Annotated in this window: 104 protein-coding genes (2 of these 104 running past the window's edge); 44 read left to right on the forward strand and 60 right to left on the reverse strand. The window is 64.8% G+C overall.

The window, feature by feature from the left end:
* Positions 1 to 834: the 3' portion of a class A beta-lactamase gene (gene bla / locus CH276_RS23875; protein WP_094631919.1), read on the forward strand. 96 nt of this gene lie to the left of the window's left edge; 834 of the gene's 930 nt are visible here — the last part of the coding sequence; the start codon falls outside the window, past its left edge; it ends in the stop codon at positions 832 to 834.
* A 1-nt stretch (position 835) separates the two neighbouring features.
* On the opposite strand, the gene CH276_RS23880 is transcribed toward bla, so the two are convergent.
* The 6 genes from CH276_RS23880 to CH276_RS23905 all read right to left on the reverse strand — a co-directional run bounded on the left by CH276_RS23880 (position 836) and on the right by CH276_RS23905 (position 7399).
* On the reverse strand, positions 836 to 1288 hold the full coding sequence (locus tag CH276_RS23880; protein WP_045198085.1) for a MarR family winged helix-turn-helix transcriptional regulator: 453 nt from the start codon (positions 1286 to 1288) through the stop codon (positions 836 to 838).
* A gap of 79 nt (positions 1289 to 1367) precedes the next feature.
* Entirely contained in the window at positions 1368 to 2180 is an 813-nt protein-coding gene (locus CH276_RS23885) for an HpcH/HpaI aldolase/citrate lyase family protein (RefSeq protein ID WP_094631920.1), read from the reverse strand.
* Positions 2177 to 2662, reverse strand: coding sequence for a MaoC family dehydratase (locus CH276_RS23890; RefSeq protein WP_369597439.1), 486 nt, complete (start codon positions 2660 to 2662; stop codon positions 2177 to 2179). The genes CH276_RS23885 and CH276_RS23890 overlap by 4 nt, the downstream gene beginning before the upstream one ends.
* A complete protein-coding gene (locus tag CH276_RS23895) occupies positions 2659 to 3825 on the reverse strand; it encodes an acyl-CoA dehydrogenase family protein (protein ID WP_094631921.1) in 1167 nt (388 codons plus the stop codon). Before CH276_RS23895 ends, CH276_RS23890 begins: the two co-directional genes overlap by 4 nt.
* Complete coding sequence (locus tag CH276_RS23900; RefSeq protein WP_094632175.1) at positions 3822 to 5816, reverse strand: acetyl/propionyl/methylcrotonyl-CoA carboxylase subunit alpha; 1995 nt, start codon at positions 5814 to 5816, stop codon at positions 3822 to 3824. Before CH276_RS23900 ends, CH276_RS23895 begins: the two co-directional genes overlap by 4 nt.
* A 5-nt stretch (positions 5817 to 5821) precedes the next feature.
* Entirely contained in the window at positions 5822 to 7399 is a 1578-nt protein-coding gene (locus CH276_RS23905) for a carboxyl transferase domain-containing protein (protein WP_094631922.1), read from the reverse strand.
* A gap of 114 nt (positions 7400 to 7513) precedes the next feature.
* Here CH276_RS23905 and CH276_RS23910 point away from each other — a divergent pair, with 114 nt between their 5' ends.
* A complete protein-coding gene (locus CH276_RS23910) occupies positions 7514 to 8116 on the forward strand; it encodes an SACE_7040 family transcriptional regulator (RefSeq protein WP_094631923.1) in 603 nt (200 codons plus the stop codon).
* A gap of 80 nt (positions 8117 to 8196) precedes the next feature.
* On the opposite strand, the gene CH276_RS23915 is transcribed toward CH276_RS23910, so the two are convergent.
* On the reverse strand, positions 8197 to 9249 hold the full coding sequence (locus CH276_RS23915; RefSeq protein WP_176459415.1) for a DUF3068 domain-containing protein: 1053 nt from the start codon (positions 9247 to 9249) through the stop codon (positions 8197 to 8199).
* Positions 9250 to 9435: 186 nt separating this feature from the next.
* Here CH276_RS23915 and CH276_RS23920 point away from each other — a divergent pair, with 186 nt between their 5' ends.
* Genes CH276_RS23920 through CH276_RS23930 form a run of 3 tightly spaced genes read left to right on the forward strand, consistent with a single transcriptional unit; the run spans position 9436 to position 13103 of the window.
* Positions 9436 to 10797 (forward strand): MFS transporter, encoded by a 1362-nt coding sequence (locus tag CH276_RS23920; RefSeq protein ID WP_032395483.1) that lies wholly within the window; start codon positions 9436 to 9438, stop codon positions 10795 to 10797.
* Positions 10798 to 10824: 27 nt separating this feature from the next.
* Positions 10825 to 11949, forward strand: coding sequence for a HoxN/HupN/NixA family nickel/cobalt transporter (locus CH276_RS23925; RefSeq protein ID WP_094631925.1), 1125 nt, complete (start codon positions 10825 to 10827; stop codon positions 11947 to 11949).
* A gap of 53 nt (positions 11950 to 12002) precedes the next feature.
* A complete protein-coding gene (locus CH276_RS23930; protein WP_094632177.1) occupies positions 12003 to 13103 on the forward strand; it encodes an alpha/beta hydrolase family protein in 1101 nt (366 codons plus the stop codon).
* Here the strand turns inward: CH276_RS23930 and CH276_RS23935 are convergent.
* From CH276_RS23935 to CH276_RS23950, 4 genes are read right to left on the reverse strand one after another with little or no spacing between them, the layout of a single operon-like run.
* Positions 13100 to 13915: an SDR family oxidoreductase gene (locus CH276_RS23935; protein WP_094631926.1), complete on the reverse strand. Its 816-nt coding sequence runs from the start codon at positions 13913 to 13915 to the stop codon at positions 13100 to 13102. The two genes, CH276_RS23930 and CH276_RS23935, sit on opposite strands and share 4 nt — an antisense overlap.
* Positions 13912 to 15513, reverse strand: a complete 1602-nt coding sequence (mhpA, locus tag CH276_RS23940; protein WP_094631927.1) for a bifunctional 3-(3-hydroxy-phenyl)propionate/3-hydroxycinnamic acid hydroxylase MhpA — start codon at positions 15511 to 15513, stop codon at positions 13912 to 13914. The genes CH276_RS23935 and mhpA overlap by 4 nt, the downstream gene beginning before the upstream one ends.
* Positions 15510 to 16445, reverse strand: coding sequence for a fumarylacetoacetate hydrolase family protein (locus tag CH276_RS23945; RefSeq protein ID WP_032395480.1), 936 nt, complete (start codon positions 16443 to 16445; stop codon positions 15510 to 15512). The genes mhpA and CH276_RS23945 overlap by 4 nt, the downstream gene beginning before the upstream one ends.
* On the reverse strand, positions 16442 to 17575 hold the full coding sequence (locus CH276_RS23950) for a VOC family protein (protein WP_032395479.1): 1134 nt from the start codon (positions 17573 to 17575) through the stop codon (positions 16442 to 16444). The genes CH276_RS23945 and CH276_RS23950 overlap by 4 nt, the downstream gene beginning before the upstream one ends.
* 124 nt (positions 17576 to 17699) lie before the next feature.
* On the opposite strand from CH276_RS23950, the gene CH276_RS23955 reads away from it, so the two are divergent.
* Positions 17700 to 18353, forward strand: coding sequence for a TetR/AcrR family transcriptional regulator (locus tag CH276_RS23955; protein WP_032395478.1), 654 nt, complete (start codon positions 17700 to 17702; stop codon positions 18351 to 18353).
* A gap of 19 nt (positions 18354 to 18372) precedes the next feature.
* Here the strand turns inward: CH276_RS23955 and CH276_RS23960 are convergent, their stop codons facing one another.
* Genes CH276_RS23960 through CH276_RS23975 form a run of 4 tightly spaced genes read right to left on the reverse strand, consistent with a single transcriptional unit; the run spans position 18373 to position 22776 of the window.
* The gene (locus CH276_RS23960; protein ID WP_094631928.1) at positions 18373 to 19206 is read right to left on the reverse strand and encodes an SDR family NAD(P)-dependent oxidoreductase; all 834 of its coding nucleotides are present in this window, start codon (positions 19204 to 19206) and stop codon (positions 18373 to 18375) included.
* Positions 19203 to 20738 (reverse strand): flavin-containing monooxygenase, encoded by a 1536-nt coding sequence (locus CH276_RS23965; RefSeq protein WP_094631929.1) that lies wholly within the window; start codon positions 20736 to 20738, stop codon positions 19203 to 19205. Before CH276_RS23965 ends, CH276_RS23960 begins: the two co-directional genes overlap by 4 nt.
* A gap of 17 nt (positions 20739 to 20755) precedes the next feature.
* Complete coding sequence (locus tag CH276_RS23970) at positions 20756 to 21844, reverse strand: PDR/VanB family oxidoreductase (RefSeq protein ID WP_254924420.1); 1089 nt, start codon at positions 21842 to 21844, stop codon at positions 20756 to 20758.
* Between the two features lie 17 nt (positions 21845 to 21861).
* The gene (locus CH276_RS23975) at positions 21862 to 22776 is read right to left on the reverse strand and encodes a metal-dependent hydrolase (RefSeq protein WP_032395475.1); all 915 of its coding nucleotides are present in this window, start codon (positions 22774 to 22776) and stop codon (positions 21862 to 21864) included.
* 113 nt (positions 22777 to 22889) lie between these two features.
* Here CH276_RS23975 and CH276_RS23980 point away from each other — a divergent pair, with 113 nt between their 5' ends.
* Positions 22890 to 23462, forward strand: coding sequence for a TetR/AcrR family transcriptional regulator (locus CH276_RS23980; protein WP_094631930.1), 573 nt, complete (start codon positions 22890 to 22892; stop codon positions 23460 to 23462).
* 12 nt (positions 23463 to 23474) lie between these two features.
* Here CH276_RS23980 and CH276_RS23985 read toward each other — a convergent pair whose 3' ends face one another.
* Complete coding sequence (locus CH276_RS23985) at positions 23475 to 24086, reverse strand: TetR/AcrR family transcriptional regulator (protein ID WP_094631932.1); 612 nt, start codon at positions 24084 to 24086, stop codon at positions 23475 to 23477.
* 138 nt (positions 24087 to 24224) lie between these two features.
* Here CH276_RS23985 and CH276_RS23990 point away from each other — a divergent pair, with 138 nt between their 5' ends.
* Genes CH276_RS23990 through CH276_RS24005 form a run of 4 tightly spaced genes read left to right on the forward strand, consistent with a single transcriptional unit; the run spans position 24225 to position 27707 of the window.
* On the forward strand, positions 24225 to 25652 hold the full coding sequence (locus CH276_RS23990; RefSeq protein ID WP_094631934.1) for a flavin monoamine oxidase family protein: 1428 nt from the start codon (positions 24225 to 24227) through the stop codon (positions 25650 to 25652).
* Positions 25634 to 26113, forward strand: a complete 480-nt coding sequence (locus tag CH276_RS23995; protein WP_094631936.1) for an SRPBCC family protein — start codon at positions 25634 to 25636, stop codon at positions 26111 to 26113. The genes CH276_RS23990 and CH276_RS23995 overlap by 19 nt, the downstream gene beginning before the upstream one ends.
* Complete coding sequence (locus CH276_RS24000) at positions 26110 to 27045, forward strand: carbohydrate kinase family protein (RefSeq protein ID WP_094631938.1); 936 nt, start codon at positions 26110 to 26112, stop codon at positions 27043 to 27045. Before CH276_RS23995 ends, CH276_RS24000 begins: the two co-directional genes overlap by 4 nt.
* Positions 27045 to 27707 (forward strand): class II aldolase/adducin family protein, encoded by a 663-nt coding sequence (locus CH276_RS24005; protein ID WP_094631940.1) that lies wholly within the window; start codon positions 27045 to 27047, stop codon positions 27705 to 27707. The genes CH276_RS24000 and CH276_RS24005 overlap by 1 nt, the downstream gene beginning before the upstream one ends.
* A 4-nt stretch (positions 27708 to 27711) precedes the next feature.
* Here the strand turns inward: CH276_RS24005 and CH276_RS24010 are convergent, their stop codons facing one another.
* From CH276_RS24010 to CH276_RS24040, 7 genes are all read right to left on the reverse strand, one after another.
* A complete protein-coding gene (locus CH276_RS24010) occupies positions 27712 to 29202 on the reverse strand; it encodes an aldehyde dehydrogenase family protein (protein WP_032395460.1) in 1491 nt (496 codons plus the stop codon).
* The gene (locus CH276_RS24015; protein ID WP_094631942.1) at positions 29199 to 30746 is read right to left on the reverse strand and encodes an acyl-CoA synthetase; all 1548 of its coding nucleotides are present in this window, start codon (positions 30744 to 30746) and stop codon (positions 29199 to 29201) included. Before CH276_RS24015 ends, CH276_RS24010 begins: the two co-directional genes overlap by 4 nt.
* A 132-nt stretch (positions 30747 to 30878) precedes the next feature.
* The gene (locus CH276_RS24020) at positions 30879 to 31508 is read right to left on the reverse strand and encodes a TetR/AcrR family transcriptional regulator (protein ID WP_306436613.1); all 630 of its coding nucleotides are present in this window, start codon (positions 31506 to 31508) and stop codon (positions 30879 to 30881) included.
* Between the two features lie 28 nt (positions 31509 to 31536).
* The gene (locus CH276_RS24025) at positions 31537 to 33711 is read right to left on the reverse strand and encodes a 3-hydroxyacyl-CoA dehydrogenase NAD-binding domain-containing protein (protein ID WP_094632181.1); all 2175 of its coding nucleotides are present in this window, start codon (positions 33709 to 33711) and stop codon (positions 31537 to 31539) included.
* Between the two features lie 35 nt (positions 33712 to 33746).
* The gene (locus CH276_RS24030) at positions 33747 to 34955 is read right to left on the reverse strand and encodes an acetyl-CoA C-acetyltransferase (protein WP_094631944.1); all 1209 of its coding nucleotides are present in this window, start codon (positions 34953 to 34955) and stop codon (positions 33747 to 33749) included.
* A 35-nt stretch (positions 34956 to 34990) separates the two neighbouring features.
* A complete protein-coding gene (locus CH276_RS24035) occupies positions 34991 to 36184 on the reverse strand; it encodes an acyl-CoA dehydrogenase family protein (protein ID WP_094631946.1) in 1194 nt (397 codons plus the stop codon).
* A gap of 172 nt (positions 36185 to 36356) precedes the next feature.
* A complete protein-coding gene (locus CH276_RS24040; protein ID WP_094631948.1) occupies positions 36357 to 37055 on the reverse strand; it encodes a FadR/GntR family transcriptional regulator in 699 nt (232 codons plus the stop codon).
* Positions 37056 to 37249: 194 nt separating this feature from the next.
* Here CH276_RS24040 and CH276_RS24045 point away from each other — a divergent pair, with 194 nt between their 5' ends.
* The 7 genes from CH276_RS24045 (at position 37250) to CH276_RS24075 (ending at position 46489) form a co-directional block, all read left to right on the forward strand.
* Positions 37250 to 38620, forward strand: coding sequence for an SLC13 family permease (locus CH276_RS24045; RefSeq protein WP_094631950.1), 1371 nt, complete (start codon positions 37250 to 37252; stop codon positions 38618 to 38620).
* A 212-nt stretch (positions 38621 to 38832) separates the two neighbouring features.
* The gene (locus tag CH276_RS24050) at positions 38833 to 40032 is read left to right on the forward strand and encodes a CaiB/BaiF CoA transferase family protein (RefSeq protein ID WP_032395453.1); all 1200 of its coding nucleotides are present in this window, start codon (positions 38833 to 38835) and stop codon (positions 40030 to 40032) included.
* The gene (locus CH276_RS24055; protein ID WP_094614861.1) at positions 40029 to 41531 is read left to right on the forward strand and encodes a carboxyl transferase domain-containing protein; all 1503 of its coding nucleotides are present in this window, start codon (positions 40029 to 40031) and stop codon (positions 41529 to 41531) included. The genes CH276_RS24050 and CH276_RS24055 overlap by 4 nt, the downstream gene beginning before the upstream one ends.
* Positions 41532 to 41624: 93 nt before the next feature.
* Complete coding sequence (locus tag CH276_RS24060) at positions 41625 to 42377, forward strand: IclR family transcriptional regulator (RefSeq protein ID WP_094632183.1); 753 nt, start codon at positions 41625 to 41627, stop codon at positions 42375 to 42377.
* A gap of 66 nt (positions 42378 to 42443) precedes the next feature.
* Positions 42444 to 43619 (forward strand): 4-hydroxybenzoate 3-monooxygenase, encoded by a 1176-nt coding sequence (locus tag CH276_RS24065; RefSeq protein ID WP_094631952.1) that lies wholly within the window; start codon positions 42444 to 42446, stop codon positions 43617 to 43619.
* A gap of 140 nt (positions 43620 to 43759) precedes the next feature.
* A complete protein-coding gene (locus CH276_RS24070) occupies positions 43760 to 44962 on the forward strand; it encodes an MFS transporter (protein WP_094631954.1) in 1203 nt (400 codons plus the stop codon).
* Between the two features lie 42 nt (positions 44963 to 45004).
* On the forward strand, positions 45005 to 46489 hold the full coding sequence (locus CH276_RS24075) for an amidase (protein WP_094632185.1): 1485 nt from the start codon (positions 45005 to 45007) through the stop codon (positions 46487 to 46489).
* Here the strand turns inward: CH276_RS24075 and CH276_RS24080 are convergent.
* Positions 46486 to 47538, reverse strand: a complete 1053-nt coding sequence (locus tag CH276_RS24080) for an NAD(P)H-binding protein (protein ID WP_176459416.1) — start codon at positions 47536 to 47538, stop codon at positions 46486 to 46488. The genes CH276_RS24075 and CH276_RS24080 overlap by 4 nt on opposite strands.
* A gap of 86 nt (positions 47539 to 47624) precedes the next feature.
* On the opposite strand from CH276_RS24080, the gene CH276_RS24085 reads away from it, so the two are divergent.
* Together CH276_RS24085 and CH276_RS24090 are read left to right on the forward strand one after the other, a co-directional pair.
* Positions 47625 to 48425 carry an alpha/beta fold hydrolase gene (locus CH276_RS24085; RefSeq protein WP_094631958.1) on the forward strand — a complete coding sequence of 267 codons (801 nt, stop codon included), beginning with the start codon at positions 47625 to 47627 and terminating at the stop codon, positions 48423 to 48425.
* Complete coding sequence (locus tag CH276_RS24090; RefSeq protein ID WP_094631960.1) at positions 48422 to 49570, forward strand: PP2C family protein-serine/threonine phosphatase; 1149 nt, start codon at positions 48422 to 48424, stop codon at positions 49568 to 49570. Before CH276_RS24085 ends, CH276_RS24090 begins: the two co-directional genes overlap by 4 nt.
* On the opposite strand, the gene CH276_RS24095 is transcribed toward CH276_RS24090, so the two are convergent.
* The 5 genes from CH276_RS24095 to CH276_RS24115 all read right to left on the reverse strand — a co-directional run bounded on the left by CH276_RS24095 (position 49547) and on the right by CH276_RS24115 (position 54315).
* Entirely contained in the window at positions 49547 to 49906 is a 360-nt protein-coding gene (locus CH276_RS24095) for an STAS domain-containing protein (protein ID WP_032395449.1), read from the reverse strand. The two genes, CH276_RS24090 and CH276_RS24095, sit on opposite strands and share 24 nt — an antisense overlap.
* A 67-nt stretch (positions 49907 to 49973) precedes the next feature.
* The gene (locus CH276_RS24100) at positions 49974 to 51305 is read right to left on the reverse strand and encodes an MCE family protein (protein ID WP_094689133.1); all 1332 of its coding nucleotides are present in this window, start codon (positions 51303 to 51305) and stop codon (positions 49974 to 49976) included.
* A gap of 130 nt (positions 51306 to 51435) precedes the next feature.
* Positions 51436 to 51891, reverse strand: coding sequence for a hypothetical protein (locus CH276_RS24105; RefSeq protein ID WP_094631963.1), 456 nt, complete (start codon positions 51889 to 51891; stop codon positions 51436 to 51438).
* Positions 51892 to 51937: 46 nt separating this feature from the next.
* A complete protein-coding gene (locus CH276_RS24110; protein ID WP_254924421.1) occupies positions 51938 to 53203 on the reverse strand; it encodes a DUF6745 domain-containing protein in 1266 nt (421 codons plus the stop codon).
* 128 nt (positions 53204 to 53331) lie between these two features.
* On the reverse strand, positions 53332 to 54315 hold the full coding sequence (locus CH276_RS24115; RefSeq protein WP_094631965.1) for a sugar-binding transcriptional regulator: 984 nt from the start codon (positions 54313 to 54315) through the stop codon (positions 53332 to 53334).
* Between the two features lie 121 nt (positions 54316 to 54436).
* On the opposite strand from CH276_RS24115, the gene CH276_RS24120 reads away from it, so the two are divergent.
* The 3 genes from CH276_RS24120 to CH276_RS24130 are packed head-to-tail and all read left to right on the forward strand — an operon-like array spanning position 54437 to position 58508.
* Positions 54437 to 55291 (forward strand): MIP/aquaporin family protein, encoded by an 855-nt coding sequence (locus CH276_RS24120; RefSeq protein ID WP_094631967.1) that lies wholly within the window; start codon positions 54437 to 54439, stop codon positions 55289 to 55291.
* Positions 55288 to 56805 carry a glycerol kinase GlpK gene (gene glpK / locus CH276_RS24125; protein WP_045198146.1) on the forward strand — a complete coding sequence of 506 codons (1518 nt, stop codon included), beginning with the start codon at positions 55288 to 55290 and terminating at the stop codon, positions 56803 to 56805. Before CH276_RS24120 ends, glpK begins: the two co-directional genes overlap by 4 nt.
* On the forward strand, positions 56802 to 58508 hold the full coding sequence (locus tag CH276_RS24130; protein ID WP_094631969.1) for a glycerol-3-phosphate dehydrogenase/oxidase: 1707 nt from the start codon (positions 56802 to 56804) through the stop codon (positions 58506 to 58508). Before glpK ends, CH276_RS24130 begins: the two co-directional genes overlap by 4 nt.
* A 5-nt stretch (positions 58509 to 58513) precedes the next feature.
* Here the strand turns inward: CH276_RS24130 and CH276_RS24135 are convergent, their stop codons facing one another.
* A complete protein-coding gene (locus CH276_RS24135; RefSeq protein WP_094631971.1) occupies positions 58514 to 59074 on the reverse strand; it encodes a TetR/AcrR family transcriptional regulator in 561 nt (186 codons plus the stop codon).
* 122 nt (positions 59075 to 59196) lie between these two features.
* Here CH276_RS24135 and CH276_RS24140 point away from each other — a divergent pair, with 122 nt between their 5' ends.
* Positions 59197 to 60630 carry an FAD-dependent oxidoreductase gene (locus CH276_RS24140; RefSeq protein ID WP_094631973.1) on the forward strand — a complete coding sequence of 478 codons (1434 nt, stop codon included), beginning with the start codon at positions 59197 to 59199 and terminating at the stop codon, positions 60628 to 60630.
* On the opposite strand, the gene glgX is transcribed toward CH276_RS24140, so the two are convergent.
* On the reverse strand, positions 60611 to 62653 hold the full coding sequence (glgX, locus tag CH276_RS24145; RefSeq protein ID WP_094632189.1) for a glycogen debranching protein GlgX: 2043 nt from the start codon (positions 62651 to 62653) through the stop codon (positions 60611 to 60613). The genes CH276_RS24140 and glgX overlap by 20 nt on opposite strands.
* A gap of 122 nt (positions 62654 to 62775) precedes the next feature.
* Between glgX and CH276_RS24150 the strand changes: the two genes are divergently transcribed.
* Positions 62776 to 65157: a response regulator gene (locus tag CH276_RS24150; protein ID WP_176459417.1), complete on the forward strand. Its 2382-nt coding sequence runs from the start codon at positions 62776 to 62778 to the stop codon at positions 65155 to 65157.
* Here the strand turns inward: CH276_RS24150 and CH276_RS24155 are convergent.
* Positions 65151 to 65537 (reverse strand): DUF5313 family protein, encoded by a 387-nt coding sequence (locus tag CH276_RS24155; RefSeq protein ID WP_032395438.1) that lies wholly within the window; start codon positions 65535 to 65537, stop codon positions 65151 to 65153. The two genes, CH276_RS24150 and CH276_RS24155, sit on opposite strands and share 7 nt — an antisense overlap.
* Complete coding sequence (locus CH276_RS24160; protein ID WP_094631977.1) at positions 65534 to 65986, reverse strand: MarR family winged helix-turn-helix transcriptional regulator; 453 nt, start codon at positions 65984 to 65986, stop codon at positions 65534 to 65536. Before CH276_RS24160 ends, CH276_RS24155 begins: the two co-directional genes overlap by 4 nt.
* Positions 65987 to 66247: 261 nt before the next feature.
* Between CH276_RS24160 and CH276_RS24165 the strand changes: the two genes are divergently transcribed.
* Positions 66248 to 67225, forward strand: coding sequence for an alpha/beta hydrolase (locus CH276_RS24165; protein ID WP_094632191.1), 978 nt, complete (start codon positions 66248 to 66250; stop codon positions 67223 to 67225).
* A 6-nt stretch (positions 67226 to 67231) separates the two neighbouring features.
* On the opposite strand, the gene CH276_RS24170 is transcribed toward CH276_RS24165, so the two are convergent.
* From CH276_RS24170 to CH276_RS24180, 3 genes are read right to left on the reverse strand one after another with little or no spacing between them, the layout of a single operon-like run.
* Positions 67232 to 68182: a helix-turn-helix domain-containing protein gene (locus CH276_RS24170; protein ID WP_094631979.1), complete on the reverse strand. Its 951-nt coding sequence runs from the start codon at positions 68180 to 68182 to the stop codon at positions 67232 to 67234.
* 20 nt (positions 68183 to 68202) lie between these two features.
* Positions 68203 to 69204, reverse strand: a complete 1002-nt coding sequence (locus tag CH276_RS24175; RefSeq protein WP_094631981.1) for a phenylacetaldoxime dehydratase family protein — start codon at positions 69202 to 69204, stop codon at positions 68203 to 68205.
* Positions 69197 to 70255, reverse strand: a complete 1059-nt coding sequence (locus CH276_RS24180) for a carbon-nitrogen hydrolase family protein (protein WP_094631983.1) — start codon at positions 70253 to 70255, stop codon at positions 69197 to 69199. The genes CH276_RS24175 and CH276_RS24180 overlap by 8 nt, the downstream gene beginning before the upstream one ends.
* Before the next feature lie 291 nt (positions 70256 to 70546).
* On the opposite strand from CH276_RS24180, the gene styD reads away from it, so the two are divergent.
* The 7 genes from styD to CH276_RS24215 all read left to right on the forward strand — a co-directional run bounded on the left by styD (position 70547) and on the right by CH276_RS24215 (position 80151).
* The gene (gene styD, locus CH276_RS24185) at positions 70547 to 72031 is read left to right on the forward strand and encodes a phenylacetaldehyde dehydrogenase StyD (RefSeq protein WP_094631985.1); all 1485 of its coding nucleotides are present in this window, start codon (positions 70547 to 70549) and stop codon (positions 72029 to 72031) included.
* A 254-nt stretch (positions 72032 to 72285) separates the two neighbouring features.
* Entirely contained in the window at positions 72286 to 72855 is a 570-nt protein-coding gene (locus CH276_RS24190; protein ID WP_094632193.1) for a TetR/AcrR family transcriptional regulator, read from the forward strand.
* 89 nt (positions 72856 to 72944) lie between these two features.
* On the forward strand, positions 72945 to 74891 hold the full coding sequence (locus CH276_RS24195; protein WP_094631987.1) for a primary-amine oxidase: 1947 nt from the start codon (positions 72945 to 72947) through the stop codon (positions 74889 to 74891).
* The gene (locus CH276_RS24200) at positions 74884 to 76299 is read left to right on the forward strand and encodes an APC family permease (protein ID WP_094631989.1); all 1416 of its coding nucleotides are present in this window, start codon (positions 74884 to 74886) and stop codon (positions 76297 to 76299) included. Before CH276_RS24195 ends, CH276_RS24200 begins: the two co-directional genes overlap by 8 nt.
* A gap of 11 nt (positions 76300 to 76310) precedes the next feature.
* Positions 76311 to 76796 (forward strand): hypothetical protein, encoded by a 486-nt coding sequence (locus CH276_RS24205; protein ID WP_094631991.1) that lies wholly within the window; start codon positions 76311 to 76313, stop codon positions 76794 to 76796.
* Positions 76797 to 76818: 22 nt separating this feature from the next.
* A complete protein-coding gene (locus tag CH276_RS24210) occupies positions 76819 to 78528 on the forward strand; it encodes an amidohydrolase (protein WP_094631993.1) in 1710 nt (569 codons plus the stop codon).
* Between the two features lie 102 nt (positions 78529 to 78630).
* Complete coding sequence (locus CH276_RS24215) at positions 78631 to 80151, forward strand: GMC family oxidoreductase (protein WP_094631995.1); 1521 nt, start codon at positions 78631 to 78633, stop codon at positions 80149 to 80151.
* Between the two features lie 29 nt (positions 80152 to 80180).
* On the opposite strand, the gene CH276_RS24220 is transcribed toward CH276_RS24215, so the two are convergent.
* From CH276_RS24220 to CH276_RS24270, 11 genes are all read right to left on the reverse strand, one after another.
* Positions 80181 to 81086: a helix-turn-helix domain-containing protein gene (locus CH276_RS24220; protein WP_094631997.1), complete on the reverse strand. Its 906-nt coding sequence runs from the start codon at positions 81084 to 81086 to the stop codon at positions 80181 to 80183.
* 1 nt (position 81087) lies between these two features.
* Positions 81088 to 82395, reverse strand: a complete 1308-nt coding sequence (paaK, locus tag CH276_RS24225; protein WP_094631999.1) for a phenylacetate--CoA ligase PaaK — start codon at positions 82393 to 82395, stop codon at positions 81088 to 81090.
* Between the two features lie 17 nt (positions 82396 to 82412).
* Complete coding sequence (gene paaE / locus CH276_RS24230) at positions 82413 to 83507, reverse strand: 1,2-phenylacetyl-CoA epoxidase subunit PaaE (RefSeq protein WP_094632001.1); 1095 nt, start codon at positions 83505 to 83507, stop codon at positions 82413 to 82415.
* The gene (gene paaD / locus CH276_RS24235) at positions 83507 to 83968 is read right to left on the reverse strand and encodes a 1,2-phenylacetyl-CoA epoxidase subunit PaaD (protein ID WP_094632195.1); all 462 of its coding nucleotides are present in this window, start codon (positions 83966 to 83968) and stop codon (positions 83507 to 83509) included. Before paaD ends, paaE begins: the two co-directional genes overlap by 1 nt.
* Positions 83969 to 84009: 41 nt before the next feature.
* Positions 84010 to 84927 carry a 1,2-phenylacetyl-CoA epoxidase subunit PaaC gene (gene paaC, locus CH276_RS24240; RefSeq protein ID WP_094632003.1) on the reverse strand — a complete coding sequence of 306 codons (918 nt, stop codon included), beginning with the start codon at positions 84925 to 84927 and terminating at the stop codon, positions 84010 to 84012.
* Positions 84928 to 84955: 28 nt separating this feature from the next.
* Positions 84956 to 85318 (reverse strand): 1,2-phenylacetyl-CoA epoxidase subunit PaaB, encoded by a 363-nt coding sequence (gene paaB / locus CH276_RS24245; RefSeq protein ID WP_027494657.1) that lies wholly within the window; start codon positions 85316 to 85318, stop codon positions 84956 to 84958.
* Positions 85315 to 86259, reverse strand: a complete 945-nt coding sequence (gene paaA / locus CH276_RS24250) for a 1,2-phenylacetyl-CoA epoxidase subunit PaaA (RefSeq protein WP_094632005.1) — start codon at positions 86257 to 86259, stop codon at positions 85315 to 85317. The genes paaB and paaA overlap by 4 nt, the downstream gene beginning before the upstream one ends.
* A gap of 120 nt (positions 86260 to 86379) precedes the next feature.
* The gene (locus CH276_RS24255) at positions 86380 to 87150 is read right to left on the reverse strand and encodes an enoyl-CoA hydratase/isomerase family protein (protein ID WP_094632007.1); all 771 of its coding nucleotides are present in this window, start codon (positions 87148 to 87150) and stop codon (positions 86380 to 86382) included.
* Positions 87147 to 87998 (reverse strand): 3-hydroxyacyl-CoA dehydrogenase family protein, encoded by an 852-nt coding sequence (locus tag CH276_RS24260; RefSeq protein WP_094632009.1) that lies wholly within the window; start codon positions 87996 to 87998, stop codon positions 87147 to 87149. Before CH276_RS24260 ends, CH276_RS24255 begins: the two co-directional genes overlap by 4 nt.
* Positions 87995 to 88717, reverse strand: coding sequence for an enoyl-CoA hydratase/isomerase family protein (locus tag CH276_RS24265; RefSeq protein WP_094632011.1), 723 nt, complete (start codon positions 88715 to 88717; stop codon positions 87995 to 87997). The genes CH276_RS24260 and CH276_RS24265 overlap by 4 nt, the downstream gene beginning before the upstream one ends.
* Positions 88714 to 89913, reverse strand: a complete 1200-nt coding sequence (locus CH276_RS24270; protein ID WP_094632012.1) for a thiolase family protein — start codon at positions 89911 to 89913, stop codon at positions 88714 to 88716. The genes CH276_RS24265 and CH276_RS24270 overlap by 4 nt, the downstream gene beginning before the upstream one ends.
* Positions 89914 to 90024: 111 nt before the next feature.
* Here CH276_RS24270 and CH276_RS24275 point away from each other — a divergent pair, with 111 nt between their 5' ends.
* The 5 genes from CH276_RS24275 (at position 90025) to CH276_RS24295 (ending at position 94585) form a co-directional block, all read left to right on the forward strand.
* Positions 90025 to 90636, forward strand: a complete 612-nt coding sequence (locus CH276_RS24275) for a TetR/AcrR family transcriptional regulator (RefSeq protein WP_032380646.1) — start codon at positions 90025 to 90027, stop codon at positions 90634 to 90636.
* A 76-nt stretch (positions 90637 to 90712) separates the two neighbouring features.
* Positions 90713 to 92740 carry a phenylacetic acid degradation bifunctional protein PaaZ gene (gene paaZ / locus CH276_RS24280; RefSeq protein ID WP_094632014.1) on the forward strand — a complete coding sequence of 676 codons (2028 nt, stop codon included), beginning with the start codon at positions 90713 to 90715 and terminating at the stop codon, positions 92738 to 92740.
* The gene (locus tag CH276_RS24285) at positions 92737 to 93054 is read left to right on the forward strand and encodes an EthD family reductase (protein ID WP_032404457.1); all 318 of its coding nucleotides are present in this window, start codon (positions 92737 to 92739) and stop codon (positions 93052 to 93054) included. Before paaZ ends, CH276_RS24285 begins: the two co-directional genes overlap by 4 nt.
* 23 nt (positions 93055 to 93077) lie before the next feature.
* On the forward strand, positions 93078 to 93446 hold the full coding sequence (gene paaI, locus CH276_RS24290) for a hydroxyphenylacetyl-CoA thioesterase PaaI (RefSeq protein ID WP_170944730.1): 369 nt from the start codon (positions 93078 to 93080) through the stop codon (positions 93444 to 93446).
* Between the two features lie 29 nt (positions 93447 to 93475).
* On the forward strand, positions 93476 to 94585 hold the full coding sequence (locus CH276_RS24295) for a PucR family transcriptional regulator (RefSeq protein ID WP_094632016.1): 1110 nt from the start codon (positions 93476 to 93478) through the stop codon (positions 94583 to 94585).
* Here CH276_RS24295 and CH276_RS24300 read toward each other — a convergent pair.
* Complete coding sequence (locus CH276_RS24300) at positions 94569 to 95978, reverse strand: FAD-binding oxidoreductase (protein ID WP_094632197.1); 1410 nt, start codon at positions 95976 to 95978, stop codon at positions 94569 to 94571. The two genes, CH276_RS24295 and CH276_RS24300, sit on opposite strands and share 17 nt — an antisense overlap.
* A 295-nt stretch (positions 95979 to 96273) precedes the next feature.
* On the opposite strand from CH276_RS24300, the gene CH276_RS24305 reads away from it, so the two are divergent.
* Positions 96274 to 97575 (forward strand): MFS transporter, encoded by a 1302-nt coding sequence (locus CH276_RS24305; protein WP_094618109.1) that lies wholly within the window; start codon positions 96274 to 96276, stop codon positions 97573 to 97575.
* A 77-nt stretch (positions 97576 to 97652) separates the two neighbouring features.
* On the opposite strand, the gene CH276_RS24310 is transcribed toward CH276_RS24305, so the two are convergent.
* Positions 97653 to 98138 carry a winged helix-turn-helix transcriptional regulator gene (locus CH276_RS24310; RefSeq protein WP_094632018.1) on the reverse strand — a complete coding sequence of 162 codons (486 nt, stop codon included), beginning with the start codon at positions 98136 to 98138 and terminating at the stop codon, positions 97653 to 97655.
* Positions 98139 to 98419: 281 nt separating this feature from the next.
* On the opposite strand from CH276_RS24310, the gene CH276_RS24315 reads away from it, so the two are divergent.
* Positions 98420 to 99490: an isocitrate/isopropylmalate dehydrogenase family protein gene (locus CH276_RS24315; RefSeq protein ID WP_094632020.1), complete on the forward strand. Its 1071-nt coding sequence runs from the start codon at positions 98420 to 98422 to the stop codon at positions 99488 to 99490.
* Between the two features lie 89 nt (positions 99491 to 99579).
* On the forward strand, positions 99580 to 100563 hold the full coding sequence (locus CH276_RS24320) for an NAD(P)-dependent oxidoreductase (protein WP_217901432.1): 984 nt from the start codon (positions 99580 to 99582) through the stop codon (positions 100561 to 100563).
* A 110-nt stretch (positions 100564 to 100673) separates the two neighbouring features.
* Here CH276_RS24320 and hppD read toward each other — a convergent pair whose 3' ends face one another.
* A complete protein-coding gene (hppD, locus tag CH276_RS24325) occupies positions 100674 to 101879 on the reverse strand; it encodes a 4-hydroxyphenylpyruvate dioxygenase (protein WP_037154790.1) in 1206 nt (401 codons plus the stop codon).
* Positions 101880 to 102086: 207 nt separating this feature from the next.
* On the opposite strand from hppD, the gene CH276_RS24330 reads away from it, so the two are divergent.
* A complete protein-coding gene (locus CH276_RS24330; RefSeq protein ID WP_094632024.1) occupies positions 102087 to 102611 on the forward strand; it encodes an Lrp/AsnC family transcriptional regulator in 525 nt (174 codons plus the stop codon).
* Between the two features lie 86 nt (positions 102612 to 102697).
* On the opposite strand, the gene lpdA is transcribed toward CH276_RS24330, so the two are convergent.
* From lpdA to pdhA, 4 genes are read right to left on the reverse strand one after another with little or no spacing between them, the layout of a single operon-like run.
* On the reverse strand, positions 102698 to 104071 hold the full coding sequence (lpdA, locus tag CH276_RS24335) for a dihydrolipoyl dehydrogenase (protein ID WP_094632026.1): 1374 nt from the start codon (positions 104069 to 104071) through the stop codon (positions 102698 to 102700).
* Positions 104068 to 105387: a dihydrolipoamide acetyltransferase family protein gene (locus CH276_RS24340; protein WP_094632028.1), complete on the reverse strand. Its 1320-nt coding sequence runs from the start codon at positions 105385 to 105387 to the stop codon at positions 104068 to 104070. Before CH276_RS24340 ends, lpdA begins: the two co-directional genes overlap by 4 nt.
* Positions 105384 to 106388, reverse strand: coding sequence for an alpha-ketoacid dehydrogenase subunit beta (locus CH276_RS24345; protein WP_037154779.1), 1005 nt, complete (start codon positions 106386 to 106388; stop codon positions 105384 to 105386). The genes CH276_RS24340 and CH276_RS24345 overlap by 4 nt, the downstream gene beginning before the upstream one ends.
* Positions 106385 to 107500 carry a pyruvate dehydrogenase (acetyl-transferring) E1 component subunit alpha gene (pdhA, locus tag CH276_RS24350; RefSeq protein WP_094632030.1) on the reverse strand — a complete coding sequence of 372 codons (1116 nt, stop codon included), beginning with the start codon at positions 107498 to 107500 and terminating at the stop codon, positions 106385 to 106387. The genes CH276_RS24345 and pdhA overlap by 4 nt, the downstream gene beginning before the upstream one ends.
* A gap of 158 nt (positions 107501 to 107658) precedes the next feature.
* On the opposite strand from pdhA, the gene CH276_RS24355 reads away from it, so the two are divergent.
* Entirely contained in the window at positions 107659 to 108144 is a 486-nt protein-coding gene (locus CH276_RS24355) for an Lrp/AsnC family transcriptional regulator (RefSeq protein WP_052058764.1), read from the forward strand.
* Positions 108145 to 108250: 106 nt separating this feature from the next.
* Here the strand turns inward: CH276_RS24355 and CH276_RS24360 are convergent, their stop codons facing one another.
* From CH276_RS24360 to CH276_RS24370, 3 genes are all read right to left on the reverse strand, one after another.
* Positions 108251 to 109630 carry an SLC13 family permease gene (locus CH276_RS24360; protein WP_094609224.1) on the reverse strand — a complete coding sequence of 460 codons (1380 nt, stop codon included), beginning with the start codon at positions 109628 to 109630 and terminating at the stop codon, positions 108251 to 108253.
* Between the two features lie 73 nt (positions 109631 to 109703).
* Positions 109704 to 110579, reverse strand: a complete 876-nt coding sequence (locus CH276_RS24365) for a hydroxymethylglutaryl-CoA lyase (protein ID WP_094632032.1) — start codon at positions 110577 to 110579, stop codon at positions 109704 to 109706.
* Between the two features lies 1 nt (position 110580).
* Positions 110581 to 111804 carry a CaiB/BaiF CoA transferase family protein gene (locus tag CH276_RS24370; RefSeq protein WP_094609226.1) on the reverse strand — a complete coding sequence of 408 codons (1224 nt, stop codon included), beginning with the start codon at positions 111802 to 111804 and terminating at the stop codon, positions 110581 to 110583.
* 202 nt (positions 111805 to 112006) lie between these two features.
* Here CH276_RS24370 and CH276_RS24375 point away from each other — a divergent pair, with 202 nt between their 5' ends.
* Positions 112007 to 112663, forward strand: coding sequence for an IclR family transcriptional regulator (locus tag CH276_RS24375; RefSeq protein WP_037154768.1), 657 nt, complete (start codon positions 112007 to 112009; stop codon positions 112661 to 112663).
* 9 nt (positions 112664 to 112672) lie between these two features.
* On the opposite strand, the gene fahA is transcribed toward CH276_RS24375, so the two are convergent.
* The 3 genes in view from fahA to CH276_RS24390 are tightly spaced (at most 31 nt apart) and all read right to left on the reverse strand, a layout consistent with a single transcriptional unit that may run on beyond the window.
* On the reverse strand, positions 112673 to 113839 hold the full coding sequence (fahA, locus tag CH276_RS24380) for a fumarylacetoacetase (RefSeq protein ID WP_094632034.1): 1167 nt from the start codon (positions 113837 to 113839) through the stop codon (positions 112673 to 112675).
* A gap of 31 nt (positions 113840 to 113870) precedes the next feature.
* Entirely contained in the window at positions 113871 to 114659 is a 789-nt protein-coding gene (locus CH276_RS24385) for a hypothetical protein (protein ID WP_176459418.1), read from the reverse strand.
* Positions 114656 to 115343 carry the 3' portion of a homogentisate 1,2-dioxygenase gene (locus CH276_RS24390; protein WP_094632036.1) on the reverse strand. Its footprint extends 506 nt past the window's final position, so 688 of the gene's 1194 nt are visible here — the last part of the coding sequence; its start codon lies beyond the right edge, outside the window — the gene reads right to left on this strand; its stop codon occupies positions 114656 to 114658. Before CH276_RS24390 ends, CH276_RS24385 begins: the two co-directional genes overlap by 4 nt.

Genomic DNA, 115343 nt, shown 5'->3' on the forward strand with positions numbered 1-115343 from the left:
CCGCGATCCGACACGAGTGTGTCCCAGTCCACGAGCGAACAGCCCAGTGCCGAGCAGGCGTATCTCGAGCTCGAGGCCAGGGATACCGCGCGGCTCGGCGTCAGTGTGCTCGATCTCGAGACCGGTTCCACGCAGAGTTACCGCGGGGACGAACGTTTCGCGTTCTGCTCCACCTTCAAGGTGTATGCCGTCGGTGCCGTACTCGCCGCCGTCGATGCAGGCAGGTTGCAGCTCACCGATACCCGAACGATCACCGCCGAGGACAAGGTGCCCGAATCCGCGGTCGATTGGGAGCCTGGCTCGGTCGTCACCATCGCAGACTTGGCAGCGGCCGCACTGACCAAGAGCGACAACACATCCGGCAATCTGCTGATACGCGAGGCAGGCGGCACCGCGGCGCTCACCGACTTCGCACGATCGCTCGGCGACACCGAGTTTCGCCTCGACCGCATCGAACCGGAATTGAACACGGCGATCCCGGGTGATCCACGGGACACCACAACACCCGACTCGCTGGCCGCCGGCTACCGAACCCTGCTCGACGGCGACGTTCTGACCGAGGCCTCGCGCAAACAGCTGCTCGAGTGGATGGGCGACACCGAGACGTCCGCCGCCCGGTTCCGGGCGGGCATTGCGCCACAATGGACTTCGGCCGACAAGACCGGCACCGGAAGCTACGGCGTATCCAACGACGCCGGACTGCTGCTCGGGCCGGACGGGCAGAGGATCCTGCTGGTCGTGCTCAGTGCGACCACGTCCGGGGTGGAAGACTCGCCTGCCATGAATCCCTTGGTGGCCGACGCGACCAGAGCAGCCGTGCAACAGGTGGAGTGAATCAGCTTGCTGCGCGTCGAACGGCGTCGACCAACGGAACGAGATCCGGCTCGTCGGATGCGTCGTCGAGAGCCTCGCGCAACGCCGCGTCGTTGGTCGGCCGCGCGGCCTCGAGCAGGGCCAGGCCTTCTTCGCTGACGTCGGTGTAGATGCCGCGTCGATCGGTGGGGCACAGGTATCGCGTGAGCAGCCCCCGATCCTCGAGGCGAGTGACCAGGCGAGTCGTGGCGCTCTGGCTCAGTACGACGGCATCGGCCACCTGCTTCATCTGAAGGTGGCCGCCGACCCCGTCGTGCTGCCTGCCCAGGACGTCGAGCAGCCAGTACTCACGCGCGCTGAGATTGTGGTTGGTCTGTAGCGCACGCTCGATGCGGCTCTCGATACGTCCGTGCAGGACGGAAAGCGCAAGCCAATTCTGCGCAAGGGCAGTCAGGGCGGGGTCGTGTGCGCTCATGTGTCGTGCCTCTCGGTACCTGTACTCGTGACCACCCACCATACCGCGCCGGCAATTAACGGCGCGTGCAAGTACTGGGCTAGGAGAGGGAACTGCGCGCGACGATGCGTCGAGCATGCGCCAGCACCGGGGCATCGACCATCCGGCCGCGGAAGGTGAAGACACCGCGATTGCGGGAGACGGCGTCGAGCACGGCGGTGGCCCAGTCGAGTTCCTCGGCAGTGGGTGCATAGGCCTCGCGAATGACCGGGATGTGGCTCGGGTGAATGGCCACCTTGCCGTCGAAGCCGACGGCCACGGCGTCGTCGGCCTCCGCGCGCACCCCGTCGAGGTCGGGGATGTCGAGGAACACCGAATCGAGCGCGAACACCCCGCGTGCCTTCGCGGCCAGTAGCGTCTGCGACCGAACATGCTGTGCGACATCGCGGTACGAGCCGTCGGCCTGCCTGCTCGAGTTACCGCCCGTGGCGGCCACCAGATCCTCGGCACCCCACATGACACCGATCGCATTGTCGGCGGAGAGGGCGTCGAACACCGTCATCGCACCGAGCGGGGACTCGATGAGCGCGACGACATTCAGCGGAGCCAGGGCCGCGATCTGTTCGGCCGATTCACATTTGGGGAGCATGACGGTCGTGTATCCGGTGCGCGTCAGCGCCTCGAGGTCCGCAGCCTGTTCGTCGGTGCCGTGTGCGTTGACTCGAACGATAGTGCGCGACGGGTCCAGTGGGGTAGTGGCCACGGACTCACGAGCACCCGCTTTGTCCGCTGCACCGACGGCATCCTCCAGATCGAGAATGACCACATCTGCTCGCGCTGCGGCCTTCTCGTAGCGCTCGGGACGGTCGGCCGGGCAGAACAGCCACGCCGGCCCCGGCGGAACCCAGCTCACGACGCGTCCTCCGGTGGTTGCATGCGGACGAGCGTCTTGCGCACCGCCACTGCGACGATGTCCCCGTGCTGATTACGGCCGGTGTGCGTGAACGTCACGATGCCCTCGCCGGGTCGGGACTTCGATTCGCGTTTGTCCGAGATCACGGTCTCGGCGTACAGGGTGTCGCCGTGGAACAGTGGCTTGGGAAACGACACCTCCGAGAAGCCGAGGTTCGCCACGATGGTGCCCTGGGTCAACTGCGTCACCGACAGTCCGACAAGGGTGGAGACGGTGAACATCGAATTCACCAGACGCTGGCCGAACGCTGTCGTCTCGCTGTAGGCGGCGTCGAGGTGCAGGGCCTGAGTGTTCATCGTCTGCGTGGTGAACAGGGTGTTGTCGGCCTCGGTAATGGTGCGGCCCGGCCGGTGCTCGTAGACGGTGCCGAGCTCCATCTCGTCGAACCACAGGCCGCGCTGGCGAATCCGCTTGTCGCTCACAGTCCCAGGCTCCGGGCGATCAGCATCAGCTGCACCTCGGTTGTGCCCTCACCGATTTCGAGGATCTTGCTGTCGCGGTAGTGACGGGCGACGACGTATTCGTTCATGAAACCGTAGCCGCCGTGGATCTGCGTGGCGTCGCGCGCGTTGTCCATGGCCGCTTCGGAGGCGACGAGCTTGGCGATGGATGCGGCCTTCTTGAACGGCTTGCCCGCCAACATCAGTGCTGCCGCGTCGTAGTACGCGGTGCGCGCGGTGTGGGCGCGTGCCTCCATGCGCGCGATCTTGAACGAGATCGCCTGATTGCGCGCGATCGGAGCGCCGAACGCCTCACGTTCCTTGGCGTACTTCACGCTCTCGTCGACGCAACCCTGCGCGGCACCGACCGATACCGCGGCGATCGCGATGCGACCCTCGTCGAGGATGTGCAGGAAGTTCGCGTACCCGCGACCTTCCTGCCCGAGCAGGTTCTCCTGGGGTACGCGCACATCGGTGAAGCTGAGCGGATGCGTGTCGGAGGCGTTCCAGCCGACCTTGTTGTATGCCGCTTCGGCGACGAACCCGGGGGTGTTCGTGGGAACGAGGATCGACGAGATCTGCTTGCGTCCGGTCGCCTCGTCGACGCCGGTCACCGCGGTGACGGTGACGAGCTCGGTGATATCGGTGCCGGAGTTGGTGATGAATTGCTTGCTGCCGTTGATGATCCAGTCGCCGCCGTCACGCTTGGCGGTGGTCTTGGTGCCGCCCGCGTCGCTGCCGGCACCCGGCTCGGTCAGACCGAACGCGGCCAAGGCCTTGCCTGCGGTGAGCTTGGGCAGCCACTGCTCCTTCTGCGCGTCGTTGCCGAAGCGGTACACCGGCATGGCACCGAGCGAGACGCCGGCTTCGAGCGTCATCGCGACGCTCTGGTCGACCTTGCCGAGCTCCTCGAGGGCCAGGCACAGGGCGAAGTAGTCGCCGCCCATTCCGCCGTACTCCTCGGGAAACGGCAGACCGAACAGGCCCATCTCGGCCATCCCGGTGACGACCTCGTACGGGAACGAGTGCTCGGCATCGTGTTTCGCCGAGACCGGGGCCACGACCGTCCGGGTGAAGTCGGCGACGGACTTCACCAGTTGCTGGTACTCGTCGGGCAGATTCGCGGATGACAGGTGATCGGTCATGGCTGGTCCTCTTCGGTGGGTGTGGGAACGATTCGGGCGAGGATCTGATCGACGCGGACCTGATCGCCCACTGCGACAGTGAGTTCGACCGTGCCGTCGATCGGGGTGGTCAGAGTGTGTTCCATCTTCATCGCCTCGACGACGACCACGGCGGTGCCCGCGGTGACCGCACTGCCGGTGGTCGTTCCGATCGCGATGATCGAACCCGGCATCGGCGAGAGGATTTCGGCGTCACCGGAGTGCGCATCGTCCTCGCGGACGCTCGCCTCGGCAATCCGATCGATGCGCCAGGTGCCGCGAGAACTGGAAATCCAGGTGGCCGAGCCGCTTCGGGCGAAGGTCATCGACTCGCGTAGACCGTCGATCACCAGATTCACGGAATCCTCGGTGGCCGTTGCCCGGAGGGTGCGCGGCAATCCGTCGTCGACGACGACCGTCGCCGCGTCGAGTGATCCGGCGATGGACACGTGCGCCGTCCGACCTCCGGACGCGACGCGACGGTGGAACGAAGCCTTCGCGCCGACTCTCCAACCCGATGGTGTTGCCCAGATATCCTGTCCCGCAGCCTGCCACGCGTCGAGCCACTGCACGGCGGTGGCGGCGATTAGCGCCTCGTCGGTCGCCTCGGCCGCTGCGAAGTCCTCGACGCGACGGTCGAGCAGTCCGGTGTCGAGATTGCCGGCACGAACATCGTTGTCGGCGAGCAGGAACCGGGCGAACTCGATATTGGTGACGACTCCGAGTACCGCGGTGTCGGCCAGTGCACGATCGAGACTGCGCAGTGCGGTTGCTCGATCGGGTCCGTGAGCGATGACCTTCGAGAGCATGGGGTCGTAGTTGCTACCCACCTCCGTGCCGACGGCAAGACCGGAGTCGACTCGAATCCCCGGCGCCGACGGCTCGCGCAGTCCGACAACGGTGCCGCCGGTGGGGAGGAATCCGCGGCCGGGATCCTCGGCGTAGACGCGGGCCTCGATCGCATGTCCGGTGAGCGTGATCTCGTCCTGCGCGAGAGTCAGGGGCTCGCCCGACGCCACCCGTACCTGCCATTCGACGAGGTCGAGGCCGGTGACCATCTCGGTGACCGGGTGCTCGACCTGCAGGCGAGTGTTCATCTCCATGAAGAAGAACTCGTCGGGGCGGTCGGCCGAGACGATGAATTCGACTGTGCCTGCACCGGAGTAGTCGACACTGCGGGCGGTGTTGCAGGCCGCCTCGCCGATGCGTGCACGGGCTGCTTCGTCGAGCAAGGGGGACGGTGCCTCCTCGATGACCTTCTGGTGCCTGCGCTGCAGGCTGCATTCGCGTTCACCGAGGTGGATGACGTTGCCGTGTTCGTCGGCGAGAATCTGCACCTCGATGTGCCGGGGCCGCAACACGAATCGCTCGAGGAAGAGTGTGTCGTCTCCGAACGACGAGGCCGCTTCCCTGCGGGCGCTGGTCAACGCGGCGGGTAGGTCCTCGGCGCGCTCGACCAGACGCATACCCTTTCCGCCGCCCCCTGCGGAGGGTTTGACCAGCACCGGGAATCCGACGTCGGGAGCGCCGGCGATGAGGTCGGCGTCGGTGAGGCCGGGACGGGAGATACCGGGGACGACGGGGACCCCGAAGGCGCTGACCGCGGCCTTGGCGGCGATCTTGTCGCCCATCACTTCGATGGCTTTCGCCGGCGGCCCCAGAAAGGCGATTCCGGCTTCGGCACAGGCGGATGCGAACTCGGAGTTCTCGGAGAGAAATCCGTATCCCGGATGAATGCCCTGCGCTCCTGTGGCTTTCGCGGCCGCGATCACCTTGGCGATGTCGAGGTAGCTCTCGCGAGCGTTGGCGGGACCGAGGCGTACCGCGGTATCGGCCTCGTGGACGTGGCGGGCGTCGACGTCGGCGTCGCTGTAGACGGCAACGGTGCGAATCCCCATGCGGCGCAGCGTTCGCGCCACCCGCACGGCGATCTCGCCGCGATTGGCGATCAGAACGGTGTCTATCGTGGTCATGTCCGTCACATCCTGAAAACGCCGTAGGAGACCGGCTCGAGCGGTGCATTGGCGCACGCTGCGAGGGCCAGTCCGAGTACCTGCCTGGTATCGGCCGGGTCGATGATGCCGTCGTCCCACAGGCGGGCCGTCGAATAGTAGGGGTTGCCCTGGCTCTCGTACTGCTCGCGTATCGGAGCCTTGAACGATTCCTGGTCCTCGTCGCTCCACGGTTTTCCCGCCGCATCGAGTTGTTCGCTGCGCACCGTCGCGAGCACCGACGCCGCCTGCTCGCCGCCCATCACCGAGATTCGCGCGTTGGGCCACATGAACAGAAAGCGCGGTGAATACGCTCTGCCGCACATCGAGTAGTTCCCTGCACCGTAGGAACCGCCGATGACGACGGTGATCTTGGGGACGCGGGCACACGCCACCGCGGTGACCATCTTCGCGCCGTGTTTTGCGATGCCGCCTGCCTCGTAGTCGCGGCCGACCATGAAGCCCGAGATGTTCTGCAGGAAGACGAGCGGGATACTGCGCTTGTCGCACAGTTCGATGAAATGTGCGCCCTTCATGGCAGATTCGGCGAACAGCACACCGTTGTTGGCGATGATGCCGACGGGATGACCGTGAAGGTGGGCGAACCCGGTGACGAGTGTCTTGCCGTATTCGGCCTTGAACTCGTCGAATTCGCCGCCGTCGACCACCCGGGTGATCACCTCACGCACGTCGTACGGCGTGCGAGGATCGGTGGGTACGACGTCGTAGAGCTCGGTCTGGTCGGCTACCGGGTCACGCGTCGTGACGACGTCCCACGGCCGGGGTGTGCGGGGCCCGAGCGTGGAGACGATGCGGCGTACGCGATGCAATGCGTCTCGGTCGTCCTCGGCGAGGTGGTCGGTGACGCCCGAGATCTTCGAATGGAGATCACCACCGCCGAGTTCTTCTGCCGTGACGACCTCGCCGGTCGCTGCCTTCACCAGTGGCGGTCCGCCGAGGAAGATGGTGCCCTGGTTCTTGACGATGATGGCCTCGTCGCTCATCGCCGGCACGTAGGCACCGCCTGCTGTACACGAGCCCATGACCGCGGCGATCTGCGCAATTCCCCTGGCGCTCATGGTCGCCTGGTTGAAGAAGATGCGGCCGAAGTGATCGCGATCGGGGAACACCTCGTCCTGGCGTGGCAGGAACGCGCCGCCCGAGTCGACGAGGTAGATGCACGGCAGGGTGTTCTGCAGTGCGATCTCTTGCGCGCGCAGGTGCTTCTTGACCGTCATGGGGTAGTAGGTGCCGCCCTTGACGGTGGCGTCGTTGGCGACGATCACGCATTCGCGACCGGAAACGCGTCCGATGCCGGCGATCACTCCCGCGCCGGGGCACTCGTCGTCGTAGAGACCGTTGGCAGCCAGTGGTGCTATCTCCAGGAACGGGCTGCCTCGATCGAGCAGCTCGTCGACGCGGTCGCGGGGGAGCAGTTTGCCTCGCGCGATGTGTCGTTCCCGGGATTTCTCGCTACCGCCGAGCGCCGCAGCGGCGAGCCGTTCGGCCAGCTCGCTGGTGAGCAGCTCGTGATCTGCCCGGTTGGCAGCAATATCGATTGCCATGAGGTGCACGCCTTAGGGGTTGGACGCCGGTGTCACAGGAGTTCAGTTAATGGTTGATAACTGACATCATAGTAAACTACGATTAACCGAGAGTCCAGGGTCGAGGGGGAGTCAGTGCAGGAGTTGGAGGCGAAGCCCACCACGGTGCGTGAGCAGCGCAAGGCCGAGCGTCGGCAGCAGTTGCTCGACGCCGCGGCGTCACTGTTCGCCGAACGCGGATTCACCTCGGTGCGCCTCGAGGATCTGGGCGCGGCAGTCGGTGTCAGCGGACCCGCCGTCTACCGTCACTTCCCGAACAAGGAGGCCGTGCTCGTCGAGCTGATGGTCGGGATCTCGGGGTATCTGCTCGACGGTGGCCGTGCGGTGGTCGATCGTGGTGGGGCTGCCGTGGATGCGTTGTCCGCGTTGGTCGAGTTCCACCTCGACTTCGCCTTCGACACACCGGCCTTCATCAGAATCCAGGATCGCGACCTGCAGAGTCTGCCCGAGGGCGCTCGACGCAGGGTACGCCGAATGCAGCGCGAGTACGTCGAACTGTGGGTCGAGGTCCTGTGCGCCGTCGACCCGACGTCGAACGAAGCCGACGCTCGCACTGCGGCACACGGCGTGTTCGGTCTGATCAATTCGACGCCTTACAGCGCGGGACGCAGTCCGTCACGTTCTGCCAGACCGGTCTTGCGAGCAATGGGGCTGAGGGCGTTGGGGCTTCCTGCCTGACGCACCGACCTGAGTGTCCACAATGTGCCCACACGATCGCGATCCCGCTTTCGGATCCGAATAGTGGACGTCGAGCGCACCTACACCGACGCGCGCTCGGATTCGTCCGCCTGCTGTGGGGTGGGCTCGGGCGAACGCGCGCGACGGGATCCGATCACTCCGGCGGCGACGGCACCGACGAGACAGGCTCCACCGACCGCGTATCCCAGGAGTGGTCCGCGAGACGTCAACCAGGCCAGGCTGTTCGCAGCGTCGCGTGCCGAGGCGACCTGCTCCGAGCGACCCGTCTCGTCCAGAGCGAGTGACGCCTTGAAGATGGTGACCTCGGGGACCTTCGGATCTCTCGCGAAGTACTGGTACGGGGTTTCTCTGCCCCACACCAGGCTTCCGCTTCTGGGTTCGACGTAGATGTCGCGAACGTTGGAGTACCACCGCTTCATCGTGATCGGTTCGTCCCCGTCGCCCAGTCCCCACTTCGATGCCGGGAGGGTCACCGAGTTGATCGGTGACTGCGTCGTGGTCGACAGGTCGGCTTCGGTCACGATCGATCGGAAGTGATAGATCGGCAGACCTTCCATGGTGATCTCCTCGACGAAGTTCGCCTCGAAGCTCGTCCACGCCGTCGAGTCGTAGACCGTGTACGTGATCGGCTGGGTATCGAAAGGGAAGCGATGCTGTAATCCAGTGCGCGGCAGCGGAATAGCAGGTGAGTCGACGTTGGTCTGCAATGATCCCGCCGGCTCGACGGGTAGGCCGGTGCGTCGGTCGCTGGTCACTCGATCCACCGAGGCGGTCAGCAGGCCTTCATCGCCGTCGCGGTCGGCGCGTCGCACCGTGGCTCCGACCTGGAAGGTGACGCGGTCTGCGTCGGAGGGATCCTCCACGGTGATGTACCGCTGGAGAACGAGGGGAACATCGGTTGCGATCGACAAGGGCCCCGGGCCGGCGATCGTCTTCGAGTCGAGGACCTCGCCGCCCGCTCCGTCTGCCGTGGTGGCCACTGTGGTGGCGGCGATGTCGAGGGGAGTGACCGCCAGACGGTCGTACACGAGGGTGGGCAGAAGAAGCGCAACGACGATCGCGAAGGATCCCAGACCTGCGAGCAGGCACATCGCGATTCTCACCCGTGACATGAACTTCGTCCCCACTGTTTTCGGCTTCGGCCACCTCATCCTGCCGTGACGAAAGCGTCGAATGTCCGCTTCCGCGTTGTGAACTGTCAGCACGTTCGAGGGAAATGACAGAGACATCAACCGATGTTGAGATTGTGCCCGGCGGTGCACACTGGTTTCGAACGACGCTGAATCGAGGGACGACGCATGGCGACCGGTATCGATCCAGGCCCAGTGGTCGATCGCGGCAGCCGTTGGCGAACCATCGGGACACTGCGGTCCGGGCCCGGGTCTGCTCTTCTTCCCTTCGGCTGGGGACCGGCAATCGTGTTGGTCCTCGTGGCCTTCGTGGACCGGATCGAATTCAGCCTCGTTGCCGCCGTTCTCCCTCAGCTTCAGGCCGAATGGGGTTTCGGCGACGCGGTGGCGGGATCGCTGCCCAGTGCATCCGCGATCGCCGCGGGCGTTCTGGCGATACCGGCTGCGTACTTCGCCGATCGTCACGATCGCGGCAGGATCGTGACCTGGGTCGTCGTTCTGTGGTCTCTGGCGACGCTGGGTTCCGCGCTTGCGCCCACGTTCCTGATCTTCTACCTCGTGCGGGTCGGTCTTGCCGCGGCGGAGGCGGTGGACAACCCGGCGAGCGCGAGCCTGCTTGCCGACTTCTACCCGCCCGCAACACGATCCACCGCGTTCGGTTGGTGGCGAACCTCGGCGTATCTGGGCGGTGCGGGCATCGTTCTGGGTGGTGTGCTGGCGGACTGGCTGGGCTGGCGCGGGGCGTTCATGGTCATGACGATCCCGGGACTGCTTGTCGCAGTGCTCGTCTCACGTCTGAAGGAACCGGAACGCGGATACGCCGACAGGTTGGCGGCCCGCGCGGACCCGAGCCTGGAGGCTCCCACGCCGTCCGGCCCGCTTGCCGCCCAGCTCCGCCGACTGCTGCCCATCCGAACGCTGTGGTTCACCGGTGCGGCTCTGACGGTCATGAGCCTGTCGATCGGTGGCCTGACCTTCTGGCTTCCGAGTCTGCTGCAACGCCGGTACGGCCTGTCCGAATCGGCCGCCGCGACGGCGGGCGGTGGAATGACGCTTGTGGGAATCGTTCTCGGCACGCTCGTCGCGGCGATGGCAACCCGAAGGGCCGTGATCGGGAACAGCCTCGCCCAGTGGCGAGTAGTGCTGGGTGGTGGTGGAATTCTCCTCGGCAGTGTGTTCATGTCGATTGCGCTCGGCATGAACGCCACGGTGGTGTTCGTCGTACTTCTCACCGTCTTCGCCTTCTTCTCGGCTTTTGCCCTCCCCACGCTCACCGCATGTGTCGCCGACGTGGTCCCGGCCCGGGATCGGGGTCTGGGATTCGGCATGCTTCAGATCGCCGCGACCGCGGGCGGTGCCGTCGGGCCGCTTCTGGTCGGCGTGGTGTCCGACGCGGCCGATTCACTCACCGTCGGCCTGGTTCCGCTGCTACCGCTGTTGGCCGTCGGCGGGATCTTGGCCCTCCTTGCCTACTGGTCCGTCGAACCCGATGCGCGACGCGTCCTGGCCGCGGCCGCGCAGGAAGAGTAATTCGTTGTCGTCGGCCACAATGTCTCCATGACGATTGAGCTTTCGCGCGCCGAGGTCGGCCGACGGCAGAGTCGATTCACTCTCGACGAGATTCCCCGCCTGTTGGCGATGGCCGGCTTCGTAGCCGCTCTGCACGTGATCGGATGGGGGCTGTTCACGTACTACGACTCCATTCCGAGCATCCACGGACTCACCGGGGCCGACGGCACCCTCGTGTACGCCGGAGCAGGCGTGTTGGCGTACACACTCGGACTCAGGCACGCCTTCGACGCCGATCACATCGCGGCCATCGACGACACCACCCGCTTTCTGCTGCAGAAGGGCAAGCGGCCGTTGGCCGTCGGGCTCTTCTTCTCACTCGGTCATTCGACGGTCGTGTTCGTCTTCGTCGCCGCTATCGCCTTCGTCGCGTCCCAGGCCACGGCGTTCCAGGACGCATTCGCCGGAGTCGGCGGCATCATCGGCACGCTCGTGTCCGGAACGTTCCTATATCTCATCGCAGCGTTGAACATCGCCGTGCTCGCGGGAATCGTCGGAGTCTGGCGACGCGCGAAACGAGGTGAGTTCACCGAAGCCGGCCTCGACGAGTTGCTGGCCAAGCGTGGGCTGATGAATCGACTGTTCCGCGGCCGCTACGACAAGCTGATCAACCACTCGTGGCAGATGTACCCGCTGGGTCTGCTGTTCGGGCTGGGATTCGACACCGCCACTCAGGTCGGTCTGCTTGCGATCGCAGGCACGACGGCCATGGCAGGCGGACTTCCGCCGATGGCGATCATCGCGCTGCCGGTTCTCTTCGCCGCGGGCATGACCACGATGGACACCATCGACGGCATCTTCATGTCCAAGGCGTACGGATGGGCCTTCGTGACGCCGGTGCGCAAGATCTACTACAACATGACGATGACGGGACTGTCCGTCTTCGTAGCATTGGTGATCGGCACGGTGCAGTTGTTGTCGCTGCTCGCCGAGCAGTTCGAGCTGACCGGCGGCATGTGGGACGCGCTGGCCGTCATCGATCTCAATCTAGCCGGCCAACTCGTCGTCGGCACGTTCTTCGTCGTGTGGATCGGTGCGGTCGTGTATTACAAGGTGGCGCGCATCGACGAACGCGGTGGCTTCGCGCACTCGAACGGAATGGAGACCCAGTGACCTCTCGTCGTCGGATCGGTGCTCTCGCAGTTGCCGCGACTGTCGCGTCGAGCATGGTGACGGCGCTGCTGGCCGCACCTGCTTCCGCAGCACCGGCGATCACTCAGGAGATCGGCGACGTCGTCTCCACTCGTGATCTGCCGCCGGAACTGTGGGTTCCCGGCGCGGCCTCGGCCGAAGTGCTCACCTACGTCACCACCGACACGTTCGGCGACAAAGCGCTGAGCACCGGCACCGTCTTCCTGCCGCCCGGCACGCCGCCCGCGGGTGGTTGGCCGGTGATCTCGTGGGCCCACGGCACATCCGGTCTTGGGGATTCGTGTGCGCCGTCGATGATCGGTCCGGCGTACGCCGAGCGCGATCTGCCGTACCTGGGAAACTGGCTCGCGCAGGGTTACGCCATCGTGGCCAGCGACTATGCCGGCCTCGGAACACCCGGCTTGCCGACGTATCTCGACGGTCGAACCACGGCACACAACGTCGTGGACATGGTCAAGGCGGGCCGCAACCACAGCGAAGCCCTGTCGCGATCCTGGGTGGCCGTCGGCCAATCGCAGGGCGGCGGAGCAGCGATCTACACCGCGCGGTACGCAACGGAATTCGGCGGCCCCGAGCTCGACTACCGAGGGGCGGTCGGCACCGGAACTCCCGCGTACATCGAGAAATTGGTCTCGATCGGTGCACCGGGCGTTCCGCCGGTGGAGCTGCCGTCGGGACTGACCGCCTACGTCGCGTACATCGGCGCATCACTGCGCTACGCGCATCCCGAGCTCGGACTGGACAACATCCTGACCCCGCTCGGAAAGAAGTACGCAGACCTGGCCGAGACGGAGTGCGTATCGGACTTCGAGGAACAACTCGACGGTGTGACGATCGGCGACTTCTTCACCGCGCCACTGACGAGCCTGCCCAATTTCACGGCCGTGCTCGACGATTACATGGCGATGCCCGAAACAGGATTCGACAAGCCCTTCTTCATGGGAAACGGTCTGCAGGACATCGACGTTCCGTTTCCGACCACCGCGGCCTACGTCGCGCGTCTGACCGCCAACGGTCAGCCGGTGACGTTCCGGGCCTACAACACCGACCACAGTGGAGCCCTCGTCCAGTCACAGGCCGACACGATCCCGTTCGTCGCAGGACTGCTTCGCTAGCCGACCGGGCGTTTGCCGGGCAATCCGTATGCGCGGGCCGTGAACTTCTCGAGCACGGTGCGTGGTAGCAACCGCTTGGCGAGAAACACTGCGGGCGCATTGCTGCCGACGGCGTAGATCGGGAGGGTCTTCTTGTCCTCGACCGCTCTCAGCACGGTCTTCGCGACCGTCTCGGCCGTGATGCCCTGTGCCTCCTTCGCGTCGAGCTTCGCGATCACCGTGGTGAAATCGCGTAGGTAGGGCGAATGCGGTCCGCAGTACTTGGTGCGACGGGCGGACAGGCCGGTGGCGATCGAGCCGGGTTCGACTGTGGTGATGTCGATTCCGTACGGTTCGAGCTCGAACCGTGCCGCCGTGCTGAAGCCCTTGATCGCGGCCTTCGTTGCGGCGTACGAGGAACGGTAGGCCAGGGGGAAGCTCGCGAGCATCGAGCCGATGTTGACGATTCTGCCGCGGCCGCGCTCACGCATGGCCGGCAGTACGGCCTGGGTCAACTCGATCGCGCCGAACACGTTGAGCTGAAACAGTCGAGTGATCGCCTCGATGGGGAGTTCTTCGAGTGGACCGCACTGGCTTTCGCCTGCGTTGTTGATCAGCACATCGATCGGGGAGTCGCCGAGTTCGTCCACGAACGCACGGATCGATTGCGGATCCGTCAGGTCCAGATCGCGGTAGTCGACCCCCGGGATCGGGGCGGCCACCTTCGAGCTGTTACGGCTGGTGCCGATGACGTGATAGCCGCGGGCGATCAGAGTTTCGGCGACGGCCTCGCCGATTCCCGACGTCGCTCCGGTGACAAGTGCAGTGTTCATCTACGCCTCTTTGTTGCTGTGCGGGTAGGGCTCGGCTTCGTCGCAACGTGTGCCGGGCAGTCTCGCCGACGAAAAGCGGTGGTCGGTACCTTGGTGTGCAGGGAAGGTACCGAGGTGCCCGACGCCATGACGGTGCGGTCCGGTCGGACTATGGCGGCGACAGCATGCCCGCTGCGCAGCCAGGCCCCGAGATCCGACGACGCCGCCACCTCGACGACGACGGCTCCGCGACGTTCGACCTCTCGACGGTGCCCGATGGACAAGGGCGTCGACGAGACGAACAGGAATTGGCCGGGCGCGAGGTCGTCCAGGCGCATTCCATTGTCCAATGTGCTGTTGGGGCAGAGCTTTCCGGCCAGAGTGCGAACCGGCACGGGCGGACGCAACACGTACTGCGATCGGCCGAGTGACGGCGTGGTGCTGGCGGTGACCTTCGCGCCGATGAACGGCAGATACCCCAGAGCGGGTGCGATGTTCGTGCGCATGATGCCGGTGAGTCGGCTGCCGCCGGTCATGGCCCATCCGATCGCGACCGCCAACTCGATCATCTGCTTGGCGTGCGTCTTTCGTTCCGTCTCGTAGCTGTCGAGCGAGGTTTCCTTCAGGTGCCCGTCGAGCACGCCGACGATCTTCCAGACCAGGTTGCGCGCATCTCGGAGCCCAGCGCCCATCCCCTGCCCGATGAAGGGCGGCGTCAGATGCGCGGAATCGCCCAGGAGGAAAACCCGGCGATCACGCCACCGGTCGGCCACCTGTGCCCGAAAGGTGTACTCGGCGCAGCGAATCAGCTCCATCTCGGGCTCGTCCACAGACTCCAGCCACGGCGCGATCAGTGGACCGATCGACGCCAGGTCGGTGAAGGCGTCCATGGTCTCGTCGTCGTGCAGACGGAATTCCCAGCGGTAGCGGGTGGGGCCGATGCGCATGTAGGTCGCCGATCGCTCGGAATCGCACACCTGGTGCACGCCGTCCCACTGATCGAGGTCCGCATCGGTGGCGATGTCGACCACCAACCATCGCTGTGCGAAGCCGAGATCGTGCATCTTCGAACCGATGGAGGCTCGAACGATGCTGTTGGCCCCGTCGCAGCCGAGTACGTAGTCGGCGGTCACCCAGTGTGGGGTCCCGTCCACGGTCGAGTCGTACCGGACCCGCACCGAATTCTTCAGATTCTGGACGTCGGTGATCTCGCAATTGCCGCGCATCTCCACGCACTCGAATTGTGAGATGTGTTTGCGCATCAGCTGTTCGAGATCGGGCTGATCGAACATGTTGGCCTGCGGATATCCGTGCGGTCGATCGTCGGGATCCCGCTCGAACTCGGCAAGCGTGCGGATCTGTTTGTCGCACAATCGCAGTCCGCGACCGGGGCGCGAGATTCCCGCGAAGTCCTCGGCCAGGCCGATATCGCCGAGAATGCGGAACACCTCGTCGTCGAGATGGACCGCGCGAGGCTGTGGGTAGACGTCCTCCCACCTGTCCAACACGAGGCAGGGCACGCCGTACCGACCCAGCAGCAACGCAGCGGTCATGCCCGTCGGACCGGCGCCGACGATCACCACGGGAAAGTGGCGACCGTCGGACGTGTTTTCGGTCATCGGTAGGAGACCCGGGTGCGCTGGACTCCCAGATCGAGGGCTCCGTCGGGAGTGGAGCACGTCAGTTCGAGCACGTCACCGTCCTTCAGAAACGCCGGATTCTTGGCCTGCTTCTTGAAGAAGACCTTCCACTTGACCGACGGCGGAACCAGCGATCCGATCATTTCGATCGGCTTGGCGGGGGCCTTCAGTGCGGTGCCCCCCGGCGTACCGGTGAGCAGTAGATCGCCCGGATCGATCCGCTGAAACTTGCTCAGCGCCTTCAGTGATTCGACCGGACGGTAGATCATGTCGGCGACCGTACTGTCCTGTCGGACCGAACCGTTGACGCGCAAGGTCAATGCGAGGTCTCCGAACCGGTCGAACTCGCCGGCCTCGAGCAGTACGAGGCGCGGCCCGACCGGCGTGAAGGTGGGGTACGACTTGCCCTCGTAGAACTGAGTTTTGGGCAACTGGACATCGCGCGCCGAGACGTCGTTGGTGATCACGAGCCCGGCCACGTACTCGGCCACGTTGGACGCGTCGATCTTGGTGCCGACGGTGAGGGTCTTGCCGAAGACCAAGCCGATCTCGATCTCGTAGTCCAGCAGTTTGACGTGCGCGGGCTTGATCACGTCGTCGGTGGGTCCACTGATGGAGCCCGAGGTCTTGCGGAAGAACGTCAGCGGCACCGTCTCGGGGTTCATTCCCGAGTCCTTCACATGCGAGACGAAGTTCGTCATGTTCGCCATGATTCGGCAGGGCGCGGTGACCGGCGAGATCGGCGACAACGTCTCCACGGCAACGACATCGGTGGACTCGCGCGCCGACTCGATGGCCGCTCGATCGGCGAGTAGCTCGGCGGTGGTGGTGGCCGAGGTGTCGATTCGGGACGCGCCGGCCGGGGTCTCCACCCACCAGGCGTCGGCGGTGCGCAGTACAGCGATGCTCATGAGGAAGCCACTTTCATCAGGCCGCGAAGGCGTTCGGTGTCGAATTCGTTGTCGGTGCGTAGCGAGGAGATGATCGATTTGAGCTCGTGCAGAGACGCTTTGCTCGGCGCGATCCCGAGGAAGTCCTTGGACGCAGGCGGACCCCACTGAGCCAGGCCGGATGCGGTCATCGGTGCCCAGCCGGGCTCGAGGGAGCTGTCGAACATATCGCCGTCGCTGAAGTGTTCCACCAGGAAACCGTCGGGATCCCGCCAGTAGTCGAAGATCTGGCTGCCCTGGATGTGCCTGCCGATACCCCACGAATGCCGGTACCCGCGCTGGGTCAGGTACTCCCCGCCCGCGGCGATGGCATCGAGATCCGACACCTGGTAGGCCGAGTGTACGTACCGGTTGGACGGACCGAGAGTCATTGCGAGAGTGTGATGATCGGCCGGAGTGTTGCCACGATCGCAGCGGATGAAGCTCATCACCGGACCGCGATCACGCTGGCCGTCGTAGTAGAGGAAGTCGCTGACGATCAGTCCGAGATGATGCAGGTACCAGTTCAGGTTCTCGAGGTAGCCGGTGCGCTGGAGCACCACGTGTCCCAGACGTTGGACTCGGGCGGGCTGACGCGGAGGCCGCTGCGTCGCATTGAGTCGGTAGCGCGGGTCGCCGAAGTTGTAGGTGTGCGCTGGCTGGCCGGGCAGCTCGGGATGCTCGGTGTACCCGGACACCACCTGGACGGGTTGTCCACCCGGGTCGGTGAGATTCACGGCGACACCGCCGAGTGTGTCGGGTAGTCGTTGGACGCGCTGCCCGGTGGCCTCGGCCAGCCTCATCAGGTCGGCATCGTCTGCGGCGGCGAAGGCTGCGCCCACGAAGCGTGTTCGCTTGCCGCGACGGATGATCACGCACGGTGCGCCGACGTGCGTACCTCGCAGATGGATCTCCTCCGGAGTGCGAAGCGAGACGGTGAAACCGAAGGCCACGGCGAACGCCTCGGCCTTGGTCAGATCCGGCTTGCGAAACTCCAACCACGCGATGTCCCGAACCTTGATGATGGGATCCTTCGCGCGACCGGGGTGCTCGCCGGTGAGCGCGCCTTGGTCCACGTGCATGTCCTTGTGGCCGTCGACGTCCTGTGCCATTGAGCCTCCCTCGTTGGTGACAATATCGTCACCTATGACAGTGCCGTCAGTCAATAGTATTGACAGAATCGTCAGCCGTGAGGAAGAGTCAGGCCGTCGACCAGCGCAGACAGAAGTAGGGACCATGACCGAAACCCCGAATCGACTCGAGCGCCGTAAGGCCCGCACGCGTGGAGCGTTGATCGAAGCGGCGCAGGGCTTCATCGCCCGCGGCGAACTGAACGCGCCGATCGCAGAGATCACCCAGGCCGCCGACGTGGGTATGGGGTCGTTCTACAACCACTTCGTCAGTCGAGAGCAGCTGTTCCAGTCGGCGGTCGACGGTGCCCTGGAGTTGCTGGGCGGCTATCTCGATTCGCTGACCGATGTCGACGCCGACCCCGCCGAGGCGTTCACTCGATCGTTTCGAATCTCCGGCCGACTCTTTCGCCTGCAACCAGAACTCAGCCGCGTGCTCATCCACTCCGGTCCCGAGTTGATCACCTCGCAGCACGGTCTCGGTCCACGTGCGGCGAGGGACATCGTCGCCGGAGTCGATGCGGGGTACTTCCGGGTCGAGGACATACAGCTGTCCTTGGCTCTGGTGGCAGGCGCATTGCTCGGTCTGGGCCAGCTACTGCTCGAGCAACCTGATCGTGACGACAACGAGGCCGTGGATCGAATGGCGTACAGCGTGCTGCTCGCGCTGGGAATGTCCGACGCCGATGCGCGTGACCTGTGCGCCCGGCCGCTCCCGCCGATGAGTGACGTTCCCAGCGTGGACGGTGAGAGCGCATAGCCCACGCGCCTGCGGAACGTCAGCGTGAGTGTGTCTCCTCCAGATCCCGGATGATCTGCGCAACCCGACGGTCCCGGACGAGCCTGCGTTCCAGAATCGGGTTGAGCATTCCCCGGAACCAGAAGTACGGAGTCCACACGGCAGGGGCGATCAATCGTGCCCGACGGGTCCGGACCGCGTGTACGAGCAACTCGGCGGCTCGCTGAGACGGCAGGCGTCGGCTCAGCGGCCACGGAAGAAATCCTCCGATTCGCCGACCGATCGGGTCGTCGTCGAGGGTGTGCCGTGCCAGATCGGTGTCCACCACTCCGAAGTACGCGAGACCGGCCGATGCGCCGACGGCAGCAAGTTCGATGCGCAGAGCGCGGCCCAGCTGTTCCACGGCCGCCTTGCTCACCATGTACGCGGACCCACCCATCCCGGGAGTGAATGCAGCGCAGGACGATACGAGCAGTATGTGCCCGCCGCTCGCGACGATCTCGTCGGCGGCAGCCCGCACGATGTTGAGGACGCCGCCGAAGTTCACCGCCATCACCGAGTCGAAGACGGCGCGGTCGATCGACCTGATGGTGGCCGGCGGCGGGGTGATCCCGGCGTTGGCGATCACGATGTCGAGGCGGCCGAACCTGTCGATCGTTGCCGCGACGCAGTCCGCCATCGCTGCCGGATCGGTGACGTCACCGACGAGCAGAAGTGTCCTTTCCGTACCGGTCGGATCCGCGGGAAAATCTCGATCCACCACCGCGACAGACGCTCCCGCCGCGCGCAATCTCTCGACCGTCGCGGCTCCGATTCCACGCGCTCCGCCGGTGACCAGTGCCACCTTTCCCGCGAGTTCGATGGTGCCGCTCATGCGAGCTCCTTGCTGGTCGCGAGCAGTGGATCTACCTCGGAAAGCGCACTGCGGCAGTGATAATGGCGTAGTTCGATGGTGGACATACGCCGGGTGAAGTTGCGTACCGAACCGGGCCAGTACGTCACGTTGCGTCCGGACGGGCTCAGGTAGTAGCTGCTGCATCCTCCCGAGTTCCACACCGATCCCGCGAGACGCTCGTCGGTGTGATCCGCGAATTCGATCTGTGCCCGCATGCTGACCTCGAGCGCCACCAGTGCGTTGTCGTCCATCGCGCGCAGTGCCGCAAGGATGTAGTTCACCTGAGCCTCGATGGTGACCACCTGGGAGGTGTACACCACCGAGTTGGGGCCGAGCAGCATGAAGAAATTCGGGAAGCCGTGCACCGTGGTGCCCCGGTACGACGACATTTCCCCGTCTGGCCAGTGGTCCGCCAACGACTTTCCGTCACGACCGACGATCCGCCGGAAGCCGGTGTGGCCGGACACGGTGAATCCCGTCCCGAGGACGATGGCATCGACCTGGTGCACGGTCCCGTCGGTGGTGACGATGCCCTCGGGCACGATCCGCGCGATGCTCGTGGTTTCGACGGTGACGTTCTCTCGGCACAGGGCGGGGTAGAACTTGTTCGAGAACGTCGGTCGCTTGCAACCGAATTCGTAACCAGGTGTGAGCTTCTCGCGAAGTGCAGGGTCCTTCACCTGACGACGGAGATGTGCGCGCCCCAATGCCGTGAGCGGTGCGAGCAACGATCGATGGCCGATGAGTCCGGGAACCAACGCTTCCTGGAACAGATCGAACGTGCGGCGCATTTCCCGCTGGGCCCGGGGGAACTTCCTGAGCAGGGACCTGCCGGATTCGGAGATCGGCCGGTCGGGATGCGGAAGGATCCACGTCGGTGTCCGCTGGAACAGTGTCAGGTGCGCGGCCTCGGGGGCCAGACGCGGAACGAACTGCACCGCGGATGCTCCGGTGCCGATGACGGCGAGGCGTCGGCCCTGGGCGGAGTGCTGATGGTCCCACTTCGCCGAGTGGAACACGGTGCCCGAGAACGATTCCAGGCCTTCGATATCGGGAGTTGCCGGTTCACTGAACGGGCCGAGTGCTCCGATGAGGATGCGTGCAGACCATGTTCCCTCGCTCGTCCGCACCACCCACTGGGCCTGTTCGTCGTTCCACGTCGCGTCGAGTACCTCGTGCCCGAAACGGATGCGATCGCGGATACCGAAACGATCGGTGCAATCGTTGAGATACGCCTCGATCTCGGGCTGAAGTGGGTAGAGCCGCGTCCAGTCGGGGTTGGGTGCGAACGAGAACGAATACAGCGCCGACGGAATATCGCACTGAGCACCGGGATAGGTGTTCACGTGCCACGTTCCACCGACCGCCGTATCGCGCTCGAAGATCAGAAAGTCGCTGCGGCCTTCCTGCTCGAGCCTGATCGCGGCCCCGAGGCCACCGAAGCCCGCGCCGATGATCGCGACGTCGGTGTGCGGTACGGGCGTGGCACTGTCGAATGGTGTTGCAGGCATGAGGGTATGGGCTCCTTCTACAGATCGAGGACGAGAGCTTCGCCGTCGACGGCAGCGCGCGAGACACACAGGGTGAGTGAGTTCTCGCGTTCGGACGGGCTCAGGACGCGATCTCGGTGCTCGACGCGTCCGGCGACGAGACCGACGACGCACGCTCCGCAGAAGCCTTGCCGACACGAGAACGGCTGATCCGGCCTGGACCGGCGGAGTGCGTCGAGAGCGGTCTCCTGCGCACCGACCTCGATGGTGTCTCCCGAGCGATCGAGCTGTAACACGAACGGCATGCCGTCGACCACCGCTGCAGGCGCGAACAACTCGGTGTGGAATTCACGAACGGCCGTACTGGCGAGGGACTCGTCGCGGAGCCTGCCCGACAGCGCCGCGGGCCCGCAGACGTACATCGCGGAGTTGCCCATCCCGAGATCGACGATGTCCTCCGGAACCGGAAACCCGTCGATATCATCGGTTTTGACGATCACATGCCCGCGCGAGGTCAGTGCCAACTGCTGCACTAGGGCAACGAACGGCAGACTCGCCCGAGAGCGACCGTGGTAGTACAGCGTCCACCGCGCCCCGTCCCGGACGGCGCGTTCGATCATCGCCCGGATGGGGGTGATGCCGATTCCGGCGGCCACGAAGAGGTAATGCTCGGCCTCCGCCATCGGAAAGGCATTGCGGGGACCTCGAACTCGCAGGACAGCGCCGCGGGAGAGCGCGTGGATCTCGGTGGACGCTCTACCGCCGGGGATCTTGCGGACGCTGATGCGGTAGCGATCACCTGACCCGGGTCGACCGGCGAGTGAGTACTGCCGCACCGAACCGGACGGAGTGGTGACGTCGATGTGCGCTCCGGGTTGCCATGTCGGTAGTGGTGCACCGTCCCTGCGCGAGAGCAGCAGCGAGCGAACGTCCTCGGCCTCGTCGATCGTATCGTCGACGACGGTCTCGAATTCGTATCCGACGCTTCGTCGGGGCCGCGCCGGAGACAGGGCCGTCACGATCGGCGAATCGGTGACGAGCCTGGCGTAGAAACGGGACGCGGCACCGATGGCGCGAAGTCCCCGTCCCGGTGCCGTCACGGTGATCTCGCCGAGATGGCTGTGCACCGGAGGCACTGTGGTCGTCACTGCTGGGCCGCCAGCGCCGCGGGGGAGACTGCCAGGTACTGCACGGCCTTGTCGATGTCGCCCATCTTCGAGGGGTGGAAGCCGGGACGGATGTACAGGGCGAGCTGCACGAACAAGAACGACAGGCCCGGTATCAGGTGCTTGCGTGACGCTCGTGCGAACGCAATCGGCCACGGGGCGCGCAGCCGCCGCGTACCGGTTCGTGGCGTTGCGACCGAATTCCGGTACAGGTACGCGGCGGTACTGAACCACAACACGGCCAACCCAGCGCTGGCGATCACCGCGGTTCGGGCGCGGCGGAATGCGCCACCGTCGACGTACTGGAACGCATCGAATGCGACATTGCGGTGTTCGAGTTCTTCCGCTCCGTGCCAACGCAGCAGATCCAGCATCGTCGGGTCGACGCCGATGCGGTCGAATTCGGCATTGTCGAGCAGCCACTCGCCTACCACTGCGGTGAAATGCTCTGCTGCTGCATAGATTCCGAGGCGCTCGTTCAGCCATGCCTTGCCTGCGCGGCCGGTGAGGCCGTGATCGCCGAACACCACACCCACGGCGAAGCGGATGCGCTGCAGAATCGGTTCGATGTCCACTCCGTGCGCGACGAGGTAGGTGCGGAAGCTTTCGTGGGAGGACGCGTGCGTGGCTTCCTGGCCGACGAATCCCACGACTTCCTCGTGCAGTCTGCGGTCGTCGATGTACGGCAGCGCGCGGGCGAACACGTCCGCCATCGCTCGTTCTCCCTCGGGCAGAACCAGGTGCATCACGTTCCAGAAGTGGGTGGCGTACCACTCGTGGGGGATGTACTGGAGTGGAACTCCGGACCAGTCGAATGTCACCGCGCGCGCCACTATCGCGTAGGACTCGTCCGTGTACTGCTCGTCCGAGTCGCCCGCCTTGTTCCGAGACATTCGAAACTCCGTTTCTTCGAGATCGTGCTGCTGCTGCCAGCGATGCTACATAGCAACATATTATGTTGCAATGTTGCACCGAATAGACGGTGGACGGCCGATAGGATCGAGCGATGCATCCAGATGGGGACGACGGGCCGATTCTCGATGCCGCCTTGGAACTGTTCGGTGAGGTCGGAATTCCTCGAACCACCATCGGCGACGTCGCGAAGCGCGCCAAGATCAATCGCGTGACCGTCTATCGCCGCATCGGATCGAAGGACGAACTCGTTCGGGCCGTCATGGCGCGGGAGTCGTCGCGGCTGTTCGCGGCGGTGGCAGCTGCGGCTGCCGAACAGAGGTCACGTGCGGATCGGGCGGCACACGGATTCGCCACGACCATCGACTCGGTGCGAACGAACCCTGTGCTCTTGAAGATGTTCGACTCCGAGAGCTCGCTGGTGCTCGAGCAATTGACCACCAACGCATCGGCACTGCTCGTGACCGCGATCAACGCTGCCACGCACATCACCAGGGGTGAACTGGAATCGGACACCTTCGCCGTGCCGGACGCACCGGAAATTGTTGTGCGCGTGGTCCATTCGATCCTGCTGACACCCTCGGCCGCCGCCCCGCTCGATACCTACGACGAGCTGCTCGCGTTCGCGCACCGCAGCATCGTGCCGCTTCTCGTAGGTCTCGACTAGCGGTATCCGGGCTCAACCTCGCGGCGCGTACGAGTCGAGCACGCGCAGCAGGGCGTCCTTCAGTTCGGTCCGATTGCCACCCGGCGTCGGCCTGGCGATCTCGTGCAGGGTGTAGCCGTCGATCAGGGCCAGGAAATGTCGAGCCGGTAGGTGTGGTTCGGCGATCCCGAATGCCCCCAACGCCGCTTCGGCCGCCTCCTCGATCATCCGCATGATTCGATGCACCGAATCCGCCAGCTCGGGCCGTCTGCGCACGGCGAGGTACGCCTCGAACTGGACGAGGGAGTCGTCGTCCTCGGGGGAGGACAGCAGCGAGACGAGGTCCATGATCGCGTCGGCCAGATCGTCGCGAGTGAGACCGCCTGCGTTCGCGACGTCCAGTAGAGCCGTGACCTTCGCCGTCACGTTCTCGGCGATACGAGTGATTGCGGCATCGATGAGTTCGCCGACCGAGCCGAAGAAATAGCTGGTGGTCGACGGCGGGAAGCCGGCGGTTTCGGCCACGGACCGAAACGAGACGCGTTCGAGTCCGCGTGTTCCGATCACGCCGATGGCAGCGTCGACCAGCGCGTCGCGGCGCTCCCGGCCGCGCGCGTATCGAGTCTTCCGGCGCTCTTCGGTCATGGCTGCAACGTTAGTCGGAGTGCTGTCTTCCACCTCCATCGCTGCGCTCTCCAGCAGGCACTTTTCGTCAATCCTGGCCGGATGGCCAATATTGGGTTACTGTCGCCGCTACATCGAACAGCCCGGAAAGGAGCACCCATGACCGAGATGTCGCAGGCCCCGCACGTGGACGTAGTGGTCGTCGGCGCAGGACTCGCGGGTCTGACCGCCGCCAGGGAACTGACGGCCGCAGGATTGACCGTGCAGGTCCTCGAGGCCAGGAACCGGGTGGGTGGGCGCACGGTCAACCACGCACTCGGTGAGAACTCGGTCGTCGAGACCGGCGGGCAGTTCGTGGGTCCGACGCAGGACCATGTCCTCCGCCTGGCCGCATCGGTGGGCGTCGGGACGTTCCCCGCGTACGACACCGGATCGAGCATGTACGTCAAGAACGGAAACGCTCGACGCTTCGACGGCGGGATGCCGCCGGATCTGGCGGCGCTACCCGACGTCGGTGTGCTCGTGGCGCGAATCGATCGGGCTGCCAAGCAGATTCCCGTCGACCGACCGTGGTCGGCACCCCGAGCACGCGAGTGGGACACCCAGACTCTCGCCACCTGGGCCCGGAGGCACTCGGCCACCGCCGGTGGGGTGGAACTGCTCGACATCCTGCTCGGTTCGGTGTTCGGTGGCACGTCCGCCGACGCATCGGCGCTCTTCGGCCTGGCGTACGTAGCCGGGGCGGGAAACGAGTACACCCCCGGCACCGTCGATCGGTTGATGAGTGTCGCCGGTGGAGCACAACAGTGGAGATTCCTCGGTGGCTCACAGGCGATCTGCATCGAAATTACGAAGCAGCTCGGTGACGCCGTCCGGCTCGACACCCCGGTTCGACGTGTGGAGCAGTATCCGGATCGCGTGGTGGTGTGCAGCGACACCGAATCATGGATCGCTCGATCGGCGGTCGTCGCGATTCCGCCCGTTCTGGCCACCCGAATCGATTGGAGCCCCCAGCTTCCCGCACCCCAGGAGGCGTTGTTCCAGCGAATGAACTTCGGCGGCCTGGCCAAGTGCGAGGCCGCGTACCCCGAACCGTTCTGGCGCGCGAGCGGGCTCTCCGGCCAGGCGCTCTTTCGCGACAGCGACGTACCGGTGTCCTCGATGTTCGACAACTCACCACCCGACGGAAGCCAAGGAGTGCTGATGGGATTCGTCGGCACCTGGGGCGGCCGCCACCGCGGCGGCCGGAACTGGTCGGACGGTACCGACGCCGAACGACGCGGCGAGGTGCTGCGCGCCTTCGCTTCCGCCGTCGGGCCGCGCGCACTCGAACCGACGGAATGGATCGAGCTCGACTGGACTCGCGAGCACTGGACCCGAGGAGGGCCCACCGCCGTGCTTGCCCCCGGAGTGCTGACCGAACTCGGCCGGTGGCGAGACACCGCGTTCGGCCGAGTGCAGTGGGCAGGAGCCGAACACTCCGACTACTGGAACGGGTACATGGACGGGGCTGTGCGATCGGGTGAAAACGCAGCAGCAGCAATACTTTCGACCGAAGGAGAGCTCTCGTGGAACAACGCTTCGTAGTCTCGGCCCATCGCACCCTCTCGGTGAGCCCCGAGGAAGTGTGGGCATTGACCGCCGACACCGGTCGGTACGCAGAGTGGGTCACCGACGTCCGGTCGGTCATCGCTCATCATGGCACCGCACGCACAGGTGGTGTGTACACGGAGGAGGTGGCGACGCTCGGCCGCTTCACCACTCACGCCACATGGACCGTCCGGGAGCTGGAACCGAACCGACTGCGAATCGATTCGGGTCAGGGTTTCGCGCCACTCGTCAACGTGACGAACGTCTTTCGCTTCGCGCCGCTCGCCGGCGGTACCTCCACCGCGATGACCTTCGAATTCTGGTTCGATGTTGCACCGAGCTGGATGGGGCGTGTGGTGCGGCCCATCGCGACCGCCGGGATGTCCGCACGATTCGACGTCTCGATGTGCAACCTCGAGGCGCTGATCCTCTCCGAGCGAACTGCGACGATCCGATGAGAGCACCGGCGGAGGTCCTCACCCTGGGGGTGCACATACTCGACACTCTGGTGCGGCCGGTGACCGAGATTCCCGACGGTCAGGCGGCGGTCCTGGCGGAGCAGATCGCGATGTCGGCCGCGGGTACGGCCGCGGGAACGGCACTGGTGCTGTCCCGACTGGGTGCCGCGGTACACACCGCGGGAGTGGTCGGTGGTGATTCGGCAGGCACGTTCCTACTGCAGCTCCTCATCGACGACGGAGTGGACGTCTCCCTCGTTCACCGCATGGACGGGGTCCAGACCTCGGCATCGGTACTGCCGATCAGGCCGGACGGATCCCGGCCGGCTCTGCACGTGATCGGAGCCAACGGCTATCTGGCTCAGCATGTTCCGTGGAACATGTTTCACAACGTCGACTTCCTGCATCTCGGGGGGCCCGAGTTCTACGGACCGGACACCGCGCGCGACATCGCACGCCGCGCCCACGAGGACGGTGTCGTCGTCACCATGGACAGCCTGGCCCCGTCCGTTCCGGAAGGGCTCGGTGCGTTCGCGGCCGCGCTGCCCCATGTGGACTACCTGTTGCCCAACGACGAGCAGGTCCTCGGCTGGACCGGCTGCGCCACTGTCGAGGACGGGTGTCGTCGACTGCTCGAGCTCGGAGCGTCCTGCGTGGTGGCCACCGCGGGCGCGTCGCCCACTCTCGTCGTCACGACCGACAGTGTCGTCGAGGTCCCCGCGTTCTCCGTGGACGTGGTGGACACCAGTGGATGCGGAGATGCGTTCTCGGCCGGGTTCGTTCGCGGCCTGTCCCTGAGCATGAACGTCGTCGAGGCAGCCGAACTCGGCAATGCGACCGCGGCTCAGGTTGCGCAGGGACTCGGTACCGATTTCGGCACCTACGACCTCGAGTACGTTCGGACGTTCGCACGCACCTGCCGGACCGTCTGATGTCGGTCGACGTGGAGGAGCTACGGCAGTCCGTCGCCGAGACCGCCCGGCAACTGGGCCGCAAGGGCTTGGTTCTCGGCACCGCAGGCAACGTCAGCGCACGCGCGGGTGATGTGGTGGCGGTGACGGCGACCGGGCTGGTGTTGGCGGACGCGACGATCGGGGACGTCACGCTCGTCGATACGGACGGAATCGTCCGCGCAGGACCAGGTGAACCGACCTCGGAACTGGGTCTGCACCTCGGCATCTACGCGTCGTCCGAGGTTCGTGCCGTCGTGCATGCGCATTCCTCGGCGGCCGTTGCACTGTCGCTCGTCGCGGACGAACTGCCGCCCGTTCACTACGCGCAGCTGTCCCTCGGCGGCAGGGTTCCGGTGGTGCCGTTCGCGCCGTTCGGTACGGCGGAGCTCGCCGACCTGGTGGTGACCGCGATGCGCTCGAGGTCGGCGGTGATCATGGCCCATCACGGATCGGTGGCCACCGGTCACGATCTCGCGGCCGCACTGTCGAACATCGAACTGCTCGAATGGCTGTGCGGGGTGTATCTGTCCGCTGCCGCAGCGGCGACCCCACGCGCCATGACCGACGCGCAGTTGGCGGCGACCCTCGACGAGGTGGTGCGACGGTCGTACGGCACCACCGCGCGGCGCGCAGAGGACTGACCGATCACCGACGGTGACGGAGCCCGAGCAGGCGGTCGATCAGCGGCATGACCCAGCGCTTGCGGTGGAGCGTCACCAGCTCGAATCCGGGGATGTCGAACAGCTTCGTGACGCGGCTGTGAGTGCGGCAGAACTCGGCGAACCCCTCGTCGCCGTGTACCCGCCCGAAGCCGCTGGCACCGACACCACCCATCGGAACAGATCCCATTCCGGCGAACGCGATCACCGAATTGACGGTGACCTGACCGCACACCAGCTGCGCCGCAATCTCTTTGCCCTGCCTGCGGGAGAACACCGAAGCGCCGAGAGCGTACCGATGATCGTTGCTCAGCTCGATCGCCTCGTCGATGCTGTCGACCTCACGGACGGTGACCGTGGGGCCGAAGGTCTCCTCGCGAACGGCCGAGCAGCTCTCGGGGGTGTCCACCAACACGGTGGGCCCGACGAATCGCTCGCCGATCGAGGACAGTCCGCCGATCAGTGCTCGACCACCCGCCGCCTCGGCGTCGGCGAGATGGCGTCGAACGATGTCGATCTGGCCGGGCATCGTCATCGGCCCGTAGGTGGCCGACGCATCACCACCGGGCCGGATGGAGCGCGCATGCTGCACGAGAGCGCCGGTGAATTGTGCTGCGACACTCCGCTCCACGTACACCCGCTCGACTCCGACGCACGTCTGCCCGCTGTTGCCGAATGCTCCCCAGGCCACCGCCTCGGCTGCTGCCGCGATGTCCGCGTCCGCAGCGATGATCACCGGATCCTTGCCGCCGCATTCCACGACCACCGGGGTGAGCGTCTCGGCGCACGTGGCCATGATCTTCGAGCCGGTTCTCGTCGAGCCCGTGAACGCGATCTTGTCCACACCCGATCGGCACAGTGCGGCACCCGTCTCGCCGTATCCGGTGACGAGCGACAGAATGCCCAGTGGCAGAGACGGATTGGCTTCGTGGAACGCGCGGACGTATCGGGCCGCTACCGCGGGGGTGTATTCGCTCGGCTTGAACACCACGCAGTTACCTGCTGCCAGCGCCGAACCGATCGCACTGTTGGGTGCATACAGGGGGTAGTTCCACGGACCGATGACGCCCACGACACCGAGTGCCACCGTCTCCACGTGAGCGGAGTAGTTCGCGAGCAGCAACCCGGGGCCGACTCGGCGCGACCGCATGAGCTTCGGTGCCTGCTTCTCCGCCCACGCGATGTGCTCGAGGGTCAGTACGATCTCGAGCAGTGCATCGTCGGCGGGTTTGCCGTTCTCGCGGTGAATGAGATCGACGAATTCGGTTCGATGACTCCAGATTTCGTGTCGCCATGCCCGCAGGTGTCGGGCGCGAGAACGTGGCGGCAGCGAGGCCCATGTGCGCTGTGTCTTTCGCGCGAGTCCGACCGTCCGCGCGACGGACTCCGCCCCATCGACGGGGAACGAGGCGACCGGACCGTCGTCGATGGGGGAGAAGGAATCGAACGTGGTTCGCGCCTGGACCTGGCTGGTCACAGGGACGCTCCGAGCGCGTCCTTCGCCACGTGGGCGTCCCGCAGTTCGCGCTTGAGGATCTTTCCCGCGCCGCTCATGGGCAGCGCGGTGACGAACTCGATGGTGCGCGGGGTCTTGTATCCGGCAACGTAGCTGCGGGTGTGATCGCGAAGTTCTTCGACCGTCGGCGAGGTGCCATCGGCCAACACGACACAGGCGTGGACGCGCTCGCCCCATTCGCCGTCGGGCACACCGATCACGGCGCAGGCCAGGACGGCGGGATGGCGGCTCAGTGCGCTCTCGACCTCTGCGCTGTAGACGTTCTCGCCGCCGGTGATGATCATGTCCTTGAGTCGATCGACGACGAACAGGAATCCGTCGGCGTCGAGGTAGCCCACATCGCCGGTGTGCATCCAACCGTCGCGAACGGCCGCGGCGGTCTCGTCCGGCTTGTTCCAGTAGCCCAGCATCACGTGTCCACCGCGAACACAGATCTCGCCGACGGATCCGGTGGCCAACTGCTCGTCGTCGGGGCCGAGAATCTGGATCTCCGAGTGCGGGGCCGCGCGACCGGCCGAGCCGATGCGTTCTCCCACATGGTGTTCCGGCCAGAGCAGCGATGCGACCGGTGCGAGCTCGGTCATGCCGTAGGCCTGAGTGAGACGGGCCTGCGGGAGGCGTGCGAGGGTGCGCTCGAGGACGCCTGCGGAGATCGAGGATCCTCCGTACAGCACACGACTGAGCGAGGAGGTGTCGAACTCGCTCAATGCGGGGTGGTCGACCAGAAGCTGAATCATCGTCGGTACCAACAACACATCGGTGATCGAATGCTCGGCGATCGCGCCGAGGACGGCGGTCGGCTCGAAGAACGGAACCATGACGTGGGTACCGCCGAGCATGACCTGCCCCACCCATGCGGCCAGATCGGCGAGGTGGAACATCGGAGCGGCATGGAGCAGGATCGATGCGTCGTCGAGCAGCTGTCCGGTCGCCACCGTTCCCAGGCCGGAGGTGACGAGGTTCGCGTGCGAGAGCATGACGCCCTTGGGGAAGCCGGTGGTGCCGCCGGTGTAGAAGAGTCCTGCGAGTGCGTCGCCGCTACGGCGGGCGTCGGGGACGGGATCGTGGGACGAGACCAGGTCCTCGTACGAGACCATGCCCTCGGGGGTGGTGCCGTCTCCGCAGTAGACGATGGTCTGCAGGCCGGCACATGCCGGGCGCAGTGCCGGGACCATCGCACCGAAGGTGTCGTCGACCAGCAGGACCTTGGTGTCGGAGTCGTTGAGTGCGTACGCGACCTCCACGGGCGACCATCGGATGTTCACGGGGTTGAGCACGGCGTCGGCCCACGGCACCGCGAGCAGGTACTCCGAGTAACGGTCGCTGTTGAACGCCAGTATCGCAACTCGATCGCCGGACTCGACGCCGATGGAGTGCAGGCCTGCCGCCAGTCGTGCCACTCTGTCGATCTGTTCGGCGAAGGTACGAACGCGATCGCCGAACACCGTCGCTGCGCGGTTCGGAGTCGTTGCAGCGGAGCGATGCAGGCCTTGGGTGAGATACATGTCGAGTCCCTTGTGCGAGAGGGGGCGAGGGCGCCCGGGTGAATACCGTCACAGTTCCACCTTGTTGGCACTGTGTCAATAGTGGAGGTGTAGGGCGACCCGGCTGGCGATTCCGCGAAAACGGTTGTCTTGCTAACGTTCCCGAGCGTCGTCGAAGGAACGTGCGGTTGCGAGAACGGTGACGAGCACATCCGTCAGCAGAGTCTCGACCTGTTCACGGGTCAGTGTGCCGCGTACCAACCACTCGCGGCCCGCTGCCTTGACCATGCCGCCGAACGCGCGCACCGCAGACGTCGCGATGCGACGGTCACCGCCTCTGCCCTCGAATGCCGTTGCATCGAGCACGCGTTCGGCAGCCAGATCGTCGGCCTCGTCGAGAATCTGCGCCACCTGTTCGTCCACACCCGAACCACTCGCCATCGACACCCATGCCGTGCCGTGTGTCTCGATCACCCCCACCAGCCAGTGCACACTGCCACGTGCCCGCTCCTCGAGTGAGCCCGTGGGCAGATGTACGTCCTCGATCGGCGGCACGGTGACCAGGAATCGAACACTCTCGAGGTACAGATCGCGTTTGCTGCCGATGTAGTGGTGAATGAGCCCGCGGGCGACGCCGGCCGAGGCGGCGACGTCCGACATCGACACCTCGGCGTACGGCTTGTCGCCGAACAACCGAACGGCGCTGGCCAGGATCTGTGTCCGACGCTCGTCCGGTTCGAGTCGATTCCACTTGGGTGTACTTGCAGCCGGCATGGTTCTCATGATCGCACCGAGCCGACTCCGTGAGGCGTCAGAGGTACCGCTCGGTGCGCGAGCGCAGTGACCTCGGTACGACGAACCGATCGCCGTACCGTGCCCGCAGCTCGTCGGCTCGATGTACGAACCCCTGCGGCCCGCCGTCGAACTGATCGACGAACTGCAGCACCCCGCCGGTCCAGGCGGGATAGCCGATGCCGAGGATGGAGCCGATGTTCGCATCGGCGACCGTGCGTAGGACTCCCTCGTCCAGGCATGCGACCGAGTCCAGGGACTGTGCGATCAACATCCGATCCATCATGTCCTCGAACGGAATTCCATGATCGGGGCGGTGGTAGTGCTCCGCCAGGCCCGGCCACAGCCCCGCCTTGGTGCCGTCCTCGGCGTACTCGTAGAAGCCGCGACCGCCCTTGCGGCCGGGCCGATCGAACTCGTCGACCAGCCGATCGACCAGAGCATACGAATTCGACACGATCCACGGTCGACCCTCGGCGCGGGCGGCCTGCGCCATGCCCTCGCGGATGTGCCTGGACAGGGTCAACGAGATCTCGTCCATGAGAGCCAACGCACCGGACGGGTAGCCCGCCTGGAGAGCGGCCTGCTCGACGGTGGCGGGGTGCACGCCCTCCGCGACCAGCGAGATCGCCTCGTCCATGAACCGGCCGATGACGCGAGTGGTGAAGAAGCCGTGACTGTCTGCGACGACGATCGGCGTCTTGCCGATCAGACGGACGAAGTCGAATGCGCGGGCCAGAGTGGAATCACTGGTGTGTTCTCCCACAACGATTTCCACCAACGGCATCTTGTCCACCGGAGAGAAGAAGTGCGTGCCGACGAAGTCCGAGGTGCGCGAGACTCCCGTCGACAGCTCGGTGATGGGCAGGGTCGAGGTGTTCGAGCACAGCAGTGCGTCGGCGGTCAGATACTTCTCGACGGCCTCGAACGCGCCCTGCTTGACGGCGGGAGCCTCGAACACGGCCTCGACGACCAGATCGCATCCCTCGGCATCGGCCGCGTCGGAACTGGGTGTGATCCGCGCGAGCACCGCATCGGCGTCGGCCTGGGTCGTGCGCCCCGTCGCGACGGCCTTGCCGAGAATCGAACGCGCGTAATCCTTTCCACGCTCGGCGGATTCGATCGAGACATCACGCAGTACGACGGGGACCGTGGCCGACGCGACGACGTAGGCGATGGCGGCACCCATCATCCCGGCACCGATCACCAGCACCTTCTCGGGTACCCGGTGCGGTTCGCCGCTCGGACGAGAGCCGCCCTTGTTGATGGATCCGAGATCGAAGAACATCGATTGGATCAGATTGCCCGAGACCGGACCGCAGGCGAGTGCGGTGCAGTGTCGGGTTTCCACGATCGACGCCGACTCGAAGTCGAGCACCGACCCTTCCACCGCGGCAGCAACCACCGCGATGGGGGCGGGCATGGGTGCACCCTTGACCTGCTTGCGCACCGTGGCCGCGAAGGCAGGCAGCTGCGCAGCCAACGCGGGTGAGGCCGCGGTGCCGCCGGGAATCTCGAACCCCTTCCTGTCCCAGGGCTGCACTGCAACGGGATTGGCGACGATCCAGGCACGTGCGTTCGCCATCATCTCCTCGTGGGTGTCGACGACCTCGTCGATCAGTCCGATCTCGAGTGCCTTGGCCGGCCGGTAGCGTTGTCCCTGGCCCACCACCTGGGTCAATGCGCCGACGATTCCGAACATCCGCACCGTTCGGGTGACGCCGCCCGTGCCAGGGAGCAGACCGAGGGTTACCTCGGGAAGGCCGAAGCGGGAGTTGCTTCTGTTCACTGCAATTCGGTGATGGCAGGCCAGCGCGATCTCGAAGCCGCCACCGAGCGCGGTGCCGCCGAGTGCAGCGACGACGGGCTTGCCCAGCTTCTCGAGCCGACGGAACTTGTCCTTGGTGAAGTCGAGGGCGTCGGCGATGGCCTTGTGGTCGTTGGGTCCTGCGTCGCGCAGCAGTTCGAGGTCGCCACCGGAGAAGAACGAATCCTTTCCCGAGGTGACGATGATGCCGTCGTAGTCATCGACGTTGGCTTCGAGCCAGTCGACGGTCTGTCCGAGCGATTCGCCGAACGCGGTGTTCATCGTGTTGGTGGACTGCGTCGGGTCGTCGATCGTCAGCACGAGTACGCGGTCGGTCCCTATCTCGCCGGTGATCGTCGACGTCGTCAGTGCAGCAGAGGTATTCATCGTGTCCTCGGGTCGTTGTTCGAGCGCGGGGGTGGTCACAGGCGCTCGATGATGGTGGCGACGCCCATTCCGGCACCGATGCAGAGCGTGATCAGCGCATAGCGCTCGCCCCGGCGCTCGAGCTCGTCGAGAGCCATTCCGGTGAGCATCGCTCCCGTTGCGCCCAGTGGGTGGCCCATCGCGATCGCGCCGCCGTTGACGTTGATGCGCTCGTGGTCGATGTCCAGCTTCTTCGCGTAGTTGAGCACCACCGAAGCGAATGCCTCGTTGACCTCGAACACCGCGATGTCGTCGAGACCGAGTCCCGCCGCGGCCAACACCTTGTGGGTGGCCGGAACCGGGCCGGTGAGCATCAGCGTCGGGTCCGATCCGGCGACGACCCCGGCCACGACGCGTCCGCGTGGGGTCAATCCGCCTGCGCGACCGGCCTCTTCGGAGCCGATGAGAACCATCGCGGTGCCGTCGACGATGCCCGAGGAGTTGCCTGCGTGGTGTACGTGATCGATGCGCTCGACCTCGGTGTACTTCTGCATCGCGACGGCGTCGAACCCGGCGAGCGAACCCATCTGTGCGAACGATGGTGTCAGGGCGGTGAGGTCGGCAGTGGTGGTCTCGGGTCGCATGATCTCGTCGTGATCGAGCATCAGCCGGCCGTTCGTGTCGAAGACGGGGATGACCGACTTCTCGAAGTGACCCATCGACCAGGCATGCGCCGCTCGTTGCTGGCTACGTACCGCGTAGGCGTCGACCTCGTCCCGATCGAACCCCTCGATCGTCGCGATGAGATCTGCGCTGACTCCCTGTGGGACGAAGTAGCTGCCGTAGTTGGTCAGCGGGTCGCACGGCCACGCGCCGCCGTCCGCCCCGAGCGGCACACGAGACATCGATTCGACGCCACCGGCGACGATGAGCCGATCCCATCCGGACCGAACACGTTGCGCCGCAGTGTTGACGGCCTCGAGCCCCGATCCGCAGAAGCGGTTGAGCTGAACGCCGGCCACGCTGTCCGGTAGGCCGGCCGCCATCGCGACGGTTCGGGCGATGTCGCAGCCTTGATCGCCGACCGGGGTGACGACACCGAGCACGACGTCGTCGATCAGGGCCGGATCGAGCTGGGAGTGTCGAGAGAGCAACGTGGACAACGTGTTCGCGGCCAGATCGACCGGCTTGACGGTGTGCAGTGAGCCGGAGCTCTTGCCGCGGCCACGTGGACTGCGCACTGCGTCGTAGAGGAATGCCTCCATGGGGTGCCTTTCTGGGGCAACAGAATTACCGAGTTCTACAGGGAACGGGAAATGAGCTCTTTCATGACTTCGTTGGCACCGGCGTAGATGCGGGCGATGCGTCCGTCGACGAACATGCGGGCGATGGGGTATTCCTCCATGTAGCCGTACCCACCGAAGAGCTGCAGGCACCGGTCGACCACCTCGAACTGTCGGTCGGTGGTCCAGTACTTGACCATTGCGGCCGTGGTGACGTCGAGTGTGCCCGAAATATGCTGTGCCATGGCGTCGTCGACGAAGGTACGCACGACGCGGCCGATGGTGGCGCATTCGGCGAGCTCGAACTTGGTGTTCTGCAGATCGAACAATGTCTTGCCGAACGCGCTGCGCGACTTGGTGTACTCGACGGTCTGCGCGACGGCGGCGTCGATCATCGCAGCGGCGGCGATGCCGCAGATCAGGCGTTCCTGGGGGAGCTGCTGCATCAACTGCGCAAAACCGCGACCCTCATGACTTTCCTGGTCGTTCCTGCCGGCTCCACTCCCGCCCCTGAGCAGATTCGAGGCGGGAATGCGAAGACCGTCGAAGGTGAGTTCGGCTGTGTCCTGGCCCTTCTGGCCGATCTTGTGCAGCACGCGTCCGCGGTGAAAACCTTCGGTGTCATCGGAGACCTCGGCGACGAGCAATGACAGTCCCCGGGCTCCCGCGGAGGGATCGGTCTTGGCGGCGATGATGAGCAGATCGCAGTGAGCTCCGTTGGAGATGAACGTCTTTCCGCCGGTCACCACGTAGTCGTCGCCGTCACGCACGGCGCGGGTTGTAATGCCTTGCAGGTCCGATCCGGTGCCCGGTTCGGTCATGGCGATGGCTCCGATCCATTCGCCCGAGCACAGTTTCGGCAGCCACCGCTGCTTCTTCTCCTCGGACGCGTAGGCCAGGATGTAGTGCGGAACGATGCCGCTGTGCACGCCGAGCTGCATGGCCGAGTCGCCGGCGCGGACCTGTTCTTCGAATAGCACTGCCTCGTGGCGGAAGTCGCCGCCGCCTCCGCCGTATTGCTCGGGTACCGACATGCCGAGCAGCCCGAGGCTGCCTGCGGTGCGGTAGACCTCGCGGCTGGGGCGTCCGGCCGCCGCGAATTCCTCCCGGTGCGGTGCGACCTCTTTCTCGAAGAATCCACGGGCGAGCTGGCGCACGTCGGCGAGCTCGGTGGTGAGGTCGTCGGTGGAGCGATCTGCGAGTGCAGTCATAGGGGGTCCTTGGCTCGAAGCGCGACTGTGGTTTATTGGCGCTGTGCCAATAATGATGGCGCGACGATGTCGCGGATGTCAACCATGGGTGCTGCCCGAGCTGCCGAACTCGAAGTCATGGACGGATTCGGGTCAGAATTCATCCATAACTTCGAGCTCGGCGGGCAGTTCTCTAGCTGTCGACCGAGCGCAGTAGAGCCACATCCGAGACGAGTCGGATGTGGTCGGCCATTGCCCGGCCCGCCTCGGCCGGATCCTGATTGCGGACGGCCTCGGCGATGCGTCGGTGATGCTCGAGCGAGGCCTGGGGGCGGTCGGACTGCGACAGTGACTCGATGCGGGTCTCGCGAATCAGCTCGGCGATCTCGCCCATCAGGCGAGCGAGCAGCGGTGAGTGCGCGGCCTCGGTGATGGCGTGATGGAAGAGCTCGTCGCCGGAGTCTCCGCGATCGCCGTCGGTGATCTCGGTGGCCATCACGGACACCGCGTGGTCGATGGCTGCCATCTCGTCGTCGCTGCGCCGCGTTGCGGCCAGTTCGGCGAGCTTGACCTCGAGTGCCTCTCGGGCTTCGATCACCTCGGGCAGTCGATCGGCGTGCTCGCGCAAGGCGCGAATTGCCATGTCGCCCACGGGTCGTCGGACGAGTACCGCCCCATCGCCGTGGCGCACGGCGAGGATGCCCTGCACCTCGAGTGCAACGAGGGCCTGACTCAGCGACGCTCTGCTGACTCCCAGGTGGCCGGCGAGTTCGCGCTCGGGTGGAAGTCGATCGCCAGGGTTCATGTCGCGATCGGCGATGTGCTTGCACAGCTGCTCGACGATGACCTCGTACAGCCGTGGTCGGGTCACGGGGCGAATTTGCTCAGCCACTGTGTCACTCGCTCTCTGTTCCTCTGGACCTCCACCCTAGCCGCCGCCCACGTGGTAACGGCAGACACATTCGGGGTTGACAAGTGATCCACTTCACTGGTTGAGTCCCTATTGACTCAGTGGCCAGTCCAATTAGCCACTGGAGATCCTGGGCAACCGCTCGGGTGACACCACAGACGGACCGGAGACCTTCGATGTCGACCGAGTTGATACCCATCCTTGCGCTCGTCGTCATGTTCCTCGCCGCAACCGTGTTCCCCGTGAACATGGGTGCGTTGGGGTTCGTGGCGGCGTTCTTCGTCGGAACACTTGCCGTGGGCATGGGGGCCGACGACATCATTGCCGGCTTCCCGAGCAGTCTCTTCCTCACGCTCGTCGGCATCACCTACCTGTTCGCCATCGCGCAGAACAACGGCACGGTCGACCTGCTGGTCCGCGGAGCCGTTCGACTCGTCGGTGGCAGGGTGGCGCTCATCCCCTGGGTGATGTTCGGCATCACCGGCGTCCTGACCTCCATCGGGGCGCTCGGGCCCGCCGCGGTGGCCATCGTGGCCCCGATCGCGCTCGGCTTTGCCGCGCGCTACAAGATCAACGCGCTGCTCATGGGCATGATGGTCATCCACGGCGCGCAGGCGGGCGGATTCTCGCCCATCAGCATCTACGGCGTCACGGTCAACAACATCGCCGCCAACGCAGGACTCGTCAACAGTCCGCTCACACTCTTCCTCGGCAGCCTGTTCTTCAACGCCGCGATCGGTGCGCTGCTGTTCGTGTTCCTCGGTGGCCGCTCCCTCATCGGACGCAGCGTGCACGACGAGGACGGCAGTCGTCCCGACGGCGACTCGGGCGGCGTCGGCGGCTCGGGTTCTCGGACGGTCATGCGCGGCTTCGGCTCCTCGACGCCTCGTCCGTCCGGTCAGACGGTCACGGTCGAGAATGCGCCGCCCTTGGCCACCGCGGTCAAGGCCATCACCTTCGATCAGATTCTCACGCTCGTCGGCCTGGCCTCGCTGGCCCTGTTCGCCCTCGTGCTCGATCTCGACGTCGGCTTCATCGCGATGACGGTGGCCGTGGTTCTCGCTCTCGCATCGCCCAAGGCGCAAAAGGGTGCGATCAACCAGATCAGTTGGTCGACGGTTCTGCTCATCGGCGGCGTACTCACGTTCGTCGGGGTCCTGCAGGAAGCCGGAACTGTCGAATACGTCGGCGATTCGGTCGCGAGCATCGGTATCCCGCTCCTGGTGGCGCTGCTGCTCTGCTACATCGGTGCCATCGTCTCGGCCTTCGCGTCGTCCACCGCGATCCTCGGCGTCACCATCCCGCTGGCCGTCCCGTTCCTGCTCGCGGGCGAAGTAGGCGCTATCGGAGTCATCGTGGCCCTGTCCATCGCCTCGACCATCGTCGATGTCAGCCCGTTCTCCACCAATGGAGCCCTGGTGCTCGCCAACGCCCAGGACATCGACCGAGATGTGTTCTACAAGCAGATCCTCAAGTACAGCGCTCTGGTTGTGGTCATCGGTCCACTGGTCGCCTGGGGATTGCTGGTGGTACCCGGCTGGATGTAGCTCGACAGTAGCTCGGATGCGGTTCTCGATGATGGCGGCACGTGTGTTCGACGTGCCGCCATCACGCGTCTGAGCTGGGCAAAGTCCCGGAAATCGTTACTTGACTTCTCTGGGGTTCGCTGGTCCAATGGAATTGGCTAGGCCACTAGCCCAGTCATCCAATCGGACTTCGGGTCCGGCTCGCACCTCGCTTCGACGTAAGGATCAATTCGATGCCCCTCAACACGACAGGCAGAACCGGACCGCTCGAAGGCACCGTGGTGGTCGATCTGACCCGTGCCCTCGCCGGCCCGCACGCGGCGATGATGCTCGGCGACCTCGGCGCAGACATCATCAAGGTCGAGACCCCCAAGGGCGGCGACGACACCCGAGTCTGGGGTCCACCCTTCGTCACTCCGCGCGACGCCGAACGTGAGTCGACCTACTTCCTCTCGGCCAACCGCAACAAACGATCCATCGCACTCGATCTCAAGACCGACGACGGCCGAGAAGCGTTGGAGCACATGATCGAACGAGCCGACGTGCTGCTCGAGAACTTTCGCACCGGAGTGCTCGACCGCCTCGGCTTCTCGCCCGAACGCATCGCCGAGATCAACCCGCGCACTGTCGTGCTGTCGATCAGCGGATTCGGTCACGACGGCCCCGAGGGTGGCCGCTCCGGCTACGACCAGATCGCCCAGGGCGAGGCCGGGCTGATGTCGTTCACCGGCTCCGGTCCCGAGGACGTCCAACGCGTCGGCGTTCCCATCGCCGACCTGCTGGCCGGAATGTACGGAGCCTTCGGCGTTCTCGCCGCACTACGTGAACGCGATCGCACCGGACGCGGCAAGGTCGTCCGTACCTCCTTGCTCGCCAGCGTCGTCGGAGTGCACGCCTTCCAGGGCACCAAGTGGACCGTTGCCGGCGAGATCGGCACGGCGCAGGGCAACCATCACCCATCGATCTGCCCGTACGGATTGTTTCCGACCTCGGATGGCGCAGTGCAGATCTCCGTGGGCAGCGAGGGCCTGTGGCATCGGTTCTGCGAGGGCTTCGGTATCGACCCCGATCTCGAAGGCATGGCCACCAACCCACAACGCGTCGACAGTCGCGACGACGTCATCGAACTCGTCTCCAAGATCTTCCGCACCTACGACACCGAACCGCTGCTGGCCCTTCTCGACGAGATCGGTGTTCCCGCAGGCAAAGTGCGCAACGTGCAGGAGGTGTACGAGTGGGAGCAGACCAAGTCTCAAGGCCTGCTGGTCGACGTCGAGCACGCGACGTTGGGCACGGTCACTCTTCCGGGGCCGCCGCTGCGCTTCTTCGAATCCGACGGCACCGAGGTCACCGAAACCAATCATCTGGCTCCGCCGGTACTCGGTGCCGACGACGAGCTCGTCCGCGACTGGCTGAAAGAAGCGATCCGATGACCAGAATGACCGCCCTCGAACTGCTCGATCTGGTGATCGATCCCGGCAGCTTCGACTCCTGGGACACCCCGACCGCGGACTACGTCATCGACGACCAGTACGCGAGCGAACTCGCGGCGGCCCGTGAGAAGACCGGTCTCGACGAATCCGTCCTCACCGGGTCCGCGACGATTCGGGGCCGCAAGGTCGCAATCCTGCTCGGCGAGTTCGCATTTCTGGCCGGCTCGATCGGGGTTGCGGCGGGTGAACGGCTCGTCACCGCCGTGCACCGGTCGACGGACGAGCGGTTGCCGCTGCTCGCGTTGCCGACCTCCGGCGGAACCCGCATGCAGGAGGGTACCGTCGCGTTCCTCCAGATGGTCAAGATCACCGCCGCGATCACTGCGCACAAGGCGGCGAACCTGCCGTACATCGTCTACCTGCGGCACCCCACCACCGGTGGAGTTTTTGCGTCCTGGGGATCGCTCGGACACGTCACCGTCGCCGAGCCCGGTGCCCTCGTCGGCTTCCTCGGGCCTCGCGTCTACGAGGCCCTCTACGACGCGAAATTCCCCACGGGCGTACAGACGTCGGAGAACCTCCAGGCCCACGGGCTCATCGACGCCATCCGCCCGCCCGAGCAGCTCGGCGAAATCGTCGATCGGGCGCTGCGCATCATGACCGACATCCCGTCGTGCCGGCCCCGCACCGTCGAGGCGCTCGAATGGACGATCGAGGACGTGCCCGCGTGGACGTCGATCCTGGCCTCCCGTAGGAACGATCGTCCCGGCGTGCGCGAGTTGCTGTTCAGCACCGCAGCAGATGTGCTGCCGCTCAACGGAACCGGGCAGGGGGAGTCGGATCCGGGTCTGATTCTGGCTCTCGTTCGGTTCGGCGACATGCCGTGCGTACTGCTCGGGCAGGATCGACGTGGGCAGACGACCAAGACCCCGCTCGGTCCCGCAGCGCTTCGCGAGGCTCGACGCGGTATGCGTCTGGCTCAGGATCTCAAGCTTCCGCTCGTCACCGTCATCGACACCGCGGGCGCGGCGCTGTCGAAGGAGGCGGAGGAAGGCGGTCTCGCGGGAGAGATCGCTCGGTGCATCGCGGACATGGTCGACCTCGAAACACCGACGCTGTCGTTGCTGTTGGGGCAGGGGACGGGCGGTGGCGCTCTGGCACTGGTACCCGCTGATCGCGTTCTTGCTGCTCAACACGCGTGGCTCTCGCCGCTGCCGCCCGAGGGTGCGTCGGCCATCGTGCATCGGGACACTGCTCATGCGGCCGAGATGGCCACCAAGCAGGGAGTACGCTCGCTCGATCTCTTCCGGGCCGGTGTCGTCGACATCATCATTCCCGAGCTGCCCGACGCGGCGGACGAATCGCAGCAGTTCTGCGACCGGGTGGGTGCGGTGCTGCACCGGGAGCTCGCCGACCTGATCGCCCAGGATCCGTCGATGCGGATGATCGCCCGCGAAAAGCGCTTCAACAGAATCGGCTTCGCGGCTGCCGCGGTCTGATGGCCGCCGAACTCGAAGTTGTGGATGACTTTCGGCTGAAATTCGTCCATAACTTCGAGCTCGGCGATGACCGGGGAGGCTATCGTCGTGCAGGTGGCGGGCAATGCGCGGGATCCGGGGGTCTCGGTGGCGTCTCGACTGCTGGCGTTGCTCGGCGTGTTCGACGAGCAGAAGCCTGCGTTGACATTGACCGAATTGGCAGACGGCGCAGGTCTTCCCATCGCCACGGCTCACCGCTTGGTGCACGAGCTTCTCGGCTGGGGAGCACTCGTTCGCGGCGACGACGGTAAGTTCGTGGTCGGACGTCGGCTGTGGAAGCTGGGTATGTTGGCCCCGGATCAATCCGACCTGCGCGAGATCGCGTCGCCGTTCCTGCACGATCTCTACGGAGCCACGCTCGCCACGGTGCATCTGGCCATTCGTGACGGCGACGAGGTGCTCTACCTCGACAGGTTGGCCGGACACGCGTCGGTGCCCGCGATCAGCCGGGTCGGAGCCCGTCTGCCGTTGTACGCGACCGGAGTCGGAAAGGTGTTGCTGGCCTACGCTCCGCGCGAGGTGCACGACCGAGTGCTCGGGAACTTGGCCCGCATCACCCCGTACACGGTGACTCACCCGGGAAAGTTGGACAGCGAACTACGCCGAGTGCATCGCGAGGGGTATGCGCAGACGGTCGAGGAGATGACACTGGGAGCGTGTTCGGTGGCCGTACCCGTCCGCGGCGAGAGCGAGACGGTGGTGGCCGCACTGGGAATCGTGGTTCCGAGCATCGGTCGAGATCGCGCCAGACTGGTTGCAGCTCTGCAGGTTGCGGCCCGAGGAATCGAGCGAACTCTACGGGCATGAACGCGGGCTTTCACTGAGTGGAAACTACCTCTTGTCCGGAGGTCGTATGCGCGATGTACTCGATGCATGCGTACACAGGTCGCCATCATCGGTGCAGGGCCCGCGGGTCTGCTGCTGTCCCACCTGCTCGGGGAGCAGGGAATCGACTCCGTTCTGATCGAGTCGCGCACGCAGCAGTACGTGCTCTCGCGAATCCGCGCAGGCATCCTCGAACATTCGACGGTTCGGCTGCTCGACGACCACGGCTTGGGCGAGCGGTTGCATCGCGAAGGCCACGAGCACCGCGGAATCTATCTGCAGTGGCCGGAAGAGCGACACCACATCGACTTTCGCGATCTGGTGGACCGGAGCGTGTGGGTGTACGGGCAGACCGAGGTGACGAAGGATCTCGTTGCGGCGCGCGAGAAAGCCGGTCAGCAGATCTACTACGACGTCTCCGACACCGCGTTGCACGACGTGGAGTCCGACGCCCCGTACGTCACGTTCACCGACGCGTCGGGAACATCGATGCGGATCGACGCCGACGTCATCGCCGGATGTGACGGTTCCTTCGGTCCGAGCCGCGCGGCGATGCCGGATTCGGTGCGTAACACCTGGGAGCGAACGTACCCCTACTCCTGGCTCGGGGTGCTCGCCGACGTGGCACCGTCGACGGACGAGCTGATCTACGCCTGGCATCAGGATGGATTCGCGATGCACTCGATGCGATCGTCGACGGTCAGCCGGCTGTATCTGCAGGTTCCGAACGGCACCGACATCGCCACCTGGTCCGACGAGCGGATCTGGGATGCGTTGGCACGCAGGCTCGGTCATGGTCAGGACGGCTGGGAGCTGACACCGGGACCGATCACCGAGAAGAGCGTGCTGCCGATGCGCAGCTACGTGCAGACGCCGATGCGACACGGCAGACTCTTTCTGGCCGGCGACGCCGCGCACATCGTGCCGCCGACCGGAGCGAAGGGCCTCAACCTCGCGGTTGCCGACGTGGCCCTGTTGGCCCCGGCGCTGACATCGTTGCTGGGCAAGAACGACTCCCGTGCCGCCGATGCTTACAGTGACGACGCACTCCGACGCGTCTGGCGCTGCACGCACTTCTCGTGGTGGATGACGACGATGCTGCACACCGGCGACGATCCGTTCGACGCGCAGTTGCAGCTCTCCCAGTTGCGTTGGGTGGCCTCCAGCGAGGCAGGAGCAACGGGACTGGCGGAGAACTATGCGGGACTGCCCATCGGATTCTGAGCGTGTGGACTGTCGAACTCGAAGTTATGGACAGAATTCGGCCGGAATCCATCCATAACTTCGAGTTCGGCGGCGATCGCTGCGGCCGGCCCCTCGTTCGTTACCCTTGCGGAACAGCGAGAGAAACAGGGTAATTCACAGTGTCTGATATCGACGCGACCTCGGCGCGCACGACCACCGCGGTACGGGCCACCTACATCGCGTTCATCGGAGCCGGCTTCGCCTTCGCCAGTTGGGCATCGCGCATTCCGCAGGTGAGGGACCGGCTCGAGCTCACGTCGTCCCAACTCGGCATCGTGCTGCTGGCCATCGCCGTCGGGTCGTTGCTCGCCCTGCCGCTGTCCGGCATCATCATCAACCGCTTCGGGTCTCGGCTCACGGTGACTGTGATGTCTGTCGTCCTCGCGGCCGGTCTGACCATCATCTCCACCGGCTATCTCGTCGGTGTGGTGCCGTTGCTTCTCGGGCTGTTCGTGCTCGGATTCGCCAACGGCGCATGGGATGTTGCCATGAACGTCCATGGCGCAGTGGCCGAACGACGGCTCGGGCGATCGATCATGCCGCGCTTTCACGCGGGCTTCAGCGCGGGCACCGTGGTGGGAGCCCTGATCGGAACACTGATGGTGGTGCTGAACGTCTCGGTGACGGTGCATCTGCTGGCGGTCGCAGCCGCGATCGTCGGAGCCATCCCGTGGGGAGTCCGTAACTTTCTGAACGAGTCCGACGCCGAACCCGAACAGCCCGCCCCCGACACCTCGCGGCCACATGCCCTCGCTCGGTGGAAGGAGCCGCGCACCCTGTTGATCGGTGTCGTGGCCTTGTCGTTCGCGTTTGCCGAGGGCAGCGGAAACGATTGGCTCAACATCGCATTGATCGACGGATACGACGCATCGGCCGTCGCCGGGACCCTGGCGTTCACCACGTTCCTGGTCGCCATGACCGCGGTGCGGTGGTTCGGCAACGGTCTGCTGGATCGGTACGGTCGCGTCGTCGTACTGCGAGGTCTCGCGGGCGTCTCGGTGGTCGGCGTGCTGTTGTTCGTGCTCAGTCCAATTGTGCCGCTTGCTTTTCTGGGCGCGTTTCTGTGGGGATCGGGCGTCTCCCTCGGCTTCCCGGTTGCCATGAGTGCGGCGGCCGACGAGCCGGCAGCTGCCGCCGCTCGCGTCAGTGTGGTCGCCTCCATCGGATACTTCGCCTTTCTCGGCGGTCCGCCCCTCATCGGCTTCCTCGGCGGGCACGGTGACGTACTTCGAGCGTTGCTCGTGGTCGCTGCGCTCCTGGCGTGTTCGTTGATCGTGATGGGGGCATTGCGGCCCCTCGCTGGGTCGAACTCGCGGCATTGATTCCGCTCCGAGGCCGACATGGCCTCGGATACTGTGGCCGGTATGCGCATCGACGAGTATCGCCAGTACGACGGCCTCGGTCTGGCCGGTCTCGTGGCCGCAGGAGATGTGACACCGCGCGAACTGCTCGATTGCGCACTGGCGCAGGTCGAATCGATCGATCCGCGGATCAATTCCGTGGTTCGGGTGATGCGGGAGCAGGCCGACGACCAGCTGACGCGACCGCTGCAGGGGCCGTTCGCCGGCGTGCCGTTCCTGATCAAGGATCTCTCGCAGGACTACGCGGGCCTGCCCACATCGAGTGGATCGCGTGCGTTGACCAACCTGCCGATGCCCGAGCATTCCACGGTGGTGCAGCGCTGGCTCGATGCGGGCCTGGTGATCTTCGGTAAGACCAACACTCCGGAATTCGGGGCGAAGGGAATCACCGAACCGGCGGTGCACGGCGCGACTCGAAATCCATGGGATCGCAGCAGAACTCCCGGTGGATCGTCGGGTGGATCGGCCGCTGCGGTGGCGTCCGGCATCGTCCCGGTGGCGGGAGCCAACGACGGCGGCGGTTCCATCCGGATTCCGGCGTCGTGCTGTGGGCTCGTCGGACTCAAGCCGGGACGCGGACTGGTGCCGTCGGGCCCCACGTTCGGCGAACCCATGCACGGGGCAGCAGTGCAGGGCGTCGTGTCGCGGTCCGTGCGCGATACCGCCGCGATGCTCGACGTGCTGGCGGGCGGTGAGGCGACGTCCGGCTATCTGCCCGCGCGTCCGGACGGAACGTTCCTGTCCCGAGTGGGCAAGGACCCCAAGCCTTTACGCATCGGAATGTATGCCGTGACATCGGTCAATCCGTCGCCCCACCCGCAGGCCGTCGCCGCGATGGAGTCCGCTGCGAAGGCACTCACCGATCTCGGCCACACCGTCGAACTTCTCGACGCCCCACCGTACGACGACGCGAATCTCAACCGCGAATTCCTGCTGGCCTGGTTCACCTACCTGGCGTGGGAGATGGACGAGGTGAAACGCAGAACCGGTTGCGGCGACGACAGATTCGAGCGTGACACCCGCATCATGGCGGCGCTGGGCAGATCCGCCAGTGGTGTCGACTACCTCGAAGCAGTGGAAGGTCGCCATGTGCACGTGCGTGCGCTGGCCACCTTTTTCGAGACCTGCGACCTGCTGCTCACGCCCACTCTCGCGGAGCTCCCCCCGAAGATCGGTGCCTTCGATCTCGCGAAGCCGTTGGAGCTGGCATCGGAGTTGTTGCTGCGCAGCCGAACTGCAGGAATCCTGCGCTACACCGGCATCGTGGATCAGATGATCGACGACAACATCTCGTGGATTCCCTACACGCAGCTGGGAAACGTCACCGGGCGTCCGGCGCTGTCGGTTCCCGTGCACTGGACCCCCGAGGGTCTTCCGATGGGCGCGCACTTCACCGCACCCCTCGGCGGCGAGGCATTGCTCGTCCAACTGGCCGGTCAGTTGGAGCGAGCCGTGCCGTGGGCCCACCGCTACGCCGATATCGGTTAGCGGGTCACTCCGAGCAGAGCCTTTCCGACGATGTCCGACGGGCGTTGCCGCACATGGCCGTCGACGATATCGACGACTCCGCCTGCCCACTCGGGATCGGTGTCGGCGGCAGCCTGGGGATCGGCGTGGGCATCGGTGCCCTCCTCGGCGGTGACGGTGATCGAACGCTCGAGGGCCTCTCGGACGCTCATCAGCGACGTATCGGGCTCGGCGAACACCTCTGTTGCTGCGTTCCCGCGGCGCACCACCATGTCGTGGGTGAGGCTGTCGACCAACGAGATCACCGTGCCGGCAGGCATGGCGGTGATCTTGGCGACGGCACGCCCCACCAGACCGGTCGGCAACAGCGGTACCGGAATCTGTATGCGACGCAGACCGGCGACGCTGCCGTACGCCTGCAGTAGTTCGGGGTAGCTCATCGTCTCGGTTCCGCCGATGTCGAACGTTCCCGGGCGTGCGGTGTCGCCGAGAGCGCGGGCGATGATGGCGACCACGTCGACGACGGCGATGGGCTGGACCTGCCTGCGCATCCACGTCGGGATGGGCGTGAGCGGCAGGCGCTCGGTCATCCGTCGCACCAACTCGAACGACGTCGATCCGGAACCGAGAATGATCGCCGCCCGCAGCGCGGTGGCATCGACGGAACTGTCGAGGAACGTCTCCTCTACCTGCAGGCGAGAGCGCAGGTGATCCGAGAGCGGCGTGCCGTCGTCGGGAATGAGTCCGGAGAGGTAGACGATTCGGCGCACACCGTTGCGCTCGGCCGCGGCGGCCATGGCCTGCGCGGCATGCCGATCCTTCTCGACGAAGTCGCCCTCGTCCATCGAATGCACGAGGTACACGACCGCGTCGACATTCTCGGTCGCGGTGTCGAAGGTCTCGTGCTCGTCGAGGTCGAAGTGCACGGCGGTGACGTGAGCGCCCCAGGCGAAGCGCGATTTCTTGCTCGGATCGCGCATCGCAGCGTGCACGTCGTGACCCTGTTCGAGCAGGACCGGGATCAGCCGAGACCCGATGTATCCGGTTGCGCCGGTGACCAGCACTCGCATGACTTTCTCGTTTCTGTAGACACAGGCCATACCCCGTCGGAGCAGTCTCACTCCCCGGTGTCGGAAGCAGATGGCAGACTGTGCGGGTGAGTGCGCGTATCAGGAACAACGTCAGGGTCGTGGGGGCTGTCGACGGGCCCGTGGTGATGCTGGCTCACGGTTTCGGTTGCGACCAGACGCTGTGGCGTTCGGTGACCGATATCCTGGCTCCGAACTTCTCGGTCGTGCTCTTCGATCACGTCGGGTCGGGAGCCTCGGACCCCGCGGCGTGGGATGCCGACAAGTACGCGCCGCTGGAGGCCTACGCCCGCGACATCGTCGACATCGCCGAGGAATTCGATCTGCACGATGTGACGTTCGTGGGGCATTCGGTGGCGTCGATGATGGGTGTTCTCGCGGTCCAGGCGGCTCCCGAGCGATTCTCCAAACTCTTTCTCCTGACGCCGTCCCCCCGATACATCGACGACGGTGACTACCGGGGTGGCTTCAGCCGCGAGGACATCGACGAGTTGCTCGAGTCGTTGGACAGCAACTATCTCGGGTGGTCCGCGTCGATGGCAACGATCGTGGTGAACGCACCGGATCGGCCGGATCTCGAGAACATGTGGACCGCGAGCTTCTGCCGAACCGATCCCGAGTGCGCACGGGTGTTCGCCCGTACCACCTTCCTGTCCGACAATCGCGCCGATCTGGCCGGGGTCGCCCTGCCCACGATGATCGTCGACTGTGCTCGGGATTCGCTGGCACCGCCTCAGGTCGGCAGATACGTCCACGAACACATCGCAGGCAGCACCCTGCAGACCCTCGACGCCAGTGGGCACTGCCCGCACGTCACCCAGCCCGAACAGACCGCCGAGGCGATTGCGACCTTCGTGAGATCGTCGTGATCCACGAACTCGACATCGAGGACCTGTACGAGAACGCGCCGTGCGGCTACCTCTCGGTGCTGCCGGACATGCGGATCGTGAGACTGAACTCGACGCTGGCGAACTGGCTGGGATTCGAGGTCGACGCCTTGATCGGTACCGACTTCACCCAACTCCTCACCGCTGGTGGCCGGATTCACTACGAGACCCATTTCGGTCCGATTCTGCGGATGTACGGCCAGCTCGACGGCATCGCGATCGATTTCGTGACGTCCGATCGGCGACGGCTGCCCGTGTTCATGACCGCGAACGTCAAGACCGACGAGACGGGTGCGCCGGTACTGATTCGCATCACCGCGCTCGACGCCAGGGACCGTCGCACCTACGAACGCGAGTTGCTCGAGTCCCGAACTCGAGCGGAGCTGCTGGCGAAGACCCTGCAGCGGTCGTTGCTGCCGCCTGCCCTGCTGCCGCCGTCGGGAATGACCGCTGCCGCGCACTATCACGCGGCATCGAGCGACGAGGTGGGCGGAGACTTCTACGATCTGTTCCCGCTGTCGGACGACCGGTGGGGATTCTTCCTCGGCGACGTGTGCGGCAAGGGTGCGTCGGCCGCAGCCGTGACGTCGTTGACGCGGTACACCCTGCGCGCGGCCGCGGTGTACGACCACGATCCGGTCGCTGTTCTGCACAACCTGGACTCGGTTCTGCGGCAGGAGTTCCGCGAGAACGATGCGCAGTTCTGCACCGCGGTGTTCGGGGTGCTCAGTCGCTCGGACGGAGGATTCGAGGTGTCGATGGCCAGCGGCGGTCACCCACCTCCGCTGGTGATGCGGGCCGACGGCAGCGCGCACTACGTACACATGACGGGTGGGCAACTCGTCGGAATTCTGCGTGCCGCCCGCTTCGTGCCTGCCACCGTGACGTTGAGCGCAGGCGACACCCTGATGCTCTACACCGACGGCTTGACCGAGGCCCGCGTGGGCACGGGTCGATACGACGACGAGGGCGCGCTGCTCGAGTTCGCGACAGCCCACGCCCCGGCGACGGCAGCGATCATCGTCGAGGATCTGCGAGTCCTACTGAACAGCTTCGGCGACGGATTGGCCGACGATGCAGCAGTGATGGCGCTGGGGGTGTCGTCAGTCGAGAGCGGCGAGGGCTGACGCCAGATCTGCGTGCAGCGCGAATTCCTGATCGAGACCCATCAGTTTGATCGGGCGGCTGGTGGTCGGCCCATCGGCGACGACCGAGAAGGCGACGCTGTCCCCGTGGTTCTTCTGCGTCGATGCCAGCACCGTCATGGCAGCCGAGGCCAAGAACGAGACCTTGCTCAGATCGATGATCAACGCGGCAGGCGTGGTGGAAATCTGGGCGTCGATCGCGTTCGACAACGCGGGGGCCGTGGTGACGTCGAGTTCACCGGCGACAGCGATGACGGCCGCGCGGCCGTCGTTGCTGGACTGGATGGAGAATCCGGCGGTGTTCGTATCGGCTGACATCTGCACTCCTGAATCGTTACCCGCCGCGCTCGTCGACGGGGGATGCGGACCATTCAATCAGTTGGTCCTACTCGAACGTGACCTGCGTTCCTCTGAGCGCGGGAGCGCCGACCGTCGTGGTCCAGGACGGCACCGCGGCGGGGTCGATTCCGGTGGCCCCGCCGTAGACGACGGCCAGGGTCTGCTGCTCGGTGACCGAATTCGCATACGAGGCGGGCACGGGGGAGAGCTGCGGTGCAGGCACCGTCGGAATGTCCTGGTCACCGGGGTTTCGAGTCGGCACTTGGTACGAGCCGTCGTTCGCGGAGCCGCCCGGATACTGCGGGAAGTACTCGCCGGTCGAGCGCTCGATGGGAGTAGGGCAGGTCGGGCCGCGGTTCTGCTCGAACAATCTCGGCTCGTCCTGGTTCGGTAGGTACCGACCCTTCGGGTTGACGAACGGCATCGAGACGTTGATGCCGGGGTACTCGTCGCCGACGCCGGTGACGATCCGTCCACGCCTGGCCCCCTCGGCGAACTGGGCGACGGTGCAACCGAGCGCGGGTGAGAATTCGGCGAGGACTTCGAGGGCCTCTCGTGAGTTCGCGGCCAATCCGATGACGTTCGCGGAGTTGGCGTCGAGGAAATCGGCGGTGGTGGACGAGGCCGAGGTCACCGAGGCGTACAGCGATTCGAGGGCCGGGCGCTTCTCGACGACGGTATTGCCGGTGGTCCGTAGGTTGTCCAGTGCGTTGATGAGCTCGGGAGCGGCATCGGCGTAGGTCTGCGAGAAATCGGCGAGCCCGCGCAGGTCTTCCTGGATTGCGGGCAACTCCGTGTTGAGGCCGGCAAAAATGTTCTCGAGTTTGTCGATCGTGAGACCGAGCTGCTCACCACGCCCGCTCAGTCCCTGAGCCAACGCACCGAGGGTGTTCGACAGGTCCTCCGGCGGCACCGCCTGGAGCAGCGGCAACAGGCCGTCGAGTACCTGCCCGACCTCGATGGCGTTACCGCTGCGATCCTGCTTCAGCACGGTGCCCTCGGTGATCGCGGACGCCGGCTTGCCCTCGGGCAGGACCAGTGCGACGTACCGCTCCCCGAACAACGTCTTCGGCAGCAGTCGCGCAGTGGCGTTCGACGGAATCATCTCGGCCATGTCCGGCTCGATGGCCAACTCCGAGGTGACGACGCCATCGGCCGTCGTCGCCGAGCGGACTTCGCCGACGATCATGCCGCGAACCTTCACATCCGCATTGCGGGGAAGCGCGTTGCCGACGCTGTCGGTCTCGAGCGACACCGTCACCACGTCCTCGAACGTCTTGTTGTACGAGGTGACGCTCCACCCGACGAACATGACGATGAGCAGGACAAGGGCGATTCCGAGGAGTCGGTTCTGGACCGGCGAGGGGGAGCCGGTCATGCGACCGTGGAGACGACAACAGCAGCCATGTCGCGAACCTTAGTGGTACACAACGTCACACTTACTACCGAAGATCGGTTTGTGAGATGGACCTAGCACTTCGGCAGAAATGTGATGGGCACCACTATCCTCAGTCGGCAACCAAGTGGGTCGAATGGAACCAGCCGCCCTGTCCGCGTTCTCGCTGCCGGCCGATGACGTATGTCCCCGGCGCGATTCCGGTGGCTCCGTGTTCGGGATGAATGAGGTATGCCGTCTGCGAGTTGGTCAGGATGCCCAGGGCCAGACCTCGGACGTCGTGCACGGGACTGGCCCACGAGCAGACGCCACCGTCGGCCACCAGGCTGTGGGGGTTACCGCCTGCGGCGCTGCGCAGTAGTTCGATTCCCGTCAACGGCACCTTCTCGCGTCGCGTCTGGCCGGTGGGGACGACTATGCCGTCGAGCAGTACGTACGGAACGACGATCAGATCGCCTTGAGCTTGCAGGCCGTCGATGACGGGCACGGAGATCTCCTTGTCGAGATAGTCGAATACGTCGAGGCCGGTGAGGTCGATCAGTGCGGACAGTGTGATGTTCGAGTTCATGTGAGTCACCTTGGGTGTTGTCGGGGTGTGGTGTCGCGGTGAGGTGTCAGGTTCTGCGGAGTAGCCGGCCGTAGTCGGCTCCGGCCAGGCCGTAGGTCCAGCCCGCGGCGTCGACCGCGGACGAGAACGCGCCGGGGACCCGAAGTCCGTAGCGTCGGCGCTCGCCGTCACGTTCGCGAGAGCCGTTGACGGCGAGAAGGATTCGACCCTCGCTGCCCCAGCCCGCCGGGGTGGCGAACAGTTGCAGGGTGCAACCGGGATTACCCGGATCGGTGTCGGTGTCGACCAGTCGCAAACCGGCTCGGTCGAGATAGTTGTCCCAACCGATTCGTTCGATGGCGCTCCGTCGGATCTCGACGTTGCGTTCGACGGTGATGCGCTCGACCGTCGGATCGTGGATCACCCACTTGGGAACCACGGTCCCGTTCAGGACATGGACACCGCTGCCGTCACCGAACTCGACTGCTGGAGAAGACGAATTGTGCAGGCGCACTTCACCGTGCACCGGATCGGGAACCGGCTCGGTGTGCACTGCGGTGGGGCGTTCGGACATCACTGCGACGTCGTCGAACGCCCACCACCATCCCGTCGATTCGACGAGGGCCGATTGAATGTCGAGAAGCTCGTTGTCCTCGCGCTCGAACGCGGCGAGGTGAAAGGTGCGATAGATGTCGTAGTAGGCGACGCGATGCGCTTCCTGCTGGCCGTACCAGGTGATACTGCCGAACGAGTGCGGAGCGAGGCTTCTCGTCGCGGAAGCGATACCGTCGAACAGGCTGGTGCGCAACGAATCCCACACTGTCCGGCGAATGATGGGATCGGGACTGATGCCGGCTCGGGCCGCGTCCTCCGGTGAACGTGTTGCAACGGTCATCCGCGCTTCTCGATCGCTCGGCATGTTCGGATTCTGGTGGAAGTACCACCGCGGCCATTCGATTCTTCGCTTGTCGATTCGCTCGTCCATTCGTCGACGGGAATTCGACAGCAACGATGCGATGCGTGCAGGTGACTTCTCGGCTTTTGCTGCGGTCGTGGGGATTTCGTTCACCGGTTGCTCTGCCGTGACGAAGGACGCGGCGGCAGCGGGGGACGGTACCCACACGAACTCGGGCGCGTCGAAACCGGCTCTTCGATACAACTGTGCCACGGCTGATTCCGCCGTGGTTCTATCGGAGGGGCCGGCCTTCAGGCCGTAGCGGAGCCATCGATCGCGCTGCGCGCAGACCGCACTGATGCTCTCGGCGTATTCATCGGGATTGTCACTGAATGTGCCGCGACGGGGAAATGTCGACGGCATCGGCACGGCGCTCACGTGAGGGAGGCGGTGTCCGCCTTTCCGGTTGTCATGAAGAAAAGAGTGACACGAGAATCGGGTGAGCGCAAGAGGGCACCCATGTGTACGAAACTTCGACCCCTGCTACGAAGTTCCGCTCACGTAGGTCAGCCGCGTGAGCGAAGGATCAACTGAGCCGCGCTGATGTCGTCGATGACGAGGTCGGTGATCAATCCGCCGCGCAGCGCTGCGGTGAGGGCATCGAGTTTGGACGCTCCGGCGACGATGCAGACTCGGCGCGGAACCACCTTGAGCCGATCCAGGCTCGGTCCACTCGATCTGTCGTTCAACGCAATTCGGTCGTGGCTGCCATCGGAGCGCAGGAACACGGTGGCGATGTCGCCCACGACACCGTCCCGTTGGAGCTCGGCTCGATCCTCGCGCTCGAGGTAGCCGGAGCTGTAGACGTGACTCGGAACGGCACCGCTCATGACGCCGATGCTGAACACGGCGAGGTTCATCCGATCCTGTAGTTCGAGTACTCGCTTGATGCTGCGTTCGCGCCACAGGTGTCGGCGGGTTTCGGGGTAGTCGAAGAAGGCGGGCACCGGAAATCCCTGCGCGACAGCACCGTAGGCGTCGGCAAAGGTTCGGACGATGTCGGTGGCGTAGGAGACTCCGGTGGTTCGGGTGTTCGCTGCGCCGTTGAGCTGCACGACGGTGGAGTTGTGGGTTCGTTTGGGTGCGAGCTTGCGGCTGACGGCGCTGACGGTGGTTCCCCAGGCGACGCCCATCACCATGTCGGATTCGAAGAACGATGTCAGCAATCGGCCCGCGAAGGTGGCGACGCGATCGAGGCGCTGCAATTCGTCGACGGTTTCCGACACGGGGACGACATGTGCACGAATGTCGTACAGATCGGCGAATGCACGCTCGATTCGCGGTGCTTGACCGAGCGGGGTGGAGATCTTGATTTCCACCAGTCCCGATGCCCGCGCGAACGTGATGAGTCGTGAGACCGTCGAGCGAGATACGCCCAGCTCACGGCCGATCGCCGCCATCGTCATGTCCTGGAAGTAGTACAGGCGCGCTGCCTGGGTGGCATGGCCGGTCCGCAGATCCGATTCGGGCGCAATGCGTGGGTCCGTCACCGTCGCAGTGTACGACCGATTTGCACATATGTGCATCAGCTGTGCAACGCAGTGCAGGCCGTCTACCGTGGCAAACAGCACGCAATGTGGCGTGCATCACCAACTTTGCGGAGGCTACACAATGGCTCGTAAGGAACCGGAATGGGGACTGCCGGCGCACATGGCTGCCGAGTTCGCCGGAACCATGATTCTCATTCTGTTCGGCGTCGGCGTCGTCGCGCAGGTGGTCTCGGGCGGTGAATCGGGAAGTCTCGGAGACCACGACTCGATCGCCTGGGCATGGGGCCTGGGGGTGATGTTCGGCATCTACGTCGCCGGTCGAATCACCGGCGCGCACCTCAACCCCGCGGTCACGATCACGTTCGCACTCTTTCGCGGATTCAGCTGGAAGATGGTTGCGCCCTACATCCTCGCGCAGACCGCAGGTGCCTTCGTGGCCGCGCTGCTGGTGCGCTGGAACTACAACGACATGATCAATGCAGTCGACCCCGGGCACACCACCGCCACCCAGACGATCTTCTCGACGCTTCCCGGCAACGGAACGTTGCCCGTCAGCGTCTCCTCGGCACTGATCGACCAGATCATCGGCACCGCGATCCTGCTGTTCCTCATTGTGGCAGTGACCGATTCGCTCGGCACCGCGCCGATGGCCAACATGGCTCCACTGATCGTCGGCCTCATCGTGGTCGCCATCGGCTTCGCATGGGCCACCAACGCCGGATACGCGATCAATCCGGCCCGAGATTTCGGACCTCGCCTGGCGTCGTACATCACCGGATACGGTGGAGCCTGGCGAGATCAATACGGCGGCCTGTACTTCTGGGTCCCGATCGTCGGACCTCTCGTAGGCGGACCGATAGGAGTGTTGTTGTACGACCTGCTCATCGGTAAGAACCTGCGCAAAGACGAAGGTTCGACGCCCGAGCCGCCATCACGACTCCCAGCAGACACCCAGACCACAGGAGAGAAGCCATGACCGAGTTCGCAGGAAAGTACGTCGCCGCGATCGATCAGGGAACCACGTCCTCACGCTGCATGATCTTCGATCACGCCGGTACCGTCGTCGCGGTCGATCAGAAGGAACACAAGCAGATCTTCCCGCAGGCCGGCTGGGTCGAGCACGACGCGTCGGAGATCTGGGACAACGTGCGCGCCGTCGCGGCCGGTGCCATGGCCGCTGCCGATCTGACGCGCGAGGACATCGCCGCAGTCGGCATCACCAACCAGCGTGAGACGGCGCTGGTGTGGGAGCGCGCGACGGGCAAGCCGATCTACAACGCCATCGTCTGGCAGGACACCCGTACCGATCGGATCGCCACCGCACTGGGTGGGGGCGACGCCAACAAGTACACCGCGAAGACCGGGCTGCCCCTGGCGACCTACTTCTCCGGACCCAAGGTCAAGTGGATCCTCGACAACGTCGACGGAGCACGCGCCAAAGCCGAAGCGGGAGAACTGTGTTTCGGCAACATGGACACGTGGGTGCTGTGGAACATGACCGGCGGAACCGACGGTGGGCTGCACTACACCGATCCGACCAACGCCTCGCGTACCCTGCTCATGGATCTCGACACGTTGCAGTGGGACGAGCAGATCTGTGCGGACATGGACATCCCGATGTCGATGTTGCCCGAGATTCGCTCGAGCTCCGAGGTGTACGGCACCGGCCGTGAGCGCGGTCCGTTCCGCGGGGTACCGATTTCCGGCATCCTGGGCGACCAGCAGGCAGCCACCTTCGGGCAGGCCTGCCTGTCTCCCGGCGAGGCCAAGAACACCTATGGCACAGGCAATTTCGTGCTCCTCAACACCGGCACCGAAAAGGTCATGAGCAAGAACGGCCTGCTGACCACGGTCTGCTACAAGATCGGCGACCAGCCGACGGTGTACGCGCTCGAGGGTTCCATCGCCGTGACGGGTTCGCTGGTGCAGTGGCTGCGCGACAACCTGGGCATGATCTCCTCGGCCGCCGACATCGAGACCGACGCACGGTCGGTGGACGACAACGGCGGTGCCTACTTCGTCCCCGCGTTCTCCGGTCTCTTCGCCCCACACTGGCGGTCGGACGCCCGCGGTGCCATCGTGGGACTGACGCGATTCGTCAACAAGGGACACCTGGCCCGCGCCGTCCTCGAGGCCACCGCGTATCAGACGCGTGAGGTGATCGAGGCCATGAACGCAGACTCCGGCGTCGATCTGGAGGTACTCAAGGTCGACGGCGGCATGGTGGTCAACGAGCTGCTGATGCAGTTCCAGTCCGACATCCTGAACGTCGACGTGGTTCGGCCTGTCGTGGCCGAAACCACCGCTCTCGGAGCGGCATACGCGGCCGGCCTCGCCGTCGGGTACTGGGAGAGCGAGGACGACATCCGTCAGAACTGGGCCGAGGACAAGACATGGACGCCGTCCATGGACGAGAACCAGCGGGCGAAGCTCTACGCCGGCTGGAAGAAGGCAGTAACACGTACTCTCGATTGGGTTGATGAAGAATGAGTTCCACCACAACGGCTTTGAGCCCGCAGTCGCGCGCCGACGCGCTGGCGAGGATGGAAGCCGAAGAGCTCGACATCCTGGTGATCGGCGGTGGCGTCGTCGGCGCGGGCACCGCACTCGACGCCGTCACACGCGGCCTGAAGGTCGGTCTGCTCGAAGCGCGTGACTACGCGGCCGGCACGTCCAGCCGCTCGAGCAAGCTCTTCCACGGCGGTCTGCGCTACCTCGAGCAGTTCAACTTCGCGTTGGTGTTCGAGGCGCTCAAGGAGCGTTCGCTGGTACTGAACAAGCTCTGCCCGCATCTCGCTCGTCCGGTGCCGTTCATCTATCCGCTGGAGAAGGTGATCGACCGCCCGTACGTCGGGCTCGGCATCGGCGTGTACGACGTCATGGGTGCCGGACGCGGCGTGCCGAGTCATCACAAGCACCTCGGCAAGAAGAAGACTCTCGAGTCCTTCCCGTCCGGCAAGCGCTCGGCGATCCGCGGTGCGGTGAAGTTCTACGAGGGTCAGGTCGACGATGCTCGGCACACGATGATGCTCGCCCGTACGGCGGCCGCCTACGGTGCGTTGTGCGCCAACAGCACTCGCGTCACGGGCTTCCTGCGGGAGGACGACAAGGTCGTCGGCGTCGTGGCGAGCGACCTCGAAACGGGCCGCTCCTTCGAGGTACGGGCCAAGCAGGTCATCAATGCCGCCGGTGTCTGGACCGACGAGGTGCAGCAGATGGTCGGTGGGCGTGGACAATTCCAGGTTCGCGCGTCCAAGGGTGTGCACCTGGTGGTGCCGCGCAATCGCATCAACAGTGCCACCGGCATCATCACGCGAACCGAGAAGAGTCTGCTGTTCGTCATTCCGTGGGGAAGTCATTGGATCATCGGTACGACCGATACCGACTGGAAGCTCGATCTGGCTCACCCGGCCGCGAGCCAGAGCGACATCGACTACATCCTGGGCCACGTGAACAAGCTGCTCGCCGATCCGTTGGACCGCACCGACGTCGTCGGTGTGTACGCGGGATTGCGACCGTTGCTGTTCGGTGAATCCGATTCCACCAGCACACTCTCGCGTGAGCACGCGGTGTCCAGTCCGGTGCGCGGATTGACGGTGATCGCGGGTGGCAAGTACACCACCTATCGCGTGATGGCCAAGGACGCAGTCGATTCCGCAGTGCACGGGCTCGAGCGGACGGTACCGAAGTGCGTCACCGAGGACATTCCGCTCGTCGGTGCCGATGGCTACCTCGGGGCGTTCAACTCCCGTGCCCTGACGGCCGAGCGCACCGGTATGCGTGTCTCACGCGTCGAGCACCTGCTGGGTCGGTACGGCACTCTGATGGGTGAGTTGTTGGACTTGATCGACGGCAACCCCGAGCTCGGCGAGCCTCTCGAGAGTGCGCCGGAGTACCTGAAGGCCGAGGCCGTGTATGCCGCGAGTCACGAAGGCGCGCGGCACCTCGAAGATATTCTGACGCGTCGTACCCGCATCTCCATCGAGGTTCCCGATCGTGGTGAAGCGGCGGCCGCCGAGGTGGCCCGGTTGGTGGCACCCATCCTGGGATGGGACGACCAGCACGTTGCCGAAGAGATCGAGCACTATCGGCTTCGCGTTCTGGCAGAACGGGATTCGCAGCAACAGCCCGATGACGACACTGCTGATGCAGCCCGTCTCGGGGCACCGGACGTGCGTGCCGGGGTGAGCTGACCTACTCAGTCGAGTGGTTCGGTGAGGTAGCGCCGCAGCGTCGGTCCTACCCACCGAACCAACTGCTCGTGGGTCATCTCGGCCAATGGAGATACCGCGAGGAGGTAGCGTGCGAACACCAGACCGAGTACCTGGGTTCCCACCAGGGCAGCCCGCTCCGCATACCGATCTGGCGAGACTGCGGCCAGCGCCGGCGCGACCTGGGTGGCGAACACCTGCTGCATGGTCGTTGCCGCCGCGGCATTGGTAGCCGCAGCGCGCATCAGGGCGAGGAACGTTCCGTCTTCCTCCCAGACCTGGAAGAACCTGGGCATCAACACTTCTGCAATGCGCTCCGGTGGGACGTGGGTCAGATCCGGAATGTCGAGTTCGAACGTGGCGGCCTCGGCGAACAACGCTTCCTTGGTTCGGAAATACCTGACGACCATCGCCGCGTCGACGCCCGCGGTGGCGGCGACGGATCGCATGGTGGTGCGGTCGTAGCCGTCGGCCGCGAATTGGGCGCGGGCTGCGTCGAGAATGCGAGCTCTGGTGGCGGTCGCGGATCGAGGTTGTCGTTCGGTCATCTCCGTAGCCTAAGTCAACGACCGTTGACCACGGTGCTCGGCGGGTCTATCGTCGGAAGTCAACAGTCGTTGACCAAGAATTCGCTGACCCAGGAATTCGCTGACCACAGTGGGAGTGCGTCATGAACCATTCGGACGTGATCGTCGTCGGTGCAGGTCCGGCGGGCTGCATGCTGGCGGGGGAACTCGCGCGTGCGGGCCGCTCGGTGACGGTGCTCGAGAAACACGATGCACAATCACCGCTGTCGCGAGCTTTCGGAGTACATGCCCGCACGCTGGAGATTCTCGACAGTCGTGGTCTGGCCGAGGACCTGCTCTCCACCGGAGCGCACACGCCGGGACTGAAACTCTGGAACGGACTGTCCCTCGACCTCGGCGCACTACCGTCGCAGTTTCCGTATCTGCTGGTCACGCCACAGACCAACGTGGACTCTCGACTCGAGGAGTACGCGCGGGCATCCGGTGCGCGGATTCTGCGCGGGGTCGAGGTCACCGGTCTCGAGCAGAATGCCGACGGGGTAGTGGTGCGCGGGACGGTGGCCGACGGCAGCGCGCATGAGTGGACGGCGTCGTATGCGGCCGGAACCGACGGAGTGCACAGTATCGTCCGCACGTCGATCGGACTCGACTTCCCCGGCAGGGAATTGCTGCGGTCGATCATGCTCGCGGATGTCCGGTTGGTTGATCCGCCCAACGGTCTGATCAACATCGGCGCAGGCAAGGACTGCTTTGCGTTCGTCGCGCCGTTCGGCGACGGGTGGTTTCGAGTGATCGCCTGCGACCGTACCGACACCGCAGATGTAGCTGCATCCGTCGACGAGACGCGGCTTCGTGACGTGGTGCGCCGCGCACTCGGAACCGACTACGGCTGGACCGACGTGCGATGGAGTTCGCGCTTCTCCTGCGACGAGAGGCAAGTCCGGCGCTACCGAGTGGGCCGGGTATTCCTGGCCGGCGATGCGGCGCACGTACATTCGCCTGCCGGGGGACAGGGCATGAACACCGGAATCCAGGACGCGATGAACCTCGGCTGGAAGCTGGCAGCCGTCCTCGGCGGTGCCGACGAGAAGATCCTCGACACCTATCACGACGAGCGGCATCCAGTGGGAAAGCTGGTGTTGCGCAGTAGCGGCGCGACGATTCGCATGTTGTTGCTGCGCTCGGTGGTAGCGCGGACGTTGCGCAACATCGTCTCCGCACGGGTGCTTCGTAGACAACGTGCCGTCGGCAGGATAGCCGGGATGTTTTCCGGTATTTCGATCTCGTATGCTTGCCGACGTGGCGAGCACCCGCTGGTCGGCCGGCGCGCAGTGCAGATACCCCTCATCGACGGCACCGTCACCACGGCGCTGCGCGACACCACGTTTCTGATGATCGGCGAGAACGATTGCAGCCGAACGGATATCCCCCGCCGAGCCGACCACGGTCCGGCAGTCCTCGTCCGGCCCGATGGATACATCGCATGGGCCGGACGATCGGACTCGAATCGATGGCAGGCTGTTCGAGACCGGTGGACAGCAGAGTGTTCCGCCTCGATCAGCCCTGCAGCAACGTGAACGAGTGCTCTCGGATCAGGATGGACGGGCCGCCGGCCTCGTAGGCCTGATCCGGGTCGCTCGAGATCGTCTGAGTCCAGGTGCCCTTCGGCAGAGTGAATTCCACGGCTCCGGGTGAGGCGTTGACCATCCACGCGAACGAGGCATCACTTTCCCCGGCGCGCATGAGGACCAGAATGCTGTGGGCGTTGCCGTCGGACCAATCCTCGTCGGACAGCTTCTCGCCGTCGGCGCGATAGAAGTCGACGGTGTCCGGGCCGGCTCCCTCCTCGTCGGAATCGCTGTCGTGCCGAAACCAGGTGGGGCGCAGTGCCGGGTGCTCGGTGCGAAGCGCGATGAGGTGCGTGGTGAAGTCGATGAGGTCCTGATCGGCTGTGCTCCAGTCGAACCAGGAGACCTCGTTGTCCTGGCAGTAGGCATTGTTGTTGCCGTTCTGCGTCCGGCCGAGCTCGTCGCCGCCGAGGATCATCGGCACACCGGCGGAGAGCAGCAGCGTCGCAAGGTGATTGCGTTGCTGGCGAGCTCGCAATGCGTTGACACCCTCGTCGTCGGTCGGGCCCTCGGCACCGCAACCCCACGAGCGGTTGTCGGATTCGCCGTCCTGGCTGTCCTCGCCGTTCTCCTCGTTGTGTTTGTCGTCGTAGGAGTTCAGGTCGGCCAACGTGAAGCCGTCGTGTGCGGTGATGAAGTTGACGCTGGCCAACGTGGGTCGACGGGTGCTCTCGTAGACGTCCGGGCTTCCGGTGACACGTTGCGCCAGTGCAGGCAGAGCGCCGCTCTCGCCGCGCCAGAAATCGCGAACGTCGTCGCGGAACTTGCCGTTCCACTCCGACCAACGCGCCGGGAAGCCGCCCACCTGGTAGCCCTGGGTGTCCCACGGTTCGGCGATGAGCTTGACCGGCGCGAGCGTCGGATCCTGATGCACGAGGCTGAGGAACGCGCTGTGCACGTCGAGGTCCGAGTCCTGACGAGTCAGGGTGCTGGCCAGGTCGAAGCGGAAGCCGTCGACGTGCATCTCGGTCACCCAGTAGCGCAGTGAGTCGAGGATGAGTGCCAGGGCGGCGGGGTGACCGACATTGAGGCTGTTGCCGGTACCGGTGGTGTCGTAGTATGCGCTCCGGTCGTCGTCGACGAGTCGGTAGTGCGAGCCGTTGTCGATTCCCTTGAGCGAGAGGGTCGGTCCGAGATGGTTGCCCTCGGCGGTGTGGTTGTAGACGACGTCGAGAATGACCTCGATGCCGTTGTCGTGCATGGCTTTGACCAAGGCCTTGAACTCGTCCACCTGGCCGCCGGTGTCGCCGGTGCTGCTGTACTCGTTGTGCGGGGCGAAGAAGCCGATGGAGTTGTAGCCCCAGTAATTGCGACGGCCCTCCTCCAGCAGATGCGAATCCTGAACGAACTGGTGGATCGGCAGCAGTTCCACTGCCGTAACGCCGATTCGTTTCAGATGTGCGATGGCTGCGGGGTGTGCCAGTCCGGCGTAGGTGCCGCGAATGTCCTCGGGCACATCGGGATTGGTGGCGGTGAATCCCTTGACGTGCACCTCGTAGACGACCGTCTTGTCCAACGGTGTGCGCGGTGACTCGTCTCCCGACCAATCGAAGTTCGATTGCACAGCAACGGAATACGGCATGTACGGTGCCGAATCCTCGTCGTTGCGGGTCTCCGGCTCGTCGTGCAGATGCGAGAAGACCGACTCGTTCCAGTCGACCTGACCGGTGATGGCGGTGGCGTACGGGTCGAGGAGCAACTTCGCCGAGTTGTGCCGTAACCCCGACGCGGGGTCCCACGGACCGTCGACGCGCAGACCGTACCGCGCTCCCGGGGTGACGTCGGGAACCAGATCGTGAAAGACGTGGCCGGTGCGCTGCGTCAAAAGCGTTGTACTGCGCTCTGTTCCGTCGTCGTTCAATACGACCACGGAGACCGAGTCCGCTGTTTCGGAGTAGACGGCAAGGTTGGCACCGTCGTTCGACAGACGTGAGACGCCCAAGGGGTACGGGAGACTGAATGAGGAGGGCATGGTCGCGGCAGTACCCCCGTAAGGCTCGAGCGAAACGCCTGCGTACCGAGCGTTCGGCTACTATCGACGGCGAGATTGCGGCCGCCGAGCACCAGCGGGCGCAAGTTACGAAGGACGATGCGATGAACTCCCCACGACCCGATGCCGGTTCGGCCCGCCTGGACGAGCTGTTTCCGGGTGACAACGCGACCGACGCCAGGTTTCGGGAACTGGACTGGGCGGCGACCGAGTTGGGGCCGTTGGATCAGTGGCCGCAAGAGTTGATCACCGCGATTCGCACCGTCATGCCGTCGACGATTCCGATGCTGATCTGGTGGGGTCCTCACCTGGTGCAGATCTTCAACCACACGTACACCGACTTCCTCGGCGACAAGTTTCCTGCGGCCGCAGCGCAGCCGGCCAAGGTCTGCTGGGCGGAAATCTGGGACGAGATCGGAGAGTTGGCCCGACAGGTCGTCGACGGCGGCACGGCAGTGCACGGTGCTCGCCAACGGTTCATGATGAACCGGTACGGATTCCTCGAAGAGACGTACTTCACTTTCTCCTACAGCCCGATCCACGGTCCCGGGCGCGCGGTCCTCGGCGTGTTCGTCGCCACGTCGGAGGTCACCCAGCAGGTGCTCGGTGACCGTCGTATGCAGGCGTTGCTGAGCCTGGGGACGCTGACAGGCATCGACACCGACGGTGCCGAGGACATCTGCCGGGCGGCCGTGGGCGCGCTCGCGGCCGAAGCATCGGAGTTTCCGCTCGTCTCCGGTTACCTCCGCGAAGGCATGAATGCGGACGGCCGCGTCGAGTGTGTCGTGACCGGCGGCGACGTCGGCTACGAGCGCTCGACGTGGGAGTGCGCCGATCTCGCCCGGGTCGCCGACGGCGCAGTGGCCGTGGCGACGGTCGGCGTGGACGGCAACGTTCCTCGGGCCGTCGTCGTGCCGTTGACGATGGCAGGCCGTGTGCAGCCGGTCGGTGCGCTGCTGATCGGGGTGAGCAGCCACCGAGTGATCGACGATGCCTTCACCTCGTTCTGTGGCGTCGTGGCCGAACGCGTATCGACTGCGCTGACCGCCTCCCAGGCCTTCGAGATGGAGCGGCAACGCGTCGTGGCGCTGGCCGAGGCCGATGCGGCGAAGACGCGGCTGCTCGAAACCGTTGGGCACGAATTCCGAACACCGCTGACCCTTCTCGCCGGTCCGCTGGACTCGGTACGCGAGAGTGCTTCCTCGCAGTTGAGCGAACCCGATCGGCAATCCCTCGACGTGGTCCACCGCGCATCGGTACGACTACGCCGACTCGTCGACGATCTGATGGATGTCGTCAGCGCCGACGCGGGCCGACTCGAGGCCCGTCTCGAACCCACCGATCTCACGGCGGTGACGCGTGACTGCGCGACGCTGTTCGCGACGGTGGCGTCGGACCGCGGTCTCGACCTGGAAGTCGATACGTCCGAGGACGTCGTCGTGCTCAGCGACGGCGAGATGTGGTCGAAGATCGTGTTCAACCTCGTCGCGAACGCCATCAAGTACACCCCCACGGGCCGGGTGTCGGTGCGTCTGAGGGCCGAGACCGACACCGTTCGGCTCGTGATCGCCGATACCGGGCTCGGAATCCCCGAAGACGATCTGTCGCGCATCTTCGATCGATTCCACCGGGTCGAGCACGCGGGAGCGCGCAGTATCGAAGGGTTCGGCATCGGGCTCGCGCTGGTATCGGACCTGCTCACAGCCCTGAACGGGCATGTGGATGTCGACAGCGAGGTGGGCATCGGGAGCACGTTCACCGTGGTCGTGCCCCGGGTGCCGGTCGAGGCCGCGGTGCCTGTCGACCGTCCGGCAACACCGACCGATTCGGTGTCGGCGATCTTCGTGGCCCACGAATCGACGCAGGCGACGCCCGATCGAGCGGACATTCTGCTCGTCGAGGACAACGTCGACATGCGCAACTACTTGCTGAGGCTGCTGACCGAGGAAGGGTGGTCGGTCGCCACCGCAGGCGACATCGAGACCGCACTCGATCTGGCACGGTCGACGCCGCCGGGCATCGTGCTCACCGACGTCATGCTCCCCGGGCGCAGCGGACTGGACCTGGTCGACGAGATCCGCCGCGACACCGGTCTGCAGCGTGTGCCCGTGATACTGCTGACCGCGCGAGCGGGAACGGATTTCGTGCTCGACGGCTTGGGCCGCGGGGCCGACGACTACATCGTCAAACCGTTCCACGATCGAGAACTCGTGGCCCGTGTGCGGGTACACCACGAACTCTCCCGTATGCGCGAACAGATCCTCGCCGAAAGTGACAACCAGGCCTCGACGCTGCGCACTGCCCTCGACACCCGCGGAACGATCGGCCGGGCAGTGGGAATTCTGATGTCGGTCTACCGCATCGACGAAGATGCCGCGTTCACCCAGCTGACCGAACTGTCGCAGAACTCCAACCGAAAGACCCGCGACCTGGCAACCATGGTCGTCGACGACTTCACCGCCGGACTCGACCGAGAGCGTCAGTGATTGCGGCGGTAATTCTCGCGTTCCCGTTCCATTTCGGCTGTCTTCTTCTCGCTCTTCAGATCGGCCGGGAGCCCGTGGATTTCCAGGCGTCGGGCACGGTTCTGGTCCATGTACGCCGCCGTGTAGAACAGCGCGAGCAGCAGGCTGAGCAACACCATCGAGGCGCGTAGCCAGATCGCTCCTGGGAACAGGACGAAAAATCCGATGAAGATCGGCAGGAACGGAATCATCGAGCGCAGGATGTGACGCGGCGTCGCTCCCGGACCGACGAGGTCGCGTCGGACCCAGCCCTGGAACTCGTCGGGGAGTTTGCGGCCGAGGACGGCGTAGCCCAGCCATTGGCCGAGGGGCGGACGGGTGCGGGTCGGGCGAGCGTTCACGACAGTGCTCCTGCTGCGATGGCCGCATCGTTGACGCGGGTGAGGACGCGTCGCAGTTCTTCGAGCTCGGCGAGCGACGCGCCGAGCTGCGCCACGACGGCGGGTGGAATTTTCTCGGCCTTCTTGCGGAGTGCGGCCCCGGCCGGGGTGAGCGCGACGAGCAGAACGCGCTCGTCCTCGACGCTTCGATTGCGGGTGAGCAACCCCATCGACTCCAGACGCTTGAGAAGCGGCGACAGGGTGGGGGAGTCGAGCTGCAGTGCCGATCCGATGGCTTTGACCGACATCGGCGACTCGCCCCACAGTGCCAGCATCACCAGATATTGCGGATGCGTCAGCCCCATCGGCTCGAGCAGGGGCCGATACACCGACAGCACGGCACGGTTGGCGACGGCGAGTGCAAAGCAGACCTGTCGATCGAGTGCGAGTGGATCTTCGGCGGTGGCCACGGTCCCAGGCTACCAGAATTGAGTCGTGCACTAACCATTCGTGGGCGATGCGATGTCGAAAGTCGGTACTCGATGCCCGAAAGATGTTGCAAAGAAGGGCAAATGCTCGCGCGGCGAGGTGTTGCCAGAGTCCCGGTCGGTCCGAATCGGGCGGATCGACGTTCGGCATTCCATCCGGTCGGTTGCTGTGCAATGCTCCATGCAATTCGCCATTTCATTGTGACAAATCCCGCCCTGCTGACACCTCCCGAGAGGATCGCCATGCGTCGTCGACGCATCTTCACCACGTTCGTCGTCGCCGCAGCTCTGTCGGTGTCCTCGGTAGGCGTCGCGACGGCCGATCCCGTCGGGCCGGTCGCGCGGATCGTCGACACGTCCATCGCGTCGCAGACCCTGCGCACGCTGAGCGTGGAATCGCCAGCGATGGGGGCCGTCGTCGAGGTGCAGGTGCTCACCCCGGCAGCACGGTCCGGCTCGCGGCCGACGCTGTACATGCTCAGCGGCATCGGAGAAGAGGACCCCAACAACAGCATGTGGCTCCGCAAGGGCGGCGCGGCCGAATTCTTCGCCGACAAGAACGTCAACGTCGTCCTACCGCTGGCAGGCCCCGGCAGCTTCTACACCGACTGGCAACGGGACGATCCGAAACTCGGCCGATACCAATGGGAGACGTTCCTGACCGAGGAACTCCCCCCGTTGATCGACGCAGCCGTGGACGGCAACGGACGCAACGCGATCGCAGGGCTGTCCATGGGTGCGCAGTCCGCCATGATGCTGGCCGCACGTCACCCCGACCTCTACTCCGGAGTGGCGTCGTACAGTGGTTGTTTCGCCTCCTCGGAGCCGATGGGGCAGGCGAGCATTCGCGCGATCGTCGGAGCGTTCGGCGGTAATGCCGACAACATGTGGGGCGGACCTCTCGATCCTGCCTGGGTGCAACACGATTCGGTGGTCAACGCCGAAAGTCTGCGCGGCACCGACGTGTACGTGTCGGTGGGAACGGGAGCGCCGGGACCGCACGAGAGCTTCGACAGCGCAGCGGCACTGGATGTGGTGGTGGTCGGCGGCCTCATCGAAGTGGGCGCGAACTACTGCACCCATCGACTGGCGGACCGACTCGGCCAGCTGAACATCCCGGCGACATTCGACTTCACCGAGACCGGAACTCATTCGTGGCCGTACTGGGTGGAGCAGCTGCCCAAGAGTTGGCCGACACTGGCCGGGTCGCTCGGGATCTGAGCCGACTCAGCTTCGGTTGGTGTCGCGAAAGTCCTTGGGGGTGCAGCCGAAGCGCGCACGAAACGCGCGGCTGAAATGCGCGGGGTCGGTGAATCCCCACGATGCCGCCAACGCGCCGATGGTGGTGCGGGCATTCTGCGGCTCGCACAGGGCCCGTTTGACGCCGTCGAGTCGCTGCATCCAGATCCATTCACTGGCGGTGCACGGCTCACCGGCGAACGCTCGATGCACCGTACTCAGCGACAAGTGCAGCGAGGCAGCCACTTCCGTGACGGTCAGGTCCGGATCACGCAGTCGCGCGGTCATCGCGCGCTTGATTTCGCCGAGTCTCTCCGACGCCGCATACGGGGCGGGCTTCTCGACCCCGGTGAGTCCGACCAGGCCCGCGACCAAGATGTACTCGACGCTCTGCGACACGGCCTCGGCCGACGCGGTACTCATGTCGTCGTCGTCCATGATCGAAGAGATCATGCTGACGAGCAGTTTTCCCGCTCCGTGCCGTCCGGACACAGCGCGCGCGGTCAGAGAATTCGTATCCCGGACCAACGTCCTCAGCGTTGCTCCGGGGAGCATCAGCACGTACTGGGCGAACGGGTCGTCGAAGCGAAGACTGTAGGGCCGGGTGGTGTCGTAGAGCGCGAAGTCCCCCGGTTGCAGGACCGCAGTTCGGTCGTCCTGGACCACGAACCCGGTTCCCGACGTCTGGACACTGACCAGGAAGTAGTCGTCACTGGTTCGGGAGATACCTGCAGGCGTCCGCAGCACATTCTGAGCCGTCGCAGACACTCGCGACAATCCGAGAGTCGCAAGTCCGGTGGACTCGATACGGCCGGTGATCGCAGATGCGTCCTCCGGAATCGTGCACTCGAGATCGACGTACGTCCGGCTCACTGCCGCGGTCCAGAAGTCGACGCTGTCGGCCCGGTCCACCGAATCGGTGCGCAGCGGATCGCCCATGTCAGGTACCTCCCGTCCGGTCACAGAGTAGAACGCTCGGCAGCAGTGCGCAGTAGACCGGTGCGGTCGTGGCAGCCGAAGTACTCGAAGTACTGCTCGTCCGCCGCCGCGACGGTCACTTCGTGATAGAGCCTCAGGGCGGCTGCGGGGCCCATCGTAGACAGATACTTCAGCGCGGCACCGAAGATGGCCACGTGCGTCGGATGCGACTCGGCCCATGCCTCCAGATCGCTCAGGCTGCGCCACCAACTCATACCGAACGATTTGTCGGTATCGGTGCCGTCGTCGGTCACGACGATCATGTACCGATTGGCGAAGCATCCGATGGCCAGTCCGTCGTCGCGGAGAAAGTCCATGCCGGCACGCAATACCGGTTCGACGTCCCGCAGGTACATCTCTCGTTCGGCCCCGGCGGTATCGGCCCAATCCTGCCCGGATCGGATGAGGCAGAGGTTCTCCTGCGGCATGATCCTGACTCTGTCGCCCTCGCGCACCACCCGAGGCTCCCCGCTGGGAGCAAGCGAGTCACTCTGCGACAACGGGATTCGATCTCGAACCCCGCCCCAGTAGGCATGCTCGACGATGGTTCCACTGAGTGAATCGGTCAGAGTGGCAACACCTTCCATTCGTCCGGTGGACGAGAACAGCGTCTCGTAACGGTCGACGGTCGGTCTGATGATCTCGACGAAGCGGCCTCGGACGCTCGTCCAGTGCCGGCCGACGGTGTCGAACCAGCGGTCGAAGGCGGCCACGTCGTCCCAGTAGCCGATGAACACCGTCGTGTCGATGCCCTCCTCGTCGGTGTAGCGCGCCCGGTCCGTCCGGGGTGGGCCGTCGTCACCCCACGGGGAGGCGTCGGGTACGCCCTGTATTCCGAAGTAGCCCATCACGACTCGCTCGGTCGATACCGGAAAGCGAGCTACGTACGACGGGAAGGGCGGCTGGTAGCTCTCGGGTGTTCTGCGCGGACACGACCGTGGAACGACGAGGTGATCGGGTATCGCGGATTCGAGCTCAGACACGGGCGGCGTCCTCGTCGTGAGCGAGCTGCTCGGTGATCTCGAGCCGTACCTCGGCGGCGACGTCCTCGGTGAAGTTGTAGCGCGCGTTCGCGACTGGCTGCGCACCCGACACGACGCGGTCGCCGGGAGTCTTGTCGAGCCACAGTCTCGTCACGTCCGGACGCGAGTAGTGGCCGGCCGGGTCGGCGGCGGCCTTGGCGATGGAAATCAGGCTGGTGTCGATGTCGGCGAACACCAGGCCTTCGGCCTCGGGGGCGAGCGGTTCGTGCATCAATTGGCCGTCGGGAGCGAAGATGCGTGCATGACCGCCGCCCGCGGTGAGCATCGCGCGCTTGGCGTCGTCGGTGCACATGATGTCGATCATCTCGGGCGAGACCGTCGCGCACGGACTGATTACGAAACAGCCGCCTTCGACGGCGTAGATGCGGCTGGCGGCCGTATTGACCTCTGGCCCGAGGGCGTAGGCCGCTCCGGTGTAGAGCGAGAAGCTGGGCCAGGCTCCGATGTGAACCTGCTCGTTCTGTGCGTACATCGCGTACTTCGACAGCGGCTGCAAGTGCTCCCAGCAGCACAGTGCGCCGACGCGTCCGAGGTCCGTGTCGTACACCGACAGATCCGATCCGTCGCCCTCGCCGTAGACGGTGCGTTCGACGTGAGTCGGCTTGAGCTTGCGACGCATAGCGACGGTCTTGCCTTCCGCGTCGATGATCCACTGGGCGATGTAGAGACTTGCCTTGTATCGCTCGCTCAGGCCCATCACGACCATGATGTGATTGTCTTTGGCAGCCTGCGCAATTCGAGCTGCTTGCGGAGTTCCGTACTCGAGCGAGTTGTCGAAATAGCGCTGTGTGAACTGAAATCCCCATGCCGGGGCGTCGAGCCAGATGTACCAGGGGTAGCCGGGCAGGTAGGTCTCTGGAAACGCGACGAGCTCGGCTCCGGCGCGAGCTGCGTCCTCGATCAGGCCGATCGCCTTGTCGATCGAGGCGTCGAGATCGAGAAAGATCGGCGCGGCCTGGACTGCTGCGGCGCGGAACTGATGGTGGTTCATGGACGGGCCTTTCGTTGGGAGTGCCCCAGTTTTGCCTGCTGAAAGGCCATTCGATGGCCTCGAAGTGTCGGAAAAATTGACTCTCCGTCGCACGGTCGGATACCGAAACATTGCGGTAACCGGGACCTCAAGTGTGGACACACGATCGTCACGCGTGGAGCTCGATGGGCGGTGCGCATCTGCCGCACAATGTGTGCGCGATCACACAAGACCTTCTCGTAGGCACGGGCGCAGTCTGGAGCAGACACGCCACAGGTGCCGCGATCGGCACCCGAGAAGGAGCCAGCAAACATGACTGCACTACAGGAATCGGCCGCACCGTCGTTGCCGACCGGCACCGCCACCGAGCTCTACATCGCCGGGCAGTGGCGCGGCGCATCCGACGGTGGCACCTTCACCGACATCAACCCCACGACGGAACAGCCCCTGGCCGAGGTTGCTGCGGCTACCGCGTCGGACGTCGATGCAGCGGTGCGCGCGGCCCGGGCCCAGCTCGGTGGTGAGTGGGGCGCGACTCCTGGAGCAGTCCGCGGGAAGCTGCTCAACCGGATTGCCGATCTCATCGAGCGCGACGGCGACCTGCTCGCTCGACTCGAGGCCCTCGACGTCGGCAAGCCGGTGGGTCAACCGGCGATGCTCGACATTCCCAATGCAGCAGCCACTTTCCGGCACTTCGCCGGCTGGGCAGACAAGATCACCGGCAGCTCCATTCCCACTGCGGGATACTTCGGGCAGCCGACGCACTCGTACACCGTTCGCGAGCCCGTCGGCGTGATCGGCATGATCGTTCCCTGGAACACCCCGTTGATGATCGCCGGGTGGAAGCTCGCACCTGCCCTGGCGGCGGGGAACACCGTGGTGATCAAGCCGCCGGAGGACGCCCCGCTGTCGATCCTGCATCTGGCGCGTCTGATCGACGAGGCGGGCGTACCTGCGGGAGTTGTCAATGTCCTTCCGGGACTGGGAGAAGTGACCGGCGACGCGCTGGTCGGTCACCCGGACGTCGACAAGATCAGCTTCACCGGAAGTCCTCGAGTCGGCAAGCTCATCGCAAAGAAGGCTGCCGACACGTTCAAGCGGACCACCCTCGAACTCGGCGGCAAGTCGCCGCAGATCATCCTCGAGGACGCGGACCTCGAGGCAGCGATCAACGGAACCGCGATGGGCCTGTTCTTCAACCAGGGCCAGGTGTGTGCGGCCGGCACCCGAGTGTTGGTGCATCGCTCGCTGTACTCGCAGGTGGTCGACGGTCTGGTCGCTGCGGCGTCGGCTCAGGTGGTGGGCGATCCCTTCGATCCGTCGACGACCATGGGCGCACTCGTCAACGCCACGCAGCGCGACAGCGTGCTGGGGTACATCCAGGCCGGACGCGACGGCGGTGCCCGAGTGGCGGCCGGAGGTGGCCGTCCCGACGGGGCCGGGTATTTCGTCGAGCCGACCATCTTCGCCGACGCCGACAACGGCATGAAGATCGCCCAGGAGGAGATCTTCGGGCCCGTCGGTACGGTGATTCCGTTCGACACCGCGGACGAAGCGATCCGCATCGCCAACGACACCGTGTACGGACTGGCCGCCTCGATCTGGACCCGCGACGTGTCGAGGGCGCACACCCTGGCTGCGCAGGTCCGCTCCGGCGCGGTATGGGTGAACGGTTGGGCGGCAATCGATCCCGCACTCCCGTGGGGCGGCATGAAGACCAGTGGCACGGGCCGTGAGCTCGGGTGGGCAGGCATCGAGGCCAATACCGAGGAGAAGGTCGTGACGATCGTTCTGTAGAGCCCCCGCAGGTGAGCGGGAGTGGAGCCTGCGGAACGACCCATGTGAACGGAACTTCGTAGCAGGGGTCGAAGTTCCGCTCACCTGGGGTAACGCGGTGTTTACCGAACGAAACTCGATTCGTAACGAGTAGGCCTCAAGCTTTGATTCAACGGACGTAGAACAACGTGCGAACGGATCGGAAGGCGATGATGACGATGCCCGAACCCTAGGTCCGAGCAGGGAGCCGCTACCGTAGGGCTGTGCCCAAGCTCGTGGATCACGACGAACGCCGCCGCGCGATCACCGCGGCAACGTGGCGTCTGATCGCTGCCAAGGGGATCGATGCCGCGAACATGCGGGACATCGCGACCGAGGCGGGATACACGAACGGCGCGCTGAGCCACTACTTCGCGGGTAAGGACGAGATTCTCCGAACCGCGTTCGAGCACGTCTTCGAGGCTACGAACCGACGGATCGACGAAGCTCTCGGCGACACAACGGGATTCGATGCCCTCCGCATCTTCTGCCGAGAAGTGATGCCGACGACCGAAGAGACTCTGCTCGAGGCGAGAATTGCAGTCTCGCTGTGGCAGCGCGCGATGTACGACGAGCACATGGACGACACGAACCGTCGATCCCTGGTGTCGTGGCGGGCGCGGATGGCGGAATTTCTCGAGCAGGCTCGCGCAGAAGGCGACGCCGGCGACTTCGATGTCGATCTCGCCGTCGAAATGTTGCTCAACATGATGATGGGTATGCAGATTCTCGGCGTGCTCACCCCCGACGACACCACTGCCGACCGGCAGTTCGAGATGCTCGACCGGTTCATAGCTCAGCTGTAGCCACCCCTGCGGGCAGGCGAATCCTGCAATGCCGCATGCCTTCGTTATTCAACGTACGTAGAATCAAAACCAGACCCCGAGGACCACCCATGCCAACCCTCACGCCCCACGCAATCGACCACGCTCTGTCGTTGCCCACCGAAGACGAGATCGCACAGGTTCGAGACATCGTCGACGCCGCCGGATTCGTCACGGCCGCAACGCGGTTCGTCTACGTCGGACTGGACGAACCGGACAAGACCGAGTTGTACGTCTCCGAACCGACCACCCGGCGGACCTTTCGGGTGCTGTTGCACGACATTTCGACGCCCGATGCCGTCGACCTTCTCGTCTCCCTCGACGAGCGTCGGGTGATCGGCTCCACCCGGCTCGACGCGATCCGCGACGGTCAGATGCCGGTACTCGACGAGGAATTCGAGCTCGTCGAGAATGTGCTCTCCACCGACCCGGACTGGCTCGCCGCACTGGCCGCGCGCGGACTCGACGTAGCCGACGTTCGAGTGGCACCCCTGTCGGCAGGCGTGTTCGACTACCCGGGCGAGCATGGCCGACGCATACTGCGTGGCCTGGCTTTTCGGCAGGACCACCCCGCCGATCACGCGTGGGCCCATCCCATAGACGGGCTGGTCGCGTTCGTGGACGTGATGAATCGGACGGTGGACAAGGTTGTCGACCTGGGTGTGGTTCCCATCCCGGAAGAGTCGGGAAACTTCGACGATCCGGCCGTCACCGGTCCGCTGCGCACCACGCAGAAGCCGATCGAGATCACTCAACCCGAGGGGCCGAGTTTTACGGTTCGCGGCAATCGCGTCGACTGGGAGAAGTGGTCCTTCCGAGTCGGCTTCGATGTGCGTGAAGGTCTGGTTCTGCACCAGATCGGGTTCGAGGACGACGGTATCGTCCGGCCGATCATCCACCGCGCTTCGATCGCCGAAATGGTTGTGCCCTATGGGGACCCATCCCCGGTGCGGTCGTGGCAGAACTACTTCGACACCGGTGAGTATCTGGTGGGACGGTACGCGAATTCACTCGAACTCGGCTGTGACTGCGTCGGGGACATCACGTATTTCGATGCTGTGATCGCGGATGAATTCGGCAATCCGAAGACGCTGCCGAATGCCGTGTGCATGCATGAGGAGGACTTCGGGGTGTTGTGGAAGCACACCGATCTGTGGTCGGGTTCGCAGGAGACCCGGCGTCAGCGACGTCTCGTGATCTCCTTCTTCACCACCATCGGCAACTACGACTACGGATTCTTCTGGTACCTGTACCTCGACGGCAGCATCGAATTCGAGGTCAAGGCAACAGGAATCGTCTTCACCTCCGGGCATCCCGGTGGCGACTACCCCTACGCGACAGAGATCGCCCCGGGGCTCGGTGCGCCGTGCCACCAGCACCTGTTCAGTGCGCGACTGGACATGATGATCGACGGCATCGGCAACTCCGTCGAGGAGATCGAGACCCGCCGAGTACCGATGGGCCCGGACAACCTGCACGGCAATGCCTTTGCTCTGCAACACACCCCGCTGGCCACGGAATCGGAGGCCCAACGCGTCGCCGACGGCAGGGTCGGCCGCGTCTGGCACGTCACCAATCCCACCTCCTCGAGCCGGCTCGGAAAGCCCGTCGGATATACATTGCATCCCGAGGGGCAGCCGCTGCTGTTGGCCGACGACAACTCGTCGATCGCGCGACGCGCCACGTTCGCCACCAAGCATCTCTGGGTGACGCAGTTCGACCGAAGCGAACGGTATGCCGCAGGTGATTTCGTCAATCAGCACCACGGGGGAGCGGGCCTGCCGGCCTTCGTCGCCTCGAACCGTAGCCTCGTCGACGAGGACATCGTGCTGTGGCACACCTTCGGGCTGACCCACTTCCCGAGGCCCGAGGATTGGCCGATCATGCCGGTGGACTACACCGGCTTCAAACTGAAGCCTGCGGGATTCTTCGACCGCAACCCCACCCTCGACGTGCCCCGCTCGAGTTCTTCGCACTGCGCCGCATCGAGCTGCGAGGGCGGCGAGCAGAATGTCTGATACACAGTCGAGTTCGGCAGGCGTACTGCGCGGTTCCATCGGCGTCGTCGGGATCGTGTTCCTGGTCATCGCCGCTGCGGCACCGCTGACCGCCATCGGTGGAGCCTTACCGGTCATGATCGCGACCGGCAACGGAGCGGGCGCTCCACTCGCCTACATAGTCGCGGCGATCGTCCTGCTGATCTTCAGCGTCGGATACGCGGCCATGAGCAGACACATGGTGGACACGGGCGCGTTCTACGCGTACGTGGAGAAGGGGCTCGGGAGAACCATGGGCCTCGGCGCCGCGGGTCTGGCGCTGCTGACGTACACGGCTGTTCAGGCGGGGATCTATGGCCTCGCTGCATCGACCGTCGACAGCCTGGTGGTGAAGTACGGGGGTCCCGACCTGCCGTGGTGGGTCTGGGCGCTCGGCCTCCTCGCGATCGTCGCGACGCTCGGGTACCGCAGCATCGATCTCGGTGCCAAGGTCCTCGGGGTACTGCTGGTGCTCGAGATCGGCATCATCGTGATGCTGTCGGTCGCGGTGTTCGCCAAGGGTGGTGCCGCCGGCATCGACGTCGAATCCTTCACTCCCTCGGCCTTCCTCAGTGGATCCCCGGGAATCGCCCTGATGTTCGCCATTGCGTCGTTCATCGGCTTCGAGGCCACCGCGATCTACGGCGAGGAAGCCCGCAACCCCACCCGGACGGTTCCGATCGCGACCTACGCCGCGGTCGTCACCATCGGTCTGGTGTATGCGGTCTCGAGTTGGGCGGTGGTGCTTGCCTTCGGCAGTTCGTCCGTCGCGCAGGCCGCGACCGACGACACGGCAGGGCTGACCTTCGCCGCTGCCGCCCAGTACCTGGGCCCGATGGCGGCGGACATCATGGAAATCATGCTGGTCACCAGCCTCTTCGCTGCCCTGCTTGCGTTCCACAACGCGATCGGACGGTACGTGTTCGCGCTGGCCCGCAAGGGTGTCGCCCCGTCGATGTTGGCGCGCACCCACTCTCGGCACGGCTCCCCGCACCTGGGATCACTGTTCCAGACCGTCTCGGCGGCGGTGGTTCTCGTGGTCTTCGCGGCAGCAGGCGCCGACCCGGTGCTGGAACTGTTCACGTGGATGTCCGGACTTGCCACCGTGAGCATCCTGGTTCTGATGATCCTCACCGGAGGCGCGATCATCGCGTTCTTCCGTCGATCGACCGTCGATACGCGTACCTGGCACACCGTTGTCGCCCCGGCGCTCGGAACCGTTGGGTTGGTGGGGATTCTCGGTCTGGTGCTGGACAATTTCACACTGCTCATCGGCGGTTCAGGGGTGCTCGCCGCGCTGCTGTTGGTCGTCGTGGCGGTGTTCTTCGCGGCGGGAACGGTCACGGCGCGGATGACTCGGCGGCGCACTCCCGAATCCACGGCGGTCTGAGACCCGTGCTCATGACAGGGGCGATGATTCTCGGAGCGATCGGTGCGGTGCTGCCGGTCGTCGGCCATCGAAGCCGTACCGGACGGATTCGTGTCGCACACCTGTGCATGGGCGTCGTGATGCTGGTGATGGCGATGTTCGGCATGGACGCCGCCATCGCGATTCCGGCGGGCCTCGCGCTCGTCGTCGCGGCTCTGTATGTGACCGGCAGTATTTCACCGACGTCGCCGTCCGGTCCGTGCGTCGTGGACCTGACCTGCATGGCGGTCCTACTGCTGCTGATGCCCTCGCTCCATACCCATTCGGCAACCGATGCAGGCTCCGCCGCGCCGATGCACCGGCACGGAGCCGGTCTCGATCCGAGGATCGCAGTTCTGGTTCTGCTGGTTGCATGGATCGCTCTGACAATCACCATGTTGCACCGGAGACGCTCGGAACGACCGGTGGCGGCCGGCTCCCTTCTCATGATCTTCGGAATGGCACCCGTAGCTTTCTGATTCCACTATCCAGGAGACAACAATGACTACAGCAGACATCGTCTATCGCAACGGCGCAGTGTTCGTCGTGGACTCGGAGTTCACGATCGCGAGTGCGCTCGCTATCGCCGACGGCGTGATCCTGGCCACCGGAACCGACGAGGACATGGACAAGTTCGTCGGGCCGCGCACCGTGACAATCGATCTCGCAGGTAAGACAGTTCTGCCGGGCATCAACGATTCGCACCTGCATGCGGTGGCCTTCGGATTGGACACACCGCCGCTGTCGCTGGACCTGAGCTTTCCGGCCGTCCGATCCATCGCCGACGTGGTCGACGCGGTGGCCGGTGCGGTGGCGAAGGCGGAGCCCGGTGAGTGGATCGTCGGAACAGGTTGGGACGAGGGATATCTGGACGAGTGCGTGTCCGATCCGGCGGTTCGACCGACTCGATTCGATCTGGATGCCGTTTCGCCCGACAATCCGGTGTTCCTGCAGGACTTCTCCCGCCATGTCTCGTGGGTGAACTCTGCCGCGCTCGAGCGGGCCGGCGTCGACGAGAAGACGGTGGTGCCGGACGGTGGAGTGATACCGACGGAGCCGTCCGGCCGCCTGATCGGCATCCTGCAGGAGGGTGCCCAGAGTCTCGTCCAGTCTGCTCTGCCGAAGCTCACACGCGAAAGGCGAACGGAAGCAGTGCGGTCCGCGATCTCCATCCTGCAGCGAGAAGGAATCACCAGTTTCACCGACCCGGCACTCGGGCCGGGCGGCGAAGATCTGGCCGGCGGTGCGATGGGTGAGGAGGGCCTGTCCATCTACGCCGACCTCGCCGCGTCGGGGGAGCTCGGGATTCGAGTCTCGGCCCTGATGCTTCCCATCGGAATGAGCGGAACAGCCGCGGAATTCGACCGCAACCTCAGCGCGATGGAGCCGCCGTCGACCGTGGATCCGCGCATGTTCAGGATCCTCGGCGTGAAGGTGTTCGCCGACGGTATTCCGCCCAGCAAGACGGCATGGATGCACCAGGAGTACGTCGGCGGCGGCTGCGGGTCACTGTGCGTGGGCGGTGACACCGACGAGCGTCGGGTACACGAGGTGACCGAGATGATTCGGGTCGGACACGAAGCGGGGCATCAGATCGGCGTGCACGTCACCGGTGATCGAGCCATCGATACGGTTGCCGACGCGTTGATCGCGGCACAGACGTCCCATCCGCGTGACGATGCGCGGCACTACCTCATTCACGGAGACTTCATCAGTGCGCAGACACTCGCGCTCCTGGCCGAGCACAATATCGGCGTCAACATGAACCCCACGATCAAGTGGACGATCGCCGATCTCGAAGAGGGTGTCGTCGGCGTCGAGAGAGCGGCGTACGAGTGGCCGTACCGAAGTGCCGTCGAGTCGGGAGTGGCACTGATGAGCTCGTCCGATGCGCCGGTCACCACACCGGACTGGAGGCAAGGCATCTCGACGATGATGCTGCGGGAGAGCCGGGCGTCGGGCAGAGTCAGCGGGCCGGAGCAGACCATCGGTTTGGCCGACGCGATCCGCACGTACACGATCAACGCAGCGTGGCAGGACTTCGCCGAGGATTGGAAGGGCTCGCTCGAACCGGGAAAGGTGGCCGACCTGTGCATTCTCGACGGTGACCTCGCTGCGATGGATCCGCACGACATTCCTTCGGTGCCCGTTGTGTCGACCGTGGTCGGGGGTGTGGAGGTCTACAGCGCCTCCACGTGGGTTCGCCACTGAACGAGGGCGCGTCTGACCCAGAATGTGTGCGCTCAGTGACATGTTTCCGTCGCGACGATCGGCGACTGTTGTGTCGACGGTCACAACAGAAAGAGGGAGCGCATGTCGACGGATTACATCGTAGTGGGAGCAGGATCAGCGGGAAGTGTCATCGCCAGGAGGCTGCTCGATGCCGGTCACACCGTGCACGTGATCGAGGCCGGACCTGTGGATACCGATCCGGCGATCCACTCACCGCAGGGCTGGCCGACGCTGTTGGGAGGCTCGCAGGACTGGGGACTGTTCACCACTCCGCAGAAGCACGCCAACGATCGACGGATCTTCTGGCCGCGCGGACGCGTACTCGGCGGCAGCTCGTCCCTCAACGGAATGATCTACGTACGAGGGCATTCCAGCGACTACGACGGGTGGGCGTCCGCGACCGGCGATGCTGGGTGGGCCTGGGAGAACGTGCTGCCGCTGTTCAAGCGTTCGGAGTCGCACGAACTCGGGGCCAACGAGTTCCACGGCGGCGACGGGCCACTGCCGGTGTCCATCATGGGTACCCCGCATCCACTGGCGGCCGCCTTCGTCGACGCGGCCGTCGAACACGGGCACAAGCTGATCGACGACTTCAACGCCGACGAGATGGTGGGTGCCGGCTACAACCACACCACCACTCGCGACGGTGAACGAATGAGTGCGTGGAAGAGCTTCGTCGGCCCGGTGCTGGACAACCCCGATCTGACCGTCACCACCGGGGCCCTCGTTCACAAGGTGGTGCTCCAGAACGGCCGTGCGGTGGGAATCGAGTACAGCCGCGGGGGTTCCGAGGTGGAGCGCTCGTTCGCGGAACACGAGGTGATCCTCTGTGGTGGAGCTCTCGGATCACCGAAGACGTTGCTGCTCAGTGGAATCGGACCCGCCGCGCAGTTGGTCGAACTCGGGATCGACACGGTCGTGGACCTGCCGGGTGTTGGCGAGAATCTGCACGACCACCTGCTGCTGAGCAACATCTACGAGTCCCTCGAGCCGCTCGCAGCCGGTACGAACAATCTGCTCGAGGCGCAGCTCTACGCCCGCAGCAATGGATGGGCCGGCGCTGCACCGGATCTGCAGCCCCTGTTCATGCACATTCCGTACCCGGCCGACGGATACCCGGTGCCCGAGAACGGTTACACCATCGCACCCGGCATCGTCGCTCCTCGCTCGCGCGGGACGTTGCGGTTGGCGTCCTCGGACCCGAGTGAACTGCCACTGGCGGATCCGAACATTCTGGCCGACCCGTACGACCTCGAAGCGATGGTCGACGCGGTGGAGATCTGCCGTGAGATCGGTGCCTCCGACGCGTTCGCGCCGTGGCGGAAGGCCGAGGTGGTTCCGGGGCCGAGTGCGCGCACACGCGACGACCTGCGGGCCTATGTTCGACAGACCGCCGGCACGTACCACCATCAGGTCGGCACCTGCAAGATGGGTGCGGACTCGGATCCCAATGCTGTTGTCGAAGCGAATCTTCGAGTGCGTGGCGTCGAGGGGCTGCGGGTCGCGGACGCGTCGATCATGCCCACGGTGCCGTCGGGCAACACCAACGCGCCGTCCATCATGGTCGGTGAGCGGGCCTCGGATCTGATTCTGGGGAGGTAGATCGTAGTCGGGTGAGGGGGCGTGCGCTCTCACCCGGCGCGATACTCCCGCGGTGACATCCCGTATGTCTCCTTGAACAGTTTCGAGAAGTTCGAGGAATCGATCAAACCATGACGCGCACAGATGGTTCCGATGCTGTCCGCGGCGAATCGAGGGTCGCGGAGATCGCGATGGCAGCGATCGAGCCGCCTGGATCTGATCCATCCGGCCACCGTGCGACCGTCGGACTCGAAGAGCTTCTGTAGGTAGCGCGTCGAGATGTGCAGGCGCGCAGCGAGAGAGGCCGTGGACAGCGAGGGATCGGACAGGTGCGATTCGACGAGGCCCTTGGCCTCGATCAGCAGTGTCGAACCCGGAGCCTCGTGGGGTGCTGCGTCGTCGAGAGCGGCACCGAGAAGATCGAGTACCGCGTGCTCGAGCATCGGCGTGGTGGGCAGAGTGCCGTCGAGGGCGTTGCGGCGCAGGGTATGCAGAAAAGGCGACACCAACGCGCCCACGCCGCGGGCACCCTCGATGCACCGCGCCGCCACAGTGGTCAGTTCACGAGAGTCGATACGCAGTTCTCGACGCGGGAACATCACGACGAACATCTCGAAATTGCCGGCGAAATGCAGCTCGTACGGGGCGCTGGTGTCGTACACCGCGAAGTCACCCGGGTTCAGCACGGCCTCGCGCTCGTTCTGAACGATCGTGCCGCGCCCCGTCAGCTGAAGACCGACCTTGATCAAGCCCGGATCGGACCGCCGGATGGTCGCGCGGGTCCGCCGGACGTCGACCTCGCGGCCGGTCACCTCGCTCAGTTGCAAGGCCCCCAGCGTCGACGACACCAGCGTGCCCTCGAACGACGACGGCCCGGTGGACACAGCGTCCAACGGCACGAACGCCGTCGAGACGTTCTCGCGCCATTGCTCGAAACTCTGTGCCACCGGGCTCATGTCATACGGCGGGACGGTTGTCGATCAGACGGCGAGCCTTGCCGATGGAACGCTCGAGGGCCGCGGGTGCGACGACGTCGACCGCAACGCTCACGCCGATGCGATCCTTGACGAGCTTCTTCAGTGTCGCCGCTGCTGGTGCGTGCGAGTCGAGTGCGGCGTCGGGGCGGGCCTCGACGAGAACGGTCAACGAGTCCATGCGGCCTGCCCTCTCGAGCACGCACTGGAACTGCGGTGCCAGCACGGGCACGGTCAGGATCAGCTCTTCGATCTGCGTCGGGAAGAGGTTGACGCCGCGCAGAATGATCATGTCGTCGGTGCGACCGGTGACCTTCTGCATCCGACGCATCGTGCGGGCCGTGCCCGGCAGCAGTCGCGTCAGATCGCGGGTGCGGTACCGGATGATCGGCATCGCTTCCTTGGACAACGACGTGAACACCAGTTCACCCTCCTCGCCGTCGGGCAGGACTTCGCCGGTCACCGGGTCGATGACCTCCGGGTAGAAATGATCCTCCCAGATGTGGAGTCCGTCCTTGGTTTCGACGCATTCCATCGCGACGCCAGGCCCCATCACCTCGGACAGGCCGTAGATGTCGACGGCGTCCATGTCGAGAGTCTTCTCGATCTCCTTGCGCATCTCCTCGGTCCACGGCTCCGCGCCGAAGACACCGGTCTTCAGTGAGGTCTTGGCCGGGTCGATGCCCTTCTTGATCATCGCGTCCACGATCGTGAGCATGTACGACGGTGTGACCATGATGGCGTCGGGCTCGAAGTCCTCGATGAGCTGGATCTGACGATCGGTCATACCGCCGGACATCGGAATGACGGTGCAGCCCAGACGTTCCGCGCCGTAGTGCGCGCCGAGGCCGCCGGTGAACAGTCCGTAGCCGTAGGCCACGTGCACCTTGTCGGACGGCTTCACCCCGCCGGCACGAAGGCTGCGAGCGATGAGGTCGGCCCAATTGCTGATGTCGTTCGCGGTGTAGCCGACGACGGTGGGTCGGCCGGTGGTTCCCGAGGACGCGTGAATGCGCGAGACCTGGTTCTGCGGGACGGCGAACATGCCGAACGGGTAGTTCTCCCGCAGATCGGCCTTGGCGGTGAACGGGAACTTCGCCAGATCCGACAGGTCCTTCAGATCGGTCGGATGCACCCCCGCGTCGTCGAAGGCCTTCTTGTAATGAGCAACGTTGTCGTACGCATGCTGCAGTGACCACTGCAGGCGCTCCAACTGCAGGGTGGAGATCCGATCGCGAGACGCGAACTCGATATCGGGGGTATCGGTGGGGGCGGACAGCACACTGGTCATGATTGCTCTCTCGTGTCTCAGGCGTCGAAGTCGACGGTCACGGTGTCGCTGAGGGGGAAGGTCTGGCAGGTGAGCACGAAGCCGGCAGCGACCTCGTTGTCTTCGAGGGCGTAGTTGCGGCGCATGTCGACCTCGCCGAAGGTGAGCTTCGCGCGGCAGGTGCCACACACGCCGCCCTTGCACGCGAAGGGGAGATCGGAGCGCAGCTGCTCACCGGAATCGAGGATCGACTCGTCCTGGGGGAGAGTGCCCGTCACGGAGCGGCCGTCGAGGGTGATCGTGACCTCGCTGCTCGGTCCGGTCACGCCGGGTTCGCGATGCTTCTCCTGGGGTGGCGGAACATCGTCGACGTAGAAGAGTTCGGCATGGACGTTGTCCTTGGCCACGCCGAGATCGCCGAGTACCTGCTGGGCGTCGGTCACCATTCCGAACGGACCGCACAGCCAGAAGTGATCGATCTCGGGGGTCGCGACGACGGAGTCGAGTATCTCGCGCAACCGGTCGGCGTCGAGTCTTCCGCTGAACAGTTCGACCTCGCGCGGTTCCCTGGACAGGACGTGAATGACGTCGAACCGGCTGCCGTACTGATCCTTGAGATCGGCGATCTCCTCGGCGAACATCACCGATCTGGTACGCCGATTGCCGTACAGCAGAACGACTTCGGCGTCGGGGTTCGCCAACACCGAAGCGGCGATCGAGAGCATCGGGGTGATGCCCGAGCCGGCTGCGATGAGCACGTGTCGGCCGCCTGCGGCCGGGTCGGCGTGAAAACTACCGCTCGGGCCCTGGACGTCGATTCGATCGCCTGCCTTGACGTCGTGGACCAACCACGAGGAGAACAGGCCGTCGCTCACCTCCCGCACACCGACGCGGGGACGCGCGCCCACCGGTGCGCAGATCGAGTAGGAGCGACGGTGCTCGACGCCGTCCACCGTGCGGCTGAGCATCAGGGATTGCCCTGGGCGAAAGTCGAATTCGTCCGTGAGGTGTTCTGGCACGTCGAACGTGACGGCGACGGCGTCGTCGCACAGTGACTCGACATCCGCGACGGTCAACGTGTGAAAAGGCTTGTTCCGCAGATTCTTCTGTACGGGTTCAGCGGTGACGGTCATCAAATTTCCTTCACGTGGTCGAAGGGCTCGAGGCAGTCGTCGCACCGGTACTGGGCTTTGCAGAGGGTGGCACCGAACTCGGAGGTGAGGCGGGTATTGGTGGAAGTGCACTGGGGGCAGGCGATCTGCCGCGGCTTCACTGTCAGGGTCAACGGGACCGGACCACTCGTCCGCGCCGGGGCGGGGCAGGGTACGGAGTAGCCGGCTTCGCGAAGCTTGCGCAGGCCCTCCTCGGAGATCCAGTCGGTGCTCCACGCGGGGGAGAGGCTGGTGACGATCTCGACCTCGGAGTAGCCGTGGTCGGTGAGCTTGTGCGCGATGTCGTCGCGCATCGTCGCCATCGCCGGGCATCCTGAGTACGTCGGTGTGATCGTGACGAGCACACTGCCGTTCTCGCGTACCTCGACGTCGCGCAGGACGCCGAGGTCGTCGAGAGTGAGCAGCGGCATCTCGGGATCCATGACGGTGGCGGCGATCTCGCGTGCCGTTCGTTCGAGAGTGGTCACCAGACTCCCTCCGGATGCGCTCTCGCCACGACCTGCATCTCGGCGATCAGCGGCCCGAATGCCTCGGTGTGGATACCTCGCCTGCCTCCACGGCCGCCGATGGTGCCCACGGACTTGCCCTCGGGTGCCTCCAACTCGGCGGCGTGCAGCACCTGTGCCAGAACGGAATCGAACTCCTCGCGCACGTCGCGTGGGTCGACGCCGACACCGACCTTCGCGAGTGCGATTTCCTCGTCCGTCGGCACGAACAGTTCGGAGACGTACGGCCAGATCCGAGCCACCGCGTCGCGGACGCGTCGCTTCGATTCCTCCGTGCCGCAGCCCAGAGTGACGACCCAGCGTGCCGCGTAGTCGCGGTGGTACGTCAGCTCTTTGACGCCCTTGTTCGCAACCGCGGCGAGAACGGGATCGCGGGAATCCTGCAGCCGAGTGAAGAGTGCGAGCCGCCACGTCGAGAACACCAGCAGGCGAACCTGCGACTTGGCGAAGTCCCCGTTGTCGAGTTCGGTGAGCCGCACGTTCCGGAAATCGGCGTCGTCTCGGAAGAACGAGAGTGCATCCTCGGCCGGTGCGGGGGAGGTGTCCGAGATGAACGGCACGACCGTGGGATCGGCCTTGGCTGCGCGGGCCAGCAGCAGCCTGGCCTGGCCGAGGAGATCGAGTCCGACGTTGGCCAGGGCAACTTCCTCTTCGAGTTCGGGCGCGCGGGTGCTCCACTGCGCGAGACGCTGTGAGCTGATCAGCGCGTCGTCGCCGAGCATGAGGCAGTACGCGGCAAGAGCTTTCGGGTCAACGTCGTCCGGGATGGTGGTGTCGACCCCGGCAAGTGGGTCGTCGAAGCTCGTTCCGAATGCCCACTGCCCGTGCGAATCCTCGTCGACGAGGCCCTCGTAGGCGCTGTCGTGATCAGTCATGAGTGCTTGTCCTCTTGAAGTGTGGGTCTCACATGTGGGGAACGTTGTCGGGGATCTCGTAGAACGTCGGGTGGCGGTACACCTTGTCGCCACTCGGAGCGAAGAACGGATCCTTCTCCGACGGCGACGACGCGACGATCGAGTTGGACGGAACCACCCAGATGCTGACGCCTTCGTTGCGTCGGGTGTAGACGTCGCGAGCATGCCGCAGCGCCATGTGGTCGTCGGCGGCGTGCAGCGATCCGACATGCACGTGGTTCAGGCCGCGCTTGCCTCTGAGGAATACCTCGTACAAAGGCCAATCGGCCTTGACCGCTTCCCTTTTGGGCTCCACCGGCACATTGTCGGTGGGAACTGCGCCGTGGCCGCCCTCTGCGGTGAATTCCGTCATGATGCGTTCCTTGCTGCGAATGCGGTTGCGGCCTCGCGGACCCAGGCTCCGCCGTCGTGGGCTGCCCGACGGTTCGCGATGCGCTCGACGTTGGAGGCTCCGTTGCCCTTGATGACCTGCATGAACTCGGACCAGTCGGGCTCGCCGAAGTCGTGCGACTTGCGCTCCTCGTTCCACTTCAGGTCCGGGTCGGGGAACGTGACGCCCAGGGCCTTCGCCTGCGGGATGGACATGTCCACGAAGCGTTGGCGCAGTTCGTCGTTGGTGTGGCGCTTGATGCCCCACTTCATGGACTGCTCGGTATTGGGGGACTCGTCGTCCGGCGGGCCGAACATCATCAGTGCGGGCCACCACCAGCGGTTGACCGATTCCTGAACCATGGCGCGCTGTTCGTCGGTGCCGCGCATCATCGTCGCGAGCAACTCGTAGCCCTGGCGCTGGTGGAAGGATTCTTCCTTGCAGACGCGGATCATCGCGCGTGCGTACGGGCCGAAGCTGCTGCGGCACAGAGGAACCTGGTTGCAGATCGCTGCACCGTCGACGAGCCAGCCGATGGTACCCACGTCGGCGTACGTCAGGGTGGGGTAGTTGAAGATCGACGAGTACTTCTGCTTGCCCTCGATGAGCTTGACCGTCAGGTCGGCGCGGTCTGCCCCGAGCGTCTCTGCGGCGGAGTACAGGTAGAGGCCGTGGCCGGCTTCGTCCTGGACCTTGGCCATCAGGATCGCTTTGCGGCGCAGTGACGGTGCGCGGGTGAGCCAGTTGCCCTCCGGCTGCATACCGATGATCTCGGAGTGCGCATGCTGGGCGATCTGGCGGATGAGCGACTTGCGGTAGTCGTCGGGCATCCAGTCGCGGGGCTCGACGCGCTGTTCGCGGGCAACGGTGTCGTCGAACCCGTCCTGCAGCGTCTCGGCGGACAAGGTGTTTGACGTGGTCATAAGTCCTACTTTCATTACCGAATGATCGGTTGGTAACCAGTATGCATCGAAGTGACCCCGTGCACAAGAGCGGCTGCGCCGCAGGTGCGCGAAACCTCGTAGAAGGGGTCGAGTTTCCGCTCACATGCCGACGAAGGAGGCTCTCTTCTTGGCAAGGAACGCGTCGACGGCGGCTTTGTGGTCGGCGGTCTGTCCCAGAGCGGTCTGCGCCTGCGCCTCGCGGTCCAGGGCGTAGGAGAGTCCGGGCTTTCTGGTCAGCGATTTCACCTGTCGGTACGCTTGGGTGGGACCAGCTGCGAGCGTCGTGGCAAGCGTGCGCGCGGTCTCGAGAACGTCGGCGTCGTCGACGACGCGATGCACCAGGCCCCAGTCGAGGGCCTGTGCGGCGGTGACCTTGTCGCCGAGCAGCATCAGACCCGCGGCCCGGCTCGATCCCAGTGCCTCGACCAGCGAGTAGCTCAATCCCGAATCGCTGGCCAAGCCGATGCCGGTGAACGCCGTGGCGAACGACGACTTGGTGCCGGCCACCCGAATGTCTCCGGCGAGCGCGATCCCCAGACCTGCGCCGACGCATGCGCCGGGGATGGCCACGACGATCGGAACCTCGAGCGCTGCGAGCCCTCGGATGACCGGGTTGTAGTGCTCACCGACAGTGTCCATCGCCGTGGCCGGATCGGCCTCGAGCGCGGTGACGTGCTCACCCAGATCCTGGCCGACGCAGAAGTTCTTGCCCTCTGCGGTGATCAGCAACGCGCGCACCTCGGGTGCAGCGGCGCTCTGGACGGCCTCCGCAAGCGCGACCTTCGTCGCGACGTCGAGCGCGTTGTGTGCCTCGGAACGCGCGAGGGTGATGGTTGCCAGGCCGTCGGTGATGTCGAACCGTACCGTCATGCGTTCGTCCAATCGTGAAAGCCGCGACCGGACTTGCGTCCGATGTCGCCGCGAGCAACCATGTCTCGCAACAACTGCGGGGGTGTGAACCTGTCGCCGAGGGTCGACGCCAGGTGTTCTGCGATCGCGAGCCGAACGTCCAACCCCACGAGGTCGGTCGACCGCAGCGGGCCCATCGGATGCTTGTAGCCGAGTTCCATGGCGCGATCGATGGATTCGGCGTCCGCGACGCCTTCCTCCAACATCCGAATGGCCTCGAGCCCCAGGCAGACGCCGAGACGCGACGTCGCAAAGCCGGGGGAGTCGTTGACGAGCACCTCGGTCTTGCCCAGGAGCGACACCCACTGCTGTACCCGCTCCACCACGTCTGCGGCGGTGGCCGGAGCGCGCACGATCTCGACGAGAGTCGACGCCGGAACCGGGTTGAAGAAGTGCATCCCGATGAAGCGACTCGGATCGGACAGTGCTGCGCCGAGTTCGGCGATGGAGATCGAGCTCGTGTTCGACGCGATGACCGTCCCGGGTCCGGCGATCTTGTCGACGAGAGCCAGTACCTCGACCTTGAGCGCCGGGATCTCGGGCACCGCTTCGACAACCAGGTCGAGGTCGGCCGGGAGATCCGCGGGTCCGGCGACGGTGGAGACTCGGGCGAGAATCGCAGCGGGATCCTCGCTGAGTTTGCCGCGTTCGTGCGCCCGATCCAGTCCGGTCGAGACGCGTCCGAGGGCGGCTTGTTGGTCGGCTGCTTCGGCGATGACGACGTTCGAGCCGAGGGCGGCGAACACCTGCGCGATACCCGCACCCATGCGGCCGCCACCGACGACGGCCACGTTAGAGGGAACTGTCATTTCTTCTTCTCCAGAAATGCCGTCATTCGGCGTTGTTTGTCTTCGGTCTCGAACAGCACGGCCTGCGCGATGTCGTCGGCCCACGGGTGCGAACCGGGCGCATCGAGAATCTTCTTGGTCAGCTTCAGTGCCAGAGGTGCCTGCTTGGCGATGCGATCTGCGAGGGAATGCGCTGCGGCCAAGGGCTCGTCGACGACGTCCAGCACCAGGCCGGAGCGGAGTGCCACCTCTGCGTCGAGCGTCCGGCCACCGAGGAGAACCTGCTTCGCGACGGACACTCCCACCAGCGTCGGTAATCGGTAGCTGGCCCCGGCGGCAGCCATGATGCCCAGGCCCGGTTCGGGATTGCCGAACACGGCAGTCGACGACGCGATCCGGATGTCGCAGGCGTAGGACAGCTCGGCTCCACCGCCGAGGGCGTAGCCGCGGACCGCGGCGATCGTTGGCAGGGGCAGTGCGGCGATGCGGTCGAACAGGTTTCGGTTGATGCCGCGCAATGCATCGTCGCGGGTGCGGGCACGCAGCTGATTGATGTCGGCACCGCCGGCGAAGTGCTCGCCCTGCCCCGTCAGGATGACGATTCTCGGATCCTGCTCCACGAGCGCGCACACCTCGTGCAACTCGCCGATCATCTCGGCGTCGATTGCGTTGCGTTGCTTCTCGCGATTCAGGGTGACGACAACGCGGTCCGTCAGCTCCTCGACAATGAGCGTGTTCACGGTGCCTCGATCAACATCGACACGCCTTGCCCGACGCCGACGCAGAGGGTCGCGAGTCCGCGTGACGCTTTCTCACGTTTCATCCGGCCCAACAGCGTCAACAGAATTCGAGCACCCGACGAGCCGAGAGGGTGTCCGAGGGCGATGGCACCGCCGTCGGCATTGACGATGTTCTCGTCGAGCTTCAGCTGGCGGATGACGCCGAGGGACTGTGCCGCGAAAGCCTCGTTGAGTTCGACGGCACCGAGATCCTCGACCGACCATCCGGCGCGGGCGAGGGCTTTCTGTGTGGACGGCACCGGCCCGAGTCCCATGATGTGCGGCGCGATACCCGCGCTCGCACTGGTGACGATGCGGCCGCGTACCTCGAGGCCATACTTGTTCACGGCTTCCTCGGAGGCCACCACCAATGCCGACGCACCGTCGGTGAACGGAGAGGACGTTCCGGCGGTGACGATGCCGTCCTTGCGGAACACGGCCTTCAGGGTGCCGAGCTTGTCCAATGTGGTTCCGCGACGCGGCGTCTCGTCCTCGGTGACCTCGCCGTTCTTGGTCGTGACGGGCACAATCTCGTCGGCGAAGCGTCCGGCGTCCTGGGCGGCGATGGCACGCTGCTGACTGCGGAAGGCGAAGGCATCGGACTCCTCGCGGGTGATGCCCTCGCTGAGCGCGACCTCCTCGGCCGTCTCGCCCATCGACAGAGTGATCTTGGGATCGGTCCCCGCGTCGTGGGACGCGAAGGTCGGATTGGTGAAACGCCAGCCGAGGGCGGTATCGAAGATCTCTCCCGGTTTGGCCCATGCGGTTCCCGGCTTGGCCATGACCCACGGCGCGCGCGTCATGGACTCGACGCCGCCGGCGACGATGATGTCGGCCTCACCGCTGCGAATGGTGCTTGCGGCGTTGGCCACTGCGGTCAGTCCGCTCGCGCACAGGCGATTGACGGTATATCCCGGCACCGTGTGCGGAAGACCCGCGAGCAGAACAGCCATTCGAGCCACATCGCGATTGTCCTCGCCTGCCTGGTTCGCGGCACCGAGAATCACCTCGTCGATCCGGTCGACGGGCACACCCGCTCGCCGGACCGCCTCGGCGACGACCAGCCCGGCCAGATCATCGGGACGCACCGAGGCAAGGGCTCCGCCGTAGCGTCCGTGCGGCGTGCGTGCGCCGGCCACGAGAAATACTTCGCCCACTTGAAATCTCCTCCGTACGGTTGCGTCATTAATAACCGAACATTCGGTTGTTTGGCAAGGTTTGCTGCCCACGGTGCTGTGGAATCGGGCACCGACTGAGAAGATGTGGCAATGACAACCGCACGCGCGCCGCGCAAGACCGGACAGCCAGGGCGGCCGGGATACGACCTGGACTCGCTCTTGGCAGTGGCGGTCAAGGTCTTCAACGACCGTGGATACGACGGCACCAGCATGGAAGTTCTGGCGAAGCGGCTCGGCATCACCAAGTCCTCGATCTATCACCATGTGTCCGGCAAGTCCGAGTTGCTCGAACTCGCGTTGTCGCGGGCTCTCAATGCGCTGTTCGCCGTGACGACCGAGGATCGGGCCACGACCGGGCGATACATCGACCGCCTCGAATACCTGGTGCGTCGCAGCGTGGACATCCTGTGTGCGGAGCTGCCCTACGTGACGCTGCTGCTGCGTGTGCGGGGCAACACCGACGTCGAGCGGCGGGCCCTCGCCCGTCGGCGCGAATTCGACTCGTTCGTCACCGGGCTCGTGGTGGCTGCGGCCGAGGAGGGCGACCTGCGTCCAGGGGTGGATCCCGCGCTGGCGTCCAAGCTCGTGTTCGGCACGGTCAACTCGCTGATCGAGTGGTATCGCCCGCGCACCGGCGGATCGGTCGAGGAATTGGCCGACGCCGTCGTGGCCCTGACCTTCGACGGCCTGCGCCGCACGTAGGGCGACAAGTCTTGACATCTCGGCGTCTGACGGCGATGGTAATTACCGACCGAACGTACGGTGAGATGGAGGCGTTGTGAGCAGACTTCTGGAAAGCTATGCCCAGGGCACGTGGTATTCCGCAACCGATGAGGGAGCGCCGCTGCTGAGCGCCGTCGACGGCAGCGAGATCGCTCGGGTGTCATCCAGCGGACTCGACGTCGCAGGCATGGTGGACTACGCCCGCACCGTCGGAGGGCCCGCGCTCGCAGCCCTGACGTTCCACGAGCGTGCAGCCCTGCTCAAGCAACTGGGCCTGACGCTGATGGCAGGCAAGGAGGAGTTCTACCAACTCTCCCGGCACACCGGCGCCACCACCCGCGATTCCGGTGTCGACATCGACGGCGGATTCGGAACCGTGCTGAGCTACGCGAGTAAGGCCCGACGCGAACTCCCCAACGAGACGGTCTATCTCGATGGCGCGATCGAGCAGCTCGGTAAGAAGGGCGCCTTCCTCGGTCAGCACATCTACACCTCGAGGCGCGGCGTCGCCGTCCAGATCAATGCGTTCAATTTCCCAGTCTGGGGCTTCCTCGAGAAGCTGGCCCCCGCGTTCATCGCGGGCGTGCCGTCGATCGTCAAGCCTGCCAGCCAAACTGCGTACCTCACCGAGCTGGTGTTCCGCCGGATCATCGAGTCAGGGTTGCTGCCCGAGGGTTCGGTGCAGTTGCTGTGCGGCAGTGCCCGCGGTGTGCTCGACCACCTCGGCGGCCAGGACTCGGTGGCCTTCACCGGATCCGCCGATACCGCTGCGACCCTGCGTTCTCATCCCAACGTCGTGGGCGAGGGACTGCACTTCACGGCCGAGGCGGATTCCCTCAATGCTTCGATACTGGCATCCGATGTGGCACAGGACGATCCAGAGTTCGATCTCTTCGTCAAGGGTGTCTTCACCGAGATGACGTCCAAGGCCGGGCAGAAGTGCACAGCCATTCGCCGGGTGCTGGTTCCGCAGGACTCTGTCGAGCTCGTCATCGAGGCACTGAAGACCAAGCTGGAGAAGGTCGTCGTCGGTGATCCGGCCGACGAGGGGGTCACCATGGGTGCCCTCGCCAGCATCGATCAGCGAGACGAAGTCCTCAAATCCATTCGTGGACTGACCAAGTCCGCATCGGTGGTCTTCGGCGATCCCGACGCGGTGGATCAGCGAGCAGGCGCGTTCATGGCACCGGTGCTGCTGAAGGCCGGCGACAAGGCCGCGCCCGAACCGCACGAGATCGAGGCGTTCGGGCCGGTATCGACCGTCATCGGCTACGACGGCACCGCAGACCTGCTCGATCTCGTAGCCCGCGGAAAGGGCTCTCTGGTTGCATCTCTCGTGACCAAGGATTCTGCGATCGCGCGTGAGATCGTCCTGGGCAGCGCGCCGTACCACGGCCGCATCCTGGTCCTGAACTCCGAGGACGCCAAGGAATCGACCGGCCACGGATCGCCTCTGCCGGTCCTGGTGCACGGCGGACCCGGTCGCGCAGGCGGCGGTGAAGAACTCGGCGGTATCCGCGGCGTCCTGCACCACATGCAGCGCACTGCAATTCAGGGAACACCGGACGTCCTGACGGCCATCGGCAACAAGTGGGTCGCCGGGGCGAAGCAGACGACCGGCGACGTCCACCCGTTCCGTAAGAACCTCGGTGAGCTGAAACTGGGCGACACCATCATCGGTGGACCACGGCAGGTCACCCGCGCTGATATCGATCATTTCGCCGAGTTCACCGGGGATACGTTCTACGCTCATACCGATCCTGAAGCGGCAGCCGCCAATCCGCTGTTCGGTGGAATCGTCGCGCACGGCTACCTGGTGGTCTCCCTGGCCGCCGGGCTGTTCGTCGACCCGGCCCCGGGCCCCGTCCTGGCCAACTTCGGCGTCGACAGCCTTCGCTTCCTGACGCCGGTCAAGGCCGAGGATTCGTTGACGGTCACGTTGACGGCCAAGCTCATCACACCGCGTCAGAGTGCCGATTACGGCGAGGTGCGTTGGGATGCAGTGGTTGTCAACCAGGACGGCGATCCCGTCGCGACCTACGACGTGCTGACCCTGGTCGCGAAGCCCGAGGCCGCATCATGAGCGTACGAGTAGCCGTCTGTTACGGGATGCCCGAGGACACTGCCGCATTCGATCGTCACTACGCCGAGGTGCACATGCCCCTCGCGCGGGCTGTCCCCGGTTTGGTCGACTTCACCTGGGGCACGCTCGACTCGCTCGACGATTCACCGCCGCCGTACTACGCGATCGCCAGCCTGTACTTCGCGGACGAGGCATCGCTGAAGGCAGGATTGGCCTCGCCCGAGATGAAGACCGCGGGCAAGGATCTGCGCAACTTCGCAACCGGTGGCGTCACGATGTTCACCCAGAACGAGCAGTCGGTGTTGCAGCCGTGACGGATTCGATGATCGCGCGAGAGATGTTCGAGGTCGACGCGGCGTCCCGCAAGCTCGGCATCGAATTGATCGAGCTGTCACCTGGACACGCGAGGATGTCGATGGTCGTGACCGAGGACATGGTCAACGGCTATGCGATCACGCACGGTGGCTACGTCTTCCTGCTGGCGGACACAACGTTCGCGATGGCTTGTAATTCGCACGACGATTCGGCCGTCGCGGCACGTTGCGACATCCGATACCTCCGTCCGACGAAGGCCGGGGACGTGCTGGTTGCAGATGCCGTCGAGCGTGCGCGGTTCGGCCGGAACGGCCTCTACGACGTGTCGGTGACGTGTCGAGACGAGCTGGTCGCCGAATTCCGAGGGGACAGTCGCACCGTGGCCAGGTAGTCGGATCTGCTCGGAAGTACTGTGAGTCGATGACCACTGCCGATCTGTCTGCCTTGGCCGACGCCACGGCGGCTGCTGTGGGCGGCGCGGTATCGGTGATGGACCCGGCCGGCTACGTCGTGGCCTACTCGTCGCTGCCCGGGCAACCGATCGACGACGTGCGGCGCGACGGTATTCTCGGCAAGCAGGTTCCGGCGGAGTACATGGCGCACCATACCGACGAGGAGTTCCGGCGCAGCTGCACGGTGCGGGTCGTCGCCGTAGCCGGGGTGCTGCCTCGCCTGGCCGTGCCGGTAACCAGTGGCGGCGAATATCTCGGTTCGATCTGGTGCATCGTCCCCACCGTGGCAGTGTCGCCGCCCGAGCCGGCCGTGGTGGCGGCATTACAACGGGCGGCAGCGGAAGCAGTACCGTTGCTGAGTCAGCGACCACAGGCTGTGGGTGTCGAAAAGCCCAGGGCACGTGAACTACTGACCGATTCAACTGCCATCACACCCGATGGGCAGCTGTACACGGTGCTGGCGACCCGGGTGCAGTCGGACCGGCCGGACGCCGCCGCGTCGCGACTGCGGGGGATGCTCGACCTGACCTTCGGGCAACAGCTCGACTCGGGTGCTGTCGTGATCGACGGCGCTGCCTTCCTCGTGATGCGTTCCGAAATCCCAATTACCGTAGACGAATTCGAGCACCTTCGACGCAGGGCTGTATCTGCCCTCGGAATTCCGGTGACGTTCGCGCTCGGTGGGCCGGACGAGCGCCCGATGACTGCTCGAGTGCATGCGCAGTGGGCGCTCGACGCCTGCGAGGACGGTTCTCCGACCGTCATGTTCGAGGACGTCCGAGTCCACGCCACGCTGCGTAGGGCGGGGGCAGCGCTGTCCGAGGTGTCGTTGGCGTTGCCTGCCGTCGAACGGATGCTCTCCTGCGATGCTTCGGAAGGTACCGAGTACGCCGCGACGGTGCTGGCGTTGTTGGCGCACGAGTCCAACGTCGCCGCCGCAGCTGCATCGCTGTACCTGCACCCCAACACCTTCCGCTACCGACTCCGGCGTACCAAGGAGTTGTTCGGTCTCGATCTCGACGACGCGGACACCCGGTTGCTGGTCTGGATGTCGCTACGGCTCAGGGCCGGGCGGTGAGGACCTTCCCGGGGTTGAGCAGGTAGTGCGGGTCGAGCAATTCTTTGATGCCGCGCTGCAGTTCCGCTGCAACCGAGTCGAGTTCGGTCTCGAGAAGGTCCCGCTTGAGCAGTCCCACCCCGTGCTCGCCGGTGATGGTTCCACCGAGTGAGAGGGCGAATGCCGCAATCTCGTCGAACGCGCTGTGCGCCTTCGTCAACGATGAGGGGTCGAGGGGGTCGACGATGACCGTCGGATGGATGTTCCCGTCACCGGCGTGGCCGACGACTCCGATGACGATACCCAGCCGGTCTGCGACCCGACCCACCTCGTCGATCATCGTGGCGAGTTGTGAAATGGGAACGGACACATCGTCGACCAACGGCGAACCGAGACGCTCGAGTGCCGGGTACGCCAGTCGACGGGCCTGCACGAGCTGCTCCGATTCGACCTCGTCCTCGGCAACGGCCACATCGGTCGCACCGGCTGCGGTGCACAGTGCGGCGATAGCCTCGAGCTCCTCCACAGCGCCTGCGCCGATGTCGGATTGGGCGATCAGCACTGCGGCTGCGTCGGTGCCGAAGTCCATCCGGGCGTAGGCGTCGATCGCGGCGATAGTGGTGCGGTCCAACAGCTCGAACAGGCTCGGGGTGATACCTGCTGCACGAATCCTCGACACTGCCTCTCCTGCAGCGACAGTGGAGGGGAAGGTCGCAGCCATCGTGAGTGGTACGGCGCTGGGGAAATCGAGGCCGACGGTGGCCTCGGTGATGATGCCGAGCGTTCCCTCGGAGCCGACGAAGAGCTCGGCCAGAGATAGCCCAGCCACGCCTTTGACGGTGCGTCGACCGACGAACGTGGCGCGGCCGTCGGCGAGTACGACGCGCAGCCCACGGACGAATCGTGCTGTGACGCCGTATTTCACGCAGCACAGGCCGCCGGCGTTGGTGGCGATGTTGCCGCCGATCGTCGACGCCTCCCAGCTGGATGGATCGGGGAGGTACGTCAGTCCCTGCTGCAAGGCGGCATCTTTCAACTCTTTGTTGGTGACACCGGGTTGCACGATGGCGGTGCGGTTGACGACGTCCAACTCGACGATGTTGTTCATGCGCCGGGTATTGAGGGCGATGGCTCCGACGCTGGCGTTCGCTGCTCCGGCCAGGCCGGTCAATGCTCCCTGCGGCACAACGGGAATGCGGTGTGCCGACGCGATTTTCATGATGGCCTGCACGTCCGATTCAGTGGTCGGCAGTACCGCCACCAGAGGCAGGGTGGATTCGCACAACGCTGCGGCGTCGTGCCGGTAACCGGCGAGAATGTCCGGGTCGGTCACCACCGCGTCGGCACCGAGGGCGCGCATCAGTTCGTCGATGACGTGAGAGTGGTGAACGAGAGTCGACGTGGGTGCGGCCATGAGGTCGAGTATGACCGGCGTCACTGTGGACGTCTGCGTCGTTTCGGACGAAGCGACAGGCCCCGATCGGTAGTTTCCGACGAAGTGCGTCCATCGCCTTGTTATGTACGCGACCACCTTGACAAACTACGGTGGCGCCGGTCACAGTAATTACCGACCGAATGGACGGTGAGTTTTATCCGATTCTGCGCTTGCACCTAATCGCCGTCCTTCACCCATCGCAACCCGCCCCGCCCCACTCCGAACGGCCGCTCGATGCCCGAGCGCCGGAGCCCGAACGAAACGAGACAAGTCGATGTCAACTCAGGTCGAGACGCCCACCGGGGTGTCGCGTGAGCATCGCCGCGCCGCCATGGCCAGCATGGTCGGTACCACCGTCGAGTGGTATGACTTCTTCATCTACGCGCAGGCGGCGTCGCTCATCTTCGCCCAACTGTTCTTTGCGCCCATGGGCTCGTCCGGACAGCTGGTCGCCTACGTGACCATCGGTATCAGCTTCGTCTTCCGTCCTCTAGGGGCCATCGTCGCCGGCTACTTCGGCGACAAGATCGGTCGCAAGAAGGTCCTCATCGCGACCCTCACCCTGATGGGTGCTGCCACGGTCGGTATGGGACTGCTGCCGACCTACGCGACCATCGGCATCTGGGCTCCGATCATTCTGATCGTGCTGCGCATTCTGCAGGGGTTCTCCACCGGCGGCGAGTGGGGCGGCGCAGCGCTGATGGCCGTCGAGCACGCCCCGAAGGGCAAGCGTGGAATCTACGGCGCAGCAACCCAGATGGGTGTTCCGCTCGGCATGCTCATCGCGGTGGGAACGTTGGCACTGTGCACCGGCTTGCTCAGCGAAGAGCAGTTCGAGGCCTGGGGCTGGCGCATCCCGTTCCTCATCAGCTTCGTGCTCATCCTCGTCGGCTTCTACATCCGACGCCGCGTCGAGGAGACTCCGGTGTTCAAGGAGCTCGCAGAACGCAAGGAGCGCAACCACACTCCGGTTCGTGCACTGTGGCGCACCAACAAGAAGCAGGTCATGCTGGCCGCGCTGTCGTTCATCGGCACCAACGGCAACGGCTACATCATCGTGGGCGGATTCATCGTCGCGTACTCGACGAGGGAACACGGACTCGCTCGCGTGGACGTTCTGGTGGCCAGCCTGTTCGCGGCCATCGTGTGGGGAATCTTCACCCTCCTCGGCGCGTATCTGTCCGATCGCTACGCCCGCACCACGATCATGAACCTCGGAAACGCGGCAATGGTGTTGTGCGCCATTCCGTTCTTCCTGCTCGTCGACACCGGTGAATTGCACTGGATCTACGTGGCCCTCGGTCTCTTCGCCGTCGGACTCGGGCTGTCCTACGGTCCGCAGCCGGCCCTGTACGCCGAGATGTTCCCTGCTGCAGTTCGATTCAGTGGTGCATCCATTGGCTACGCCATCGGCACGGTCCTCGGTGGAGCCTTCGTCCCGACGATCTCCGAAGCACTGTTCAAGGGAACCGGTACCTCGATGTCGATCTCGATCTACCTGATGATCCTGGCCGCGATCTCCTTCATTGCGACCTCGCGTATCAAGAACAGACGAGACGAGGATTTGAACGTCTGATCCATCGATGACGACAGCCCCGCAACCAGCCGAGTTGCGGGGCTGTCGTCGTATACGTGACCGATACGGTGTTCGCGCTATCCAGGAGCCCAACGAACCTGTGGCGCAGCATCTCTGCCCCATTGCTCGAGGGCGACGATTGCTCCGCGCAAAGCGAGTCCGCGGTCGGTCAGCGCGTAGGCCCGTGTGTTGTGCCGCAGAGGCAGGCGGGTCAACACACCTGCAGCTTCGAGTTCGCGTAGCCGGGTAGCGAGCATGTTCGTCGGTACTCCGAGGTCGCGCTGCAGATCGCTGTACCGTTGCGGCTCCTCTGCCTCGCGGCTGCCGAGGTCGAACGAGACCGTGACCTTCGACGGTGTGTCGGGCCCGCCGATCAGCTCCTCGGTGCCGCCCACGCTCGCATACATCTCGCGACTGCCGAGCATGACGTACTGCCCCTGACCGATTGCGAAGCACGACACGTTGTGATCGGACATCTCGGTGTCGAGGGTCCAACCGAGCGCTGTGTAGAAGGCCGTCGCGCGCTCGACGTTCTCGACGGGGCAGGTGATGAACAGGCTCATGGATTCATGCTTGCAAAATGCAAGTACCGAGTCAAGGCCCGTGCTCGCCGACCGTGCCTGCTGCTCACGAGCGCTCGATGGAGAAACATCGTCCATCAGTGCCGAGCGTGGCGTCCGTCGCTGTGCACGGTCGCTTGTGAGGCCAGTCACGCGCTGCTATTCTGTTCTCAGAAGTCAGTAATCAAATTATCATTGAGTGAGAATGCTCAGTGGCAATCGAATGAGCCTTTGTTGTTTCACCCAACAGCGCAGGCACGTGCGACAAGCGAAGCAGGAGAACAGTGACTCGATACGACATTGCCGTCATCCCCGGCGACGGAATCGGAACCGAAGTGGTGGATGCCGCCCTGACCGTCCTGAAAAAATGTGAAGCGCGCTACGGGCTGGAGATGGAATACACATTCCATGACTTCAGCGCAGATCTGTACCGCCGCACAGGGCGCAGGATCACCGAGGCGGACATGGATGAGATAGGAAAGTCCGACGCCGTGTTGTTCGGCGCGATGGGCCTACCGGACGTCCGTGATCCCGAAGGGCTCGAGCTCGGCGCTCAGGTCGAAATGCGCGCGCACTACGGACTTTTCTCCAGTCTCCGGCCGGTTCGACTGTTCCGAGGAGTCGATAGTGCTGTCAAGGCGGAACACATCGACATGCTCGTGATTCGCGAGACGACCGAGGGCATGTTCGCTGGATTGGCCGACGTGCACGAGCCCAGCGACGAGCAGGCGAGCGATCGGATGACGATCACCCGGGCCAATTGCGAAAGGCTCTTCGCAATGGCCTTCGGGCAGGCGCGGGAGCGCCGCAAGAGGGGAACGCCCGGGCACGTGACGTTGCTGCACAAGTCGAATGCCCTGCGCAGCAATGTCCTCATGGAGAAAGTCTTCGACGAGGTTGCGGCGAAGAACCCCGATGTCGGGAGCGCAAAGCTCTACATCGATGCGGGATCCATGCTCATGGTCACCAACCCCGAGCGCTTCGACGTCGTGGTCACCGAGAACATTTTCGGCGATATCGTGTCCGAGATCGCAGCAGGTCTCGTCGGAGGTCTCGGTGTCGCGCCGTCGGCCGATGTCAGTTTGGAGCGCGGAGTATTCCAGCCTTCACACGGGAGCGCGCCCGATATCGCGGGCAAAGGCCTAGCAAATCCGATCGCGATGATTCTCTCTGCCGCCATGATGCTGGAGTGGCTCGGCGAACGACGTGGGGACGATCGCTGCATCGCCGCCGCACGGGGTATCCAGGATGCTGTCGAGTCCGCACTGGAGTCGGGCCCGCGGTCGCGTGATCTGGGCGGATCGGCAAGTACCCAAGATGTAGTGGAGGCGGTCGTCGACGCTCTGCCGGCCTGATCCAGCGCGGCACCTCGCGTGCTGCGTAGAGATCGACGCGAACCGCGGATCGCGGTTCGACAACGAACACCGAAAGTGACGCCATGACAATGAAAATTTTGTTTGTCAATCCGTTGAAGGACTACATCGACCGAATCACCGAATCCGTTCCGGATGGATTCGAGGTCAAAATCATGTCTTTGGATTCCGACGTGTCCGAGATGTGCGAGGAAGCGGCCGATGCCGACTTCATCATCTCGGGCGTCGACGTTCCGGAGGACGTCTTCCGCGCAGCAAAGAACGTCAAGTTCATCCAGTACATGAGTTCCGGCTACGGGCAACTCTCGCTCCCCGTATTGAACGAACTGGGTGTCCCGGTTGCGCAGATGAAGACGCACTCGATTTCCGTCGCTGAACATGCGCTCACGTTGATGTTGACGTTGCTCAGGCGAATTCCGGCGTCGATGGAGCTGATGAGAGAAGGAAAGTGGCGCCAAGAGCTGGACGAGACCTCGTACTCGGAGCTCTACGGGAAGACCGTCGGAATCGTCGGTCTCGGAAATATCGGTCGCTGGGTGGGCAAGATAGTCCATCACGGGTTCGGAGCCAACGTCGTCTTCTACGACAACGCCGAAATACCCCTCACCGTTTCCGAACTCATCTCGGCTCGGCAGGTCTCACTGTCGGAACTGATGGCCGTATCAGATGTCGTCTGCCTCAGTGTCCCGTTGAACGAGGAATCCGATCGGATGATCGGCCGAGACGAACTGGCGATGATGAAACGCAGCGGGGTTCTCGTCAACGTCGGACGCGGCGAAGTCGTGGACGAGACCGCACTGATCGAATTTCTACGTGATGGCCGCATCGCCGGTGCCGGCCTGGATGTCTACCAGAGCGAGCCGCTCGACCTATCGAGCGAATTGCTTCGGCTGGATCAGGTCGTGTGCACGCCGCATATGGCCGGAGTCGGCTGGGAGAATGTCCAGCGCAGAATCGAGACCGTGTGGCACAACTTCGATACGGTCCTAAGAGGTGGTGTCCCCAGCGGAGTGATCACTACGGTCAAACGTGCGGCTGTCACCGTGGATGCGTGAAGTCCGACTCTGTACCTGACCGCCGACCAGCGGTTGGTAGTCGACAATGGTGTGTCCCCGGTTCAGTGGGGACACACCATTGTTGTCTGTCGACGCAGTCCGGTCGAGGCTCAGAAGTTTCCGCGTGCGGCCTGTTCACGTTCGATGGCCTCGAACAATGCTTTGAAGTTGCCGAGTCCGAAACCGAGCGAGCCGTGGCGTTCGATCAACTCGAAGAAGACCGTGGGTCGATCCACGATGGGCTTGGTGAAGATCTGCAGCAGGTAGCCGTCTTCGTCACGATCGACGAGAATTCCGCGCTTCTGTAGTTCCTCGATGGGTGCTCGAACCTCGCCGATACGCGCGCGGAGTTCCGGGTCCTCGTAGTAGCTGTCCGGGGTGGTCAGAAATTCGATTCCTTCGGCGCGGAGCTGGTCCACTGCGGTCAGAATGTCGTTCGTGGCCAATGCCAGGTGCTGTGCGCCGGGGCCCTGGTAGAAGTCGAGGTACTCGTCGATCTGGGATCGCTTCTTGGCGATCGCAGGCTCGTTGAGCGGGAACTTCACGCGATGGTTCCCGTTGGACACGACCTTGCTCATCAATGCCGAGTAGTCGGTGGCGATGTCCGCGCCGACGAACTCCGCCATGTTGGTGAAGCCCATGACCCGGTTGTAGAAGTCCACCCACTGGTCCATCTTGCCCAGCTCGACGTTTCCGACCACATGATCGAGTGCCTGAAAGATGCGCTTGGGTGCGCCGTCTCGTTTGACGTAAGCAGATGTTCGCTCGATGTATCCGGGCAGATAGGGACCGTTGTACCGCGAACGGTCGACGAGAGTGTGCTGGGTGTCACCGTAGGTGGCGATGGTTGCCGATCGGACGGTTCCGTTGTCGTCGGACGTATCGTGCGGTTCGACGAGGACGGTTGCTCCCTGCGACCGGGCGTGGGCGATGCACTTGTCGACATCGGGGACTGCGAGCGAGATGTCGATGATTCCGTCACCGTGTTTGCGGTGGTGTTCGATCAATGAGCTCTGCGGGTCCACGGCACCTTTGATCACGAATCGCACTGCGCCGCTTTTCAGTACGAAGGCATGGTGGTCTCGGTTGCCTGTCGACGGGCCGGAGTAGGCAACCAGTTCCATCCCGAATGCGGATTGGAAGAAGTGGGCGGTCTGCGTTGCATTACCGACGATCCACACCAGTCCGTCCCACCCGCTGACTGGGAAGGGGTCACGTGCGCCGTCGTATTCCACCAGCCCGACGAGCTGCTGGAGTTGCTCGAGGTCGAGGTCTGCGAGCTGCTCTTCGTTGGTGAGCGTTTGTTCGATGGACATTGATTGTGCTCCTATCGCTGGAAGGGCTGTCTGCGCAAGAGTGGATGGCCAGCCGGCGGCTGGACCGTGGCTGTGAACTCAGCAAACCCAACGATGCGGCGCTAGTCAATCAACACATCTCGAGCTAGGCAGTGTGTCTGGATCGACCGGTAAAGTGCCGTTGTAGCTATACGATGTGTCTAGAAAATGCGCGGAAGGGGATAGGCGATGGCGGCACACGGTGCGGTGACTCTCGACGAGTTGGATTTCGCTTTGCTGACTGCGATGCATCATCACCCGCGCGCAGGGGCGCTGGAACTCTCTCGACTCGTGAATGTCGCTCGCGCGACGGTGCATTCGAGACTTCGGAGGCTGGAGAATGCGGGTGTCCTGGCCGGATACGAACCGCGGATCGGCCTCTCGGCCGCGGGCTTCGGGGTGCAAGCCTTCGTGACTCTCGAAATTGTGCAGGGTGCGTTGGACTCGGTCACATCGGAATTGGAATCGATCCCGGGTGTGCTGGAGGCTTTTGCGACGACCGGAGCCGGAGATGTGTTGTGCCGTATCGCTGCGGCGTCCCACGACGGCCTACAGGCCACACTGATCGCCCTGAACAAGTCCGGCGTGGTGTCGAGGTCGACCAGCGTGATCGCTCTGTCGGAGATCATCTCGTTGCGAACGCTGCCTCTCATCGCAACACTGAACACCGAAAAAGCAAGCAAGGCACCTGCTTTCCGGAAAGACGAACCGTGAGCGTGACACGAACCCTGACGGGCCACCGACATCGGACGTAAGTGCTGTGTCGGTGGCCACGTCGAGAAAGATCCGCTACCCCCGGATCAGCTGTGCGCGTGAAGTGGCCGACCCGACAGCACCATCATCGCTTCACCGAGTGCCTCGTTCTGGGTGGGGTGGGCATGGACGAAGCTGCCGACTTCGGACGGTAGCGCTTCCCATGCGACTGCAAGTTGGGCTTCGCCGATCAATTCGCCTACTCGGTCGCCGACGAGGTGAACCCCGACGACAGGACCGTCGTCGCGTGCACGAATCACTTTGACACCGCCCGCTGTGGCCAGAATGCGGCTCTTGCCGTTGCCGCCGAGGTCGTAGACCACCGACGTCACCGTGCCGAACTTCTCCTCTGCGGCCTTCTCGGTGAGCCCCACCGACGCTACCTCGGGATGCGAATACGTCACTCGCGGAACGACATCGCCGTCGATGCGCGCGGGCGCGAGGCCGGCGATGTGCTCGGCGACGAACATGCCGTGCTGGAAACCGCGGTGTGCCAACTGATATCCCGCCACGATGTCGCCGACGGCGTATGTGCCGTCCGTAGTGGTGAGCAGGTTGTCGTCGACTGTGACGAAACCGCGTTCGGTGGCGATGCCCTGCTCGGCCAGACCGAGACCGTCGGTCCGGGGTCCGCGGCCAACGGACACCAGGACCAGATCGGCCGTGAGGGTGTCCCCGGACGACAGGGCCACCGAGACGTCGTCGGATGATTCGGTGACGGTCTCGACTTTGGTACCGGTACGAATGTCGATGCCGCGCTTGCGTAGTGCCTTGGTGAGCTGTTTCGAGGACCATTCGTCCTCACCCGGAACGATGCGATCGAGTGCCTCGACGACGGTGACCTTCGTACCGAACGATGCCCAGATGCTGGCGAATTCGATGCCGATCACACCGCCGCCGAGCACGACGACCGACTCGGGCACCCGATCCAGCGACAGTGCGCTGTCGCTGGTGAGCACCCGCGGCCCCAGTTCGATTCCCGGAATGGTGCGCGAATACGACCCGGTGGCGAGAACCAGCGAGGCTCCGGTGATGCGTCGACCCTCCACCTCGACGGTGCGAGGACCGACGACCTGGCCACGGCCCGAGACGATCTCGACACCCGGCCGCTTCAGCAGTCCCTGCAGACCTCCGTACAGGCCGGCGACCACGCTGCGCTGGTAGTCCAGTGCCGCGGGCATGTCCACCCCGGTCAGCGATGCGGTGACGCCGACATGCGCCGAGCCTCGAACTGCATCGGCGACCTCGGCGGTGTGCAGCAGCGCCTTGGTGGGGATGCATCCGCGATGCAGACAGGTGCCGCCGAGCTTGTCTTCCTCGACCAGCGCGACCGAGAGACCGAGTTGGTCGGCACGCAGCGCGCAGGAGTATCCACCGGAGCCGCCGCCGAGGATCAGGACGTCGACGTCATGAGCGCTCATCGGACGGATCCCAATGCCACGACGGGGTTTTCGACATAGTCCGCCACCGTGCGCAAGAACCCGCCGGCCACTCCGCCGTCGCACACGCGGTGATCGAACGCCAACGACAGCTGCGCCACCTTGCGCACGGCCAATTGGCCGTCGACGACCCACGGGCGGTCGATGATGCGTCCGATGCCGAGGATCGCCGCCTCGGGATGGTTGATGATCGCGGCCGAGCCGTCGACCCCGAACACGCCGTAGTTGTTGAGGGTGAACGTTCCTCCGCTCAGGCGAGCTGCGGGGAGGGAACCGGTCCGTGCGAGTTCTGTCAACTCGGCCAGCCGTTCGGCGAGCTCCTTCAGATCTGCTTTGTCGGCCTGCGGCACAACCGGAACCATCAGTCCTCGATCGGTCTGGGCAGCAATGCCGAGACCGATGTTCTCGTAGCGCAGGATCTTGCCCGCAGCGGTATCGACCGTGCTGTTGAGCTCCGGGAACTTCGCCAACGCGATCATAGTGAGCTTGGCGAGGACCGCCAACAGCGTCACCTTGACGCCGTCGATGGACGCATCGAGGTCGCGTCGAGCCTGCAGCAGAGCCGTCGCGTCGACGTCGACCCAGACGGTGGCCTCGGGAATTTCCGAACGACTGCGAGAGAGCTTGTCTGCGATGGCTTTACGTATCCCGGTGATCGGGATTCGAGTGACTCCGTCGGTCGAGGACGCAACCGTAGGAACATTCGTCGACAAGGCGCGCTCGACGTCTGCACGAGTGATGACGCCGTGGCTGCCTTCTGTGTCGATACTGCCCAGATCGAGCCCGCCCTGCAGTGCCATGCTCCGGACGATGGGAGAGAGCACCTTCGGTGCATGTGAGCGGCTTTGTTCGCTGGTCGCTCCGCCGGCTCCGCTCCTATGCGTAGCCTGGGTCGAGTTTCCGCTCACCTGCGGCGCAGCCGCACTCTGCCGCTGCGAAGCACGTTTGCGACGGCCGGTGGGACCGTGCCCCGTGCCGTAGCCGATCAGCACATTTCCCGAGCCGGCTCTTTCCTCTTCGCGGTACTGCTCGTGGGCGGCGGGAACGTCGGCGACGGCACCGCCGGTGATGCTGATCAGCGCCGCGCCGACCGCGAGTGAGGTGCCCTCGGCCGCATGCAGTTCGCCGACGACGCCCTCGAACGGGCAGGGCACCTCGACGGACGCTTTTGCGGTCTCCACTTCGACGACGACCTGGTCGATGGTGACGGTGTCGCCGGGCTTGACCTTCCACTCGACGATCTCGGCCTCGGTCAGTCCTTCACCGAGGTCGGGGAGCAGGAACACCTGCATGCTCATACTGTGACCGCCTTGCTGAGATCGGGTGCGTCGTTCCACTGCAGCCGGTCGATCGCGTCGAGTACGCGGTCGGCGGACGGCAGATGAAAGTGTTCGAGTTTCGGTGCAGGGTAGGGGATGTCGAGTCCGGTCACTCGAAGTACTGGAGCGTGCAGGTGATGGAAGCAGCGCTCGGATACTCGTGAGGCGATCTCCGCGGCGACGCCGGAGAAGCCCTGCGCCTCCTGAATCACGATGCAGCGTCCGGTCTTGCGCACTGAGGCCGCAACGGTCTCGTCGTCGAACGGATTGAGCGATCGCAGATCGATCACCTCGACGCTCCGGCCGTCCTCCGCCGCGAACTCTGCGGCCTGCATGGCCACGGACACCGTCGGTCCGTAGGCGAGAAGCGTGACGTCGGTACCGGCACGGCGCACGACGGCCGTGCCGATCGGCTCGGTCTTGGTCAGCTCGATGTCGTCCTTGGAGAAGTACAGCCGCTTCGGTTCGAGGAAGATCACCGGATCGGGATCGGCGATGGCGTCGCGCATCAGCGAGTAGGCGTCGGCGACTGTGGACGGCGAGACGACCTTCAGGCCAGGAGTGTGCGCGTAGTAGGCCTCGGACGAGTCGCAGTGGTGCTCGACGCCGCCTATGCCGCCGGCAAATGGAATCCGAATGACCATCGGTGCGGTCAGCGAGCCACGAGTTCTGTTGCGCAGCTTGGCCACGTGGGAGACGATCTGCTCGAAAGCCGGGTAGGCGAACGCGTCGAACTGCATCTCTACGACGGGCTTGTAGCCCGACATCGCCATCCCGATCGCGAATCCGACGATGCCCGACTCGGCGAGCGGGGTGTCGAAGCAGCGGTCGTCGCCGAAGTCGCGGGTGAGGCCGTCGGTGACGCGGAAGACGCCGCCGAGGGTGCCGACATCCTCGCCGAACACGACGACCTTCTCGTCCTCGGTCAACGCATCGCGCAGGGCGGCGTTGAGGGCTCCGGCCATGGTCATCGTGGTCATGACAGTTCTCCTGCTGCGTTCTCGGCGGCGATCTGATTGCGCTGTTCGATCAGACCGGGGGTGGGGGAGGAATAGACGAACCGGAAGAGGTCCTCGGGGTCGACATCCTGCTCTGCGTTCATGCCTGCCCGAAGCGCCGCGGCATCCGCGTCGGCGGAGACGGTCATCTGCTCGCGGAGTTCGTCGGTGAGAACCCCCTGGGCACGCAGGTAGGAATCGAGGCGCGAGAGGGGATCTCGGGCCAGCCAGCCCTCGACCTCGTCGGCCTTGCGGTAGCGGGTGGCGTCGTCGGCGTTGGTGTGGGCGTCCATGCGGTAGGTGTGCGCCTCGACGACCACCGGTCCCTTGCCTGCGCGGACGTATTTCACGGCCTCGTCCATCACCGCCATCATCGCGACGGGGTCGTTACCGTCGACCTGCTCGCTACCGATGCCGTAGCCCACGCCCTTGTGCGACAACGACGGCGCGGCGCTCTGGCGCGCCAGCGGAACGCTGATGGCGAATCCGTTGTTCTGGACCAGGAAGATGACCGGGGCGCGGAACACCGCGGCGAAGTTGAGAGCCTCGTGGAAGTCACCCTCGCTGGTGGCACCGTCTCCGCAGAACGCGAGGGCGACGGTGTCGCGTCCCTGCTTCGACTCGGCGTATGCGAAGCCGGTCGCGTGCAACAACTGTGTTGCCAGAGGCGTGCATTGGGGAGCGACCTTGTAGGCGGCCGGATCGTAGCCGCAGTGCCAGTAGCCGGCGAGCATGCCGAGCAGCTCCACCTGATCGACTCCACGCGCCGCGAGAGCCATCGAGTCGCGGTAAGTAGGGAACATCCAGTCCTGCGTGTCCAGGCACAATGCAGCCGCGATCTGGCAGGCCTCCTGTCCGCGGGCCGACGGGTAGACCGCGAGGCGGCCCTGCTTGGTCAATGCTGTTGCCTGCTGGTCGAATCGGCGGCCGTGCACCATCGAGCCATACATTTCCAACAGGCGTTCGTCGGACGGCCGCGCATAGCGTGCGGCGCTGTCGACGCCCGTCCCGTCCGGTGCGAGATATTGCACGGGACGGTCGGCGGGCATGAACTGTTGGTAGGACGTTGCCGGAACCTTCTCGACGGTCGTCATGGCGCACTCTCCTGAAATTGGCTTGTAGGGCGATTCTGGCCGATAGCGTCATGTGGAATACCTATCGGCGTAAAATTGCAGACATATGGCTGCCGACGATGGATCAGAGTTCAAATATGTCCGATCGGGGCGGTGAACTGACGCAGAGGAGCGGACGAATGGACGAGGTCTCGAAGCGAGTGGAACTGGACGACACCGATCGCCGCATTCTCACCGAACTCACCGCCGACGGTCGGATCTCCATGCGGGTACTGGCAGATCGACTGAATCTCTCTCGTGCACATACCTATACGCGAGTGGACAGGCTCAAGGATGCGGGCGTCATCGAGCGGTTCACCGTGCAGGTCGACCACGCGGCATCCGGACTCGGGACCTCTGCATTCATCGCGCTGTCGATCCGTCAGGATTCGTGGCGCAGCGTGTCCGAGGGGTTGCGATCGATGGAGTTCGTCGACCATTTCAGTTTGCTCGGAGGGGATTTCGACGTGCTGGTGCTCATCAGGACTCCCGACAACGAGAGTCTGCGGCAAGTGGTGCTGGAGGGGCTGCAATCGCTCGACGGCGTTCGGGCGACCCGCACGTGGTTGATCTTCGACGAGGACCGAGGCGGTCTTGGGCGCACGAGGCCGGCCACCGAACGCTGATCGCCCGATCCGGTCGAGTCACGCACTACCGCCGAGACGCCGAAAGCCCCTGCCTACCAACCCTCTACTGAGTGAGGGGTCGGTGAGCAGGGGCTGTGCGATCGGGTCAGATGACCGAGGGGGCGACCACCGTCAGCAGCCACACCGTCGGTGGGGCGATGAGAACGACGAGTGCGCAGTACCCCATCATCTTTCGCTGGAACCGGGCCTTGTCGTCCACTCGGGCTTCCGCCAGAACCATGACCCCGTTGGTGGAGAACGGGCTGACATCGACCACGGTCGCCGAGAAGGCAATGGCAGCAACGAATCCGATGGCTCCGAGTTCACCGGCGGCGAGCAGCGGTGCGGCGAGAGGAAGAGCGATGCCGATGGTTCCGATCGATGATCCGAATGCCGAGATGATCGCTACCGCGTAGCACAGGATGAGCGCCGTCAACAGGGGGGAACCGAGGGCCGACGCAGCGTCGCCGAGGAACCCGAGCGTGCCGTTCTGGGTCATGACCGCCATGTACGTCTGAACACCGCAGACCAGGACCACGGCAGGCCAGGCGATGTTGTCGACGACCTTGGGGTGAGTCTTGGGTGTCAGCAGCAGCAACACGACCGACACACAGATTGCGCTGACTCCGATGTCGAGCCCCAGGCTCACGGACAACACGACCAGGGCCGCGATGCCGAGCAGAGTGAGTACTCGGATTCGGTTGAGCGGTACGGTCTCATTGGGAACTGTTGTGATAGAGGAGGATTCGATGTGATCGACCTCGACCTGTACGGAAGTGCCGCCCCCGCTACCCTCGGGCAGTCCGGTGTAGCCCGGGCGCGGGCTCGACGGTACGGGCAGTCCGCCTTCGTTGTCGCGCAGGTCCTGGACATCGAACGCGCGGGTCCGATCACGAATGAGGTCACGGCCGAGTACGAGGAACAGCACGAGGGCGATGAGGGTGTTGAGCACGAACGGGATGAGGAACAGAGCCAGCGGATGTGAGCCCACGCCGGTGGAGTCCATCAAGCCGTTGACGAAGGCACCGTAGAGGTTGATCGGGGAGAAGCAGCACGCGAGAGCCCCATGGCTGACGACCATGCCCATCAGGAAGGGATTGATGTTGTTGCGCTTGGCCAGTGGCATCGCGATCGGTGCCAGCATGCCCACGGCAAGAACGGATCCGAGGGCCATCAGCAGACCGGACAGCAAGAACATCATCCACAGGATGGCCCAGCGCCGTCCGCCCACGAGTCGGAGAGATCGATCGATGACGACATCGATGGTGCCGTTGGCTTTGGCGATGGCGAACAGCAAAGTGATGCCGCCGACGATGATGAAAGTGCTTCCTGGGAAGGCATCGATCACATCCTCGACAGGGATGCCGGATATTGCGCCACCGACGACGAATGCGCCGGCGAAAGCGAGCAGACCCATGTTGATGGGTGTGATCGTGGCGACGGTGAAGATTGCGATCAAGGCAATGATCGAGATTGCGTAGACCATGGCTGGCCTTTCGGACGGGGGATGAGGTGAGCCGCGGGGAGCGCGGCGGGTGTGGGCTGGTTGCCCAACGAAATCAGTGTGTGGCGGTGGAAAGAGGTTGCGCTTTCGCGACGACATCGCGAGCCAGATCGGCCGCGGTGCCCAGAGATACAGGGTCGATTCCGGTGTCGATTCCGGCACGATGGAATGCTTCCACGAGCTGCTCAGTCGCAAGGTTCCCGTGTGCGCCGGGCGCGAAGGGGCAACCGCCGTAGCCGGCAAGTGCGCTGTCGAAGTGTTGGATCTCGAGGTCGAGTACGGCACGTACTGCTGTTTCGAGGGCCTGATCGTGAGCGTTGTGCAGATGGAGGCTGATTGTCAACTCGGGCAGGGCTGTTCGGACGGCGTCGACACCGGTCAGTACCTGATCGGTGGTGGCGATCCCCAAAGTATCCGCCAGACCGAGGCTCGATACGCCGGTGTCGGCCATTCGTTCACACACCTCGACGAGCCGCTCGGGCGTGATGACGCCGTCGAACGGACACACGAACGCGGTAATGACACCGCCGATGAACGAGCGGTCCGGATACGTCGAGACGGCGGAACTCAGGTCCCGTAGCGCGTCGTCGGGGGATCGGCCGGCGTTGGCACGGCTGTGCCCCTCACTGGCCGACGTGACGATCTGGATCACGTCTATGTCCGTCTCTGCGGCGCGATGGACGCCTCGGCCGTTCAATGTCAGTGCACTGTAACGGGTTCCGTCTCGACGGGGCGCGCGTGAGATGACCTCCTCGGCGTCGGCCATCTGCGGCACTCTGGTGGCCGAGACGAACGACGCGATCTCGAGGGACGTAATTCCCGACGCAAGGGTGGCGTCGAGTACGGCGAGCTTGTCCTCTGTGGGGACGATGCACTTCTCGTCCTGCAAACCGTCGCGGAGATAGACGTCGGTGATGTGTACGCGTGGCATGTCAGATGACCTTCCGCGCGCGGAGGTCGTCGAGCTGTTCTTCGGTGAGACCGAGTGTGCGGCCGAGGACATCGTCGGTGTGCTCGCCCAGATCCGGGCCGGCCCACTTGACGGTCGTGGTGGTATCGCCGAAGCGCGGAACCACCCCGGGAAAGCGCACTTCCTCGGTGCTGCCCGGTTCGACGGAGACTTTCAGCGCCTGCACCATCCCGCGTGCGAGATAGTGCTCGTCCTCGGCGATCTGAGCGGCGTCGAACACCTCTCCGACGGGAACGCCTGCGGCACCTAGCTCGCCGACGACCACGCTCGTCGGGCGTGCGCCGGTCCATGCAGAAATAGCACCGTCGAGTTCGGTCTCACGCTCGAACCGCCCGACGCCGTCGGCCAGATCGGAGTCGTCGGCAAGGTCCGGCCGGTCCACGGCCGTCATGAGCCGTCCGAACACGCTGCTCGAATTGCCCGCGATCATGACGCTTCCGTCCGAGGTCGGATAGATCCCACTGGGGACCACGCCGGGCAAGTTGCCCGCGGTCCGCTGGCGAACGGCACCGTACGCGTCGTAGTCCGGAACCAGTGACTCCATCGCCATGAAGACGGCCTCGTACAGCGCGACGTCGGCCACCTTCGGCCGAGAGTGATCTCCGCTGCGTTCACGTGCCAACAACATCACCAGAGCTCCCACGGCTCCATGCAACCCGGCCAGGACGTCTCCGACGGGCGCAGCCGCCCGCACCGGCTCGCGATCGGCGTGTCCGGTGACGTGGCGCAGCCCGCCGAATGCCTCTGCGACCCCGCCGAACCCGGCTCGGTCGCGATGAGGCCCGGTTTGGCCGTACCCCGAGATCCGCACCAGAACCACGTCGGGATTGGCCTCATGCAGGCGGTCGGGCCCGAGACCCCAACGCTCGAGAGTGCCGGGACGGAAGTTCTCCACGACGACATCGGCAGTCTCGACCAACTTCAGCGCAAGGTCGCGGCCCTCATCGGTACGTAGATCGACCGTGACCGAGTGCTTGTTGCGGGCTATCGTGCGAAACATCATCGACGTGTCTCCGCGGTTTCGGCGCCAGCCGCGAAGCTCGTCGCCGACGCCGGGGCGCTCGATCTTGATCACCTCGGCACCGAAGTCCGCAAAAAGGCGGCTGGCGAACGGTGCGGCGATGAAGTTGCCCAGTTCGATGACGCGTATTCCGTGTAACGGGCCGTTCTGGTTGTCGGTGTGCACCTGACGTCACTCCTGAGGATGTGGAGGCTGGATCGCGTGATTATCATTATTTGATAATTGCATTCGCTCCTGGTAGGAATGACCATAGTGCGGTGGATCACGTTTCGCAACCACTGTGATCCGAACTATCGCAAACCGACACTCGGGTCGGCTGACACAATCGAAGGGTGAGAAAGGTGCATTCGATGGCAGAGGTCGAGCAGTGACGGCGAACAACACCGACACCACGGGCGTGCTGGCTCGCGCGGCCGCAATCCTCGACGCAGTCGAGGCAAGCCCGCAGACCACCAGTGACCTCGCAAATCGGCTCGGCCTGTCGGCATCCACGGTCTACCGCCTGGTGGGAGACATGGCGAAGCACTCGATGTTGCGCCGCGGGGACGGAGGTCTGTTGCATCCCGGCGACCGCTTCGGGACGTCCTCGCTCGTCGACCTCTCGGTACCGATTCTTCGTCGGGTGCGGGAAGACACCGGCGAGTCTGCACAGTTGTGGGTAGTGCGAGGCTCGAATCGGCTGTGTCTGGTGTCGGAGGATTCTCGGCAAGAGTTGCGAGCCTCGTTGCCTGCGGGCGCGTTACTTCCACTCGGTGCCGGTTCGGCCGGCCACGTACTGGCCGGGGACTTCGACGCCGACGAGGAGAGTCGGGAACGCGGCTGGTGGGAGTCGAGATCGGAGCGCACGCCGGGGCTGACGTCGGTGAGCGCCCCGGTCCGCCGGGACGGACGCATCGTCGCGGCCGTCTGTGTGGCAGGCCCGATCGAGCGGGTACCCACGACTGCAGGGCTTCTCTGGGGGCAAGCCGTGTGCGATGCCGCGTCGGAGATCGAGCAGTCCCTCGTGGTCCGGCCGGAGTGGTAGGGGGGCGGGTCAGGCCGACACGATGCGGCCGCGGACCTCACCGAATCCGATACGGGCACCGTTCGCGCCTGGAGCACTCGCGGCAATGACGACCTCGTCGCCGTCCTCGAGAAACGTTCTGTTCTCCGAACCGAGGGCAACGGGTTCTGCGCCACCCCAGGTGAGTTCGATGAAGGCACCGCGCTGATCCTTCTCGGGTCCCGAGATGGTGCCCGAGGCGAACAGGTCACCGGTTCGGCTGGTTGCGCCGTTGACGGTCTCGTGCGCCAGCATCTGCGCCGGCGACCAGTACATCGCACTGTAGGGCGGGTGGGACACGGCATGGCCGTTCCACGAGACCGTCAGATCGATGTCCAAAGCCCACGAACGAGATTCGCGGAGGTACTCGAGCGGCTCCGGATCCTGAACCGGCGTCGAGGTTCGCGCGTGTTCGAGCGCGAGCAGGGGAACCACCCACGGTGAGATGGACGTCGCGAAACTCTTGCCGAGATTCGGCCCCAGCGGCACGTACTCCCAGGCCTGGATGTCGCGAGCCGACCAGTCGTTGACGACGACGGCACCGAACACGTGCTCGGAGAACCGATCCGGCGGTATGGGTCCGTCGGACGGAACACCGACGACGAAGCCCATCTCTGCCTCGATATCCAGTCGCCGACTCGGACCGAACGTGGGCGACGCCTCGTCGGGTGCCTTGCGTTGACCGCACGGCCTCCTGACGTCGGTACCGGAGACGAACACCGTGCCGGCCCGGCCGTGATACGCAACGGGCAGGTGCTTCCAGTTCGGTAGCAGCGGTTCGGCATCGGGGCGAAAGAGTCGACCCAGGTTGGACGCGTGGTGCTCGGAGGCGTAGAAGTCCACGTAGTCGGCCACCGCGAACGGCAGGTGCATCGTGACATCGGAAACGGACACGATTGCGTCCGTGGGGGTGGTGCCACTGATGAGCATGTCGGTGACGGACGTGCGCACCTCCACCCAGCGGGTGCGTCCACGGGACATGAACGCATTGAGGCTGGGCGAGGCGAAATCGGGATCGTCCACAGCGACGGAAAGATCGATCACGTTGTCGCCGTACCGAACTCCTACGCGTGCGTCGGTACCGGGAGTGCTGAAGATGCCATAGGGGAGGTTGTCGATTCCGAACTCGGAATCGGCGGGGATGTCGATGTGCGTCATGGACGGCGCTCCTGATGTACGGGGGTGGGGCTCACAGGGGTGGCACGAGGCCGAGGGCGACGAGATCGTCGAGGGGTTCGCGGACGCTGCAGGTACCGAAGGAGGCGAAAGCGCGTTGGCCCTCGATCCCGGCGACGAGCCCGGCGAGGACGTCTGCATCGCGGATCGCCAGTATCTTCTCGAGCTCGCCGACTCGCGCGCCGCTGTGGGCGGCCTGCGCCGCGAGGATCACGTTGAGGAAGCCGTGTTGCTCGAACCCGTTGTCGGGATCGGTGTTACGAGCCGCATGGTGCAAGCCCGCGGTGGCTTTGAAGTGGACCTCACGCTGCGCGGCCTCGTAGATGGACGCGGCGAGCTCCTGCTCGTCCGGGTACAGGTCGGCCGTGACTCCGCCGGTTCTGAATTTGGCGCGATACCCGAACTCGTCGACTGCATCGAAGATGGCGTCTCGTCGGGCATCCCGGGGAATCTCGACGTAGATGTCGATGTCCTGAGTGATGGTGCGCAGGGCATCGATGTCGGTGCTGTCGGGGACTGCCACTTCGATGGCCACGACGGTCACCCCGGCCGTGCGGTCGGCGGCGCGTAGGCCGGCCTCGACACTGCCGGGTCCGGCAGGTGCGGTCAACGCCACCTCCATCCGGGTACCCAGGTCGAGTTCGGTCACCCGGTCCATGGGAACGACCAGCGGGCCCACCAGGTCGGCGAAGGCGCTGGCCCGGTACTCGAGGTGTTGTGCCACAGCAACATCGAGCGGCGCATTGCCGGGAGGGAAGACAGCGGCGTCGTCGCACAGACGATGGAGGAACTTCGGGATCATCGGTTCGGTCCCCGGCCGGCCCACGTCCAGGCATAGCCGGTGTCCTCGCACGCGAGCGCACCTTCGCCGAGTTCGAGCGGGCGGAACGTATCGACCATGACGGCCAGTTCGTCGAAGAACTCGGCACCGATGCTGCGTTCGTACGCACCGGGTTGCGGTCCGTGAGCGTGACCGCCCGGATGCACCGAGATCGATCCCTGCCCGATCCCCGAGCCCTTACGGGCTTCGTAGTCGCCGCCGACGTAGAACATGATCTCGTCCGAGTCGACGTTGGAGTGGTAGTACGGTACCGGAATCGCCAGCGGGTGGTAGTCGACCTTCCGCGGAACGAAATTGCAGATCACGAAGTTGGCCCCCTCGAACGCCTGGTGCGCCGGTGGTGGTTGATGCACTCGGCCGGTGATCGGCTCGTAGTCGGAGATGTTGAACGTGTACGGGTACAGGCACCCGTCCCACCCCACCACGTCGAACGGATGCTGCGGGTAGACGTAGCGCGTTCCGACGATCCCCGTTGAACCACGATGTTTGACAAGCACTTCCACGTCCGTTCCCTCCGCGAGCAGGGGCTCGGATGGACCGTGCAGATCGCGCTCGCAGTAGGGCGCGTTCTCGAGCAGCTGGCCGAACTTCGACAGAAAGCGCTTCGGTGGCGCGATGTGGCTGTTGGCCTCGATGGCGTACGCG

Origin of the sequence: Rhodococcus sp. 06-470-2, from assembly GCF_002258235.1 — a bacterium.
Classification (GTDB): domain Bacteria; phylum Actinomycetota; class Actinomycetes; order Mycobacteriales; family Mycobacteriaceae; genus Rhodococcoides.

Excerpts from the sequence above, each read along its gene's own strand:
- CH276_RS23880 (WP_045198085.1), bottom strand. The coding sequence starts at position 1,288 with ATGAGCGCACACGACCCCGCCCTGACTGCCCTTGCGCAGAATTGGCTT.
- CH276_RS23895 (WP_094631921.1), bottom strand. The coding sequence starts at position 3,825 with ATGACCGATCACCTGTCATCCGCGAATCTGCCCGACGAGTACCAGCAA.
- CH276_RS23900 (WP_094632175.1), bottom strand. The coding sequence starts at position 5,816 with ATGACCACGATAGACACCGTTCTGATCGCCAATCGCGGCGAGATCGCC.
- CH276_RS23905 (WP_094631922.1), bottom strand. The coding sequence starts at position 7,399 with ATGGCAATCGATATTGCTGCCAACCGGGCAGATCACGAGCTGCTCACC.
- CH276_RS23915 (WP_176459415.1), bottom strand. The coding sequence starts at position 9,249 with ATGTCACGGGTGAGAATCGCGATGTGCCTGCTCGCAGGTCTGGGATCC.
- CH276_RS23920 (WP_032395483.1), top strand. The coding sequence starts at position 9,436 with ATGGCGACCGGTATCGATCCAGGCCCAGTGGTCGATCGCGGCAGCCGT.
- CH276_RS23925 (WP_094631925.1), top strand. The coding sequence starts at position 10,825 with ATGACGATTGAGCTTTCGCGCGCCGAGGTCGGCCGACGGCAGAGTCGA.
- CH276_RS23930 (WP_094632177.1), top strand. The coding sequence starts at position 12,003 with ATGGTGACGGCGCTGCTGGCCGCACCTGCTTCCGCAGCACCGGCGATC.
- CH276_RS23935 (WP_094631926.1), bottom strand. The coding sequence starts at position 13,915 with ATGAACACTGCACTTGTCACCGGAGCGACGTCGGGAATCGGCGAGGCC.
- mhpA (WP_094631927.1), bottom strand. The coding sequence starts at position 15,513 with ATGACCGAAAACACGTCCGACGGTCGCCACTTTCCCGTGGTGATCGTC.
- CH276_RS23945 (WP_032395480.1), bottom strand. The coding sequence starts at position 16,445 with ATGAGCATCGCTGTACTGCGCACCGCCGACGCCTGGTGGGTGGAGACC.
- CH276_RS23950 (WP_032395479.1), bottom strand. The coding sequence starts at position 17,575 with ATGGCACAGGACGTCGACGGCCACAAGGACATGCACGTGGACCAAGGC.
- CH276_RS23955 (WP_032395478.1), top strand. The coding sequence starts at position 17,700 with ATGACCGAAACCCCGAATCGACTCGAGCGCCGTAAGGCCCGCACGCGT.
- CH276_RS23960 (WP_094631928.1), bottom strand. The coding sequence starts at position 19,206 with ATGAGCGGCACCATCGAACTCGCGGGAAAGGTGGCACTGGTCACCGGC.
- CH276_RS23965 (WP_094631929.1), bottom strand. The coding sequence starts at position 20,738 with ATGCCTGCAACACCATTCGACAGTGCCACGCCCGTACCGCACACCGAC.
- CH276_RS23975 (WP_032395475.1), bottom strand. The coding sequence starts at position 22,776 with ATGTCTCGGAACAAGGCGGGCGACTCGGACGAGCAGTACACGGACGAG.
- CH276_RS23980 (WP_094631930.1), top strand. The coding sequence starts at position 22,890 with ATGCATCCAGATGGGGACGACGGGCCGATTCTCGATGCCGCCTTGGAA.
- CH276_RS23985 (WP_094631932.1), bottom strand. The coding sequence starts at position 24,086 with ATGACCGAAGAGCGCCGGAAGACTCGATACGCGCGCGGCCGGGAGCGC.
- CH276_RS23990 (WP_094631934.1), top strand. The coding sequence starts at position 24,225 with ATGACCGAGATGTCGCAGGCCCCGCACGTGGACGTAGTGGTCGTCGGC.
- CH276_RS24000 (WP_094631938.1), top strand. The coding sequence starts at position 26,110 with ATGAGAGCACCGGCGGAGGTCCTCACCCTGGGGGTGCACATACTCGAC.
- CH276_RS24005 (WP_094631940.1), top strand. The coding sequence starts at position 27,045 with ATGTCGGTCGACGTGGAGGAGCTACGGCAGTCCGTCGCCGAGACCGCC.
- CH276_RS24015 (WP_094631942.1), bottom strand. The coding sequence starts at position 30,746 with ATGTATCTCACCCAAGGCCTGCATCGCTCCGCTGCAACGACTCCGAAC.
- CH276_RS24020 (WP_306436613.1), bottom strand. The coding sequence starts at position 31,508 with ATGAGAACCATGCCGGCTGCAAGTACACCCAAGTGGAATCGACTCGAA.
- CH276_RS24025 (WP_094632181.1), bottom strand. The coding sequence starts at position 33,711 with ATGAATACCTCTGCTGCACTGACGACGTCGACGATCACCGGCGAGATA.
- CH276_RS24030 (WP_094631944.1), bottom strand. The coding sequence starts at position 34,955 with ATGGAGGCATTCCTCTACGACGCAGTGCGCAGTCCACGTGGCCGCGGC.
- CH276_RS24035 (WP_094631946.1), bottom strand. The coding sequence starts at position 36,184 with ATGACTGCACTCGCAGATCGCTCCACCGACGACCTCACCACCGAGCTC.
- CH276_RS24045 (WP_094631950.1), top strand. The coding sequence starts at position 37,250 with ATGTCGACCGAGTTGATACCCATCCTTGCGCTCGTCGTCATGTTCCTC.
- CH276_RS24050 (WP_032395453.1), top strand. The coding sequence starts at position 38,833 with ATGCCCCTCAACACGACAGGCAGAACCGGACCGCTCGAAGGCACCGTG.
- CH276_RS24055 (WP_094614861.1), top strand. The coding sequence starts at position 40,029 with ATGACCAGAATGACCGCCCTCGAACTGCTCGATCTGGTGATCGATCCC.
- CH276_RS24065 (WP_094631952.1), top strand. The coding sequence starts at position 42,444 with ATGCGTACACAGGTCGCCATCATCGGTGCAGGGCCCGCGGGTCTGCTG.
- CH276_RS24075 (WP_094632185.1), top strand. The coding sequence starts at position 45,005 with ATGCGCATCGACGAGTATCGCCAGTACGACGGCCTCGGTCTGGCCGGT.
- CH276_RS24080 (WP_176459416.1), bottom strand. The coding sequence starts at position 47,538 with ATGCGAGTGCTGGTCACCGGCGCAACCGGATACATCGGGTCTCGGCTG.
- CH276_RS24095 (WP_032395449.1), bottom strand. The coding sequence starts at position 49,906 with ATGTCAGCCGATACGAACACCGCCGGATTCTCCATCCAGTCCAGCAAC.
- CH276_RS24100 (WP_094689133.1), bottom strand. The coding sequence starts at position 51,305 with ATGACCGGCTCCCCCTCGCCGGTCCAGAACCGACTCCTCGGAATCGCC.
- CH276_RS24105 (WP_094631963.1), bottom strand. The coding sequence starts at position 51,891 with ATGAACTCGAACATCACACTGTCCGCACTGATCGACCTCACCGGCCTC.
- CH276_RS24120 (WP_094631967.1), top strand. The coding sequence starts at position 54,437 with ATGGCTCGTAAGGAACCGGAATGGGGACTGCCGGCGCACATGGCTGCC.
- glpK (WP_045198146.1), top strand. The coding sequence starts at position 55,288 with ATGACCGAGTTCGCAGGAAAGTACGTCGCCGCGATCGATCAGGGAACC.
- CH276_RS24130 (WP_094631969.1), top strand. The coding sequence starts at position 56,802 with ATGAGTTCCACCACAACGGCTTTGAGCCCGCAGTCGCGCGCCGACGCG.
- CH276_RS24135 (WP_094631971.1), bottom strand. The coding sequence starts at position 59,074 with ATGACCGAACGACAACCTCGATCCGCGACCGCCACCAGAGCTCGCATT.
- CH276_RS24140 (WP_094631973.1), top strand. The coding sequence starts at position 59,197 with ATGAACCATTCGGACGTGATCGTCGTCGGTGCAGGTCCGGCGGGCTGC.
- glgX (WP_094632189.1), bottom strand. The coding sequence starts at position 62,653 with ATGCCCTCCTCATTCAGTCTCCCGTACCCCTTGGGCGTCTCACGTCTG.
- CH276_RS24150 (WP_176459417.1), top strand. The coding sequence starts at position 62,776 with ATGAACTCCCCACGACCCGATGCCGGTTCGGCCCGCCTGGACGAGCTG.
- CH276_RS24165 (WP_094632191.1), top strand. The coding sequence starts at position 66,248 with ATGCGTCGTCGACGCATCTTCACCACGTTCGTCGTCGCCGCAGCTCTG.
- CH276_RS24170 (WP_094631979.1), bottom strand. The coding sequence starts at position 68,182 with ATGGGCGATCCGCTGCGCACCGATTCGGTGGACCGGGCCGACAGCGTC.
- CH276_RS24180 (WP_094631983.1), bottom strand. The coding sequence starts at position 70,255 with ATGAACCACCATCAGTTCCGCGCCGCAGCAGTCCAGGCCGCGCCGATC.
- styD (WP_094631985.1), top strand. The coding sequence starts at position 70,547 with ATGACTGCACTACAGGAATCGGCCGCACCGTCGTTGCCGACCGGCACC.
- CH276_RS24195 (WP_094631987.1), top strand. The coding sequence starts at position 72,945 with ATGCCAACCCTCACGCCCCACGCAATCGACCACGCTCTGTCGTTGCCC.
- CH276_RS24200 (WP_094631989.1), top strand. The coding sequence starts at position 74,884 with ATGTCTGATACACAGTCGAGTTCGGCAGGCGTACTGCGCGGTTCCATC.
- CH276_RS24205 (WP_094631991.1), top strand. The coding sequence starts at position 76,311 with ATGACAGGGGCGATGATTCTCGGAGCGATCGGTGCGGTGCTGCCGGTC.
- CH276_RS24210 (WP_094631993.1), top strand. The coding sequence starts at position 76,819 with ATGACTACAGCAGACATCGTCTATCGCAACGGCGCAGTGTTCGTCGTG.
- CH276_RS24215 (WP_094631995.1), top strand. The coding sequence starts at position 78,631 with ATGTCGACGGATTACATCGTAGTGGGAGCAGGATCAGCGGGAAGTGTC.
- CH276_RS24220 (WP_094631997.1), bottom strand. The coding sequence starts at position 81,086 with ATGAGCCCGGTGGCACAGAGTTTCGAGCAATGGCGCGAGAACGTCTCG.
- paaK (WP_094631999.1), bottom strand. The coding sequence starts at position 82,395 with ATGACCAGTGTGCTGTCCGCCCCCACCGATACCCCCGATATCGAGTTC.
- paaE (WP_094632001.1), bottom strand. The coding sequence starts at position 83,507 with ATGACCGTCACCGCTGAACCCGTACAGAAGAATCTGCGGAACAAGCCT.
- paaD (WP_094632195.1), bottom strand. The coding sequence starts at position 83,968 with ATGGATCCCGAGATGCCGCTGCTCACTCTCGACGACCTCGGCGTCCTG.
- paaC (WP_094632003.1), bottom strand. The coding sequence starts at position 84,927 with ATGACTGATCACGACAGCGCCTACGAGGGCCTCGTCGACGAGGATTCG.
- paaB (WP_027494657.1), bottom strand. The coding sequence starts at position 85,318 with ATGACGGAATTCACCGCAGAGGGCGGCCACGGCGCAGTTCCCACCGAC.
- paaA (WP_094632005.1), bottom strand. The coding sequence starts at position 86,259 with ATGACCACGTCAAACACCTTGTCCGCCGAGACGCTGCAGGACGGGTTC.
- CH276_RS24255 (WP_094632007.1), bottom strand. The coding sequence starts at position 87,150 with ATGACGGTACGGTTCGACATCACCGACGGCCTGGCAACCATCACCCTC.
- CH276_RS24260 (WP_094632009.1), bottom strand. The coding sequence starts at position 87,998 with ATGACAGTTCCCTCTAACGTGGCCGTCGTCGGTGGCGGCCGCATGGGT.
- CH276_RS24275 (WP_032380646.1), top strand. The coding sequence starts at position 90,025 with ATGACAACCGCACGCGCGCCGCGCAAGACCGGACAGCCAGGGCGGCCG.
- CH276_RS24285 (WP_032404457.1), top strand. The coding sequence starts at position 92,737 with ATGAGCGTACGAGTAGCCGTCTGTTACGGGATGCCCGAGGACACTGCC.
- paaI (WP_170944730.1), top strand. The coding sequence starts at position 93,078 with ATGTTCGAGGTCGACGCGGCGTCCCGCAAGCTCGGCATCGAATTGATC.
- CH276_RS24295 (WP_094632016.1), top strand. The coding sequence starts at position 93,476 with ATGACCACTGCCGATCTGTCTGCCTTGGCCGACGCCACGGCGGCTGCT.
- CH276_RS24300 (WP_094632197.1), bottom strand. The coding sequence starts at position 95,978 with ATGGCCGCACCCACGTCGACTCTCGTTCACCACTCTCACGTCATCGAC.
- CH276_RS24305 (WP_094618109.1), top strand. The coding sequence starts at position 96,274 with ATGTCAACTCAGGTCGAGACGCCCACCGGGGTGTCGCGTGAGCATCGC.
- CH276_RS24310 (WP_094632018.1), bottom strand. The coding sequence starts at position 98,138 with ATGAGCCTGTTCATCACCTGCCCCGTCGAGAACGTCGAGCGCGCGACG.
- CH276_RS24320 (WP_217901432.1), top strand. The coding sequence starts at position 99,580 with ATGAAAATTTTGTTTGTCAATCCGTTGAAGGACTACATCGACCGAATC.
- hppD (WP_037154790.1), bottom strand. The coding sequence starts at position 101,879 with ATGTCCATCGAACAAACGCTCACCAACGAAGAGCAGCTCGCAGACCTC.
- CH276_RS24330 (WP_094632024.1), top strand. The coding sequence starts at position 102,087 with ATGGCGGCACACGGTGCGGTGACTCTCGACGAGTTGGATTTCGCTTTG.
- lpdA (WP_094632026.1), bottom strand. The coding sequence starts at position 104,071 with ATGAGCGCTCATGACGTCGACGTCCTGATCCTCGGCGGCGGCTCCGGT.
- CH276_RS24340 (WP_094632028.1), bottom strand. The coding sequence starts at position 105,387 with ATGAGCATGCAGGTGTTCCTGCTCCCCGACCTCGGTGAAGGACTGACC.
- CH276_RS24345 (WP_037154779.1), bottom strand. The coding sequence starts at position 106,388 with ATGACCACGATGACCATGGCCGGAGCCCTCAACGCCGCCCTGCGCGAT.
- pdhA (WP_094632030.1), bottom strand. The coding sequence starts at position 107,500 with ATGACGACCGTCGAGAAGGTTCCGGCAACGTCCTACCAACAGTTCATG.
- CH276_RS24355 (WP_052058764.1), top strand. The coding sequence starts at position 107,659 with ATGGACGAGGTCTCGAAGCGAGTGGAACTGGACGACACCGATCGCCGC.
- CH276_RS24360 (WP_094609224.1), bottom strand. The coding sequence starts at position 109,630 with ATGGTCTACGCAATCTCGATCATTGCCTTGATCGCAATCTTCACCGTC.
- CH276_RS24365 (WP_094632032.1), bottom strand. The coding sequence starts at position 110,579 with ATGCCACGCGTACACATCACCGACGTCTATCTCCGCGACGGTTTGCAG.
- fahA (WP_094632034.1), bottom strand. The coding sequence starts at position 113,839 with ATGACGCACATCGACATCCCCGCCGATTCCGAGTTCGGAATCGACAAC.
- CH276_RS24385 (WP_176459418.1), bottom strand. The coding sequence starts at position 114,659 with ATGATCCCGAAGTTCCTCCATCGTCTGTGCGACGACGCCGCTGTCTTC.